This window comes from Usitatibacter rugosus (assembly GCF_013003965.1).
Classification (GTDB): Bacteria; Pseudomonadota; Gammaproteobacteria; order Burkholderiales; family Usitatibacteraceae; genus Usitatibacter; species Usitatibacter rugosus.
This window is the reverse complement of record NZ_CP053069.1, coordinates 554902-667779: the sequence shown is the minus strand read 5'-3', so window position 1 is coordinate 667779 and position 112878 is coordinate 554902. Positions and strand designations below refer to the sequence as shown.

At 66.8% G+C, this 112878-nt stretch carries 106 protein-coding genes, 4 tRNA genes, 1 other RNA gene and 1 pseudogene (2 of these 112 cut by a window edge); 51 read left to right on the top strand and 61 right to left on the bottom strand.

Annotated features, from left to right (window positions below; all coding sequences use genetic code 11):
- The 4 genes in view from DSM104443_RS03475 to mraZ are tightly spaced (at most 60 nt apart) and all read right to left on the bottom strand, a layout consistent with a single transcriptional unit that may run on beyond the window.
- Window positions 1-1111: the 5' portion of a peptidoglycan D,D-transpeptidase FtsI family protein gene (locus DSM104443_RS03475; protein ID WP_171089487.1), read on the bottom strand. 635 nt of this gene lie to the left of the window's left edge; 1111 of the gene's 1746 nt are visible here — the first part of the coding sequence; the start codon lies at window positions 1109-1111; the stop codon falls past the left edge of the window.
- Window positions 1108-1416: a cell division protein FtsL gene (gene ftsL, locus DSM104443_RS03470; RefSeq protein ID WP_171089485.1), complete on the bottom strand. Its 309-nt coding sequence runs from the start codon at window positions 1414-1416 to the stop codon at window positions 1108-1110. The genes DSM104443_RS03475 and ftsL overlap by 4 nt, the downstream gene beginning before the upstream one ends.
- Before the next feature lies 1 nt (window position 1417).
- Window positions 1418-2359 (bottom strand): 16S rRNA (cytosine(1402)-N(4))-methyltransferase RsmH, encoded by a 942-nt coding sequence (gene rsmH, locus DSM104443_RS03465; protein WP_171089483.1) that lies wholly within the window; start codon window positions 2357-2359, stop codon window positions 1418-1420.
- Window positions 2360-2419: 60 nt separating this feature from the next.
- Entirely contained in the window at window positions 2420-2866 is a 447-nt protein-coding gene (gene mraZ, locus DSM104443_RS03460; protein ID WP_171089481.1) for a division/cell wall cluster transcriptional repressor MraZ, read from the bottom strand.
- 248 nt (window positions 2867-3114) lie between these two features.
- Between mraZ and DSM104443_RS03455 the strand changes: the two genes are divergently transcribed.
- Window positions 3115-4323: a histidine phosphatase family protein gene (locus DSM104443_RS03455; protein ID WP_171089479.1), complete on the top strand. Its 1209-nt coding sequence runs from the start codon at window positions 3115-3117 to the stop codon at window positions 4321-4323.
- Window positions 4324-4357: 34 nt separating this feature from the next.
- On the opposite strand, the gene DSM104443_RS03450 is transcribed toward DSM104443_RS03455, so the two are convergent.
- From DSM104443_RS03450 to DSM104443_RS03405, 10 genes are all read right to left on the bottom strand, one after another.
- Window positions 4358-4942 carry a hypothetical protein gene (locus tag DSM104443_RS03450; protein ID WP_171089478.1) on the bottom strand — a complete coding sequence of 195 codons (585 nt, stop codon included), beginning with the start codon at window positions 4940-4942 and terminating at the stop codon, window positions 4358-4360.
- 124 nt (window positions 4943-5066) lie between these two features.
- An RNA gene (rnpB, locus tag DSM104443_RS03445) (RNase P RNA component class A) lies at window positions 5067-5388 on the bottom strand.
- Entirely contained in the window at window positions 5387-6028 is a 642-nt protein-coding gene (locus tag DSM104443_RS03440; RefSeq protein WP_171089475.1) for a 2-dehydro-3-deoxy-6-phosphogalactonate aldolase, read from the bottom strand. Before DSM104443_RS03440 ends, rnpB begins: the two co-directional genes overlap by 2 nt.
- Entirely contained in the window at window positions 6025-6912 is an 888-nt protein-coding gene (locus DSM104443_RS03435; RefSeq protein ID WP_171089473.1) for a 2-dehydro-3-deoxygalactonokinase, read from the bottom strand. Before DSM104443_RS03435 ends, DSM104443_RS03440 begins: the two co-directional genes overlap by 4 nt.
- Window positions 6909-8006: an ABC transporter ATP-binding protein gene (locus tag DSM104443_RS03430; RefSeq protein WP_171089471.1), complete on the bottom strand. Its 1098-nt coding sequence runs from the start codon at window positions 8004-8006 to the stop codon at window positions 6909-6911. The genes DSM104443_RS03435 and DSM104443_RS03430 overlap by 4 nt, the downstream gene beginning before the upstream one ends.
- A 2-nt stretch (window positions 8007-8008) precedes the next feature.
- Complete coding sequence (locus DSM104443_RS03425) at window positions 8009-8929, bottom strand: dihydrodipicolinate synthase family protein (protein ID WP_171089469.1); 921 nt, start codon at window positions 8927-8929, stop codon at window positions 8009-8011.
- A gap of 9 nt (window positions 8930-8938) precedes the next feature.
- Window positions 8939-10009 (bottom strand): mandelate racemase/muconate lactonizing enzyme family protein, encoded by a 1071-nt coding sequence (locus DSM104443_RS03420; protein WP_171089467.1) that lies wholly within the window; start codon window positions 10007-10009, stop codon window positions 8939-8941.
- A 93-nt stretch (window positions 10010-10102) separates the two neighbouring features.
- Window positions 10103-10942: a carbohydrate ABC transporter permease gene (locus DSM104443_RS03415; RefSeq protein ID WP_171089465.1), complete on the bottom strand. Its 840-nt coding sequence runs from the start codon at window positions 10940-10942 to the stop codon at window positions 10103-10105.
- Window positions 10935-11792 carry a carbohydrate ABC transporter permease gene (locus DSM104443_RS03410; protein ID WP_171089463.1) on the bottom strand — a complete coding sequence of 286 codons (858 nt, stop codon included), beginning with the start codon at window positions 11790-11792 and terminating at the stop codon, window positions 10935-10937. The genes DSM104443_RS03415 and DSM104443_RS03410 overlap by 8 nt, the downstream gene beginning before the upstream one ends.
- 16 nt (window positions 11793-11808) lie before the next feature.
- Complete coding sequence (locus tag DSM104443_RS03405; RefSeq protein WP_171089461.1) at window positions 11809-13074, bottom strand: extracellular solute-binding protein; 1266 nt, start codon at window positions 13072-13074, stop codon at window positions 11809-11811.
- A 135-nt stretch (window positions 13075-13209) separates the two neighbouring features.
- Between DSM104443_RS03405 and DSM104443_RS03400 the strand changes: the two genes are divergently transcribed.
- Entirely contained in the window at window positions 13210-14001 is a 792-nt protein-coding gene (locus DSM104443_RS03400) for an IclR family transcriptional regulator (protein WP_171089458.1), read from the top strand.
- Here DSM104443_RS03400 and DSM104443_RS03395 read toward each other — a convergent pair whose 3' ends face one another.
- The 3 genes from DSM104443_RS03395 to rsmI are packed head-to-tail and all read right to left on the bottom strand — an operon-like array spanning window position 14002 to window position 16655.
- Complete coding sequence (locus DSM104443_RS03395; RefSeq protein ID WP_171089456.1) at window positions 14002-14781, bottom strand: DUF3025 domain-containing protein; 780 nt, start codon at window positions 14779-14781, stop codon at window positions 14002-14004.
- Window positions 14782-14801: 20 nt separating this feature from the next.
- On the bottom strand, window positions 14802-15833 hold the full coding sequence (gene pyrC / locus DSM104443_RS03390; RefSeq protein ID WP_171089454.1) for a dihydroorotase: 1032 nt from the start codon (window positions 15831-15833) through the stop codon (window positions 14802-14804).
- 39 nt (window positions 15834-15872) lie between these two features.
- On the bottom strand, window positions 15873-16655 hold the full coding sequence (rsmI, locus tag DSM104443_RS03385) for a 16S rRNA (cytidine(1402)-2'-O)-methyltransferase (RefSeq protein ID WP_246232488.1): 783 nt from the start codon (window positions 16653-16655) through the stop codon (window positions 15873-15875).
- Between the two features lie 70 nt (window positions 16656-16725).
- Here rsmI and DSM104443_RS03380 point away from each other — a divergent pair, with 70 nt between their 5' ends.
- The 4 genes from DSM104443_RS03380 to DSM104443_RS03365 are packed head-to-tail and all read left to right on the top strand — an operon-like array spanning window position 16726 to window position 19590.
- Window positions 16726-18039: a penicillin-binding protein activator gene (locus DSM104443_RS03380; RefSeq protein ID WP_171089452.1), complete on the top strand. Its 1314-nt coding sequence runs from the start codon at window positions 16726-16728 to the stop codon at window positions 18037-18039.
- Window positions 18039-18413, top strand: coding sequence for a YraN family protein (locus tag DSM104443_RS03375; protein WP_171089450.1), 375 nt, complete (start codon window positions 18039-18041; stop codon window positions 18411-18413). Before DSM104443_RS03380 ends, DSM104443_RS03375 begins: the two co-directional genes overlap by 1 nt.
- A 14-nt stretch (window positions 18414-18427) precedes the next feature.
- Complete coding sequence (locus tag DSM104443_RS03370; RefSeq protein ID WP_171089448.1) at window positions 18428-19021, top strand: phosphoheptose isomerase; 594 nt, start codon at window positions 18428-18430, stop codon at window positions 19019-19021.
- Window positions 19021-19590 (top strand): BON domain-containing protein, encoded by a 570-nt coding sequence (locus tag DSM104443_RS03365; protein WP_171089445.1) that lies wholly within the window; start codon window positions 19021-19023, stop codon window positions 19588-19590. Before DSM104443_RS03370 ends, DSM104443_RS03365 begins: the two co-directional genes overlap by 1 nt.
- Before the next feature lie 65 nt (window positions 19591-19655).
- Here DSM104443_RS03365 and DSM104443_RS03360 read toward each other — a convergent pair whose 3' ends face one another.
- The 8 genes from DSM104443_RS03360 to DSM104443_RS03325 all read right to left on the bottom strand — a co-directional run bounded on the left by DSM104443_RS03360 (window position 19656) and on the right by DSM104443_RS03325 (window position 26673).
- Entirely contained in the window at window positions 19656-20081 is a 426-nt protein-coding gene (locus tag DSM104443_RS03360; RefSeq protein WP_171089443.1) for a nuclear transport factor 2 family protein, read from the bottom strand.
- On the bottom strand, window positions 20078-20854 hold the full coding sequence (locus tag DSM104443_RS03355) for an SDR family NAD(P)-dependent oxidoreductase (protein ID WP_171089441.1): 777 nt from the start codon (window positions 20852-20854) through the stop codon (window positions 20078-20080). Before DSM104443_RS03355 ends, DSM104443_RS03360 begins: the two co-directional genes overlap by 4 nt.
- A gap of 149 nt (window positions 20855-21003) precedes the next feature.
- Complete coding sequence (locus tag DSM104443_RS03350; protein WP_171089439.1) at window positions 21004-21531, bottom strand: DUF3833 domain-containing protein; 528 nt, start codon at window positions 21529-21531, stop codon at window positions 21004-21006.
- Complete coding sequence (locus tag DSM104443_RS03345) at window positions 21528-22799, bottom strand: MFS transporter (protein ID WP_212756919.1); 1272 nt, start codon at window positions 22797-22799, stop codon at window positions 21528-21530. The genes DSM104443_RS03350 and DSM104443_RS03345 overlap by 4 nt, the downstream gene beginning before the upstream one ends.
- A gap of 3 nt (window positions 22800-22802) precedes the next feature.
- Window positions 22803-23315 (bottom strand): chalcone isomerase family protein, encoded by a 513-nt coding sequence (locus tag DSM104443_RS03340; RefSeq protein ID WP_171089438.1) that lies wholly within the window; start codon window positions 23313-23315, stop codon window positions 22803-22805.
- Between the two features lie 114 nt (window positions 23316-23429).
- Window positions 23430-24638, bottom strand: coding sequence for an SAM-dependent methyltransferase (locus DSM104443_RS03335; RefSeq protein ID WP_171089436.1), 1209 nt, complete (start codon window positions 24636-24638; stop codon window positions 23430-23432).
- Window positions 24635-25393, bottom strand: a complete 759-nt coding sequence (locus tag DSM104443_RS03330) for a DUF1365 domain-containing protein (RefSeq protein ID WP_246232482.1) — start codon at window positions 25391-25393, stop codon at window positions 24635-24637. Before DSM104443_RS03330 ends, DSM104443_RS03335 begins: the two co-directional genes overlap by 4 nt.
- Window positions 25390-26673: an NAD(P)/FAD-dependent oxidoreductase gene (locus tag DSM104443_RS03325; RefSeq protein ID WP_171089431.1), complete on the bottom strand. Its 1284-nt coding sequence runs from the start codon at window positions 26671-26673 to the stop codon at window positions 25390-25392. Before DSM104443_RS03325 ends, DSM104443_RS03330 begins: the two co-directional genes overlap by 4 nt.
- 133 nt (window positions 26674-26806) lie before the next feature.
- On the opposite strand from DSM104443_RS03325, the gene DSM104443_RS03320 reads away from it, so the two are divergent.
- From DSM104443_RS03320 to DSM104443_RS03305, 4 genes are all read left to right on the top strand, one after another.
- A complete protein-coding gene (locus DSM104443_RS03320) occupies window positions 26807-27649 on the top strand; it encodes a ferritin family protein (RefSeq protein WP_171089430.1) in 843 nt (280 codons plus the stop codon).
- Window positions 27650-27907: 258 nt separating this feature from the next.
- Complete coding sequence (locus tag DSM104443_RS03315) at window positions 27908-28390, top strand: adenylyltransferase/cytidyltransferase family protein (RefSeq protein WP_171089428.1); 483 nt, start codon at window positions 27908-27910, stop codon at window positions 28388-28390.
- 10 nt (window positions 28391-28400) lie between these two features.
- The gene (locus DSM104443_RS03310) at window positions 28401-29828 is read left to right on the top strand and encodes an FAD-binding oxidoreductase (RefSeq protein ID WP_171089427.1); all 1428 of its coding nucleotides are present in this window, start codon (window positions 28401-28403) and stop codon (window positions 29826-29828) included.
- On the top strand, window positions 29828-30118 hold the full coding sequence (locus DSM104443_RS03305; RefSeq protein WP_171089424.1) for a DUF3144 domain-containing protein: 291 nt from the start codon (window positions 29828-29830) through the stop codon (window positions 30116-30118). Before DSM104443_RS03310 ends, DSM104443_RS03305 begins: the two co-directional genes overlap by 1 nt.
- Here DSM104443_RS03305 and DSM104443_RS03300 read toward each other — a convergent pair.
- Window positions 30115-30870 (bottom strand): glycine-rich domain-containing protein, encoded by a 756-nt coding sequence (locus DSM104443_RS03300; RefSeq protein ID WP_171089422.1) that lies wholly within the window; start codon window positions 30868-30870, stop codon window positions 30115-30117. The genes DSM104443_RS03305 and DSM104443_RS03300 overlap by 4 nt on opposite strands.
- Before the next feature lie 295 nt (window positions 30871-31165).
- On the opposite strand from DSM104443_RS03300, the gene amt reads away from it, so the two are divergent.
- A complete protein-coding gene (amt, locus tag DSM104443_RS03295; protein WP_171089420.1) occupies window positions 31166-33076 on the top strand; it encodes an ammonium transporter in 1911 nt (636 codons plus the stop codon).
- Window positions 33077-33636: 560 nt separating this feature from the next.
- Here the strand turns inward: amt and DSM104443_RS03290 are convergent.
- Window positions 33637-34779 carry a YbdK family carboxylate-amine ligase gene (locus DSM104443_RS03290; protein WP_171089417.1) on the bottom strand — a complete coding sequence of 381 codons (1143 nt, stop codon included), beginning with the start codon at window positions 34777-34779 and terminating at the stop codon, window positions 33637-33639.
- Window positions 34780-34791: 12 nt separating this feature from the next.
- A complete protein-coding gene (locus tag DSM104443_RS03285) occupies window positions 34792-36051 on the bottom strand; it encodes a cation:proton antiporter (RefSeq protein ID WP_171089415.1) in 1260 nt (419 codons plus the stop codon).
- A gap of 107 nt (window positions 36052-36158) precedes the next feature.
- On the opposite strand from DSM104443_RS03285, the gene DSM104443_RS03280 reads away from it, so the two are divergent.
- Genes DSM104443_RS03280 through DSM104443_RS03265 form a run of 4 tightly spaced genes read left to right on the top strand, consistent with a single transcriptional unit; the run spans window position 36159 to window position 39445 of the window.
- Complete coding sequence (locus DSM104443_RS03280; protein ID WP_171089413.1) at window positions 36159-37031, top strand: HAD family hydrolase; 873 nt, start codon at window positions 36159-36161, stop codon at window positions 37029-37031.
- 40 nt (window positions 37032-37071) lie between these two features.
- Entirely contained in the window at window positions 37072-38052 is a 981-nt protein-coding gene (locus DSM104443_RS03275; protein WP_171089411.1) for a biotin--[acetyl-CoA-carboxylase] ligase, read from the top strand.
- A complete protein-coding gene (locus tag DSM104443_RS03270) occupies window positions 38049-38789 on the top strand; it encodes a type III pantothenate kinase (RefSeq protein ID WP_171089409.1) in 741 nt (246 codons plus the stop codon). Before DSM104443_RS03275 ends, DSM104443_RS03270 begins: the two co-directional genes overlap by 4 nt.
- The gene (locus DSM104443_RS03265; protein ID WP_171089407.1) at window positions 38789-39445 is read left to right on the top strand and encodes an SPOR domain-containing protein; all 657 of its coding nucleotides are present in this window, start codon (window positions 38789-38791) and stop codon (window positions 39443-39445) included. The genes DSM104443_RS03270 and DSM104443_RS03265 overlap by 1 nt, the downstream gene beginning before the upstream one ends.
- A gap of 34 nt (window positions 39446-39479) precedes the next feature.
- Here the strand turns inward: DSM104443_RS03265 and DSM104443_RS22140 are convergent, their stop codons facing one another.
- Complete coding sequence (locus tag DSM104443_RS22140) at window positions 39480-40190, bottom strand: transposase (protein WP_171089406.1); 711 nt, start codon at window positions 40188-40190, stop codon at window positions 39480-39482.
- 79 nt (window positions 40191-40269) lie between these two features.
- On the bottom strand, window positions 40270-40914 hold the full coding sequence (locus tag DSM104443_RS03255; RefSeq protein ID WP_171089405.1) for a DUF3047 domain-containing protein: 645 nt from the start codon (window positions 40912-40914) through the stop codon (window positions 40270-40272).
- A gap of 167 nt (window positions 40915-41081) precedes the next feature.
- On the opposite strand from DSM104443_RS03255, the gene DSM104443_RS03250 reads away from it, so the two are divergent.
- The 3 genes from DSM104443_RS03250 to DSM104443_RS03240 are packed head-to-tail and all read left to right on the top strand — an operon-like array spanning window position 41082 to window position 44610.
- On the top strand, window positions 41082-42473 hold the full coding sequence (locus DSM104443_RS03250; protein ID WP_171089404.1) for a S41 family peptidase: 1392 nt from the start codon (window positions 41082-41084) through the stop codon (window positions 42471-42473).
- Complete coding sequence (locus DSM104443_RS03245; RefSeq protein ID WP_171089403.1) at window positions 42470-43792, top strand: MFS transporter; 1323 nt, start codon at window positions 42470-42472, stop codon at window positions 43790-43792. The genes DSM104443_RS03250 and DSM104443_RS03245 overlap by 4 nt, the downstream gene beginning before the upstream one ends.
- A 5-nt stretch (window positions 43793-43797) precedes the next feature.
- Window positions 43798-44610 (top strand): DODA-type extradiol aromatic ring-opening family dioxygenase, encoded by an 813-nt coding sequence (locus DSM104443_RS03240; RefSeq protein ID WP_171089401.1) that lies wholly within the window; start codon window positions 43798-43800, stop codon window positions 44608-44610.
- On the opposite strand, the gene DSM104443_RS03235 is transcribed toward DSM104443_RS03240, so the two are convergent.
- Window positions 44599-45534, bottom strand: a complete 936-nt coding sequence (locus DSM104443_RS03235) for a glycerophosphodiester phosphodiesterase (protein WP_171089399.1) — start codon at window positions 45532-45534, stop codon at window positions 44599-44601. The two genes, DSM104443_RS03240 and DSM104443_RS03235, sit on opposite strands and share 12 nt — an antisense overlap.
- Window positions 45535-45562: 28 nt before the next feature.
- Here DSM104443_RS03235 and DSM104443_RS03230 point away from each other — a divergent pair, with 28 nt between their 5' ends.
- From DSM104443_RS03230 to DSM104443_RS03205, 6 genes are read left to right on the top strand one after another with little or no spacing between them, the layout of a single operon-like run.
- Window positions 45563-46579: a S1 family peptidase gene (locus tag DSM104443_RS03230; RefSeq protein ID WP_171089397.1), complete on the top strand. Its 1017-nt coding sequence runs from the start codon at window positions 45563-45565 to the stop codon at window positions 46577-46579.
- A gap of 3 nt (window positions 46580-46582) precedes the next feature.
- Window positions 46583-47581: a trypsin-like peptidase domain-containing protein gene (locus DSM104443_RS03225; RefSeq protein WP_171089394.1), complete on the top strand. Its 999-nt coding sequence runs from the start codon at window positions 46583-46585 to the stop codon at window positions 47579-47581.
- Window positions 47578-48285 carry a hypothetical protein gene (locus DSM104443_RS03220; protein WP_171089392.1) on the top strand — a complete coding sequence of 236 codons (708 nt, stop codon included), beginning with the start codon at window positions 47578-47580 and terminating at the stop codon, window positions 48283-48285. The genes DSM104443_RS03225 and DSM104443_RS03220 overlap by 4 nt, the downstream gene beginning before the upstream one ends.
- A 2-nt stretch (window positions 48286-48287) precedes the next feature.
- The gene (locus tag DSM104443_RS03215; RefSeq protein WP_171089390.1) at window positions 48288-48962 is read left to right on the top strand and encodes a response regulator; all 675 of its coding nucleotides are present in this window, start codon (window positions 48288-48290) and stop codon (window positions 48960-48962) included.
- The gene (locus tag DSM104443_RS03210; RefSeq protein WP_171089388.1) at window positions 48955-50304 is read left to right on the top strand and encodes a sensor histidine kinase; all 1350 of its coding nucleotides are present in this window, start codon (window positions 48955-48957) and stop codon (window positions 50302-50304) included. Before DSM104443_RS03215 ends, DSM104443_RS03210 begins: the two co-directional genes overlap by 8 nt.
- 17 nt (window positions 50305-50321) lie before the next feature.
- Entirely contained in the window at window positions 50322-51122 is an 801-nt protein-coding gene (locus tag DSM104443_RS03205) for a hypothetical protein (protein ID WP_171089386.1), read from the top strand.
- Here the strand turns inward: DSM104443_RS03205 and DSM104443_RS03200 are convergent, their stop codons facing one another.
- On the bottom strand, window positions 51123-52022 hold the full coding sequence (locus tag DSM104443_RS03200; protein ID WP_171089384.1) for a sulfurtransferase: 900 nt from the start codon (window positions 52020-52022) through the stop codon (window positions 51123-51125).
- Between the two features lie 114 nt (window positions 52023-52136).
- Between DSM104443_RS03200 and DSM104443_RS03195 the strand changes: the two genes are divergently transcribed.
- From DSM104443_RS03195 to DSM104443_RS03185, 3 genes are all read left to right on the top strand, one after another.
- Window positions 52137-52895, top strand: coding sequence for an ABC transporter ATP-binding protein (locus DSM104443_RS03195; RefSeq protein WP_171089382.1), 759 nt, complete (start codon window positions 52137-52139; stop codon window positions 52893-52895).
- A 1-nt stretch (window position 52896) separates the two neighbouring features.
- A complete protein-coding gene (locus DSM104443_RS03190; RefSeq protein ID WP_171089381.1) occupies window positions 52897-54201 on the top strand; it encodes an ABC transporter permease in 1305 nt (434 codons plus the stop codon).
- Between the two features lie 154 nt (window positions 54202-54355).
- Window positions 54356-55582 carry an aspartate carbamoyltransferase gene (locus DSM104443_RS03185; protein WP_171089379.1) on the top strand — a complete coding sequence of 409 codons (1227 nt, stop codon included), beginning with the start codon at window positions 54356-54358 and terminating at the stop codon, window positions 55580-55582.
- 66 nt (window positions 55583-55648) lie between these two features.
- Here the strand turns inward: DSM104443_RS03185 and DSM104443_RS03180 are convergent, their stop codons facing one another.
- The 7 genes from DSM104443_RS03180 to DSM104443_RS03150 are packed head-to-tail and all read right to left on the bottom strand — an operon-like array spanning window position 55649 to window position 68846.
- Complete coding sequence (locus tag DSM104443_RS03180) at window positions 55649-57436, bottom strand: Ig-like domain-containing protein (RefSeq protein ID WP_171089377.1); 1788 nt, start codon at window positions 57434-57436, stop codon at window positions 55649-55651.
- Between the two features lie 31 nt (window positions 57437-57467).
- Window positions 57468-58988 carry a choice-of-anchor U domain-containing protein gene (locus DSM104443_RS03175; protein WP_171089375.1) on the bottom strand — a complete coding sequence of 507 codons (1521 nt, stop codon included), beginning with the start codon at window positions 58986-58988 and terminating at the stop codon, window positions 57468-57470.
- A 52-nt stretch (window positions 58989-59040) separates the two neighbouring features.
- Entirely contained in the window at window positions 59041-62193 is a 3153-nt protein-coding gene (locus tag DSM104443_RS03170) for an Ig-like domain-containing protein (protein ID WP_171089373.1), read from the bottom strand.
- A 23-nt stretch (window positions 62194-62216) separates the two neighbouring features.
- Window positions 62217-63956: an Ig-like domain-containing protein gene (locus DSM104443_RS03165; RefSeq protein ID WP_171089372.1), complete on the bottom strand. Its 1740-nt coding sequence runs from the start codon at window positions 63954-63956 to the stop codon at window positions 62217-62219.
- A 1-nt stretch (window position 63957) separates the two neighbouring features.
- Window positions 63958-65205 carry a hypothetical protein gene (locus tag DSM104443_RS03160; RefSeq protein WP_171089370.1) on the bottom strand — a complete coding sequence of 416 codons (1248 nt, stop codon included), beginning with the start codon at window positions 65203-65205 and terminating at the stop codon, window positions 63958-63960.
- 34 nt (window positions 65206-65239) lie between these two features.
- Window positions 65240-67321, bottom strand: coding sequence for a hypothetical protein (locus DSM104443_RS03155; protein WP_171089368.1), 2082 nt, complete (start codon window positions 67319-67321; stop codon window positions 65240-65242).
- Window positions 67322-67331: 10 nt separating this feature from the next.
- Window positions 67332-68846, bottom strand: coding sequence for a hypothetical protein (locus tag DSM104443_RS03150; RefSeq protein ID WP_171089366.1), 1515 nt, complete (start codon window positions 68844-68846; stop codon window positions 67332-67334).
- A gap of 92 nt (window positions 68847-68938) precedes the next feature.
- On the opposite strand from DSM104443_RS03150, the gene DSM104443_RS03145 reads away from it, so the two are divergent.
- The 5 genes and pseudogenes from DSM104443_RS03145 to DSM104443_RS03130 all read left to right on the top strand — a co-directional run bounded on the left by DSM104443_RS03145 (window position 68939) and on the right by DSM104443_RS03130 (window position 74598).
- Window positions 68939-70708, top strand: a complete 1770-nt coding sequence (locus DSM104443_RS03145; protein WP_171089364.1) for a glutamine--tRNA ligase/YqeY domain fusion protein — start codon at window positions 68939-68941, stop codon at window positions 70706-70708.
- A 2-nt stretch (window positions 70709-70710) separates the two neighbouring features.
- The gene (locus tag DSM104443_RS03140) at window positions 70711-73272 is read left to right on the top strand and encodes an SIR2 family protein (protein ID WP_171089361.1); all 2562 of its coding nucleotides are present in this window, start codon (window positions 70711-70713) and stop codon (window positions 73270-73272) included.
- A gap of 110 nt (window positions 73273-73382) precedes the next feature.
- Window positions 73383-73481: pseudogene (locus tag DSM104443_RS22135) on the top strand (DUF4124 domain-containing protein); the annotation flags it as partial.
- A 237-nt stretch (window positions 73482-73718) separates the two neighbouring features.
- Window positions 73719-73922 (top strand): hypothetical protein, encoded by a 204-nt coding sequence (locus DSM104443_RS21810; protein WP_246232477.1) that lies wholly within the window; start codon window positions 73719-73721, stop codon window positions 73920-73922.
- A 10-nt stretch (window positions 73923-73932) separates the two neighbouring features.
- Window positions 73933-74598, top strand: a complete 666-nt coding sequence (locus DSM104443_RS03130; RefSeq protein ID WP_171089357.1) for a CPBP family intramembrane glutamic endopeptidase — start codon at window positions 73933-73935, stop codon at window positions 74596-74598.
- 16 nt (window positions 74599-74614) lie between these two features.
- Here the strand turns inward: DSM104443_RS03130 and DSM104443_RS03125 are convergent, their stop codons facing one another.
- Window positions 74615-75376 carry a hypothetical protein gene (locus tag DSM104443_RS03125; RefSeq protein WP_171089355.1) on the bottom strand — a complete coding sequence of 254 codons (762 nt, stop codon included), beginning with the start codon at window positions 75374-75376 and terminating at the stop codon, window positions 74615-74617.
- A gap of 18 nt (window positions 75377-75394) precedes the next feature.
- Window positions 75395-76264 carry a LytTR family DNA-binding domain-containing protein gene (locus DSM104443_RS03120; RefSeq protein WP_171089353.1) on the bottom strand — a complete coding sequence of 290 codons (870 nt, stop codon included), beginning with the start codon at window positions 76262-76264 and terminating at the stop codon, window positions 75395-75397.
- Between the two features lie 130 nt (window positions 76265-76394).
- On the opposite strand from DSM104443_RS03120, the gene DSM104443_RS03115 reads away from it, so the two are divergent.
- The 3 genes from DSM104443_RS03115 (at window position 76395) to DSM104443_RS03105 (ending at window position 79128) form a co-directional block, all read left to right on the top strand.
- Window positions 76395-77600 (top strand): acyltransferase family protein, encoded by a 1206-nt coding sequence (locus DSM104443_RS03115; RefSeq protein ID WP_171089351.1) that lies wholly within the window; start codon window positions 76395-76397, stop codon window positions 77598-77600.
- Between the two features lie 76 nt (window positions 77601-77676).
- Window positions 77677-77886 carry a hypothetical protein gene (locus DSM104443_RS03110; protein WP_171089349.1) on the top strand — a complete coding sequence of 70 codons (210 nt, stop codon included), beginning with the start codon at window positions 77677-77679 and terminating at the stop codon, window positions 77884-77886.
- Between the two features lie 6 nt (window positions 77887-77892).
- Complete coding sequence (locus DSM104443_RS03105; protein ID WP_171089347.1) at window positions 77893-79128, top strand: hypothetical protein; 1236 nt, start codon at window positions 77893-77895, stop codon at window positions 79126-79128.
- Window positions 79129-79138: 10 nt separating this feature from the next.
- Here the strand turns inward: DSM104443_RS03105 and DSM104443_RS03100 are convergent, their stop codons facing one another.
- Together DSM104443_RS03100 and DSM104443_RS03095 are read right to left on the bottom strand one after the other, a co-directional pair.
- Window positions 79139-80620 carry an Ig-like domain-containing protein gene (locus DSM104443_RS03100; protein ID WP_171089345.1) on the bottom strand — a complete coding sequence of 494 codons (1482 nt, stop codon included), beginning with the start codon at window positions 80618-80620 and terminating at the stop codon, window positions 79139-79141.
- A gap of 17 nt (window positions 80621-80637) precedes the next feature.
- Complete coding sequence (locus DSM104443_RS03095; RefSeq protein WP_171089343.1) at window positions 80638-82143, bottom strand: hypothetical protein; 1506 nt, start codon at window positions 82141-82143, stop codon at window positions 80638-80640.
- A 119-nt stretch (window positions 82144-82262) separates the two neighbouring features.
- Between DSM104443_RS03095 and DSM104443_RS03090 the strand changes: the two genes are divergently transcribed.
- Window positions 82263-82805, top strand: coding sequence for a response regulator transcription factor (locus DSM104443_RS03090; RefSeq protein ID WP_171089341.1), 543 nt, complete (start codon window positions 82263-82265; stop codon window positions 82803-82805).
- A gap of 153 nt (window positions 82806-82958) precedes the next feature.
- On the opposite strand, the gene DSM104443_RS03085 is transcribed toward DSM104443_RS03090, so the two are convergent.
- The 6 genes from DSM104443_RS03085 to DSM104443_RS03060 all read right to left on the bottom strand — a co-directional run bounded on the left by DSM104443_RS03085 (window position 82959) and on the right by DSM104443_RS03060 (window position 86022).
- Complete coding sequence (locus tag DSM104443_RS03085; protein WP_171089339.1) at window positions 82959-83138, bottom strand: hypothetical protein; 180 nt, start codon at window positions 83136-83138, stop codon at window positions 82959-82961.
- 4 nt (window positions 83139-83142) lie between these two features.
- The gene (locus tag DSM104443_RS03080; protein ID WP_171089337.1) at window positions 83143-83346 is read right to left on the bottom strand and encodes a cold-shock protein; all 204 of its coding nucleotides are present in this window, start codon (window positions 83344-83346) and stop codon (window positions 83143-83145) included.
- 211 nt (window positions 83347-83557) lie between these two features.
- Window positions 83558-84271 (bottom strand): phosphatidylserine decarboxylase, encoded by a 714-nt coding sequence (locus DSM104443_RS03075; protein WP_171089335.1) that lies wholly within the window; start codon window positions 84269-84271, stop codon window positions 83558-83560.
- Window positions 84241-84957 (bottom strand): class I SAM-dependent methyltransferase, encoded by a 717-nt coding sequence (locus DSM104443_RS03070; protein WP_171089333.1) that lies wholly within the window; start codon window positions 84955-84957, stop codon window positions 84241-84243. Before DSM104443_RS03070 ends, DSM104443_RS03075 begins: the two co-directional genes overlap by 31 nt.
- Before the next feature lie 49 nt (window positions 84958-85006).
- Window positions 85007-85435, bottom strand: a complete 429-nt coding sequence (locus DSM104443_RS03065; protein WP_171089331.1) for a fasciclin domain-containing protein — start codon at window positions 85433-85435, stop codon at window positions 85007-85009.
- Between the two features lie 86 nt (window positions 85436-85521).
- Window positions 85522-86022 (bottom strand): fasciclin domain-containing protein, encoded by a 501-nt coding sequence (locus tag DSM104443_RS03060; RefSeq protein ID WP_171089329.1) that lies wholly within the window; start codon window positions 86020-86022, stop codon window positions 85522-85524.
- Between the two features lie 145 nt (window positions 86023-86167).
- On the opposite strand from DSM104443_RS03060, the gene DSM104443_RS03055 reads away from it, so the two are divergent.
- Window positions 86168-87016, top strand: coding sequence for a DUF2059 domain-containing protein (locus DSM104443_RS03055; RefSeq protein WP_171089327.1), 849 nt, complete (start codon window positions 86168-86170; stop codon window positions 87014-87016).
- Window positions 87017-87019: 3 nt separating this feature from the next.
- Here DSM104443_RS03055 and DSM104443_RS03050 read toward each other — a convergent pair whose 3' ends face one another.
- Window positions 87020-87550, bottom strand: coding sequence for a protein tyrosine phosphatase family protein (locus tag DSM104443_RS03050; RefSeq protein ID WP_171089325.1), 531 nt, complete (start codon window positions 87548-87550; stop codon window positions 87020-87022).
- Between the two features lie 57 nt (window positions 87551-87607).
- Between DSM104443_RS03050 and DSM104443_RS03045 the strand changes: the two genes are divergently transcribed.
- Together DSM104443_RS03045 and DSM104443_RS03040 are read left to right on the top strand one after the other, a co-directional pair.
- Window positions 87608-88072 (top strand): response regulator transcription factor, encoded by a 465-nt coding sequence (locus tag DSM104443_RS03045; protein ID WP_171089324.1) that lies wholly within the window; start codon window positions 87608-87610, stop codon window positions 88070-88072.
- Window positions 88069-88902 carry a hypothetical protein gene (locus DSM104443_RS03040; protein ID WP_171089322.1) on the top strand — a complete coding sequence of 278 codons (834 nt, stop codon included), beginning with the start codon at window positions 88069-88071 and terminating at the stop codon, window positions 88900-88902. The genes DSM104443_RS03045 and DSM104443_RS03040 overlap by 4 nt, the downstream gene beginning before the upstream one ends.
- Window positions 88903-88975: 73 nt before the next feature.
- On the opposite strand, the gene DSM104443_RS03035 is transcribed toward DSM104443_RS03040, so the two are convergent.
- Both DSM104443_RS03035 and DSM104443_RS03030 read right to left on the bottom strand, forming a co-directional pair.
- A complete protein-coding gene (locus tag DSM104443_RS03035; protein WP_171089320.1) occupies window positions 88976-90109 on the bottom strand; it encodes a CaiB/BaiF CoA transferase family protein in 1134 nt (377 codons plus the stop codon).
- Window positions 90106-90870: a GntR family transcriptional regulator gene (locus DSM104443_RS03030; RefSeq protein ID WP_171089318.1), complete on the bottom strand. Its 765-nt coding sequence runs from the start codon at window positions 90868-90870 to the stop codon at window positions 90106-90108. Before DSM104443_RS03030 ends, DSM104443_RS03035 begins: the two co-directional genes overlap by 4 nt.
- A 150-nt stretch (window positions 90871-91020) precedes the next feature.
- Here DSM104443_RS03030 and DSM104443_RS03025 point away from each other — a divergent pair, with 150 nt between their 5' ends.
- The 8 genes from DSM104443_RS03025 (at window position 91021) to DSM104443_RS02990 (ending at window position 98137) form a co-directional block, all read left to right on the top strand.
- On the top strand, window positions 91021-91998 hold the full coding sequence (locus DSM104443_RS03025) for a Bug family tripartite tricarboxylate transporter substrate binding protein (protein ID WP_171089316.1): 978 nt from the start codon (window positions 91021-91023) through the stop codon (window positions 91996-91998).
- Between the two features lie 2 nt (window positions 91999-92000).
- Window positions 92001-93359, top strand: coding sequence for an acyclic terpene utilization AtuA family protein (locus DSM104443_RS03020; RefSeq protein WP_171089314.1), 1359 nt, complete (start codon window positions 92001-92003; stop codon window positions 93357-93359).
- A 166-nt stretch (window positions 93360-93525) separates the two neighbouring features.
- Entirely contained in the window at window positions 93526-93813 is a 288-nt protein-coding gene (locus tag DSM104443_RS03015; RefSeq protein WP_171089313.1) for a DUF4387 domain-containing protein, read from the top strand.
- Entirely contained in the window at window positions 93810-94496 is a 687-nt protein-coding gene (locus DSM104443_RS03010; protein ID WP_171089311.1) for a nitroreductase, read from the top strand. Before DSM104443_RS03015 ends, DSM104443_RS03010 begins: the two co-directional genes overlap by 4 nt.
- A 14-nt stretch (window positions 94497-94510) precedes the next feature.
- Window positions 94511-95470 (top strand): hydroxymethylglutaryl-CoA lyase, encoded by a 960-nt coding sequence (locus DSM104443_RS03005; RefSeq protein WP_171089309.1) that lies wholly within the window; start codon window positions 94511-94513, stop codon window positions 95468-95470.
- Between the two features lie 2 nt (window positions 95471-95472).
- Window positions 95473-96357 carry an HpcH/HpaI aldolase/citrate lyase family protein gene (locus DSM104443_RS03000; protein WP_171089307.1) on the top strand — a complete coding sequence of 295 codons (885 nt, stop codon included), beginning with the start codon at window positions 95473-95475 and terminating at the stop codon, window positions 96355-96357.
- 2 nt (window positions 96358-96359) lie between these two features.
- Window positions 96360-97331, top strand: coding sequence for a Bug family tripartite tricarboxylate transporter substrate binding protein (locus DSM104443_RS02995; RefSeq protein WP_171089305.1), 972 nt, complete (start codon window positions 96360-96362; stop codon window positions 97329-97331).
- A complete protein-coding gene (locus DSM104443_RS02990) occupies window positions 97331-98137 on the top strand; it encodes a hypothetical protein (RefSeq protein ID WP_171089303.1) in 807 nt (268 codons plus the stop codon). The genes DSM104443_RS02995 and DSM104443_RS02990 overlap by 1 nt, the downstream gene beginning before the upstream one ends.
- Here DSM104443_RS02990 and DSM104443_RS02985 read toward each other — a convergent pair.
- Entirely contained in the window at window positions 98082-99014 is a 933-nt protein-coding gene (locus tag DSM104443_RS02985) for a hypothetical protein (RefSeq protein WP_171089301.1), read from the bottom strand. The genes DSM104443_RS02990 and DSM104443_RS02985 overlap by 56 nt on opposite strands.
- A gap of 122 nt (window positions 99015-99136) precedes the next feature.
- Between DSM104443_RS02985 and DSM104443_RS02980 the strand changes: the two genes are divergently transcribed.
- The 4 genes from DSM104443_RS02980 to DSM104443_RS02965 all read left to right on the top strand — a co-directional run bounded on the left by DSM104443_RS02980 (window position 99137) and on the right by DSM104443_RS02965 (window position 106596).
- The gene (locus DSM104443_RS02980; RefSeq protein WP_171089299.1) at window positions 99137-100540 is read left to right on the top strand and encodes a S41 family peptidase; all 1404 of its coding nucleotides are present in this window, start codon (window positions 99137-99139) and stop codon (window positions 100538-100540) included.
- Window positions 100541-100665: 125 nt separating this feature from the next.
- Window positions 100666-101826, top strand: coding sequence for an efflux RND transporter periplasmic adaptor subunit (locus DSM104443_RS02975; RefSeq protein WP_171089297.1), 1161 nt, complete (start codon window positions 100666-100668; stop codon window positions 101824-101826).
- Window positions 101827-101829: 3 nt separating this feature from the next.
- On the top strand, window positions 101830-105072 hold the full coding sequence (locus tag DSM104443_RS02970; RefSeq protein WP_171089295.1) for an efflux RND transporter permease subunit: 3243 nt from the start codon (window positions 101830-101832) through the stop codon (window positions 105070-105072).
- Between the two features lie 36 nt (window positions 105073-105108).
- On the top strand, window positions 105109-106596 hold the full coding sequence (locus DSM104443_RS02965; protein WP_171088669.1) for a hypothetical protein: 1488 nt from the start codon (window positions 105109-105111) through the stop codon (window positions 106594-106596).
- A 1-nt stretch (window position 106597) separates the two neighbouring features.
- Here the strand turns inward: DSM104443_RS02965 and DSM104443_RS02960 are convergent, their stop codons facing one another.
- The 8 genes from DSM104443_RS02960 to DSM104443_RS02925 all read right to left on the bottom strand — a co-directional run.
- Window positions 106598-108700, bottom strand: coding sequence for a TonB-dependent siderophore receptor (locus DSM104443_RS02960; protein WP_171089293.1), 2103 nt, complete (start codon window positions 108698-108700; stop codon window positions 106598-106600).
- Between the two features lie 84 nt (window positions 108701-108784).
- Window positions 108785-109696 carry an aspartyl protease family protein gene (locus tag DSM104443_RS02955; RefSeq protein ID WP_171089291.1) on the bottom strand — a complete coding sequence of 304 codons (912 nt, stop codon included), beginning with the start codon at window positions 109694-109696 and terminating at the stop codon, window positions 108785-108787.
- 98 nt (window positions 109697-109794) lie between these two features.
- Window positions 109795-110928, bottom strand: a complete 1134-nt coding sequence (locus tag DSM104443_RS02950; protein WP_212756914.1) for a slipin family protein — start codon at window positions 110926-110928, stop codon at window positions 109795-109797.
- Window positions 110929-111296: 368 nt separating this feature from the next.
- Window positions 111297-111370: transfer RNA gene (locus DSM104443_RS02945), tRNA-OTHER, on the bottom strand.
- 159 nt (window positions 111371-111529) lie between these two features.
- Window positions 111530-111601, bottom strand: a tRNA-His gene (locus tag DSM104443_RS02940).
- A 146-nt stretch (window positions 111602-111747) separates the two neighbouring features.
- Window positions 111748-111825: transfer RNA gene (locus tag DSM104443_RS02935), tRNA-Arg, on the bottom strand.
- A gap of 6 nt (window positions 111826-111831) precedes the next feature.
- Window positions 111832-111908: transfer RNA gene (locus tag DSM104443_RS02930), tRNA-Leu, on the bottom strand.
- A 405-nt stretch (window positions 111909-112313) separates the two neighbouring features.
- A protein-coding gene (locus DSM104443_RS02925) for a retroviral-like aspartic protease family protein (RefSeq protein WP_171089287.1) crosses the window boundary here: on the bottom strand, window positions 112314-112878 show its 3' portion. It continues 818 nt past the right edge of the window; the window shows 565 of its 1383 coding nt (coding positions 819-1383); its start codon lies off the right edge, out of view — the gene reads right to left on this strand; its stop codon occupies window positions 112314-112316.

Below are 112878 nucleotides of genomic sequence, written 5' to 3'. Positions count from 1 at the left end.
AGGTGCCCATGCGCTCCGGCGGCATCTGCAGCTGGATCTTCGCGGTGCCGATGTTCGAGGACTTCTGGATCACCTGCGCCACGGTGAGCGTGCCGTTGGCGTGCGTGTCGTTGATGGTCCATCCGGCGAGCTGCATCTGGCCCGCGCCGGTCTGCACGAGCGTGGTCGGCTTCACGACGCCCGTCTCCAGCGCCTCGGCCACGGTGAACGGCTTCATCGTCGAGCCGGGCTCGTAGACATCGGTCACCGAGCGGTTGCGCGTCTGCTTGCCGGTGACGGCGGTGCGGTTGTTCGGGTTGTAGTCGGGCTGGTTCACGAGCGCCAGCACCTCGCCCGTCTTCGCGTCGAGGATCACGATCGAGCCGCCCTTCGCGCGGTTCGCCTCGACGGCGGCCTTCAGCTCCCGGTGCGCGAGGAACTGCAGCCGCTGGTCGATGGAGAGCGTGATCGCCTCGCCGTCCTTCGGTGCGCGCTGGCTGCCGACGTCCTCGACGATGCGGCCCTTGCGGTCCTTGATGACCTTGCGCGATCCCGGAACGCCGGCGAGCCGCTTCTGCTGGGCGAGCTCGATGCCCTCCTGGCCGTTGTCGTCGATGCCGGTGAACCCCACCACGTGAGCCATCACTTCGCCTGCGGGGTAGTAGCGGCGGTATTCGCGTTGCTGGAAGACCCCGGGCACTCCCAGCTCCATCACTCTCACTGCCTGTTCGGGCGAGATCTGGCGCTTGAGGAAGACGAACTGGCGATCCTTGTTGGCAAATTTCTGGCGAAGCTCCGCGGCGTCCACGCCCAGCGTGTCGGCGAGGCGCGCGAGCTTCTTCTCGTCCACCTCGACGTCGTCGGGGCTGGCGTAGATCGACTCGACGGCGGTGGAGATCGCGAGCGGCTGGCCGTTGCGGTCGCGCACCTGGCCGCGGGAAGCCGGCATCTCCAGCACGCGGCCGTAGCGCGCTTCGCCCTTGGCCTGGAGGAAGCCGGTGTTCATGCCCTGCAAATAGAATGCGCGGCCGCCGAGCACGGCGAAGCCGAGCGCGACCAGGCCGAGGACGACGCGCGAGCGCCAGCCCTCGAGCTTGAGGCGAAGCTGCGGCGTGCGCTTCTCGAATCTCATTTCTTTTGACCGTCCCCGGAGGAGGCCCGAGCGTCCACGGAGGAGGCCACGGTGATCACGGTGGTGCTCGCCGCGTCCGGCAGCTTCATGCCGAGCGATTTCGCGGCGACCGCCTCGACGCGCTTGTGCGTGCCCCACGTCCCCTGCTCGAGCTGGAGCTGCGTGTATTCCTCGGCGAGCTTCTTCGTCGCCGCCTGCTCGCTCTCCAGCGCGATGAACGCGCGGCGCGCGTGGTGCTGCGCGGCGATCATTCCGATCGCGCAGGCGACGAGCACGGCCAGCAGGACGAAGTTGAGGCGCGCCATGTCAGTTCTTCTCGGCCACCCGCAGCACGGCGCTGCGCGAACGGGGGTTGCGCGCGACCTCGGCGTCGGAAGGCTTCACGGCCTTGCCCACGAGCGAGAGGGGCGCGGGCGGAATGTCCTTCTCGCGGATCGGGACGTTCTTCGGCAGCTTGTCGGCCGTCGACTGCTCGCGCATGAAATTCTTGACGATGCGGTCCTCGAGCGAGTGGAAGCTGATCACCGCGAGACGGCCTTCCGGCTCCAGCACCTCCACCGCCTGCGGCAGCGTTACCTCCAGCTCTTCAAGCTCCCGATTGATGTAAATCCGAAGAGCTTGAAACGTGCGGGTCGCCGGGTTCTGCCCCGGCTCGCGTGTCCGGACCGCGCGACCCACGACCTCGGCAAGCTGGCGGGTTGTTTCGATCGGGGCGAGCTCCCGTGCCGCAACAATCGCTCCTGCAACCTGTTTAGCAAACCGTTCTTCCCCATAGCGCCAGATGACCTCCCTGATTTCTTGTTCTTCGGCGCGCGCGATCCACTCGGCGGCTGTCTCGCCGCTCGTCGTGTCCATGCGCATGTCCAGCGGGCCGTCGCGCATGAAGCTGAAGCCGCGCACAGCCGTGTCGAGTTGGGGCGACGAGACGCCCAGGTCGAGCAGCACGCCCGCCACGCGGTGGATGTTCCTCGCGGCGAGCGCGGCTTTCATCGTGGAGAACCTCGCGTGGATCAGCTCAAGACGCGGATCTTCGAGCGCGCGATGCGAATGCGCCTCGGGGTCCTGATCAAGAGCGAAAAGTCTTCCGCGAAGACCGAGACGGGCGAGGATGGCCGCGCTGTGCCCGCCGCGGCCAAAGGTGCCATCGACGTAGACACCGTCTTCACGGATTCGGAGACCGGCAACAGCTTCTTCGACAAGGACCGGGACATGGGCGACCTCACTCACGGGTGGTTGGGACGGGGACATCGGGAACGGCTTCGCTTTCTTCTTCTGGAAGCGGCGGGAGCACCGATGTCTCGCGCCGCGTCACAGGGAGAAGTTCTCCATTCCCGGCGGCAACTGCGGATTGCCGCCGGATCGCAACCTCTCGAGCTGTTCGTTCCAGCCCTCGAGGTCCCAGATCTCGAAGTGCGTCCCCTGGCCGACGCACATCACGCGCTTGTCGATGCGCGCGTACGTCCGCAATTCCGGGGAGATCAACAGCCGGCCTGCTCCGTCCAGCGACAGGTCTTCGGCGAAACCGATGAGGAGGCGCTTCCACAAGCTGGCCTGCTGGTTGGTGCTGGGGAAGGCCATCACTTGCGTGCGCACCGGCTCCCAGGCCGGCGTGGGGTAGAGGAGCAGGCAGCCGTCCGGATGCGCCGTGAGCACGACGCCCACGGTGCCGCCCTGGGTAAGCGGATCGCGCAAGCGCGTCGGGACCGCCATGCGGCCTTTCGCGTCGAGGTTGATCTGCGAGGCTCCCTGAAACACCGTGCTCCCCCGTTTCGAGGCTCGAGGTACCGGCTAAGTAACCGATTTTCCATCGAATCCCAATTTTTCCCACTTATCCACACTCTACGGGCCTCATTTGGGGGAGTCAAGGGGCAGATTTGCAGTTTTTGCTTGTGCGACAATGGCTTAGCGAAGGTTCCTGCGCCGCCGCTCAGGAAAGTGATTTCCTGTTAATTCAATGAGATAGAAATCGATGTGAAAGTCGATTGTCAGGATTGGGGGTAACCATGCTGCGCCGCACCATCGCCGCGCTCGCCCTGGCGCTCTGCCAGGCCGCTCTGGCCCAACCAGCCGGGGGAAATCCGGATCCGAAGCACGCGCTCGAGGGCGAGGCGCTCGTAAAAGCGCTGCGCGCGGGCGGCTACACGCTCTACTTCCGCCATGCCGAGCGCGACCGCACCGGCGTTCCCGGCCCGCGCATGCTGTGCCTCGTCGGGAGCGGCAAGGCCCAGGCGCGATCGATCGGCGAATCGATGAAGGCACTCGGCATCCCCATTGGCGAGGCGCTCGCGAGCCCGATGTGCCGGACGATGGAGACCGCGGAGGGAATCGCCGGCCGCGCACCCACGCCCGAAGAATCCATACGCGACCCCAAGGCCGGCAATCTCGAGGGCGACTTCACGAAGATCGGGAGGCTGATGGCGGCACCGCCGGCCGCGGGCACGAACCGCATCGTGGTCGGGCACTTCAACGCCTGGGACGTGCTCTTCGGCGCGCCCGTGTTGCAGGAGGCCGAAGGCGCGGTGTTGAAGCCCGAAGGCGGCAAGCTGTTCGTGGTCGCGCGCCTGCGCGCGGAGGACTGGAAGGCGCTTGCGAATCCCGCCAACCGCCCGCCAATCGAACAACGCACATCGCTGCCCGACCCGGACCTCAAGCTTTCGGGCGGCGCGCTCGCCGATGCGCTGAAGGCCGGCGGCTTCACGATCTTCTTCCGCCACTCCATCACCGACCACTCGCAGAAGGATCGCCCGCCGTTCGTCGCGAAGGACTGCGCCACGCAGCGCAACCTCAGCGCCGAGGGACGCGAGGCGGCGCGGAAGATCGGCGAGGTGTTCAAGACCCTCAAGCTCCCCGTCACCGAGGTGCTCTCGAGTCCCTACTGCCGCACGATGCAAACCGCGCGGCTCATCACCGGCGAGGCTCGTGAGGACGACGCGGTGCGCGGCCGGGCGCCGGTCGCGGGCGGACGCGCCGACTACTCACGGCTCGAGGCGTTGCTCGCCACCCCGGTGAAGACAGGCCTGCGCGTGATCGTGAGCCACGGCAACGGGCTCATGGATACGGCGGGGTTACCCGAGCCGGAAGAAGGCGAAGCCACGGTGATTCGTGCGGTGGAGGGCGGCGGCTGGATCATCGTCGCGCGCCTCAAGATAGACGACTGGGCCGCGCTGGTCGCGGCGCCAAACCCCGCGCCGAATCCGAATGCGAAGCCGTAATGCGTCGGGGAACTAGCGGAAGTACGCGGACAAGCTAGCGGAGGTATCCGGCGTTGACGACGCCGGCGACGTGCTCGAACTGCTGCGACTTGCGGATCGACGGGCGATAGCTGCCCCACGTGCTGGCGGAGGCCTGCGGCAAGGAGGGCGTCGCGCCGTAAATCGGATTGCCGTTGTTCGAAGACGCCGAGGCGGGCTCGAAGGCTTGCGGCGCGCGCGTCGCGAGCACCCCGTCGACGACCACCGCCGAACCATCGTCGCGTTGCAGCTTGCCGCCGAGCAACGCGGCCTGGATGTCGTGGGCGCTCGCTTCGCGAATCCCGCTGCCCTGGATCTTGGCTTGCGCCTTCTGCAGCGTGCTGTGCACCTCGCTCCAGCTCATGCCGCCTTCGGGAACACCGAACGCGACCAGCGACGGATTGCCGTTCGCATCGGTGCCGCGCAGCGCGACGACCTTGCCGCTATGGAGCGATTTCGCGAGCTTCACCGCGTTCTCCGCCGATCCGGCCACGGCGGCGAACGAAGCGGCGATCTGCTCGGCTTCGCCCTCGGCACGAGCGTGCGGAGCGACCATGAAGACAGCGGCGACGAGGGGGAAGGCGAGGAGGATTCGTTTCATGACTGCAGCGTAGGACGGCGCGAGGCGAGGAACACTCGGATGCCGCCGTTTCACGCGTAGGTGCACGCCGCTTCGGCGGCCGTGCCAAGCCCTACAAACGAATCAACCGGAAAGGTGAAGGGAAAAGTGAAGCAGGCCGGTAAGCGGGATTCTGTTACGGCCCTTGCGGGCTATGACGATCATTCCTCTAAGGCCCTGCGTTGCCGCAGGGCTCAAGCCACCTACCCGCAGGCTCCGTGGGCCACATCAACGCCTGCCTATTTGGTGTTGCACCGCGTAGAGATTGCCCGTTTCACCCCAACCAACTTGCGTCAGCTGGACTCGTCTCTGTTGCTCTAATCCTCGCCTCACGGCGGACGGGAGTTACCCGCTACGCTGCCCGATGGTGTCCCGACTTTCCTCTGCGCATCCCCGAAGGGTCACGCAGCGACCGCCTGGCCTGCTTCACACCGACAGTTTACGCGGTACCGCGCGCAAAGCCTCGTTGAAGGCTCGAGCACGTTCACGCACCGCTTCGGGCGTGGATCCGGGCTTGTAGATCGCGGAGCCGATGCCGAAGCCCACCGCGCCCGCGGCGAGCCACGGGCCGAGGTTGTCGGGCCGCACGCCGCCCACCGGCAGGACGCCAGTGCCGGGAGGAAGCACGGCGCGCATCGCCTGCAAGACGCCGGGCGACGACGCTTCCGCGGGAAAGAGCTTCAGCGCATCGGCGCCCGCCGCGAGCATCGCGAACGCCTCGCTCGGCGTGAGGAAGCCGGGCATGGCGATCATTCCAGCGGCTTTCGACGCGCGCACGACCTCGGCGTCGGCGTTGGGCATCACTGCGATGCGCGCTCCGGCGCGCGCCACGGCATCGGCGGACGCGGCGTCGAGCACGGTGCCCGCGCCCACGAGCGCGCGACCTCCGAATCGCTTCGCGAGCCGCTCGATGCTGTCGAGGGGCTGCGGCGAGTTGAGCGGGACTTCGAGGATCTCGACGCCCTCGGCCAGCAGCGCCTCGGCGATCGACTCGACCTCGTCCGGCCGCACGCCGCGCAGGATCGCCACGAAGGGATTGCGGGCCAGGCGCTCGCCGAGATCATTCATGCCGCCGCCCTCGTGCCGAGCGAACGCGCGAGGCGTTGCAAGCCCATCGCGGCCACGTCGGCGTCGAGTGGACGCGCCTTGCGGCCGGAGAGGTCCAGCGCTTTCAGGTAGGCGTCGCGCAATGCCGGCTCGGCCGCGACGTACACGGCCGGCTCGGCGGGAAGCTGCGAGACCTCGTGGCCGATCAGCAGGCCCGAGAGATAGCCCGCGACCGACTCGGGCGCGAGCTCGCCCACGAGCGCACGCGTGCGCGCCCCGAAGAGCTGGTGCGGAAGAACCCCGCCGCGGCTCGCGCGGCCGACGCCCGCCTCGAAGGCAGCCTCGTCGATGTCGCGTCCGTTCGCGAGGCGTCCGAGGATGCTGTGCTCCATCAGCAGCGCGAAGCACTCGCCGGTCATGTAGGTCTCGAAGCGCTCGACGCAGTCGCCCTCGAGCAGCACGTGCTTGCTGTGCGTGCCCGGGAGGCAGAGCGTCGCTCCGCCCGGGGGCAGCAGCGCCATCGCGCCCAGCGCCTGGCTCTCTTCTCCGCGAAGCAGGTCGGGAACGCCTTCGCGATCCTGGCACCGCAGGCCGGGGACGATGAACGCGCGGCCGCGGGCCCACGTGATCTCGCGGATGCCCGCGGCGATGTCGTCGAGCGACGCGGGGCACGACACGTAGGGCACCTCGAGCCAGCCCTGGCGGCCCCCGACCATCCCGCACAGGAAGAGCGGTCCATCGCCTTCCGCGCACCATGCGCCGACCATCGACTCGAGGATCGGCGCGAACTCGTCGCGCGACACCGCCATGACGCCCGCATCGAGCGCGCGGCGCTCGCGCACGCGGCCGTCCTCCGCGAGGCGCCAGGCCCGCACGCGCGACGTGCCCCAGTCGACGGCGATCATGCGGCGTCGATCCGGCCGCTGGCGGGATCGATGGCGTAGATGCGCGAGAAGTCGACGGCGAACGCGAGCGGCTCGCCCACGGCGATGCGGCGTTCTGGCCGGGAGCGCGCGACCACGTCCGCGCCGCCCACGGGGAAATGCACCAGCGTATCCGCCCCGGTCGGCTCGACCACGTCGGGCAGCGCGGAGAGCAGCGCCGACTCCGGGCCGGCCTGCTCCATGAAATGCTCGGGACGGATGCCCAGCTCAACGGGGCCGCCGGCGAACATCGCGAAGCGCGCGCGGTGCGCGTTCGGAATCCGCCACGGTGCGGTGCCGGGAATGGCGAGCGTGAGGTCGCCCACGCTGTTGCTGCCGACCGCGGCCGGCACGAAGTTCATGCGCGGCGCCCCGATGAAGCCGGCGACGAACCGCGTCTTTGGCCGCTCGTAGACCTCCATGGGCGTACCGACCTGCACGATCTCGCCGCGGTCCATCACGACGATGCGGTCGGCGAGCGTCATCGCCTCGATCTGGTCGTGCGTCACGTAGACCACCGTCGTCTTCAGCAGCCGGTGGAGCTTCTTGATCTCCATGCGCATCTGCGTGCGCAGCGCCGCGTCCAGGTTCGACAGCGGCTCGTCGAACAGGAACACCTCGGGGCGGCGAACGATCGCCCGTCCCATCGCCACGCGCTGTCGCTGGCCACCCGAGAGCGCCTTGGGCTTCCTCTCCAGCAACTCGCCGATGCCCAGCAGCTCCGCGGTCTTGCGCACCGTCTCCCGGATGTCCCCTTTCGACGTTCCGTCCTGCTCGAGCGCGAAGCCCATGTTCCGTTCGACGGTCATGTGCGGATAGAGCGCGTAGCTCTGGAACACCATCGCGATGTTGCGCTCGCGCGGCGTGAGGTCGTTCACGACGCGGTCGCCGAAGCGTACCTCGCCGCTCGTGGATTCCTCGAGGCCCGCGATGATGCGCAGCGTGGTGCTCTTGCCGCAGCCCGAAGGGCCGACGAGCACCACGAACTCGCCATCGGCGATCTCGAGGTTCACGTCGCGTACCGCCTCGACGTTGTCGAAGCGCTTGCCGAGCCCGTGCAGCGAGACGCGTGCCATCGCTAGGCCACCAGCTTGTGCTTCGCGTTCATCATCGGCGCGAGGTCGGCCAGGATCGCGCCCAGCTCCGCCTGCGCTCCGGCATCGAGGACGCGCCCGCCGGACTGGCGGTGGTACGCGCTCTTGATCACGCCGCGGCGGCGCAGGACTTCCTTGTAGACCGCCACGCCGTAGCTCGTCTCGAAGAGCAGCAGCGGCAGGAGCTTGCGGTACGTCTCGCGCGCTTCGGGGCTGCCGGCCTCGAGCTCGGCCCAGAGCTTGGCGTGCAGGTCCGCCACTTCGCACGCGGGCATCGTGCCGCACACGCCGCGGCGGTATTCGTCGAGCAGGTGACGCCCCGCCTTGCCGCCCATCACGCCTTTCAAGTTGTCTCCGGCGAGCTCGCGCAGCTGCGTGACCATCGGTCCCGGGAAGTCCGTCTCTTCCTTCACGTACTTCACGGTCGGGAGGTCGCGCACCAGCCCTGTCATGAATGGTGCCGAGAGCGGCGTGCCGCCCGGGCCCTGGTAGTTCTGGATGCACACCGGCAGCTTCGTCGCCTCGCCGATCGCCGTGTAGAACGCGCGGATCTCGTTGTCGGAAGCGCGCTGGATGAAGGGCGGCATCGCCATCACCATGTCCGCCCCGCTCTGCTCCGCGTGCTTCGCCCACTCGACCGCGAGCGGCGCGCACGACGCCGTGATGCCCGCGACATAGGGCACGCGGCCGGCGGTCTGCTTCGCCGTGACTTCCACCACCTGGCGGCGCTCGGCGTCCGAGAGATACGGAGCCTCGCTCGCATTCGCCGGGCCGACCACGCCATGCGAGCCGCAGTCGATGCTGAAGTCGACCACGCGCTTCAGGCCCTCGAGGTCGAGGTTGCCGCGGTCGTCGAAGGGCGTGGGCAGGATCACGTACACGCCCCGGAAGAAGGGTTGGGCCATTTGCGGTTCCTATTTCTCGCCGCTGGGCTTGGCGTTGCGCTTTTCCCAGCCTTCGGCGAAGAGGTTCATGAAGAAATGCTCGGAATACGGGTGCTTCTCGAAGAGGGCCTCGTTCACCTCGATGCCGAGGCCGGGGCGGTCGGACACAGTGAAGTAGCCATCCTTCACCTCCGGCACGCCCACGAAGAGGTCGCGCGCCCAGGGAACGTGGAAGTCATCGAACGTCTCCTGGATGTACGCGTTGCGGGTCGCCGTCATGAAGTGCACGTTCACCGCCGTGCTGATCGGGCAGCGCGCGTTGTGGGGTGCGAGCGAGGCGCCGTGCGCGTCGGCAATGCCCGCCACGTCGCGCAGCCGCGAGATGCCGCCCAGCTCCACGTACTCGGGCTGCACGATGTCGAACAGGCCGCCCGCGCAGAGGTCGTCGAACTGTCGCGGCGTGCAGAAGCGCTCGCCCGCCATGATGCGGATCGGGCTCGACGCCGCGACCTGCCGCAGCGCGTCGATGTCTTCCGACCACACGGCGGCCTCGAGTCCGAGCGGGGAATACGGCTGCAGCTCGCCCGCGAGGCGAATCGCCTCGGGCACGGTGAAGCGGTCGTGCGCCTCGATGATGAGGTCGACGTCCTCGCCCACGCGGTCGCGCACGGCCTCGACGAGATCGAGGCTCAGGCTTCGCTCGCGGTTGCTCATGAAGCGGTAGTTCGCGCCGAACGGATCGAACTTGAGCGCGGTATAGCCGCGCTCGACGACGGCCGCGGCACCGTCGGCGAAGGCCTCCGGCGTCCGTCCGCCCGTGTACCAGCCGTTCGCGTAAGCACGGAGCTTCTCGTGCACGCGCCCGCCGAGCAGTTGATAGAGCGGCAGCTTCGACGACTTGCCGAGGATGTCCCAGCACGCCGTGGTAATGCCGCCCAGTGCGGACAGGAGAATCCCGTTCGCCGTGAGATAGAGCGCCTTGTGGACGCGGTCGTACAGCGCCTCGATCGCGAGCGCGTCCTGGCCGACGCAGAGGCGCTTGATCTCGCGCACCGCCGCGGTGACCGGCTGCGTGGAGAGCCGGTGGTGGCATCGCCCCACCCGACGAGGCCCGAATCCGTGGTGACCTTCACGAGCACCCAGTTCTTCCACGGGTTGCCCACGACGAACGCTTCGACATTGGTGATCTTCACATCAACCCTTCACGGCCCCGCCGGTGAGGCCCTGGATGAATTGGCGCTGCAGCAGCGCGAAGGCGAGGACGACCGGGATCGTCGAGCCGATGGTGGCGGCCATGAGCGGGCCCCATTCGATGCCCAGCTCGGTGACGAACGAGTACAGGCCCACCTGCAGGAGCCGGTTCTCGTCCTTCAACGTGAGGCTGAAGGCGAGCAGGAAGTCGTTCCAGATCGTCACGAACACCAGTACGCTCGCGGCCGCGAGGCCGGGGCGCAGCAACGGCAGCACGACGACGTAGAACGCCTTCAGGCGCGAGCAGCCGTCGACCAGCGCCGACTCCTCGAGCTCGTAGGGCACGGTCTCGATGAAGCCGCGCAGCAGCCAGATCAGCGTGGGCACGAGCCACGCGGAGTACGCGATGATCACGACGAAGAGCGTGTCGTAGACCTTGAGGTCCACGGCCAGCAGGTACAGGGGGACGATGATCGACACGCCCGGAATCATCACCGTCGACCAGATGATGAAGAGCAGCGCGTCCTTGCCGCGGAAGCGGAAGCGCGACACGGCGTAGGCCGCGTGCACCGCGAGCCCCACGCTCACCACCAGCGCGCCCGCAACCACCAGCAGGCTGTTGCCGATATAGCGCAGGAACTTGGGCGCGAAGAGGCCGCGGGTGTAATTGCTGAAGTCGAACGTCGGCGGGATCCAGCGCGGCGGCGATGCGAGCACGTCCGTCGGTCCCTTGAACGACGCCGAGAGCGCCCACAGCAACGGAAACAGCACGAAGGCGGCCGCGAGCGCCAGCACGGCGTACGTGGCGATGAGCCCCCAGCGATTGCGGCGGGCGCTAGGCACGGTCGCTCCTCAGCACGCGGATGTAGGCGATGCTGAACGCGATGTTCAGCCCGAAGATCAGCACCGCGGCGGCCGAGGCGACCTCCATGCGGTAGAATGTGAAGCCTTCCTTGAAGACGCGCAGGGCCAGCACGTCCGTCACTTCCGCGGGGCCGCCCCCGGTCATGATCAGCACCGTGGTCACCGTGTTGAACGTGTGCAGCGTCGTGAGGACGAGCGCGACCATCACGGTGTTGCGAATCAACGGCAGGGTCACGTGCAGGAAACGCCTCCAGGACGAGGCCGCGTCGATGCGCGAGGCCTCGCGCACTTCCGGCGGAATGGTCTGCAGCGCCGCGAGCGTGAACACCATCACGAGCGGATAGGAGTGCCAGGTGTTGGCGACGATGAGGCTCGCCATCGCCCACGACGTATCGGTGAGCGGTCCGGAGATCTTGATGCCGATCTGCGAGAGCGCGTGCGCCACGGGTCCCACGCGCCCGTCGTAGAGCCACATCCACAGCAGGCCCGTCACGAGCTGCGAGACGATCCAGGGAATCATCAGCACCGTGCGGAAGAAGCCGCGGTACTTGATGTCCTGGTTCAGCAGCAGGGCCAGCCCGATGCCCAGCGGCATGGTGAGCGCCAGCGTGCCGAGCACGAAGACGATCGAGCGCCCGGTGTTCGTGAGCCCGCCGCCCGTGGTGAAGAGGGCGATGTAGTTCGCGAACCCGACGAAGGCGCCGGTCTGCAGGTAGTCGGCCGCGTGGAAGCTCTGCCGCACCGCGTAGAACAGCGGGACGAACGAGACCGCGGCGACCAGCAGCAGCGACGGGTAGAAGAAGAGGTACGGCTGGAGCCGTACCCCCATGCGGCCCTTCACGGGATCAACGTCCCCCGCGTCGGTTGTACTCGGTCTCGGCCCAGGCCAGCGCTTCCTTCGGCGTCATCTTGCCGGTGAGCACCTGGCCGAACATCTTGGCCCACGTGTCGTAGAGCGCGTCGGTGTTGTCGGGGAAGTTGAACTTGAGCGGGTTCTTGCCCGCGTAGTCCACGGCCCAGCGGATCACGTCGGCCTTCGGGTCGTTGAACCACGGATCGGAGAGCGAGCTCGTGCGCACCGGAACGTAGCCCGCGGTCTTCGCGGATTCCACTTGCACGGCGGTCGAGGTCCAGTGGTCGATGAACTTCCACGCGGCCGCGGGATTCTTCGCACCCTTCGGGATCACGAGGCTCCAGCTCTGCACCAGCGCGGGCGAGGGCTTGCCCTCTTCCCAGCCGGGGTACGGCGCGAGCTTCACCTTGTCGCCGAGCTTGGAGCGCTCGCGAATGAATTCGAAGCGCTGCGAGGACTGCGGCAGGAATGCGGCCTTCTGCGCGATGAAGAGCGTCTGTGCCTGCTCGAGGCCCTGGAGTGCCACGTTCTGCGGGATCGCCTGCTTGCCGTTGGCGCTGAGATCCAGCACCCACTGCACCAGCTTCTCGGCCTGCGGCGTGTTGAACGCGGCCTTGCCGTCGTCGGTGAGCACTTTCACGCCGGAGCCGACGAGCGTGGTGAGGAACCAGCCCGCGGCAACGGACGGCGCCTCGGGGCTGAAGCCGATCGCGATGCCGGCGATGTCGGGCGTGGCGACGGCACTGGCCACCTCGCCCCACTCCTTGATCGATTGCGGCGGGCGCTTGCCCGCGGCCTTCAGCAGGTCGTCGCGGTAGCCGAGCCCCGACACGCGCATTTCCCACGGGATGCCGAACACGTTGCCCGCGCGGTCGCGCGTTTCGGGCAGCGTCACGAGGTCGCTCTTCTGCGCGGGCGTCCACGCATCCATGTAGGTCTTGAGCGGTGAAAGCGTGCCCGCCGCGATGTGCGCGGGCATCGAGGGCGAATAGAGCATCGCCACGTCCGGAACCTGGCCGGCCTTCGACGCGCGCAGCAGCGTGGGCGCCAGCTGCTGCCACGGCATCACGGTGACATTCACCTCGACGCCGGGATTCTTCGCCTTGAAGGTCTTGATGACCTGGTCCATCGCGCGCTCGCGCACGTTGGCCTCGCCGGGACCGACGAAGGTCCACAGCTCGATCTTCTGGGCGTGGGCGGTGGCGGCGACGGCGAGCGCGGCCGTGGCCAGGAGGGCCTGGATCGTGCGGAAAGACATCTCGATCTCCTCGTGAGTAGCCCGGCGCCGCCACGGGTTGACGTGCTGCCGGTGGTTCCATATCATGGAACTCGTTTTCGTTTTTCTTAGTATTGGCGCGGCGCCTGCCGCATGTCAACGGTTCGGGGTGTATCGATGCCATCGCGTATCGCAACGAAAAACACCAAGCCCACCGGCACCGGTGCGCTCGACAAGGGGTTGAACCTCCTCGCGCTCGTTTGCGATTCGCCGCAGCCGCAACGGTTCACCGACCTGCTGAAGGAAACGAAGCTGCCGAAGGCCACGCTGCACCGGCTGCTCGGCGCATTGGTCGCGCACAAGCTGCTGGCGGTCGACGATCGCGACGGGACTTACCGCGTCGGCCTGCGCGCGCTCGAGATGGCGCAGAAGTCGTGGGAGGGCCTCGACATCCGCGGCGCGGCGGCCGACGAGATCCTGTGGCTGGGAGACGAGACGGGCGAGACGGTCCACCTCGCGGTCATCGACGACATCGAAGTCGTCTACATCGACAAGGTCGAGAGCCGGCAGCGCATCCGCATGTTCTCGGCGATCGGCAAGCGCGGCCCGCTGCATTGCACCGGGGTCGGCAAGGCGATGCTCGCGTTCGTGGATGAGGCCGCGCGCGGCCCGCTGATCGACCGCCTGCCGCTGAAGCGCTTCACGCAGCACACCTTCGCCGCCAAGACGGCGCTCGTGAAGCACCTGGCCGAGATCCGCCGCGTGGGCTATGCCAAGGATCTCGAGGAGCATGAGCTGGGCATCCGCTGCGCGGCGGCTCCGATCTTCGACTACCGCGGCCGCGTCGTGGCGAGCGTGAGCGTTACGGCGCCGTCGTTTCGCCTCACGCTCGAGCACCTGGAGAAGATCGCCCCGGCGGTCGTGACCGCCGCGCGCAACATCACGCGCAAGCTCGGCGGCCGCGCCTGATCAGGGCCGCGGCCTCGACCCGCGGAACTGGTCCTTGTCGTCGTAGTACACCTCGGTCTCCGTGCCCGGGTGCCAGCCCGGGATTCCGAGCACCGGCATCGGCGCCATCGCCTTGGGCGAGGTGAAGTTCGCGCGAGTCGCGAAATGCGCGGCGAGGGCCTCGTCCGCATCGAACGATTCCGCGAGCGGGACGAAGACCGTCTTCGCGACGATGCCCAGGTGCGGATCGAGCATCTTCTCGAAAAGGTTGTGGCCGAAGGCGACGAAGCGCGTCGTCTTCGCGAGGCCCACGCGTTCGCCCCAGAAGAGCTCCTTCCACGCGAAGCCGCGGATGCGCTCGAAGACGCGTGCGTCACTCGAGGCCACGATCACGCCGCCTTCGTCGAAAAGGGTCAGCGCATCGCGCTCGGGGCTCCTGCGCTTCGCCTCCTCCTCACCGCGTTCCTCGAGGATCGCGGCGTGCTGCGCATTGATCGCGGCCTTGGACTTCGGAAAAGCGATCCACGAGAGCGCGTTGAAGAGGTCGTGCCAGTTCTCGGGCCGGGTTTCGACCTCGCCCGTGTCGGCGATGTGCAGCTCGTAGTAGCGGCGCTCGCGATCGGTGTGGCCGCGGGGCGCGATGAACTGGAGCGCCTTGCCCCGCGACGTCACGATGCCGTGCGCTAGCTCAGTGAGCTCGGCGTGCGTGGGCCAGCGGTCCGTTGGGAGGAGCGCCAGCGCGGGGGCGAGCGGCGCGAACGCGGGGTTGCGAAGCGCGGCGCGCGCTGCCGTCCACTCCATGCGAGGCGGTTCCCGGGTCGTTACGCGAGGCGCCAGCGCAGCTTCTCGCCGGCGCGCATCGGCACGATCGTCGTCGCACCGAAGGGATACTCGGCGGGCACTTCCCACTCGACGCGCTCGAGCGTCACCTTCGCGGTGTTGCGCGGCAGGCCGTAGAAGTCCGCGCCGTGGTGGCTCGCGAAGCCCTCGAGCTTGTCGAGCGCGCCGGCCGCCTCGAACGCCTCGGCGTAGAGCTCGATCGCCGTGTGCGCGCTGAAGACGCCCGCGGAGCCGCAGCAGCTCTCCTTCGCGCCCTTGGCGTGCGGCGCGGAGTCGGTGCCGAGGAAGTACTTGGGATTGCCCGACGTCGCGACCTTCACCAGCGCCCTGCGATGCGGCTCGCGCTTCAGCACCGGCAAGCAGTAGTGGTGGGGACGCAGGCCGCCGGCGAAGAGGGCGTTACGGTTGAGCAGCAGGTGCTGCGGCGTGATCGTGGCGCCGACGTTCTCCGGCGCGCGCTCGACGAACGCCGCGGCCTCGTGCGTCGTGATGTGCTCGACCACGATCTTCAGCTTGGGGAAGCGCTTCACGAGCGGGCCCAGCGTGCGCTCGACGAACACCGCCTCGCGATCGAAGACATCGACCTCGGCATCCGTCACCTCGCCGTGGACCAGCAGCGGCAGGCCGGCGCCCTGCATCGCCTCCAGCACCGCATCGCACTTGCGAAGGTCGGAGACGCCGGAGTCCGAATTCGTCGTGGCACCCGCCGGGTAGTACTTCACCGCCTTCACGAAGCCGCTCGCCTTGGCGCGCTCGATCTCGGCGGGCGGCGTGTTGTCGGTGAGGTAGAGGGTCATCAGCGGCTCGAAGCGCGCGCCCTTCGGCAGCGCAGCCAGCACGCGGCCGCGATACGCCTCCGCGAGCGCCACCGTCGTCACCGGCGGCTTCAAGTTCGGCATCACGATCGCACGCGCGAACTGCTTTGCCGTTGCCGCCACCATCGGTGCCAGCACCTCGCCGTCGCGCAGATGCACGTGCCAGTCGTCGGGGCGGGTGATCGTGATCGTTTCCATCGCCGCAATTATGGGGAAATAAATGGGGTCAGACCCCATTTATTTCTTCCCCGAGATCTCGAGGGCAAGCTCGTACATCTCCTTCTTCGGGCGGCCGCAGAGCTTGGCGGCGATCGCGGCGGCGCCCTTCACGTGCACCTCGGCGAGCAGGAGCTCGAGCACCGCGCGCGGATCGGGACCCGCGGCCGCCTCGACGGGGCGCGGCTCGATCACGAGCACGAACTCGCCGCGCACGCGATCCGGGTTGGCGCCGATCCACGCGACGGCCTCCGCGAGCGGCACGCGGGTGATGGTCTCGAAGCGCTTGGTGAGCTCGCGTGCGACGACCACGTCGCGATCGCCCAGCGACTCGTGCAGGTCGCCGAGCGTCTGCTCGATGCGATGCGGGGACTCGTAGAGCACCAGGGCCCAGGGTGACGCCGCAAGGGCCGCGAGCTTCTCGCGACGTTCCTTTCCCTTGGCGGGGAGGAACCCCGCGAAGAGCACGCCGTCGGCCTCGATGCCGCTCGCGGACAGCGCCGCGGTGAGCGCGCTGGCACCCGGAATGGGAAAGACGGGAAAGCCGGCGGCGCGAACGCGATCGACGACCAACGCGCCCGGATCGCTCACCGCGGGCGTGCCGGCATCCGAGACCAGCGCCACGCGCTTGCCTTCGCCGAGCCAGCCGACCACCTGCTCGGCCGCGCGGCGCTCGTTGTGCTCGTGCAGCGCGACCAGGCGCGTGCCGATCCCGTAGTGGGACAGCAGGCCGCGCGTGACGCGCGTGTCCTCCGCCGCGATCACATCCACGCCGTGCAGTGTCTCCAGGGCACGACGGGTCATGTCCCCGAGATTACCGATGGGAGTCGCCACCACATATAATCCCGCTGGTAACTCTTCCCGGCGTTCCTCCATGTCGCGATCCAACGCGATTCTCCTCGTTCTCTTCGCCGCCCTCGTGGGCCCGCCCGCATTCTCGGCCGACCCACCGCCGCGCACAACCACGCCGCGCTCCGAGCCCGCGCCCAAGGTCGAAGCGGCGCCGAAGCCGGTGGACGATATCGATCCCGCGACAGGTTTCGCACGCTCCACCGTCGTTCGCCCGCTGCGTGACTCTTCGGCACCGAACACGCCCGCCCCGCCCGGCTCTCCCGCGCAATTCGGCCCGCCGCCGGCCGCCACGCCCGCGCTGCCGCCGCCCTCCGCGCCGTTGATGCCGGGCATGCCGGGCACGCCGTCGTCCGCTTCGCCCAAGCCGCACATCGCGCTCATCCTTCCCATCGGATCGCCGCAGCTGGGCCGCCTCGCCGATGCCGTTCGCCAGGGTTTCGCCGCGGCCGCCGAGGCCGAGGGCAAGAACGCGCTGCCGATCGTGCTCACCAACGTCGGCGACGACGGCGCGGCGGCGATCGAGGCCTGCGCGCGTTCGCAAGCCGCCGGCGCCATCCTCGTCATCACCGGGCTCACGCGCGACGGCGCATCGGCCGTGGCGAAGAGCGAGTGCACGAGCCGCACGCCCGTGCTCACGCTGAACCAGCCCACTGAAGACACGGGCGTCCATCCGCAGCTCTACTCGATCTCGCTCTCCCTCGAGCAGGAGGCAAGGCAAGCGGCCCTGCTCGCCGTCTCCGAGGGCTGGCATTCGGCGATCCTCATCGCTTCGAAATCGGCCCTGGCCCAGCGCGTGCAAGCCGCCTTCGAGCAGGAGTGGGTGCGCGCCGCCGGTGAGGTCGCCGGCCGCGTCACGTTCAGCGGCGGTCCGGAGGATGCTCCGCTGGTGAAGGAGCGCCTCGCGCAGATGAGCCGCGGCGACATGGTCTTCCTCGCGCTCGACTCGCCCGATTCCCGCCTCGTGCGTCCGTACGTCTCGGGCATGTTGCCGGTCTATGCCACCTCGCTCAGCGTCGATCCGCGCGCCGAGGCCACTGTCAACGTGGACCTGCAGGGTGTGCGTTATGTGGACATGCCCTGGTTCGTCCAACCCGACCATCCCGCCGTCATGGTGTATCCGCAGCCGCGCACGCCCATGCCGGTGGATTTCGAGCGCCTGTACGCACTCGGCATCGATGCCTACCGCATCGCCACCGTGCTGGTGCAGGGGGATCGCTCCAAGCTCACGCTGGACGGCGTCACCGGCAAGATCACCCTCGAGGGCAACCAGTTCGCGCGCGCCCTCATCCCGGCCGAAGTCGACGGCGGGCGCGTGGTCCCGCTTCGCAACCGCTGATGCCGCGCGTGGCCACCGGCCGCCGCACGGCGCGCCAGGTGGACGGCGTCGCGGCGGAAGACCGCGCGGCGCAGCACCTCGCCGATCATGGCCTCGTCATCCTCGCCCGCAACTTCCGCACCCGCTTCGGTGAAGTGGACCTCATCGCCCGCGACGAGGGCACGCTGGTCTTCGTGGAAGTGCGCCGCCGCCTCTCGAGCGCCCGCTGGGGCGGCGCCCTCGAAAGCGTGGGCCCGCTCAAGCAACGCCGGCTCGTCGCTGCCGCGCGCATCTATCTCTCCCGCCTGCCGTCGGAACCTCCGTGCCGCTTCGATGTCGTCGCCCTCGAGGGCGAGGAATGCATCTGGGTGCGCGATGCGTTCGTGATCGCCTGATAGAATCCTCGCCCATGGATCACGTCGCAAATCTCCGCAAGCATTTCCAGGAAGGCATCGAGCTTCGTAGCCGCATGATGGAAACGCTGGCGCCGGAAGTCGCGAAGGCCGGCCTCGCGCTCGCCGCCTGCATCAAGAAGGGCGGCAAGGCGCTTGCATGCGGCAACGGCGGCTCGGCCGCGGACTCGCAGCATTTCGCCGCGGAGATGGTCGGCCGCTTCGAACGCGAGCGCCCGGGCATGCCCGCGATCGCGCTCTCGACGGATACGTCGAACCTCACGGCGATCGCCAACGACTACGGCTACGACTACGTCTTCTCGAAGAGCGTCGAGGCGCTCGGCAATCCCGGCGACGTGCTGCTCGCCATCTCCACCTCGGGCAACTCGAAGAGCGTGCTCGAGGCCGTGAAGGCCGCGCACGCGAAGAAGATGACGGTGATCGCGCTCACGGGCAAGGACGGCGGAGCGCTCGGCCGCATGCTCGCCCCGGGCGACTTCCACCTCAACGTGGCGCACCCCCGCACCATGCGCGTCCAGGAGATCCACCTCCTCGTCGTGCACTCGCTGTGCGAGGTCGTCGACAACGAACTGCATTTCGGAGGCACCTGATGCAAAAGCTCCTGCTGGCCCTCGCGCTCACCGCGTCACTCCCCCTGGTCACGGGCTGCGTTCCCGCGGCCGTCGTGGGCGCCGGCACCGTCGCGGTCATGACCGACGACCGCCGCACCACCGGCATCTACGTCGAGGACGAGAACATCGAGTGGAAGACGTACTCGCGCCTGAGCGACGTGCGCTCGCGCGGCTCCCACATCAACGCCACCAGCTACAACCGCAAGGTCCTGCTCACCGGCGAAGTCCCCACCGAGGACATCAAGAAGGAAGCCGGCGCCATCGTCGCCAAGATCGAGAGCGTGCTCGAGGTCGTGAACGAGCTGCAGGTCGCCGGCGCCTCGTCGCTCACCGCGCGCGGCAACGACGGGCTCATCACCACCAACGTGAAGACCCGCATGATCAACAACAAGAAGTTCTCGCCCAACCACGTGAAGGTCGTCACCGAGGCCAACGTGGTCTACCTGATGGGCATCGTCTCGCAGGACGAAGGCGACGCGGCCGCGGAAGTGGCGCGCACCACCTCGGGCGTGAAGAGCGTGGTCAAGGTCTTCGAGTACCGGAAGTAGAGTCGTCATTCCCGCGAAGGCGGGAATCCAGCTGGACCCCCGCCTTCGCGGGGGTGACGCGTCCTCTACGCCATCTTCTTCGCGAGCCACCGCATCAGCGCTCCGATCACCGGCAGCTTGGCGTAGAGCTCGTTCGCCGCATCCCAATAGTCACGGTGGTAGGACACGCGCCCGTCCGAGGCGAAGCGGACGTGCGACGAGCCGTGGATGGTCTGCACCACCTCGGGCTTGTACGACTTCATGCGGAACGTGAAGTCCCACACGAAGAACGCCGTGTCGCCCTGGTGCACCACCTCCAGGATCGTGAATCGCGGCTCGTGCAGCTGCACGAACATGTGGTCGAAGATCTTGCGGATCGCGGGCAACCCGCGCACCTCGTTGAACGGATCGCGAAAGTACGCGTCGTCGGTGTAGTACTCGCCGATGTGCGCCACGCGCTCGGGCGTGAGCTGCTCCCAGAAGGTCTTGAAGCCCTCGGTGTTGGCACTCATAGCCCCGTCATCTTGCGAATGGCGGGAAAGTAGAGCGAGTACGGCAGGTGGCGCATCAGCTTCAGCCAGCCCGTGAAGCGCTTCGGGAAGTGGATCTCGAAGTGCCCCTTCTCGAGCCCCTTCACGATCTCGCGCGCCGCTTCTTCGGGCTCGATCAGCGCCGGCATCTTGAACTCGTTGCCCGCCGTGAGCGGCGTGCGCACAAAGCCCGGATTCACCACGCAGACGCCGAGGCCCTTGTCGGAGAGATCCATGTACATCGTCTCGGCGAGGTTGATGATCGCGGCCTTCGTCGGGCCGTAGATGAGGCTCTTCGGCAGGCCGCGGAAGCCCGCGACGCTCGAAACGAGGCAGAGCGTTCCCGAGCGCTGCTTCATCATCAGCGGGATCACCGGCGCCAGGCCGTTCAGGTACCCCTGGATGTTGGTCTGGATCATCCGCCGCGCGACCTCGAGGTCCAGCTCGTAGGCGCGCATCGGCGCGTAGTCGCCCGCCATCAGCACGAAGAGGTCGAGGCCGCCCCAGCGCGCGACGATCTGCTGCGTGGCGGCGGCGAGCGCGGGCGCATCGTTGATGTCGAGCGGCAGCACCGCGACGTTGCCGCCGTGCTTCGCGGCCATCGCTTCCAGCGGCTCGCGCTTTCGCGCCGACACCGCGACCTTCGCACCCTTCGCGAGAAGATCCTCGGCCAGCGCGGCGCCGATGCCCGTCGAGGCGCCGACGATCCACACACGGCGATCTTTCCAGTTCCCAATCTTCGGATTCAACGCCATTGCTACCGCTCCCCTTGCTCCGGCGAAAGGCGCCCTCCGCAGATAAACACAGATAAACGCAGATGAAACCTTGCAGGGCCAAACCCAAAAAAGGGTTTATCTGCGTTTATCTGTGTTTATCTGCGGAGGACGCCGTTCGCCTTGGTCTTTTAGTCCCGCTTACGGAAGAAGAAAGAGACTTCCCCGAAACGAATCCCGAACTTCGAGAAGGAAGTCCGGTTCATCACCGTCCTCGCATCGAGCTGCCACATCCAGTCGTCCATATCGAGCTCGATCGTCCCGCCGCCGTCGCGCTTCGCGTCGAGCACGTATTGCCAGCGCAGCGCATTGCCCGCCGCCTCGCCCTTCGCCTCGCCCACCACGTCCGCGGCGGTGCCGGTATAGCGGTTGCCGTTCTTCTTGATCGTCCAGACGCGCGTCTCCTTCGTGCCGTCCGAGTTCGTGAAGCGCTCGTCGAAGGTGCCGGTGTCGCCGACCCAGGTGCACGTCATCTCGACGAACATGCGCTTGGTGATCTTGCCGGAGCGGTCCTGGATCGTGCCCCAGCCGTCGACCTTCCCGTTGAAGTACTCGCGCAGGTCGAAGGGTGGCTTCTCGGCGGCGTACTCGTTCACCGAGACCGAGCCGCAGGACGTGAGGATGAGGAACGCGAAGCAGGCGAACAGCGCACGGGTCATGGGCTTCTCCAGAGGGCGATTGCCGCCAGCGCCTTGAGGGCGCACGGCAGCAGCGCGTAGATGGCGGACAGCACGAACAGGGCCTCGGGCCCGTTGGCTGCCTTCGGAGCGTAACCGAACGCACCGAGGAGCGGGAGCGAAAGGCCGGCGGCGAGCGCGAGGTTCATCTTGGTCGCGAGATTCCACAGCCCGAAGTAGGCGCCCTCGCTTCGGCCGAGGCCATTGCGCTCATCGTCGTCGATCACGTCGGCGAGCAGCGAAGGCGGGAGTGCGAGATCCGCACCCAGTCCCAGCCCGGAGAGCACGCAGATCGCGAAGTACGCCGTGGTGTCGCCCGCGCCGAGCGAGTACGCCCACACGAACGCGAGGATCGAGACACCCATGCCCACGAGCCACGCCTTCTTCTTGCCGATGCGCCGGGCGAGCCACACCCAGCCCGGCAAGCCCGCGGCACCGGCGGCGAAGTACGCGATGAGGAAGACCGCCGTGAGCTGCGGGCGCTTCACCACGTCCTCGATGAAGAAGAGCACGAGCGTCGCGGGGATGGAAGCCGCGATGCCGTTCAGCATGAACACGAGGCCGAGGCGGCGGAAGCGCAGGTTTCGCATCGGCGTCGTGAACGCCGCGAAGATGCGTCCATCCACCGGCGGCGGCTTCACGAGCGCCGGCGGCGAAAGGAGGATCGCGATCGACGCGGCCGCGAGGCAGATCGGCACGAAGAACCACGTGAAGCGCGCGAAGCCCTCGCGGTCGCCCATCGCCTGCTTCAGCACCTCGGGCAGTGCCGCGGCGAGGAACACGCCCAACAGCGCGAAGCCCTCGCGCCACGCCGTCACGCGCGTGCGCTCGGAGACGTCGTCGGAAATCTCCGCGCCGTACGCCTGGTAGCTGATGGTGACGAGGCTGAACGCCGTGTAGACGATGACGAGGTTCGCGATCAGCCAGTAGCCGAGCTGCGACGCAGGCCACGCGGGCGGATTGAAGAGGCCCACCATGCCGAGCGCCATCAGCGGCGCGCCCGCCATCACGAACGCCCAACGCCCTCCGCGCTTGTCACGCCGCCGGTCGCTCCACCAGCCGAGCAGCGGATCCTGGATCGCATCGAGGAAGCGTGCCGCGAGCAGCAGCGCCCCCACGCTCGCGAGCGAGAGGCCCAGCGTATCGGCGTAGAAATGCGGCACGTGCACGTAGATCGGCAGCGCCGCCATGGCGAGGGGGAACCCGAGGAACCCGTAGGCGGCGAGGCGCGGGCTCGATGCGCGCGCCACGCGTCAGCGCTCGACGGCGAGCATCTTGGCGCGCAGCTTCGGCTCGCTCGTCTTCTCGTCGAGCCAGATACCGAAGAAGGCGCGCGCGAACTCCGGGTCTTCGACGGCGCCGAGGAACTTGTCCGCCGAGTAGAAGCGCGTTTCCTTGCCGGGCACGTGCACGCCGACGATGCGGTCGCCGGGGCGCAGGTCGGGGAAGACGCGGTCCATCTCGCCTTCCCAGCGCTTCAGCTTCGCTTCGTCCGTGTAGCCCAGGCCGCGCATCTCCTTGAGGCTCCGCTCGGTGAGCGCCTTGCCCTTGATGCTGATGGCGTAGCGGATCTCGAGCGCGAACGGCTCGGTGGGAACGAAGCCCGGGCCGCGGACCCAGAGGGAGGAGTCGTAGACGTGGATCGCGAGGAAACGCAGGCGGCCTTCGCCCAGTTCCTTCAATCCCGGGAACTCCTGGTTCACCTGCGCCGGCAGCGGCGGCGCTGCACTCGCTACGCTCGTGGAGAACACTACGGCGAAAAGCATCCTCCGCAGATAAACACAGATAAACGCAGATAAAGGCAACGGCAGCGTCATGGTTTTTCTCTTATCTGTTCATCGGCGTTTATCCCCGTTTATCTGCGGAGGGAGCCTTTCGCCTTAGTTCTTCGCCAGCTCCATCTGCACGACATCGATACGCCCGACGTCGAAGCCCGCCTCGCAATAGTGAAGGTAGAACCGCCAGATAGCGAGGAAAGCATCGTCGAACCCGAGCTTGCGGATCGCGCCCTCCTCGGAATCGATCGCCGTGCGCCAGCGGCGCAGCGTCTCCGCGTAGTCCGGCCCGAAGCGGAAAGGCTCCCGTGCCTCGAGCCCCGCGGCCTTCGCGAGCGCCGTGGCCCGCTCCACGGAGAAGAGCATGCCGCCGGGAAAGATGTACTCGCGGATGAAGTCGCTGGTCTTGCGGTACTGCTCGAACGCCGCCTCGTCGATGGTGATCGCCTGGATGCACGCGCGGCCGCCCGCCTTGAGCGAGCGCTGGATCGTGGCGAAGTACTCCGGCCAGTAGCGCTCGCCGACCGCTTCCACCATCTCGATCGACACGACGCGGTCGTACTGGCCGGCGAGGTCGCGATAGTCACAGAAGCGAAGGTGGACGAAAGCCTCGAGCCCCGCGGCCTGGATGCGGGCCTGCGCGTACTCGAGCTGCGCGCGCGAGATCGTGATGCCGGTCACGTGGCAGCCGCGCGTGCGGGCCGCGTATTCCGCGAAGCCGCCCCAGCCGCAGCCGATCTCCAGCACCTGGTGCGAAGCTTCCACCCCGAGCGTGGCGAGGATGCGCTCGTACTTCGCTTCCTGCGCCTCCTGCATCGTCCGCGCCTGCCCGGAGAAGACCGCGCTCGAGTACGTCATCGAGGGGTCGAGCCAGAGCTTGTAGAAGTCGTTGCCGAGGTCGTAGTGGGCGTGGATGTTCTTCTTGGCACCCGAACGCGTGTTCGCGCGCAGCGCATGCGCACAGCGGAGCATGAACGCGACGATGGGGTTGCCGTAGAACACGTCGGCCAGCGGCTTCTCGTTCCTCGCGCACAACATGAGGAAGGCCGTCATGTCGGGCGTTGCGAGGCGCCCATCGCGCCAGCATTCCGCGACGCCGATCTCGGACTTGCGAAGCAGTGTCGCGATGGCGCCCCAGTCCCGCAACACCACTTGCGCGTCCGGCCCATGCTCGCGCCCCTGGAAGGTGCGCGTCGAGCCGTCGGGCAGCTCGATGGAAAGGCGGCCGTATTGCAGGCGCTCGAGGATGCGGAACAGGCCCCGTGCCGCGATCGGCACGGATTCGTTAACGAAGGGAATCGGCTTGGCGCTCAACGGGTCGTCTCCTGGAGGGGCGGCTCGGGCTTTCTGAACCAGGGCACTCGCTTCGCCCAGAGGCGCAGCGCATGCCAGTGGATGCGTCCGATCACGAACAACGTCATGAAGGGATATGCAATAAATGTGCGGGCCAGCAGGCCCGTGGTGATCTCGCGCTCGTCGCCCGAGATCGAAGTCACCAGCAGGGGGCCGTCGCGGTCGTGGTAGTCGATGCGCGCGGTGTGGTGCTCGCCCCGCTCGGTGAAGCGGAAGCGGTAGTGGCCTTCGACCTCGCAGAACGGCGAGACGTGGAAGGCCTTGGCCGCGGTGAGCCAGTCGCCCGGCGCGATCGGCCGGCGGTCGCCATGCGCCACGAGGTAGTTGTGGTGCTCGCCGAAGGTGTTCGACACCTCGCAGATCACCGCGCGAAGCTGCCCCGCGCGATCGTGGCAGTACCAGATGCCGATCGGGTTGAACGCGTAGCCCAGCATGCGCGGGAACGCCTGCAGCACGATCTCGCCGTCGGCCTCGGCGACGTGGCCGTCCGCCAGGATCTTGCGCGCCCAGGTCTCGAGGGACGTGCCGTCGCGCGGACCGAAGTCGCGGCGCTTGAAGCTGAAGAGGTTGAAGCGGTCCACGCCGAAGAGCGGGCCGGCGAGAGCGTCGATCTGCGAAAGCGGGACGCGCAGGCAGAACACCGGATAGACGAAGCCGTGGTGCGCCGGGCGCTTGCGGAAATGGGCCACGCGCCCGAAGAGCAGCCGCGGGCTCACCACGCGGTCTCCGGGTCGAGCTTCTTCGCGACCTTGATCGCGGAGAGCAGGCCGTCCTCGTGGAAGCCGTAGCGCGTCCACGCGCCCGCGAACCAGGTGCGGCGCTCGCCCTGCAGCGACTCGACGCGCGCCTTGGCTTCGTCCGAGCCTTCGAGGAAGACGGGGTGGTGATAGTCGAACTCGTCCAGCACCAGTCGCGGATCGGGGGCGAACTTCGCGTCCTTCTGCGGGTTCATCGTCACCACCACGGGCGCCGTGAACGGGAGCGGCTGCAGCTTGTTGATGAGGTAGGACAGCGTCACCGGCTCGTCGGTGAGCTCGCGGCGCGGCGAGAAGAAATTCCAGGCCGCCCAGGCGCGCTTGCGGTTCGGAAGGACCTTCGCATCCGTGTGCAGCACCGCCTTGTTGGGCTGGTAGGGAATGGCCTCGAGCACCGAGCGCTCCTCGGGCGAGACGTGGGCAAGGATGCGCAGCGACTGGTCGGTGTGCGTGGCCATCACCACCTGGTCGTAGCGCTCCGTGCCGAGATCGGTGGAGACCGCGACACCTTGCGCGTCACGCGCCACGCGGCGCACGGCGCTGTTCAGGCGCACGTCGGGGAGCGTGGCCGCGATCTTGCGCACGTACTCGCGGGCGCCGCCGGCCACCGTGCGCCACTGCGGGCGGTTGGTCACCGCGAGCAGGCCGTGGTTGTGGCAGAAGGTGACGAAGGTCTGCAGCGGGAAGCGGTTCACCTGCGCCGAGGGCGTGGACCAGATGCACGCGGCCATCGGGTGGAGATAGAGCTGGCGCAGCTCGTGTCCATAGCCGCCCTCGTCGAGGAACTGCCCGAGCGTGCCCCGGATGGGCGTGCCCGCGGCGGCGAGGAGCGACGTCTGCTTGTTGAAGCGCATCAGGTCGCGAAGCATCCGCAGGAAGGACGGGCTCACGAGGTTCGAGGGCTGGGCGAAGACGGTGGCCAGGTTGTGGCCGGCCCATTCCAGCTCGCCCGCGCCGATGCGCACGGAGAAGGACATGTCCGACAGCGCGCTCGGCACGCGCAGGCGCTCGAAGAGGCGGATCAGGTTCGGGTAGGTGCGGTCGTTGTAGACCAGGAAGCCGGTATCCACCGGATGGGTGACCCCGCCGGCGGTCACGTCGACCGTATTGGTGTGCCCGCCCAGGTACGAGCCGGCTTCGTAAAGGGTGACGTGGTGTCGCGACGCGAGGAGCCAGGCACAAGCCAAGCCCGAAATGCCGGCGCCAACGACGGCGATCTTCTGCGATTGTGGGGGGGTCATACCGCTATTCGGGCCGTGAATCCGGCTTCTCTGGCTGAACGTAACATGAACGAAGCGTTTACGTGCGAGCCTAAGGGGTGGATGCGGGATGCGGTAACCTACCCGGGCAAGGCGAAAATCAGGGACGACAACAATGCTCTACACGGATCTTTTTACATCGTTCGAGAAGGCCCGCTGGGAGATGGCCAAGGACATCCCTTGGCACCAATTCGATGCGTCGCGCCTCTCCGACGAGCAGGCCCAGACCATCAAGATGAACGCCATCACCGAATGGTCGGCCCTGCCCGCCACGGAGATGTTCCTCCGGGACAACCAGGAGGACAGCGACTTCTCCGCCTTCATGTCGATCTGGTTCTACGAGGAGCAGAAGCACTCCCTCGTGCTGATCGAATACCTGCGCCGCTTCCGCCCGGAGCTGATGCCCACCGAGGCCGAGCTGCACGCCGTTCGCTTCCCGTTCGATCCCGCCCCCGCCCTCGAGACGCTGATGCTGCATTTCTGCGGCGAGATCCGCCTCACCCAGTGGTACCGGCGCGCCGCCGAATGGCACACCGAACCGGTGATCAAGCGCATCTACGAGACGCTCTCCGGGGACGAAGCGCGCCACGCCGGCGCCTACTTCAAGTACATGCGCCGCGCGATCGAGCGCATGGGCGACGAGGCCCGGGTGGCCTTCGCCAAGATCGGCGTGCTGATGGCCTCGGCCGCCCGCACCGGCAAGCCCCTGCACCCGACCAACCTGCACGTGAACAAGGGCATGTTCCCCGCGGACACGGTGCAGTCCAAGCTCCCCGATCCGGAGTGGCTCGAGCGCTGGCTCGACCAGCAGATCCAGTTCGGCAAGCTGCAGGAGGGCAAGGTGATCAACACGATCTTCGCCAAGCTCTCCACGCTCTACGACCGCACGATCGACAGCGCCAACGACTTGAACCGCTTCCGCAAGGAACTGATCGGCCGCCGCCCCGCGGCGGCTTGATCTTCGTCGAGATCATGCGGATCGACGCGCGACCGCCGGATTGAAAGGGGAGGAGGGGGAGGAAAAGCGGAGGAGGGAGAGGAAAGCATAAGTGGGATGGGTGCCTCAAGCATCGAACGTGACCGATCACCCTTGCCGCCATCCCTTTCCTGTTTTCCTCTCCCTCCTCCGCCTTTCCTCCCCCTCCTCCCCTTAAAAAACAGCGCGTCCATTTTCGTCCCCGCTTGCGACGGGAATCCCTCTCCGCATTGCCCTAGAATGTCGTCAATGACGGCGTTCGAATCCAAGCTCTGCTCCCCTGAAGACCTCCCCCGCCGCGCCGCGGCGCTGCCCCGCCCGCTCGTGTTCACGAACGGCGTGTTCGACATCCTCCACCGCGGTCACGTGACCTACCTCGCCGAAGCGCGGGCGCTGGGGGCCTCGCTGGTCCTCGCGCTGAATACCGATGCGTCGGTGCGCCGCCTCGGCAAGGGCGACGACCGCCCCGTGAACCCGCTCGAGGACCGCGCCGCCGTGGCCGCCGCGCTGGAGAGCGTGGCACTCGTCACGTGGTTCGACGAAGACACGCCGATCCAGCGCATCCTCGAATGCAAGCCCGACCGCCTGGTGAAGGGCGGCGACTGGGCCGTGGACAAGATCGTCGGCGGCCACGAGGTGATGGGCTGGGGCGGCACGGTCCACTCGATCGCCTTCCAGCACGACCGCTCCACGACCAAGCTCCTCGCCAAGGTCCGCTCCTGAAAGCTGCCGCATGAACGATCTCGCCCACCTTCCCAGCGGCCTTGCCGATCGCCTGCGCGCCATCGTGGGCGATGCGGGGCTGGTCACCGACGCCCATGCGCGCGAGCCCTTCGAGACCGACTGGCGCGGCCAGTACCACGGCAAGGCGGCGCTGGTGGTGAAGCCCGCGTCCACCGCGGAAGTCGCGGCGGTCGTGAAGGCGCTCTCCGATGCGCGCGTCGCCATCGTCCCGCAGGGCGGCAACACGAGCATGTGCGGCGGCGCCACGCCCGACGAGTCGGGCACCCAGGTGATCGTGAACCTCTCGCGCATGAACAAGGTGCGCGCGGTCGACGCCGCCAACAACACGATGACGGTGGAGGCCGGCTGCGTGCTGGCCGAGTTGCAGCGCGTCGCCGCCGGCGCCGATCGTCTCTTTCCCCTTTCGCTGGGCGCCGAGGGGAGCTGCGAGATCGGCGGCAATCTCTCGACCAACGCCGGCGGCACCGGCGTGCTGCGCTACGGCAACACGCGCGAGCTGGTGCTGGGCCTCGAAGTCGTACTGCCCGATGGGCGCGTGTGGAACGGCCTGCGTGGCCTGCGCAAGGACAACACCGGCTACGACTTGAAACACCTCTTCGTCGGCGCCGAGGGCACGCTGGGCATCATCACCGCCGCGGTGCTCAAGCTCTTTCCGCGACCGCGCGCGATGGCCACCGCCATGGCCGCGATCGACGGACCGGAACAAGCCGTCACGCTGCTGGGCAAGCTCCGCGAAGCGTGCGGCGACCGCATCACCGCCTTCGAGTACCTGCCGCGCATCTGCGTCGACCTCGTGCTGAAGCACATCCCCAACACGCGCGACCCGCTCTCCGAGCCCTATCCGGCCTACGTGCTGGTCGAGCTCTCGGACAACGCGGACGCCGCCACCGCCAACGCCACGCTGGAAGAGGCGCTCGGCAGCGCCGTCGAGGAAGGCCTCGTACGCGACGCCGCGCTGGCCTCCAGCGACGCGCAACGCCTCGCCCTCTGGGGCCTGCGCGAGAACATCTCGGAAGCGCAGAAGCAGGACGGCGTCTCGATCAAGCACGACGTGGCCGTGCCCGTCTCGCGCGTGCCGGAGCTCTACGCCCTGGCCGGAAAGGCGCTCGCCGAGAAGTATCCCGACATCCGCATCGTCGCCTTCGGCCACGTGGGCGACGGCAACATCCACTACAACTGCTCGAAATCGGAGCGCCAGGCCGCGGAGGAATTCTTCCGCCAGGCCGCCGACGTGAACCACATCGTCTACGACGTGGTGCAGTCCCTCGGCGGCTCCATCAGCGCCGAGCACGGCCTGGGGCAGCTGAAGCGCGACGAGATCAAGCGCTACAAGGATCCGCTGGAGCTGGAGCTCATGCGCAACATCAAGAAGACGCTCGATCCCCACGGCATCATGAATCCCGGGAAGGTGCTTTGATGACGACCGAACGCAGCAGCAACATCTCGCAGGACGACCAGGTCTTCTTCGACCTCGTCACGCGCTTCATCAACGAAGCGAACAAGATGAACGACGAGAAGCACCACCGCTCGCGCGTCTCCGCCGCGCTGCTCTTCGCCGCGGCGCGCTACAACGCGTTCACGTGGATGCACCGGGGCGACGACAACAACCCCGGCCAGACCGCGGACGAGGCGGAGAAGTTCTTCGCGGCGCACTACCGGTCGATGTTCCTCGAGAACGTGGAGTTCCTGAAGGCGCGGGCGGACTAGTCGCTTCCGCAACCGCCCCCGCCACCGCAGCCTCCCCCGCCACCGCCTCCGCCGCCGCCACAGCACCCGCCGCTGCTGGCGCCGCTGCAGCACCCGCCGCTTCCCGAAGAGCCGCTGCCGGCGGAACCGCCGCACCCCCCGCCCGCCCCGCTGCCGTCGCGGCCTTTCCGCTCGAGGCTGTCCCGCGCCGTCTCGAGCGAGGCGAGGGTCTCCTCGTCGTGCAGGTACCCATCCTCGACACGCAGCTCCCGGTCCATCGCGAAGAGCAGCGGTACCGCTCCGACGGTCGCCCACGCGGCGGCACCGGGCAGGGGCTTGCGCAACTGGTGCAGCGTGTTCGCGAGCGCATCGCGCATCGGCGTGGCCATCACGCCCTCGGGAGCGTGGTGCAGGTAGCTGCCGAAGGCCTGGCGGCAGAAGGCCTGGTAGTCGCGCGTCATCAGGATGAAGTCGTGCCACGCGTCGTCGACGGCGCGCGAGGGCATGCCGACCGAGGGCGCGATCGATCCGCGCTGTGCAGCGAGGCACGCGAGGAAGTATTGGCGGAGGCCCTCGAAGACCTTGCGGACTTCGAGCAGGCCGAGGGACGGATGTGCCTCGCTGTATTTGCGCATGAGCGCCGCGGGGAACCGGTACGCGGCGATGAACCGGGCGCGTTGGGCGCGTTGCTGGCCCTGCAGATGCCGCGAGAGCCAGAAGAGCGAGGCGAAGAGGACGATCAGTACGGCGAAGATGCTGACGATTGCGAACATGGTTTTCTCCTGAGTCTTGTTTTTGTTTTCGTTCTTGTTCTTGTTGTTGTCTTTCACGGCCACGATAGCCCGCCGCCGGGCCGGGCGGAAGGTGAAAAATGGACAGCGTGGGCGGCGTCCGGGAAGGGATGAATTCCCCCGCCCGGGGCCCGTGACACCCGTAATTCCCGGCCGGCGGGCGTTCCGGCTATCCTAGGTTCACGACGCCGGGTTCCCGGCGCGCCAGAACAACGAGCCGCACCCCGTCCTCGCAGTGGAAACGTCCCTCCCGGCGCACCTAGGAGCAGACGTTGCCGTGACTCCCGTCCATACCCCGACCGACATCCTCTGGGTGTTGCTCTCGGCCTGCCTCGTCGTTGCGATGCAGGCGGGGTTCACCTGCGTGGAATCCGGGCTGGTGCGCGCCAAGAACTCGATCAACGTCGCGTTCAAGAACCTCATCGACTTCTGCATCTCCTGCGCGCTCTTCGCGGTGCTGGGCTTCGGCATGATGTTCGGCCCGTCGTGGGGCGGCTGGATCGGCTGGGATCCCAACGCGATCATCGAGAAGCCGAGCAACTGGGTGATGGCGTTCTTCTTCTTCCAGGCGGCGTTCTGCGGCACGGCCACGACCATCGTCTCCGGTGCCGTGGCCGAGCGCATGCGCTTCTCGGCCTACTGCGCCACCGCGGTCCTCACCTCGCTGCTGATCTATCCCGTCTCGGGCCACTGGGCGTGGGGTGGAGCGCTCGACGGGCAGGTCACCGGCTGGCTCGGGAAGATGGGCTTCATCGATTTCGCCGGCTCCACCGTGGTCCATTCGGTGGGCGGCTGGGTCTCGCTCGCGGCGATCCTGCTGATGGGTCCGCGGGTCGGCCGCTTCGGCCCCGGCGGCCGCGCGATCGAGGGCTACAACATCCCCATGGCCACGCTCGGCGTCTTCCTGCTGTGGGTGAGCTGGTTCGGCTTCAACGGCGGCTCGACTCTCGCATTGGACGAGCGCGTGCCCGGCATCATCGTGAACACCATGCTCGCGGGCGCCACGGGTGGGCTGGCCGCGCTGGCGCTCGCCTGGGCGATGCTTCGCCGCCCGGTGGTCGACCGGACGATGAACGGCGTCCTCGCGGGGCTGGTCGCGATCACGGCGAATTGCCACGTGGTCACGGCGCCCTCGGCGCTCGTCATCGGCGCCGTGGGCGGTATCGTGTGCGTGCTCGGCATGTCGCTGCTGGACCGCCTGAAGATCGACGACGCGGTGGGCGCCGTGCCGGTCCACCTCTTCGCGGGCATCTGGGGCACGATGGCCGTCGCCCTCTTCGCACACGACGGCGCATGGCTCCCGGGCCTCACGCGCTGGGACCTCTTCCTCGTGCAGCTGACCGGCGTGCTCTCCATCGGCGCCTACGCCTTCGTCGCCTCGTATGCGAGCTTCGCGCTGATCAACCTCGTACTCAGGCTTCGCGTCACCGCCGCCGAGGAACGCATCGGCCTCAACATCGCCGAGCACGGCGCCGGCTCCTCGGTGCTGGACCTCATCGTGCAGATGAACCACCAGGCGCGCGAGGGCGACTTCTCGCGCCGCGTGGACGTCGAGCCCGAGACCGAGGCGGCGCGGATCGCGATGTTCTACAACGGCGTGCTGGACAAATTCCAGGTGGAGAACGACCGCCACAAGATGGCGCTGAAGAAGGTGGCCCACCTCGCCAACTACGACACGCTCACGGGGCTGGGGAACCGGCGCCTCTGCTTCGAGGCGATCAAGCGGGCGCTCGCCCGCTCCGCGCGCACCGGCAAGATGGCCGCCGTCTTCTACGTGGACCTGGACAACTTCAAGGGCATCAACGACCGCTTCGGCCACGACGCGGGCGACCAGGTGCTGCGCGAGGTCGCGAAGCGGATGTCGCGCACCGTGCGCGACACGGACATCGTCGCCCGCCTCGGCGGCGACGAATTCGCGCTGGTGCTGGAGGATCTGGAGGATGCCGAGCAAACCCGCATCGTCGCGAAGAAGCTGCTCGCCGCCCTGGCCGAGCCGATCGCGCTATCGAACGGGGAAGTGCTGGTGACCGCCTCGATCGGCATGGCCTTCGTCGAGCCGGGCGATACGGAAGACGCGAGCGCCGTGCTGCAGCGCGCGGACCACGCGATGTACACGGCGAAGATCGGCGGCAAGGGTGCCGCGCGGTCGCACGGCGAAGGGCACGACGACTTCGTTCCCTCGCTCTGAACTACACAGTCGAGGAGGGCGAGGGGGTCGGTCGGTCTTTTGTCCTTCGGCACCCGGATCTGGCGGATCGTGGACTAGGCGGGTGGATGCATCGTGTCGATGTCACTTGCTACGGCTGCAGACGTGACATTGACGACCGTTTCACTTGGCCGCACTCCGACACGAACGGTTCATTCGCCAGTCCTCTCGCCGAACGAAAAAAGCCCGACGCGACCCCCTGCCCTCCGCGGCCAGCATCGTCGAGAGCAGCGGATCGAGGCACGTCGATGGGCCTCCGATGTTCGATCCAGTGCCCTGATTCCAGCTCGGTCGTGGAGGGCAGGGGGTCGCGTAGGACTTTTTTCTCGCGAGGGAGACCTGGCGGAATGGACCGTTCGCGTCGGAGTGGGGCGAAATGAACCGGTCGTGGATGCTCCGCCTGCAACCTGCGCAAGCGACATCAACACAAATCCCTATCCCGAGTAGTCCACGATCCGCCAAGGTCTACCCGCGACGAAAAAAGGCCTACCGCCCCCCTCGCCCTCCTCTCCTGTTGCATCGGGAGCAACAGCAGAAGGCCGTCAGGCGCGGACGGCGGCCTGCGAGCTCTCGCGCCAGCGCGTGGCCTGGTGGCGCACCACGTCGGAGAGCGACTTCGATTCCGAGAACCGCTCGCGCAACCACTTCGCGCCGTTCACCTCGGAGCGCACGCGGTTGCGCATCGTGTCGAGTGCCTCCCACGTGTTCATTTCGCGGGCGAGCCCTTCGAGGCGCGTGATGGTGGCCACCACGTCATCGCGCAGCATCACGTGCGAGCGTTCGCCCGCGAGCGGGTCGGCGATCTGCGCCTGGTAGCCGAAACGCGAAGCCTGGAAGCGGTTGTAGCCATAGACGAGGTACAGCGGTGCGATTGCGTCGGTGCGGCGGTTGCGCAGGAGGTCCGCGGAGAGCGTCTGCGCATAGGCGGCCAACTGCGCGGCCTCCTCCACCGTGAGCGGCGTGTCGCAGATGCGGATCTCCACCGTGCCGTACTCGGGCTTGGGCCGGATGTCCCAGTAGAAGTCCTTCATGCTGGAGACGATGCCGAAGCCGGCCATCGAGTCGAAGTAGCGGTTGAACTCGGCCCACGTGGTGCACTCGGGCATGTGGCCCGCGAGCGGGAATGCCGACACGGCGTGCAGGCGCGAGGTCTCGAAGTGCGTGTCCTCGCCCTGGTAGTAGGGCGACGCCGCCGAGAGCGCGATGAAGTGCGGGATGTAGCGCGCGAGATGATGCGTGAGGTACACCGCGTCGTCGCCGCTCGTGACCCCGATGTGGATGTGCTGGCCGAACACCGTGAACTGCTTGGCGAGGTAGCCGTAGAGCTGCGAGACGCGCTGGAAACGCTCCGTGTCGAAGATGCGCCGCTCGCTCCACGTGTGGAACGGGTGCGCTCCGCCGCCCGCGATGGCGAGGTTCAGCTTGCCCGCCTCGGTGACGATGGCGTCGCGAGTCTGGCGCAGCTCCGCGAGCAGCTCCGGATAGTTGCGGTGCACGGCGCTGTTCACCTCGATCATGCTCTCGGTGATCTCGGGCTTCACTTCGCCCGGGTGCTCCACCTTCTCGAGGCGGTTCAGCAGGTCGCTGGCGCCGCGGGTGAGGTTGAAGTCGCGCGTGTTGAGCACCATCAGCTCCAGCTCTACGCCGAAGGTGAGGGCCTCGGACTGCCTGAAGTCGAGCGGCATGGCCAGGCCTCCTTAGGTTGGGGTGGACGCGGGCGTGGGCGGCGCGCTGGGCGGCTCGGGTGCGCTCGAGACGGGCTGCGCTTCCGGGGCGGCCTCGCCGGCGAAGCGGAAGCCCCACTGCACGGCGATCGGCCCGAGGAATTCCATCACGATCACGCCGGCGAGCACGATCGCGCCGAGCTCGGCGAACTGCGGATAGACCTGCGCCACGTCGTGCTGCAGCAGGAGTGCCAGGCCCGACATCGGAAGCAGCGTCGCGCCGAGCGCGGCGGCCTGCCGCCAGCGAAGACCGCCCAGCTGTGCGAACGCGAACACGCCAACGAACTTGCCCAAGGCCCGCGCACCGATGAAGGCGAGCGCAGCCCAGCCCGCGGTCTCGAAGGACGTGATGGGGAGGCTCGCGCCGGCGATCACGAACAGCACGATGTAGAAGAGGCGGCTGCCGCGGCCCAGGTCCACGGTGAGGAGGTCGTGGCGGCCCTCGTCGTTGCGCGAGAAGAGGCCGAAGGCGAGGAGCGCCAGGATCACGGAGAGCTTGAGCGTTTGCGCGAGACCCACCGCGGCGACCACGAGGCCCACGATCAGCGTGAAGTGAAGCTCCGGCGAACGGTCGAGCTGGCGTGCGAGCAGGCGTGCGAACGTCGAGAGGATGCCGCCGACCAGCACGGACCCGAGGAACAGATAGAGCGGGTGCAGCACCACCGTCTCCAGCTCCAGGCCCGAGTCGTAGTGCGCGGAGGCCAGCAGGATGGTGACGAGGATGGAGGCGATGAGGCTGTTCAGCGCCGTGAGGTTCAGTGCTCTCTCGGTGACCTGGCCTTCGGCGCGTTGGTCCTGCACCGCGAGCAGCACGACCGCGGGCGAGGTAGCCATGGCGATGGCCGCGGCGATGGCCGAGGGCAGCGGCGGGAAGTCGAGCGCCATCAGCGCGCCCAGCACGAGCCCGAAGGTGATGAACGCCTCGGCCGCGCCCTTGGCGGCGAGCGTCCAGTCGCGCTTCATCCACGCGAGGTCCATGCGCCGGCCGAGATCGAACAGCACGAGGCCCAATGCGATGTCCACGAAGATGCGCGTGTGGTCGAGAAGCGGGGCCATGCCGATGTAGTCGGCGATCGGGGCGATCGCGAAACCGACGATCACATAGCCGATGACGCGCGGCAGGCCGAGGCGGCGCGCGGCTTCGCCGCCCAGCATGCCGGCGACGAGCAGGATGCCGAACAGCAGCGGGTAGCCAAGCGTCGGCGGAAACGCCGGAAGGAACGTGGGATCCATAATGGCTGGGGTTGTAGCCCTCTGGTTTTCGTTCCCGTATTTTCCAAAGGAACGTGTTACAGGGATGTAGGACCGCGCCGACACCGGGCGGTTCGCTAGAATGCGCCATGGCCCCCCGCTTCTTCCAGAACGTGATCGCCCTCGTCTATGACTTCGACGGGACGCTCTCGCCCCAGCCCATGCAGGAGTACACGGTGCTGCCCAAGATCGGCGTGGACCCTCCCGCGTTCTGGGCGCAGGTGAACCGCGAGGCGCGCGAGACGCAGAGTGACCCGATGCTGGTCTACATGCGCCACATCCTCGAGGCCCTGGAGCGCGCGCAGGTGGACGTGAAGCGCAAGGACTTCGAGCGCATGGCGCGTGCCATCAAGTACTTCCCCGGCGTCGAGGGCTGGTTCACGCGCATGAACGCGTACGTGGCGAAGAAGAGCGGCGGCGGCGTGAAGCTCCAGCACTACCTCATCTCCGCCGGCCAGCGCGAGATCCTCGACGGTGCCTCGATCCGCAAGCACTTCAAGCAGATCTACGCCTCGGAGTACCACTTCAACCACCACGGCATCGCCACGTTCCCGAAGATCCTCGTCACCGACACGATGAAGACGCAGTTCCTCTTCCGCATCAACAAGGGGAAGGAGTCGATCACCGAGTCGATCAACGAGCACATGGACGAAGCCGAGCGCCCGATCCCGTTCCAGAACATGGTGTACGTTGGCGACGGCATGACCGACGTGCCCTCGATGGCGCTCACGAAGAAGAGCGGCGGCCACACGGTCGCGGTGTACGACCGGCGGTCTTCGAAGGGCAAGGCCACGTGCGTGAAGCTGATGCATGCCGGGCGCGCGGACTTCATCGCCGAGGCGGACTATCGGCGCGGCAGCAAGCTCTCGAAGCGCGTGGAGCTGCTGCTCGATGCGATCGTGGCCGACGTCGCATATCGGCGCGAAGCGCATGCGGTGCGGCGCGAGAACCAGCCCCGTTGATGACATCGCTTGCCGCACCTTTGACCTTCCTCCCCTTCCGATGAGCGCCCTCACGTTCCAGGCGCTGCGCCGCCTCGCCGACGGCCGGTTCCATTCGGGCGAGGCGATGGCGCGCGAGCTGGGCCGGTCGCGGGCGACGTTGTCCGAAGCGCTGAAGCACGCGGGCGATCTCGGCGTGGAGCTCTTCAGCGTTCCGGGGCGCGGCTACAAGCTCGCGGAGCCGATCGAGTTTCTCGATGTCGCGAGTGTCTCCACGATGATGGGGGCTTCGGCTTCGCGCGTGTCGCTCGAGATCGTGGATGAGGTGGACTCGACTTCGTCGCGGTTGCTCGCGATGGCTGCGTCTGGTGCCCCCGCCGGCACGTGCCTCGCCGCGGAATGGCAGAGCGCGGGGCGTGGGCGTCGTGGGCGCGCGTGGGTGGGCGGGCTCGGCGGGTCGTTGATGTTTTCGCTGTTGTGGCGCTTCGATCGCGGCGTCACGCACCTCGCGGGGCTGTCGCTCGCCGTGGGGCTCGCCGTCACGCGGGCGCTGCGGCAGTGCGGCGTGGAGCGCGCGCAGGTGAAATGGCCCAACGATGTCGTCGTGGATTTCCGCAAGGTCGGCGGAATTCTCATCGAGACGTCGGGCGAGATGCAGGGGCCGAGCGTCGCGGTGGTCGGCGTGGGCCTCAACTACCGCCTCGGCGACCAGCTCGAGAAGATCGACCAGCCCGCCGTCGATGTCGCGGGCTGCGCCTCGCCCGTGCCTTCGCGCAACCTCGTGCTCGCGCGGACGCTCGCGGAGCTCGCGGGCGTGCTCGAGGCCTTCGAGGCCGGCGGCTTTGCGCCGCTGCGATCCGAGTGGCGGTCGCTCCATGCGTACGAGGGCCGGCGCGTGCGCGTGATGCCGCCCAACGAGGCCGCCTACGAGGCGGATGTGGTCGATGTGGGCGAGGATGGGACGCTCGTCGTCTCCGCGGGCGGCCGCTCGGTGCGGCTCTCGTCGGCGGAGCTCGCGGCGATCCGCCCGGCGGGCCGATGAGCACCGAGATCCCCATCCTCGCGATCGATGCGGGCAACACGCGCATCAAATGGGGCCTGCACGAGGGTGGGCACTGGCGCGCTCGCGGCGTGCTGCCGACGGCCGATGCGCCGAACATCGGGTTGCAATGGATCGCGGCGCCGACGGGGACGAGCGCGGTGGCGTCCAACGTGGCGGGGCCCGCGGTGGCGGAACACTTGGCGAACGCGGCGGCCGAGCGCGGCATCGACCTGCAGATCATCGTGACGCCGGCTTCGCAGCTCGGTGTCACCAACGGCTATCGGAACCCGGGGCAGCTCGGCACGGATCGCTGGGCGGCGCTGGTGGCGGCGCATCGCGCGATGCCGGGGGACAAGCTGGTCGTGAACGTGGGGACGGCGCTCACCATCGATGCTCTCGCGGGCGATGGTCGCTTCCTCGGTGGCCTGATCGTCCCGGGGCCTGCTCTCATGCGGCGATCGCTCGACCATGGCACGGCGGCGCTGCGCCTGGTCGACGGGATGTTCGAGCCGTTTCCTTCGAGCACGCCCAACGCGATCACCACCGGGGCGATCCAGGCTTGCGTGGGTGCGATCGAGCGCGTGAGGGGCGACATGGTCGCGCAGGGCGTGCCGCCGATGGGCCTGCTGCTCTCCGGCGGCGGGGCGCTCGAGATTGCCGCGCACCTTCCCATGCCGGCGACGTTCAACGAGAATCTGGTCCTCGACGGCCTCGTGGCCATGGCCCTTCCCCGCTGATGTCGCGCCTGCTCTTCTTCGTCCTGCTCATCGCGTGTCTCGCCTTCGGGGCTCACGTCTATCTCACGCAACCGCCCGAGCAGCCGGACTTCGCCAACCGCGAGCGCAATCCCGGCGAGGTGAAGCTCGTGGCCGTGACGCCGCCGCTGGTCGCCGCGCGCAAGGCCGAGGAGACGCGCGAGACGGTGGCGCGCCTGACCGGTGCGGCCTGCGTGGAATTCGCGGGTGTTGCCGCCACCGACCTTCCCAAGGCTCGCGAGGCCTTCGCGGCGTTCAAGCTCGGCGACCGCCTGGTGGAGCGCCGCGTGGAGGACATCACGCGCCACTGGGTCTACCTGCCGCCCGCCAAGGACCGCAAGACCGCGGAGACCACCATCGCCGACCTTCGCAAGAAAGGCGTGGCCGACATCTCGATCCGGCCCGACAACGCCGTTTCGTTGGGCGTCTTCTCCACCGAGGACGCCGCGCGCCGCTTCCTCTCCACCATGGACGCCAAGGGCGTGAAGGGCGCGCAATCGGGCCCCTTCTCCAAGGAGCTGCGCGAGGTCACCTTCCTCGTCCGCGAGCCCGACACCGAGCTCGTCGCCCGCCTCGCCGTCCTCCAGCGCGACTACCCCGGCGCCCTGATGAGGGCAGTGACCTGCCCCACCCAATAAAGGGGTCAGACCACTTTATTGCTTGGTACGCGGACTAGAAAAGAGGGTCAGACCCTTTTTCCAGCTTCTTTCTTCGTCCCCGCCGTCCCGGTCGCAGCGATGCACCACAACGCGCTTCCAAACGCCTGCAGAATTCGTCGCTGCCCAAGGGGTGGCCGAGACGAGACGCGGCACGGATCTCATCGATGAGCGAGGGTGACAGGGGCGTTTCGAACAATGCCCCGTAGACTGAACGACGCGTGCTGCCATCTTCTCCAAGCGCGACGTACTCCTCGTGCTCCTGGATCAAAAGGTCGCTCCGATCTCCGGCATTGTGATGGTAGCTGGACCAATGGAACTGGTCCGGCCTCTGAACCATCCCCGCTCGCACTGGGTTCAATTCAATGTATCTGTGGCACGCGAAGAAATAGCGGTCGACGCTGACCCAGCTTGATCGATATCGGCCATCCCACAACGGTCCTGTCCTCTCATACCGACGATTCACATAGGGCACGTAACGTCGTCCGAGATGCTGGACCGTGCGCGCGAAGCTCGCCGGGCCACCCGGCGTCGCCAACAGATGCACGTGATTCGACATCAGTACGTAGGCATGCACGCGAACGTCGTGCTTCTCACAACCCTCACGCAAGTACGTCAGGAATCTGGAGCGATCGCCATCGACCGAGAATATGTCCTGCCTGTCGACGCCGCGGACAGTGACGTGACAAGGAATTCCTTCGACGAAGTGACGGAGCTGACGAGACATCCCTCCACAACGATCAGGAAGGAAAATCGTCTACAAGAATTAGGGTCTGACCCTAATTTCCGAGAAAAAGGGTCTGACCCTAATTCTTGAGGAAGCGGATGTCGCCGTAGAAGGCTTCGACCGAGACGCCGGTGTTGTCGGAGTCGGACATGATGCCGACGGACTTCACGCGCGGAGGATCTTCGCCGAAGGCGCGGCGGTAGTCCTCGAAGACGTTCACTTTCTTGTCGTGCCACTGCGAGAGGTCGAGGCGGGAGTTGCCGGCGATGACCATCTTCACGCGCGTCGAGTTGTAGTGCGTGACGATCTCGCCCTCGGGACGGTTGGGCTCCCAGATGTACATCAGCGTCGCGTAGGGAAGCGGATTGCCGGTCAACGCCTTGGCGAGGTCGTAGTTGAGCTTCTCGTCGTCGGGGAGCTGCTCGCGCGTGCCTTCGAACGTGAAGACCACGCGGGCCGGCGCGTCGGCATGGGCGGGCTGCGAGTTGTCCGCGTCCGCGATCAACCGCGGCACCTTCCAGCGCCACTCGGCGAGCGGGAACTCCCGAAGGTCCACCGAGACGGGCTGGTTCAGCCCCGAAGCGGAGCTCGATGCGACGGCATGCACCACGTTCGTGCCGCCTTCGGGTACGAGCGCGTATTTGGTGAGGGGCTTGAAGCGCAGGAGCCGGTAGATGTTCCAGCCCTCGGGCAATCCCTCGAGCACGGCGGAGGCCGAGAACAACGAGGGGAAGCGCGTTTCGCCTGAAGGAAGAAGCGATGGCGCGGACGAGCACGCCGCAACCGCGAGGAGGAAAACCAGGAACCCGTGCGCTGGGCGAATCATCTTATCGGTTATGCTGACGCCGAAGGACAAGGCGCCGCCAGTCTATCCGCATTCCCGCCTCGCCAATGAGAAATTTCGCAATTCGCGCACTCTTCGTCCTGGCCACGTGCCAGCTCGCCGCCTGCGCCGCCATCGACCCGTTCAACATGCTGGGCCGCCGCAACACGCTGGCGCCCACCACGGTCTCCACCACGCCCGTGTCCGTGCCCGCCGGTCCCGGCCTGGCCGCGGCCGACCGGGCGCGCGCCTTCGATTTCGTCTGGGGCACGATCAACGACCGCTACTACGACCCCAACCTGAACGGCGTCGACTGGAAAGCGGCCCGCGAGAAATTCCGTCCGCTCGCCCTCGGCGCCCCCGACGACGACACCTTCTGGGACACGCTGGACCGCATGACCGGCGAGCTGAAGGACGCCCACACGCGCGTCGAATCGCCCAAGCGGGCCGCGCAGATCGAGAACAACGAGAGCATCTCGCTCGGCTTCTCCTTCGTGGTGCTGGAAGGCAAGCTCGTCGTGGCCGGCGTGAACGTGGATTCCGATGCGTTCTGGGCGGGTGTGCGCTCCGGGATGCGCATCGTGAAGATCGGCGGCGAAGACGCGATGGCCGCCTTCGAGAAGCTGAAGGCCGGCACGCGCAACGACTCCACCGAGCGCTCGCGCCACCTGCGCGCCGTGCGCCGCCTCACCGCGGGCGAGATCGATTCCAAAGTCGCCTTCACATTCGAGCGCGCCGACGGCGGCACCATCGACGCGACGCTGCGCCGCCGCAGGCTCTCCACCGCCGCGAGCGCGGGCTCGCGCACGTTGCCCTCGGGCTACGGCTACGTGCGCCTCACGCAGTGGACGCTCGGTGCCACGAGCCGCATGGTCGAAGCGATGCGCGACCTGAAATCCGCACCCGGCATCATCGTCGACCTGCGCGGCAATCCCGGCGGATCGCTGCATGCGGTGAAGGCCGCGCTGGACGAGTTCTTCGGGAAGAGGACCGAGCTCGGCCGCACCCTCACGCGCACCGGCAAGCCCGTCAGCTTCCTCTTCGGGGCGGTCGAGGTGATCGAGCTGAAGAGCGCGGTCGCCGGCAACGACAACGCGTACAAGGGGCCGGTCATCGTGCTGGTGAACGAATCGAGCGGCAGCGGCAGCGAGTACTTCGCCGCGGCCATGCAGGCGACGGGGCGCGGCACCATCGTGGGACAACCCACGTGCGGCTGCCTGCTGGGCTTCCTCGGCTACGCGTCGATTCCCGGCGGCGGCGAGCTCGCGTACAGCGAGGTCGGCTTCGAGATGGCCAACGGCAAGCGGATCGAGGGCGAAGGCGTCATCCCCGACACCACCGTGCCCGTCACCCTGCACGACCTCCAGCTGAACCGCGACCGCGCACTCGAGCAGGCGCAGTCGATCCTCGCCGCCGTCGTGCCCTCCGTCGTGCCCGCCACCGTGAACGCGAAGCAGTGAGCGCCGCCCCGAGCGAGGGCCACCCGGCACTGAATCCCGGCGTCCGTCGCCGCGAAGTCTTCGGATGGGCGATGTACGACTTCGCCAACTCCGGCTACACCACCGTCGTCCTCACCGCCGTCTTCAACGCGTACTTCGTCTCCGTGGTCGCGAAGAACGAGGAGTGGGCCACGTTCGCGTGGACGGTCGCGCTCGGCATCTCGTACGCGATCGTGATGGGCCTCGGCCCGCTCGTCGGCGCCTGGGCCGATGCGCACGCCGCGAAGAAGAAGGCGCTCGCGGTGAGCACGCTCATCTGCGTCGGCGGCACCTTCGCGCTGGCCTTCGCGGGGCCGGGCATGGTCGCCTGGGCCGTCGTCTTCATCATCGTCTCGAACGTCGCCTACGCGCTCGGCGAAAACCTCACCGCCGCCTTCCTGCCCGAGCTCGCCCGCCCCGAGTCGCTCGGCAAGGTCTCGGGCTGGGGATGGAGCTGGGGCTACGTGGGCGGGCTCATCGCGCTGGCCCTCTGCCTCGCCTGGGTGCTCACCGCCGGATCGCGCGGATCGACGGCCTCCGAAGCCGTGAGCGGCACGATGATCATCACCGCCGTGGTCTTCGGCCTCGCGGCACTGCCCACCTTCCTGCTGCTGAAGGAACGCGCCGTGCCCACGCCGCCCGCCAACGTGGAATCGCACGCGATGGCGAGGCTGCTACACACCGCACGGGAAGCCGCGCAATATCGCGACCTCCTCTGGCTCTTCGCGTGCGGCACCTGCTACCAGGCCGGTGTGGCCACCGTCATCACGCTCGCGGCCATCTACGCCGAGCAGGTGATGGGCTTCAAGACGCAGGACACGATCATGCTGATCCTCGTCGTGAACGTGACGGCGGCCATCGGCGCCTTCGCTTTCGGATACGCGCAGGATCGCATCGGCAAGGTGATGGCGCTGCGCATCACGATCGTCGGCTGGGTCCTCATGACGATCGTCGCGTATGCGTCCACCACCACCGCGCTCTTCTGGGTCGCGGCCAACCTCGCGGGGCTGTGCATGGGCTCGTCGCAATCGGCGGGGCGCGCGCTGGTCGCGTACTTCTCGCCGAAGGAGCGCGCCGCGGAATTCTTCGGGCTCTGGGGCGTGGCCACGCGCCTCGCCTCCATCCTCGGGCCCGTGACGTACGGCGCAGTCTCCTGGGCCACCGGCGGCAACCATCGCCTCGCGATGCTGCTCACCGGCGTCTTCTTCATCGCCGCGCTCGGCTGCCTCGCGTTCGTGAACGAGCGGCGGGGCCGGGAGCGGGTCGCGATGTTGAACCCGGCCGCCGCCGCACCCATCTAGCTTCCATGGCCACGATCCCCAGCCTCTTCGTCTCGCACGGCGCGCCCACGATCGCGAACCAGGCGAACGACGTCACCCGCGCCTGGACGCGCCTGGGCAACGTGCTCCCCCGCCCGGAAGCCATCGTGATGGTCTCCGCGCACTGGGACACCTCCACCCCGCTCGTCTCCGGAGCGCGCCAGCCCGAGACGATCCACGACTTCACCGGCTTCCCCGAGGAGCTCTACCAGATCCGCTATCCCGCCAAGGGCTCGCCGATCCTCGCGCAGCGCGTGCAGGCGTCGCTCGCGAACGCGGGCCTGGTCGTCGAGGTCGACGCCGCGCGCGGCTTGGACCACGGCGCCTGGGTGCCGCTGAGGTGGATGTACCCGAAGGCGGACATTCCGGTGGCGCAGGTCTCGGTGCAATCGCGCCAGGGCGCGCGCCACCACTACGCGATCGGCAAGGCCCTGGCACCGATGCGCGAGGGCGGCGTGTTGGTGATCGGTTCGGGAGGCATCGTGCACAACCTGCGCGACCTCGACTGGAGCGGGTCCGGCAAGGTGATGGACTGGGCGCGCGACTTCAACGACTGGATCGCGCAGAAGGTCGGGGAAAGGGCGCTCGAGGACTTGCTGGACTACCGCCGCCTCGCACCGCAGCCTTCGCGCGCGCACCCGACGGAAGAGCACTTCGATCCGTTCTTCGTCGCGATGGGCGCCGGGGGCTTCCCGGAAGCGAGCCACGAGGACGACATCGCCGAGCCCCTCGGCGCCGAACGCATCGAGCTCGGCATCGAGATGGGCTCGCTCGGCATGGACGCCTGGCTATTTCATTGACGCGCGAATGAGGTCGGGCCGGTCGGTGATCACGCCGTCCACGCCCCAGGCCTTGAGCTTCTTCGCCACCTCGGGATCGTTCACGGTCCAGGGCATCACCACGAGGTGCAGCTCCTTCGCCTCCTTCACCTTCGCCTCGTCCAGGTCGTTGTAGTTCGGCGACCAGATCAACCCGCCCGCGGCCCGCACCATCTTCGGCACCGAGCCGTAGTCCGCGTACCGGTAGCCCGCGGTCCACTTCGAGCCGCCCTTCTCCGCTTCGATCGTGTCGAAGGTCTTCCTCTGCGCGGTGAGGTACGAGCGCGGGATGTGCGGGGCCAGCGCCTTCGCGATCTCGAGCGCCTCCCAGTCGAAGGACTGGATCGTCACCCGCTGCTGGAAGCTGTACGTGTAGAGCGTGGTGATGAGCGCGCCGACGTAGGTACGCGCGGGCGGTGTCAGCTCCGGCTTGGTGGGATCGCGCTTGATCTCGATGTTGAGCGTGACGCCTCGATGGGCGCGATCGCGCACCAGCTGCATGACGTCCACGAGCGTCGGGATCCGCGTTCCGTCGATGGCCTGCTGGTCGGGGTAGCGCTTGGCGTATTCGGTGCCGGGCTTGATGCGCCCCACGTCGTATTGCTGCAGCTCGACGAACGTGAGGTCCTTGATCGCCGGGCCGGCCTTGCCCTCGAGGTACTTGCCGTCGGGGCCGCGCGTGATGTCGGGGTTCAGCGCCTGGTCGTGGGTCACGACGACCCAGCCGTCCTTCGTGACGCCGACGTCCAGCTCGAGGGTATCCACGCCCGCGTCGAGGGCCTTTCCGAAGGCCGCGAGGGTGTTCTCCGGCGCCAGGCCGCGAGCCCCGCGATGCCCCTGGATCTCGAGCGTGGTGCAGCCGGCCAGACCGACGGTCGCCGCGACCAGCCAGACGGTTGTTTTCATGCGGGGTCCCTCTCTATATGATCCATGAATGTCGGCCAAACCGCCTGCCAAGAAGCGCTCGCTCTACGACATCCTCGGCGTCCAGCGCGATGCCATGGCGATCGACATCGGCGTTGCGTACAAGAAACGTCTCGCGGAGATGGAGCGCAGGCCCGGTACGGACCCGCAGGAAATCGCGCTGGTCCGCGAGGCCTATCATATTCTCTGCCAGCCGAAGGAGCGCGAGGCCTACGACGCGTCGATGATCACGCGCGAGGAGCGCGAGGAGGCGAAAGCCCACGGCGCCCCCGACCTCGTGCTGGAAGCGGACGACGAAGACACCGTCGCCGCGAAAGGACGCAAGCGCGGCATCCTCATCGCCGCCGTCGTCGCCTTCGTGATCGTCGCCGCCATCGTCTTCTGGCGCATGGGCTCGGGCGATCGCTCCACGCCGCCCGCGCCGATCGCCGCGGACAAGGTCGCCGCGCCCCCGCCGCCTCCGCCGCCCAAGACGCGCGATGCGACCGAGATCCTCGGCATCGCCGCCCCCGTCATCGCCGGCATCCTCGCGTACGACATCTCCGGCAAGCCGCAGCCCGTGGGCAACGGCGTGCTCGTCGCACCGGATGCCATCGTCACCACGTGCCACGCCCTGCCGCCCAGCGCCACGATCGTCGCGCGCATCGGCGTCGAATCGGTGCCGGCCACCGTCGCGATCTTCGACGAAGACCTCGACCTCTGTCGCCTCACCATCACGCCCGTCTCGGCGAGGCCCCTCGTCCCCCACACCGACGAGCCCAAGGCCGGCGACAAGGTCTTCGTGGTCGGCTACCACGAGGGCACGCACCTCTCCGTCGTCGAGGGCACGGTGAAGGCGCTGCGCGCCACGAACACCGCACGCATGATCGATCTCTCCGTTCCCGTTCCGGCCGGCGCGAGCGGCGGCGGGCTCTTCGACGCGTACGGCCGCCTGATCGGTGTGCTCACCGACAAGGGCAACGCCGCGACCGCCGCCGGCTCGCTCGCGCAGATGCGTACGCGCGGCCAGCCTCCGCCGAAGCAGTAGCCCATGACGCGCACCCACTACGACGTGCTCGGTGTCGAGCGCGATGCTTCCTCGGTGGAGATCGCCGCCGCCTTCCGCGAGCGCGTCGACGAATTCAAGAACCGCACGTACGCGGGCACGGATAGCCTGGACGACGTGCGCGAGGCCTACCGCGTGCTCTCGAACAACACCGTGCGCGCGGGCTACGACGAAACGCTGCCGGCCCGCCGCAGGTCGGTGAAGAAGGAAAGCGGTGTCCCGGGCTGGGTGAAGTGGGCGCTGCCCGTCGTCATCGTGGCGGCCGGCCTCGCGTGGATGAAGTGGAGCAAGCCCCGCGAGCCTGTCATGACGGTGAAGTCCGTGTCGCGCGTGGCGAGCGACTACGATCCCACCCGCCCCGCGCCCGTCACCATCGCGCCGCCCGTGCCGGGCAACGCCTTCGAATCCACCGCCTCCACGACCAACCTGCCGGCCGTCATGGGCACCGCGGAGAGCGTCTTCGCGAGCGCCTCGCAAAGCGTCGCGCGCGTGCTGGTGCGCGACGCGGGTGGGCAACCCGTGAGCCAGGGCAGCGGCGTCGTGATCGGCCCCGGCGTGGTCATCACCAACTGCCACGTCACGCGCAACGGCAGCGAGATCAGCGTGAAAGTGGGCAACGAGGAATACCGTGCGTCGGTCTCGGCGGAAGACAACGAGCACGACCTCTGCAAGCTCTCGGTCTCGGGCCTCAGCGCGCCTGCCGTCCAGCTCGGCAGTGTTGCGAACCTGAAGCCGGGGCAACGCGTGTTCGCGATCGGCGCTCCGCAAGGCCTCGAGCTCACGATCAGCGAAGGCATCGTCTCCGCGCTGCGCGACTTCCCCGACGGCAAGGTGATCCAGACCTCCGCGCCCATCTCGCCCGGCTCTTCCGGCGGCGGGCTCTTCGATACGCAGGGCCGCCTCGTCGGCATCGTCACGTTCCAGCACAAGTTCGGGCAGAACCTCAACTTCGCGGTGCCGGCCGACTGGATCAACAAGGTGTGAGCACCGCTCGCGCATTGCGGTGGCTGCTCGTCGGCCTCGCAATGCCGGGTGTGGTGCATGCGGGCCGCCCGCTCACCACCGACGACGCGACCATCCTCGAACCGAAGGCGTGCCAGCTCGAAGCGTGGGTCGACCGCAGCCGCGTGGCCACCGATTTCTGGGCCGCGCCTGCGTGCAATTTCGGCGGCAACTTCGAATGGCAGCTCGGCGCCTCGCGGACGCACATGGACGGCCAGGGCGCGCTCTCGCAGGCCTATGTGCAGGGCAAGACCGTGTTCGTCTCCGTGGACGACAACCCCTGGGGCGTCGGCCTCACGGTGGGCGTGCAGCGTTTTCCCCTTCGTGAAACTGAATCCGGTTGGAACAACTTGTATGCAATTGTTCCAGTGAGTTTCCAGCTCGGCGCGCCGGACCGCTTGCTGCATCTCAACGCAGGCTGGTTTCGCAACAGCGCGGAAAAACGCGATCTCACCCTCTGGGGAATCGCGTTCGAGGCGCCGCTCGCCGGCATTCCCCTCACCGTGGTCGGCGAAGTCTTCGGGGAGAACGCGAGCCGTCCCTTCTACCGGGTGGGCGGAAAGTGGACGCAAATCGCGAAGAATCTTGACGTGGACCTGACATACGTAGCGCGTTCCGGGGGAACGAAGTCCGAGAAATTCGTGTCTGTCGGCCTATACTACAAACTCGAAAACGCGAGCCCCTGACCATGCATGTACTCATCGTAGAAGACGATCCCATCCTCGCCGGCGGCATCACCGAGAAGCTTCGCCGCGAAGGCTATGTCGCCGATTCCGTGACGTCCGCGGAGCAAGCCGATACGGCCCTGCGCGTCTCGCAGATCGACCTCGTGATCCTCGACATCGGCCTGCCCGGCGTCGACGGCTTCTCGTGGCTGCGCAAGATGCGCGCGAACGGCGGCCAGCAATCGGTGCTCGTGCTCACCGCGCGCAACGATGTGTCGGACCGCGTGCAGGGCCTCACGCTCGGGGCCGACGACTACCTGCCGAAGCCGTACGCCACGGAAGAGCTGCTCGCGCGCGTGTACGCGCTCGCTCGCCGCGGCCGTGCGCTCAAGTCGCGCATCATCGAGCACGGCCCGCTCACCATCGATCTCGACCGCAAGCGCGCCATGCTCTCGGGCAAGCCGCTCGACCTCCCGCAGCGCGAGCACGCGATCCTCGAGTACCTGTTCTCGAACGTCGAGGCCATCGTGGGCAAGGACAAGATCGCCGGCGCCGTCGCCTCGTGGAACGAGGAGATCTCGGCCAACGCGATCGAGGTGCACATGTCGCGCCTGCGCTCGAAGCTCGAGGACTCGGGCATCAAGATCCGCACGATCCGCGGCCTGGGCTACCTGGTCGAAGCCTGGAAGGATGCGTAGCCTTCGAAGGACGCTTCTCGCCTGGCTGTTGCCTCCGATGGTGGTGGTGCTCGCGCTGGCCGCGGCGGGCTCCTACCAGTTGCTCCATGAACACCAGACCGCATCCTTCGACGAAGACCTCGCCGACGTCGCCACGGCGACGGTGATCCACGTGGGGCTGCAGGACGGCACGCCCGCCCTGCTCGCCCCGACGCAAAGCGAAACCATCCTCCGCTCCGACGCCGAGACGCGCATGTACTTCGCGCTCTTCGGCAGCGACGGCCGCCTGATCGCCGGGGACCCGGCGCTGCGCGTGCCGCCGGCCCACGTGAATCCCGGCCCGCACTTCTGGTACGCGAACGTCGCCGGCAAGACGGTGCGCGCCACGTCGCGCCAGGTGTCGGTGGGGGGCGGGCCGGTCACGCTCGCCGTCGCCGAGACGATGAGCAAGCGCGAGCGTGCGCAGCTCGAAGCTCTGCTCTCGGTCATCGCACCGACCATGCTTCTGTGCGTGCTCGCGGCCGTCATGGTGCTCTACGGGGTGAAGCGAGGCCTGGCACCGCTCGAGCATTTGCGCGAGGAGATCCAGGCGCGCTCCTACCAGGACCTCTCGCCGATCAGCGATGCCGACGTGGCCGAGGAGCTGAAGCCGGTGCTGCGCGAGCTGAACAACATGCTGGGACGGCTGGGCGAGGCGCAACGCACGCAGGTGCGCTTCGTCGCGAACGCGGCGCACCAGCTTCGCACGCCGATCGCAGGGCTGCTCGCGCAGCTCGATCTCGTGCGCGCGGGAACCGAGGTTGAACGCGCCGCGCATCTGGGCCAGGCACGTTCGAGTGCGGAACGCCTCGCACGCCTCGCGCAGCAGCTGCTCTCGCTCGCCTCCGCCGATCCCGCGTCGAATCCCGAGGTGGAGCAGCGCGCCTGCGACCTCTCCGACATCGTGCGAGACCGCGCGGATTCCTGGCTGCGGGCTACGACGCAGCGGGGTGTCGAGGTGGAGTTCGATCTCGACGTCGCCCCGATCCGCGGCAATCCGATGCTGCTGGGCGAGCTCGCGACCAACCTCGTCGACAACGCGTCGCGCTACGGTGCGCGTAACGTCCGCATCGCCACGCGCCACTGGGGGCGCTCGTCCCTGCTGGAAGTGACCGACGACGGGCCGGGCATTCCCGAAGCCGAGCGCGGGCGCATCTTCGAGCGCTTCTATCGCCTCGACAACGAATCGACCGAAGGCAGCGGCCTCGGGCTCGCGATCGTGCGCGAGATCGCGCAGCGCCACGGCGCCTCGGTGGAGCTCTCCGAGCGGCCCGGCGAATCGGGCACGCGCGTCGGCGTGATGTTCCCCGCTCTCGCGCCCTGATTGGTTATCCTTGGGCGGTGAGCGCCGCCCTTCGCACCCTCCTCGTCCTCTCCCTCCTCGTCCCCGCCGGGTGTTCGCGCGGCCCGAGCAACTGGCGCCAGTGGATCGACCAGGCGACGCTCGAGTTCAAGGCCGACCGCCCCGCCAAGGCCTACGAGGCCTGCGACAACGCCTGGAAGGAAGCGGTCAAGGAGAAGGACGCCAAGCAGGCGGTCGCCGCCTACGAATGCCTCTACGAGGCGGCCGTGCGCCTGGGCCAGATCGAGAGGACCTTCCCCGTCTTCCGCAAGATCCTCGCCGAGTACGACGGCACGATGAACGACACGGGCGCGGGGATCCGGCACCGCAACAACTTCGGCGTGGCGCTCGTGCGGGCGGGCGAGAAGCAGGAGGGCGTGGCGCAGCTGGAGGCCGCGCTGGATGCGTATGAGGGGTCGGTCTACCACACGTCCAACAACTTCCGGCAACGCACGCTGCTGATCGAGAACCTCGCGAGGGGCGCGCGCGTCTTCGCCGACGAAGCCCCGGCCATCAAGGTCTCGAGCGTGATGCTGGAAGAGATCGTGGTCTACGTCGAGGGCCAGCGTTATCGCAACGACGTCTCCACCACGCTCGGCGCCGGCGATGCGCTCGCGGCGATTGCGGACCTGGTGCGCCTGCGCGGGGATCCCAAGGCCGCCGACGAGCTCATGGTCCAGGCGCGGGAGCAGCAATCGCTCGAGACCAACTACCTCTCCGGGCAGCCGCGGACCATTCCGTGCGACCACATCATCATCCGCTCGCTGGTGCTTCGCGGCTGCTACGCGGTGCTGAAGTAGCTACTTCTCGACGCGCGCGTCGGGGAGGTTGCCGTACTCGTACCAGGACGCGTGGTAGACGCGCACGTTCCTGAATCCGAGGCGCGCGAGCACGTCGTAGGTGACGGCGGCGCGAATGCCCGTGTGGCAGTAGACGATCGTTTCCTTCGCGGGGTCGAGGCTCTCGTAGATCTTCGCGAGGTCCGCGTCGGGCTTGAGGGCCATACCGGCGGTGTCGGAAGTCTCGCCCTTCATCAGCTTCTCGGGCGTTGCAGGATCGGCGTACGCCTCGTTGTACGGGATCAGCACCGCTCCGGGCAGGTGGCCGCCCTGCAGCGTCTCCGATTCCTCGCCGCTCCATTCCGAGGGACGGCGCACATCGACGAACTGCACCGTGGGCTTGCCGATCCGCGCGACGACCTCCTCGGTGGTCGCGATCACCTTCGGGTTGGGCGTGAGCTTCAGGCGCACCGGAGCGCGCGCGGTGGCGCGGTTGGTCGTGTGGCGGCGCGCGGCGACCCAGCCTTCGTAGCCGTCGTTCAGCACGCGCACGTCCTTCGCGCCGAAGTATTCGAGGGCGTAGAGGGCGAAGTGCGCGTAGGAGCTGCCCCGGGAGCCGTAGACGATGATGGTCTTGCGCGGATCGATGCCGGCGTTGCCCAGGCGCTTCTCGATGTCCTTCAGCGGCAGGAACTGCTGGGTCTTGTCGTCGAGGAGGGCGCGCGCGACGTGGTCGATGTTGACCGCGCCGGGGATGTGGCCGCGGTCGTACTCCTCGGCCCGCCGCACGTCCCACACGATGGCGCCCGCATAGGCGGCCTTGAGGACGAAATAAGTGTCGACGATCGACTCGCGCCCGGCGGCGAGTCCGGCTCCCGGCGCCGCCAGCGCCAGGGCCAGCAGGAGGGCCCGGAAACTCATCGCGCTAGGTTACCAGCGGCGCCGCCCCACCGCCGTTCGTCGCACTTCCCAATAATTGGGGTCAGACTCCATTTAAGGTCGCCGCACTGACCTAAATGGAGTCTGACCCCATTCATGCTGGAAGCCAAAGACCTCTGGAAGTCGTACGGGACGAAGCCCGCGGTATCGGGGGTTTCGCTGACCGTGAACGCCGGCGAGATCGTCGGGCTGCTGGGGCCGAACGGCGCCGGCAAATCGACCACGGTCGCGATGCTCTGCGGCCTCACCCCGCCCGACAAGGGGACGGTAACGGTGGGCGGCGTACCGGTCGGGGACGATGCCAGCCCCACCAAGCGCCGCATCGGTCTCGTGCCGCAGGACATCTCGCTTTACGAAGACCTGTCCGCCATCGCCAACCTCGAGCTCTTTGGCGCCCTCTACGGCGTGAAGGGTGAGACGCTCAGGCAGCGCGCCGCCGACGCCCTCGCGCTCGTGGGCCTGTCCGATCGCGCCAGGGCCAAGCCCGCGACCTTCAGCGGCGGGATGAAGCGGCGGCTCAACATCGCCTGCGCGCTGGTGCACGATCCCGACGTACTGCTCCTCGACGAGCCGACCGCCGGCGTCGATCCCCAGAGCCGCAACGCGATCTTCGACAACCTCGAGGCGCTGCGCGCGCGCGGCAAGGCGCTGCTCTACACGACGCACTACATGGAAGAGGCCGAGCGCCTCTGCGACCGCATCGTGATCGTGGACCACGGCAAGGTCGTGGCTTCGGATCGAAAGGAGGCGCTGCTCGACCTCCTGCCGGCCGGGAAGCGCACGAAGACCGTGGTGCGCGAGGCTTCCCTCGAAGACGTTTTCCTCCACCTCACCGGCCGCGAGCTTCGGGACTGACATGGACGCCTTCATCGCCCTCATCCGCAAGGACCTCGTCCTCTATTTCTCCAACAAGCGCGCGCTGCTGATCACGCTCGCGGCACCCATCCTCATCGCTGCGTTCTTCGGCAGCGTGATGGGCGGCCCGCCGAAGAAGCCGACGCGCGTGCCGGTTGCTCTCGTCGATCTCGATGGCAGTGCCGTGTCGAAGGCGATCGTCGCCTCGATGCGCGCCGACGAATCGTTCGACCTGCAGGAAGTCTCCGAGCCCGACGCGATCGCCCGCGTGCGCGAAGGCAAGGTGCGCGCCGCGGCGGTGATCCCCGCCGGCTTCGGCGATGCGGCGCCCAAGGCGATGTTCTCCACGCGAACGAAGAAGCCGGAGATCGTCGTGCACTACGACCCGTCGCAGGCGATCGCGCTGCAGCTCGTGAAGGGGCTGCTCGCGGAGCACGTGATGAAAAGCGTTTCCCGCGCCGCATTCAGTTTCGAAACCGGGTCCAAGACGCTCACCGACATTCGCGGACAGGTGAAGTCCGCACCGGACATGAATGAAGCCGAGCGCCGCGACCTGCTCGGCCTCTTCGACAGCATCGAGCGCATGCAATCGCACCAGAAGCCCGCCACGGGTGCGGCGGCGTCCTCGAAGGCCGGTGGCGATGCGCCCGGGTTCTCGATGCCCTTCGAGACCAAGCAAATGGAAGTGACCGGCAAGGTGAACGCGAAGTACAACGGCTTCGCGCATTCCTTCGCGGGGATGGGCGTGCAGTTCGTGCTCTTCATGGGCATCGAGATCGGCGTGGGGATCCTCCTGATGCGCCGCATGGGATTGTGGAAGCGCCTGCGCGCGGCCCCGGTCTCGCGGACGCTGTTGCTCGGCAGCCGCATCGCATCGGGGACGCTGATCGCGGCACTGCTGATGGCCGGGATCTATGCCGCGGCGATCGCGTTCTTCGGTGTCCACATCGAGGGCAGCGTGGCGGGGTTCGTGATGATCACGATCGCTTTCGCCGTCCTCACCTCCTCGTTCGGACTCCTGATCGCCGCCCTCGGCAAGACTCCCGAGGCCACGCGCGGCCTCGCAGTGCTGGCGACGCTGCTGCTGGTGATGCTCGGCGGTGCCTGGGTGCCCGCCTTCGTCTTCCCCGAATGGCTGCAGACCGTGACCCTCTTCACGCCCACCCGCTGGGCCGTGGACGGCCTCGAGGCGATGACCTGGCGTGGCCTCGGCATCGAAGCCGCCTGGGCGCCCGTGGGAGCGATGCTCGCCTTTGCCGCCGTCTTCGCCGCCATCGCCATCAAGCGCTTCGACTGGGAAGAATAAGGAACGAATAAAGGGGTCAGACCACTTCATTGCAAACGGCGAGCAATGAAGTGGTCTGACCCCCTTATTCGTTTTGTATACGCTTTGTGTAGCTTGATGCGCGGTCTATGGTCTAGGATAATAGTACGCATTGCGTATACACCCGTCAGCGACCATGCCCGCCCAGCAAGCCCTCCTCCGCGACGCCATGCAGCGCCTCTCCATGACCCGCAATGCCTTCGCCGAGAAGCTGGGCGTCTCGCGCCGCGCGCTGGACACGTGGCTGCTGCCGGAGACCTCGAGCGAGCGGCGGACCATGCCGGACGTCGTGGCGCGCCTCATCGGGACGATGGGGCTCGCGGCCAACGATGCGTCGGCCCCCACGGAGCTTCGCGATCGCCTCGCCCGGTCGGGCAGGCCGCACCTGCTGTCGGTGGACGTCTTCGATCGCGATCTCGCCGAGGAGGTGTTGCGCGTGGCCGAGCGGATGGAGCCGATCGCGCGCCGGCAGAAGGTGACGCGGGTGCTGGAAGGCGCCGTGCTGGGCAACCTGTTCTTCGAGCCTTCCACGCGCACTCGGGTGAGCTTCGGCGCCGCATTCTGCCGCCTGGGCGGAGCAGTCTGCGACACGACGGGCTTCACGTTCTCGTCGATGGCCAAGGGCGAGTCGATCCACGACACCAGCCGCGTGATGAGCGGCTACGTGGACGCGCTGGTGGTGCGCCATCCGGAGCAGGGATCGGTCGCGCAGTTCGCGGCCGCGGCGACCGTGCCCGTGATCAACGGCGGTGACGGCCCCGGCGAGCATCCGACGCAGGCGCTGCTCGACCTCTATACGATCCATCGCGAGCTCGCGCGCGCCGGCCGCAAGCTGGACGGCGCGCACGTGGCGATGGTGGGCGACCTGAAGCACGGCCGCACGGTCCACTCGCTGATCAAGCTGCTCTCGCTCTACAAGGGGATCCGGTTCTCGCTCGTGTCGCCGGCCTCGCTGGAGATGCCGCCGGCCCTCGTGGCCCTCGCGCGCGAACGCGGGCACAAGGTCGCCGAGTACGACAGCGTGCCCAAGGGCGTGCGCCAGCCGGACATCCTCTATGCGACACGCATCCAGAAGGAACGCATGGGTGGTGAAGGCCTCGAGGCCTATCCCGCGAGCTTCCGCATCGATCGCGCGGCGGTGAAAGCGCATTGCGCGAAGCACACGGTGCTCATGCATCCCCTGCCCCGCGACTCCACGGCCGGCGCCAACGACCTCGCCGACGATCTCGACCGCGATCCGCGCCTCGCCATCTTCCGCCAGACCGACAGCGGCATCCCCGTTCGCATGGCCATCTTCGCCATCCTGCTCGGCGTCGAGAACCTCGTCACCAAAGACCTCCGCGACGCAGTGTGGAGAACGTGAATAAAGGGGTCAGACCACTTCATTGCTCGCCCTTGCAATGAAGTGGTCTGACCCCTTTATTCACATTTAGAACTGCTGGCGGGCGAGGGGCAATGTGCCGGAGCGGCCGTCGATGGTCCACTCGAAGACGGCGGTGTCCGTCGTGGTGAAGCGCACGCGGAAGGTGCCGACGTCGGCAACGCGGAACGACGACGTGTTGTACGCCATCGCGAGCCAGCGGGAGCTGGACGTGCGATAGATCCGCCCCTCGAACGTATCGGTTGCCGTCCACGAGCCGGCCGGCATCACGAACCACGTGGGCTCGCCCTTCTCGTTGTACGTGAACCACGCGGCGAAGAGCGTGCCGAACTGCTGGATGATCGCGATGCCCCAGCCGTTCTGCTGGCTGCCGCCCCACCACATGTCGCCCACCACCGGCCGCGTGTTGGCCAGGGACGGGCCGAAGATCGTGCGCGTGATCTGCTTCCGCCCCGCCATGCCGTTGATCACGTAGTCGAGCGTCGCGTGCGTGGCATCCGTGAACGTAAGCGTGAGCGTCCCGACCGAAGGTCCGATGTCCAAACGAGACGCATCGTAGGCCGTGTAAGGCGCACCGCGAGGCGAATAGAGCGCCCCCGTGAACACCGTGCGCGCCGCATTCCACTGCCCCGCGGACATCACATACCAGGTGGGCATGCCGTTGCCGTCGTACGCGAAGATCACCGCGAAGAGCTTCTCCTGGTGCTGGACGATGCTGACACCCCAGCCGTTCTCGCCCAGGCCGCCCCACCAGAGATCCTGCAGCTCGAAGTACCACGGCGGCGCGACCGCGAAGCCGCCGAACGCCGTGACCGCCCCGTCCGTGACGAGATCGCCGTCGTTCACGCCATCGGTCAGCGTGAAGGTCGCCGTGTTGCCCGCAACCACGACCGGCACGGCGTGCCAGTGCGGCAGCGGCTTGTCCTTCGTGGCGCTCAGCATCCAGAACATCGAGCCGCTGGGGACGGGACGCGGCGTCGTCAGCGTGAACGTGGTGGGCACCGGCCCGTAGCAGTTCTCGGTGCGGATGCTGAGCAGCCCTTCGGTGTAGACGAGCCCCTTGGCCGGAGCGAGCTCGGGGCGGAACTCGGTCACGGCGGGATCGAGGATCGCGGAGCCGCCGCCGAAGCCGCATCCGGGTGAAGACACCGACGACACGGTGAGCGTGCGCGTGCCGCCATCGGCGGACTGCGCGGTGATCGTCCTGGAGAGCGTCGCGTACTCGGGCCCGCGTTGCATCTTCACTTGCCGGGTGATGCCGCGGAACGCGAACTCCACGTTGTATTCGCCGGTGACGCGCATCGGCGGTTGCAGCACGAAGCTCGCGCGCCCGCCCTGCCCCGTGCTCGCCGCGCCCGGCAGGAAGCTCACCGGCGCCGGCGCCGTGCCCGGCAGCAGCCGCGAGGTGATCTCCACTTCCGGCAGGGGCTCGGCGCCGAGCTGCACGGAGACCTGGAAGGTCATGCTCCCCTGCGGATCGAAGTTGACGCCCGACACGACGGCGATCGACACCTGGTCCAGCCGGTACGTGACGACGTCGAACTGCACCGTCGTTTCGCCGACCGTCGCGGTGAGCCAGCAGGTGACGTCCGCGCTCGGCGCAGCGGTGAAGCGGATGCTGGAGACGCCGCTCGCATCCGTGGTGCCCACCGCGGTGGAGGCGGAGTTGGGGAACGTCCCGCACACATCGTTGGCCCACGAGACCGGGGCCCCGGCGACGGGCGAGCCATCCGCATTCGAGAAGCGCGCCGTGAAGGAACGCGATTCGCCGCCCATCACGCTCACGTTCACGGGCGTGACCGCGACGCCGCCGGCCCCCGCGAGGGCGGGGATCAACAGGGCTACTGCGAGCAGCCCCGCGCGAAGGTCAGAAAGGCAGGCGCGTGAGCGCATAGTTGCCGGGGTGGTTTTCCACGTTGAACGAGAACGTGGCGCTGGCACCGACCACCTTCAGCTTGAAGGATCCCACCGGGTTCACCATGAACCGCGACGGATCGTACGGCACGCCGACCCACGGCGAGCTTGACGTGAGGTAGACGGGGCCTTCGTATTCGTCGAACGCCGTCCACGAGCCCGCGGGCATGACGAACCACGTGGCGCGGCCGTTGCTCTCGAACGAGAACCACACCATGAAGAGCTGCGCGTACTGCTGGATGACGGCGATGCCCCAGCCGTTCTGCCGCGTGCCGCCCCACCACATGTCGGTCAGGCCATTCAGCGTCGGCGTGGCGACGTTGCCGAATGCCTGGCGCGTGATGTTCTTGGTGCCCGAGCGCCCGTTGATCGTGTACGCGACCGTGGCGCTGGAGCCGCTGCCAAACGTCACCGTGACGGTACCCACCGGGTTGCCCACCACGAACGCCGTGGCGTCGTACTCCCAATACGCCGAGCTGCGCGGCGTGTAGACCGAGCCGGTATACGTGGTGCGCGCCGCGTTCCACGAACCGCCCGGCATCACGAACCACGTGGGCCGGCCTTGGTCGTCATACGCGTAGATCACGATGAAGAGCGTGGCGCCGTGCTGGACGATGCTCATGCCCCAGCCGTTCTCGGCCGCGCCGGCCCACCAGATGTCCTGCACCAGCGGGTACGCGCTCGCCGCGGGCACGAGGATGCCGGCCGTGGGCACGAGGATCTCGTCGTTGTCGAGGCGGTCGTCGTCGCCGTCGTTCACGTCGTTCACGCTGAAGGTCACCTGGCCGCCGCCGAAGGCCTCGCTCGAGGCGCGCTTCCAATGCGCGTCATCCTTGCCGATGGTGCGGCCGAAGATCCACATCTCGCTGCCGGCGGGAACGTCGCCGCCGAGGTTGAGCGTGACCTTCACGTTGGGCTTCTCGCAATGGACCAGCCTGAACGCGACGTAGCCCTTCTCGGGCGCGCGCCCCAGCGGAATCTGTTCGCTCGGGCCCGGAGCGCTCGAAGGCTGGAGGCGCTGGTAGGACTTCACCACGCAGGTCGCCGACTCGGTATCGATCTGGATGCTGGAGACGCCGTAGACCGCGTCCTGCACCGAGATGAACCGGCGCGCGCGGTTCACGACGCGCAGGTTCGCCGACTCCGCGCCCGAGGTGCCGGTCACCGTGTAGGCCCCGGCCCAGTCGTTGGCGCGGGCCTGGATCGTCGCGTATCCGCTGGCATCCGTGATGGCCGAGGACTGCAGCAGCGTGGCGCTGGCGTTGGTGGCGGTGGAGACCGAGAAGTTGACGGTAGCTCCCACCGTCGCCGCGCCGCCTGCGCCCGTCACCTGCATGCGGACCGTGAACTCCGCGTCCGTGAGCGGGCTCTCGCTGGGAAGGGCGGAAACCAGCTTCGGGTCCGCCACGGCGAGGGTCGCCACCAGGGCGAGGGAGAGGGCCGCGAAAGCCCGTTGCGCGAGGGTCGTCATCATAGCGACCCATTCTAAAGGTTTCGGCAAGCTGGCGGGGGGTCCCGCCGGGGCGTCAGAAGGGCGTGCGCGAGATGGAAACCGAGGTGCCGCGGCCGTCCACGGTGCTCTCGAACGTCGTCCCCGCCCCGTCGAACCGCAGGCGATAGGAGCCCACGTCGAAGATGCGGAAAGCCGCCGGATCGTAGGCCGCGCCGAGCCACGGCGAGCCGGTGGTGCGATAGATGCGGCCCTCGTAGTTGCCGGCGACCCACGTCCCGCCGGGCATCACGTACCAGACGGGCATTCCCGCCGCGTCGTAGGTGAACCACACGGGGAAGAGCGTGCTGTATTGCTGCAGCACCGAGAGGCCCCAGCCGTTCTGCGCGGTGCCGCCCCACCACATGTCGCCGACCCCTTCCTGCGGGGAGGGTGCGGGCGAACCGAAGACCTGGCGGACGATAGCCTTGCTGCCCGCGACACCGTTCACGGTGTAGGACATGCGCGCGTTCGCGGGATCGGTGAAGTCGAGCGTCAGAATTCCCACGGGAGCGCCGACCGCGAAGCGCGCGGCGTCGTAGGCGTAGAACGGCGAGCCGCGCGGCGAGTACAGCGAGCCCGAGTAGATCGTGCGCGCCGCGTTCCATGTGCCGCTCGACATCACCCACCACGTCGGAGCGCCCGCCGCGTCGTAGCCGTAGATCACCGCGAAGAGATTCTCCGAGTGCTGCACGACGCTCATTCCCCAGCCGTTCTCCGACGGGCCCGACCACCACATGTCCTGCACCTGCGGGTAGAGGTCGACGTTGATGGCGCCCGGCGCCAGCACCGCGACCAGCGGAATCGAGATGTCGCCGTCGCTCGCGGGCGTCGCGTCTCCATTGCCGCCGTCCATGATGTCGAACGACATCGAGTGGCCCTGGATGCGTCCGCCGGGTGCGCGGTACCAGTGCGGCGCCGCGCGATCGGCCGTGGGGCCGTAGAGCCAAACCTCGCCGTTCGCGGGGATCAATGTCGGTGTCGTGACCACGGCTCGACCCTGGGCCGTGCAGTGGCGCACCTGGAATCGCGCGTAGCCGAGCGGCGCGCCAAAGCCCTGGGGAATGGCCGCGTCGGCACCGCCCGTATCGCGACTCGCGATGCGATCGAACGACTTGATCGTGCACGTCGGCCCGCCGCCCTCGAGCTGCAGGGTGCCGGGGCCGATGGAAAAATAGTTGAAGAGCGTCGTGCGCGGGACGATCTTCAGCGACGCCGTATAGCTCGTGCCGTTGTACTCCGCTCGAACGAGGAGATCGCCCGGCCAATCGTTGGCGCGCACCTGCACCGCGGCTGTGCCCGATTCATCCGTGACCGCCGTCGCCTGCACGAACGTCACGGCTGCCGGCGAGCCCGGAACGGCTTCCGAGACGAAGCTCACGGTCGCCCCGCCGAGGCGATTGTTGTTCGCGTCGAGGACGGTCGCGTAGAACGTGAAGTCGGTCTCCGGGAACGGATAGTCGCCGACACCGGCCGAGTGGATGTGGGCCACCGGAGCGGGCGGTGCTTGGATCGCGATCGGGAACTCCGCGCGAACGCCGGCGCCGCAACACACCGCGAACGCGCTGAACGGCGTGACCGTGTGCACGCGAAGCGGCGTCGAGGTGAGCGTGCCGTCGGAGCCCGTCATCGTCGGCGGCGCCACGTCGAACGATCCGCTCTGCGAGCCGCTCGTTTCCCAGCGCACTTCGGCGCGCGGCACGGGCTGGTTGTTCACGTCGAGCACGCGGACGACGAAGGGCTGGGCGCTGGAATTCGGGGCGACCGTCTGCGAGGCTCCGGAGACGACCTCCATTCGCACCGGCGGCAGGCCGGCGGTCTCGAGCGCGAAGTACATTCGACCACCCGCCAGCTGCGGGACATCCACCGCGATGACGGAATCGCCCTGGACCATGGTCGCGAACAGCGGCGGAGTCGTGGCCACGCCCTGGCTGTCGGTGTACACGCTCACGACGTTGCTGATGGACGGCGACACGAACAGCGCGCCCGCGACGAGATCGCCGATGCTGGTAAAGATGACTTGCTTGTTGGTCGCCGGCTGGCCGAGGCCGTCGAGCAACCGCACCGAAGGCCGCTGCGGGAAGAACGTCCCGGGGCGCGTGCTTTGCCGATCCAGCGACGTGAGCGGCTGCACCAAAGCCACGGCCTCCGGCGGCCGCACGTTCGTCACGCGCACCAGCGCGCTCGCGCCCTCGTACCTCGCGACGAAGGTGAAATCGCCCGCCGCGTTGTTGGTCACGAGCCCCATGCGGGCGACGCCCTGCGAATCGGTCACCGCGCTGGCGCCATCGAGCGTGCCGTACGGATCCGAAAAGGGCGATCCGGTAGGCGGCTCGAACGTCACGACGCGCCCCGCGAGCACGTTACCGACGATGTCGCGCAACGTCACCTGGGCGGTGAGGCGCGCACCGACGTTCACCGTGTACGGGCCACCCGCCGTGAGCACGGGCGTGGATGCCAGCACATTGGTGAGGTTGAACTGGGTGCTGAGGGCGAAGAGCGATTGGCAGCCGCCCGTGACAAACCAGTCTCCGGCGTTTCCGTTTGCCACGACCGCAGGGCTCGTCGCCCAGCCGTCGTTGTCGGTGAGGACCTCGACGGACTGCGCGCCGGGGAAGCCCGCGAAGGACCCTCCCACCCCGAAGGTCGGCGTGTGGAGGCTGAACGTGCAACGAGCGCGCGCCATCGGCTGGGAGGAGGTATCGAACACCCGAAGCCGCAGGCGCTCCGCGAATGCCGTGTTCACCACGGTGGATTGCCCGCCGCCCAGCGGCTGCAGCCCGTTGGGCCGCCCGCCCGCGACGTTCAGGACGATCGGCGTGGAAAGGCTGATCGAGCTGTCGTTCGCGGTGATGGTGATGAAGCCTGTCTGGCTCGAGGCGGTGAGGCGCGGCGAGATGGCAACGCCCTGCGAATTCGTCATGGCCGTCACGAAGCCCGACCCGCCGTCCGCGAATACGAAGGCGCCGCCGTCGCCCGGGAAGCTCCAGGAAAATCCGATCAGGCGGTTGGCGATGGGCTGGCCGGCGTCATCCTTGAGCGTGATGCCCACGGGATTCGGGAAGACCGTGTACGGAGCCGTCGTCTGCCCCGACGCGCCCGGTAGGGGCGTCATCGTGGCGGCCTGGGCCAGCGCGGCGCAGGCCCAAAGCATGAGGAAACACAGCGCGCCCTGGATTCTTGTTTTCATTTCGGCACCGATGATACCGAAGCCTAGAACCCCAGCGGCGAAATCGGCATCGTCCCGTTCTTACCGTCGGCCGTGTACTCGAACGTCACCGGGCTCCTGAAATTGATGCGGAACGAACCGACGTCCATCGTCTTCAGCGCCGCGGCGTTGTAGCCCCCGAGCCACGAGGAGCTCGTCGTGCGGAAGAGGCGGCCCGTGTACTCGTAGCCGCCGTCGCCCCAGGTGCCGCCGGGCATGATGTACCAGACCGGAACGCCCGCCGCGTCGTAGGTGAACCACACCGGGAAGAGTGTTTGCTCCTGCTGGATCACGGTGAGGCCCCAGCCATCCTGCGAGGCTCCGCCCCACCACATCTCCGTGGTTCCCCGCACGCCCTCGTAGCCCTCCACGCCGAACCGCTGGCGCGTGATGGGGCGAGTGCCGGAGATGCCGTTGATCGTGTAGGCGAGCGTCGCGTTGCGCTCTCCCGCGAAGGTGATCACGACGTTGCCCACGGACGAGCCCGGGCGAAAGCGCGTGGCGTCGTAGGCGTAGTACGCCGAGCCGCGCGGAGAGTAGGCGGCACCGGTGTACACCGTGCGCTTCTCGTTCCACGTGCCGTCGGGAATCACCCACCACGTGGGCGCGCCGGCGTTGTCGTAGCCGTAGATCACCGCGAAGAGCTTCTCGAAGTGCTGCACGATGCTGAGACCCCAGCCGTTCTCCACCGGGCCGCCCCACCACATGTCCTGGAACCTCGGGAATGCGGGTGAGCCGAAGCTCACGTGCACGATGGCGGACGCGTCGCCCACGATCGCGCGGATGCCCAGCCATCCGGGCTCGATGTCGGCGATGACGTCCGTGCGCGCGACACCCCGGTCGTCCGTGACCGCGCTGCGCGAAACGAGGAAGCCCGACGTGGCGAGGTACGAATACTCGAACTGCACCGCGCGCCCGGCGATCGGCGCTCCCGCGGCATCGCGCACCGTCACCTCGACCGTCTTGCGCGCCTTGGTGGCGATCGCGTACGGACCGCCCGGCGTGATGCGCACCGCGCCCAGGGACGTGTTCGTGAGCGAGAAGGCCTGGCCCGACGTCGTGGTGCCGCAATTGATGGTGAGCTGCCACTCGCCGGGCGTGCCGTTTGCGATGAGATCGGGGCTGGTCACGAAGCCGTTGTCGTCCGCGTAGGCCGTCATGCCGTTGGCGGCCGGCGCCGATGCGAACGTGCCGGACGCGCCGACGGGTGACTTGGAGATGCCGCACCGCGCACGCGGCACCGGATTGCCGCCAAGCCCGTCCATGGCCCGCGCCACGGGCGCGATCGGAAACGCGGCATTCACGGGCGTGGTCTGCACGAACCCCGACACCCCGTCGGTCATGACCGCGCCGGTTCCCTCGATGCGAAGCGTCATTTCGGCGGAAGTGCCGAGCGCTTCGGCCTTGACGACGATCGTCCCCGTCTCCGAGGACGCCGTGAACGGGGGGCCGGCAAGGATCGCGACGCCCTGCGCGTTCGTCATGGGCATGAAGCCGTTGGCCCCCACCTCGGGTGGCACGACGAGCGTGGGGCCCGTGGTCCTCGTGGTGAACCGCACGCGGACGCCGACGGCGGGCTGGCCCGTGTCGTCGAAGACCGTGACGCCGATCGGGTTGGGGAAGGCCGAGACGGGACGCGTGACCTGGCCGTCGGCTCCGGGCAGTGGCACGAGGGATGCGGAGAACGACGGAACGGCAGCCGCGCACAGGGCAACCGCAGCGAGGACTCGCGCGATCGCCGCCATGTCAGAACGCCTGGCGCACGAGCGGCATCGAGCCGATGTGCCCATCCACGGAGTACTCGAGCACGGCTCCATCGCCGACGAAGCGCAGCTTGAAAGAGCCGACATTGGTAGTCCGGAACAAGGCAGGATCGTAGACGCCGAGCCACGGCGAGCCGTTGGTGCGGTAGATACGTCCTTCGTAGGTGCTGGGCGAGGTCCACACGCCATCGAGCATCACAAGCCACTGCGGGGCGCCATTCGCGCCGTACGTGAACCACACCGAGAAGAGGACGCTCTGCTGTTGCAGCAGGGCAATGCCCCACCCGTTCTGCGCGGCACCTCCCCACCACATGTCGCTCAGGCCCGCTTGCGGCGTGTAGCCGTCCCTTCCGAACGCCTGCGGCAGGATCGCCTTGCGGCCCGAAACGCCATCGATCGTGTAGTCGAACGTCGCGGAACTCGAACCCTGGAACGCGAGCGTGATGGTGCCCCGGGGGGCGCCCACACTCCAATGCGAAGGGTCATACGCGAAGAAGGGCGTGCCGTGAGGCGTGTAGATCGTGCCGGTGAAAATCGTTCGCTGCGGATTCCACGTTCCTCCGGGCACGACGTACCACGTAGGAGCGCCTGCGCTGTCGTAGGCATAGATGACGGCAAAGAGCTGGTCCGCGTGCTGCACGATGCTCATGCCCCAACCGTTCTCCTGCGGACCGCTCCACCAGAGGCCCTGGACCTGCGGCGCGACGGGGACCCCGGGAGGCGCGGGCGCCTGCGTCGACGGCAGCGGAACGGCGCTGTTGAAGCGAATCGAACCCGTCAATGCTGGAGCAAATCCTTCGCAGTGCTGCACGAAGTCGACCGCGAACCTCTGCACCACGTCACCCGGAGCAACGACGACCTCGTGCACGACAAAGCGGCCCGTCGTCGTATTGCAGCCACGCCCTTCGCCGCCGACATCCAGGCCTCCGTTGCCAGGAGTCTGGAAGCGCTCCGCATTCTCGTAGACGCCCGGAACGAGATCGGAATAGTTGGGGGCGGAGAACGCAGCAGTCCAATAGCCGGATGGGCTGTCGAGGTTGAAGATCACCTTCTTGAAGGTGATCTCCATGAACATGTTCCCATCGGCCGGCGTGAACCGGCGGGTTTGGCCAGCCCCGACGTAGTCCTGGGGGTCGCTGCGAAAAGAGAAGACGGTTTCCGCCGCCGCGTGCTGGGCGAAAAGGGCCAGGAACAGGCCGGCGGTCGCGAGAGATCGAAGCAGGGTTCCCATGGCGCGGAATTCTACAGGGCGCATCGCCGGCCTTTCAGAACGGGGTACGACCTATGGCCAGCGTGCCCTGCCGGCCGTCGATGGTGTATTCGAGCGTCGCGGGCGCGTCGAAGCGCACGCTGAACGAGCCGACGTCGATGGACCGGAAGGATGCCGGATCGTAGCGGCTGGAGTCCCACGGCGTGCCGATCGTGCGATAGATCCGGCCCGAGAAGGCGTTGCCCGTCCACGTTCCCGCGGGCATCACGTACCAGCGCGCCGCGCCGGCGGCATCGTAGGTGAACCAGACGAGGAACACGGACTCGTACTGCTGGATCACCGCCACGCCCCAGCCGTTCTGCGTGACGCCGCCCCACCACATGTCGCTGTTGTCGGCATGCACGCGAGAGACGGCCGGCCCGAATTGCTGGCGCACGATCGCCTTCTCGCCCGTGATGTCGTGGATGGTGTAGCGAAGCGTCGCGTGCTGCGCGTCCGCGAACGCGATCGTGATCCGGCCGACCTTCTCACCGACCGCGAAGCGCGCGGCGTCGTACGCGAAGAACGGCGCGCCGCTCGGCGTGTAGACATCCCCCGTGTACTCGGTGTGGTTCGCGTTCCACGCCCCCGACGACATCACGAACCATGTCGGCCTCTGCGTGATGTCGTAGGCGTAGATGACGCCGAAGAGCTTCTCGCCATGCTGGACGATGCTCATGCCCCAGCCGTTTTCGCCCGGGCCGACCCACCACATGTCCTGCACCGAGGGCGCCTCGCCGGAAGGCGCCGCGACGAGCGCGATGTCATTGCCGGTTCCGCCGTGGTACGTGAGGCGCATCGGTGTGCCGTTGATCGTGTACGACGTGCCCTCGGGTGCGTTCGAGAACGCTCCGGTGAAGGGCTGGCCACTCTCGTTCGCCACCAGCGTGATGCCGCGCGCCGCGTCCACCGAGACGCCGGGCGTGACCGAGAGCTGGCAGCCGGCGATCGAGGAGGGCTGCAGCACGCGCAGGCTCACCATGCCGGCTTCGAGGAAGTTGAGCTTGCCCGCGCACGAGAGGCTGCGCACCGTTTCGCGAATCGGGCTGGAATGGTTGACGCCGCCCGCGCCGAGTTGCAGCGTGCCCGCCGCGCTCACCGTCACGGGAACCGCGTTGGGAATGCGCTCGTCCTGCAGGAAGCACAACGTGCCCTGCGCGATGTCGATGCCGCCGGTGAAGGAATTCTCGCTACTCGCATATGTGGCGCAGCCGTTGCCCGTGACCTTGAGCCGCATCACGCCGGCGCCGTTGATGGGACCGGCAAAGGTGAGCGCGCCCCCGACGAAGGTCTGGGTGCCTTCGACCCGCAAGACGCCGCGGAAGATCGGGACGACCGTCGATACGTTGCCAAGCTCCGGCTCCGGGGGGCCGGTCAGGTAGAGGTTCGCATCGATGTAGTTCGGGTCCTCGCCGGGCTGGAACGGCCCGTACTCGAGGCGGCCGGCCCAGAGGGTAGCGCCCTGGGTCCCGAACTTGCTGGTGACCTTGACGACGCCGCCCTCGATCCGCGTGCTGATGTTGTAGGGCGCCCGGATGCGAAGCTCGATGTTGCCCGCGACCGTGATCCCGCCACCCTGTGGGAATTCCGGGAAGCTGATCGCCTCGGTGAACACGATGCGGCCCGTGGTCGCCTCGAAACGGTCCAGGGAGGAAACCGTGATGACGCCGGGCAGCAGGACGGGTGCATCGCCAGGCGGCGCGCCCGGTGGGCGATTCACCGTGACGCGCGCGCTGTTCGCCGCGATCGCGATGGCGCCCGTGGTGAACGTGCCGCCCTCCGCCTCGACCACGATCGGCAGCGCACCGCTGAGCCGAAGCGGCGGAACGTCGCTCGTGATCGCGTGGCCGGCGGGATCGTTGAAGACGATGCCGCTGAAGGGCGTGAGCGGATAGTCGTTGAGCGACGCCTTCGCGTTGGAGGTCGCGGGGAAGATGAGGCGGTCGTTCGGCTGGGGCGCCACGTTGCCTTCCCAGTTGAACCGATCGCTCCAGCGCTTGGGCGAGGCCGGGGAGGAGCCCGTCCAGATGCGGTCCGCCGCGAAGGCGGTGGACGCGAAGGCGCACAGGAGGGCGAGGCATGCTCGAGGGAAGTTCATCGTGCCTCGTTCAGAAAGCGATCTTGCCGAGAGCCATCGAGCCGGCATGCCCGTCCGCGCTGTACTCGAAGGTGGCGTGGTCGGCATCCGTGAAGCGGAAACGGAACGTGCCGATGTCGAAGGAGAGGAGCTGGAACCCGTCGTACTGCGGCCCGAACCACGGCGAGCTGCGCGTGCGATACAGGCGGCCTTCGTAGGTGCTCGCATCCGTCCAGGAGCCCGCGGGCATCACGAACCACGTCGGCTTGCCGTCCGCGCCATAGGTGAACCACACGGCGAAGATGCCGCCCGGCTGCTGCATGAGGGCGATGCCCCACCCGGCCTGCGACTCACCGCCCCACCACATGCCGCCCACGCCCTGCAGCGGCGCCTTGCTGGGCGAGCTGAAGTCCTGGCGCGTGAGGTTCTTCGCGAGCAACTGCAGGGTGTTGCTGCCGGGCTGGTAGAGCTTCAGGCGCGCGGAGCCCTCGGAATCGAAATCGATGTCGATGGCCGAGCTGGTGCCCATGGTGAAGCGCGAGGTGTCGTACGCGTAGTACGGCGAGCCCAGCGGGGAGAACGCCTGCGCGCGGTAGCCCTCGTATTGGCGGCCCGAACCCCACGTGCCCGAGATCACGCGCCACGTCGGCAGGCCGGTGGAGTCATACGCGTAGATCACCGGGAAGAGTCGGTCCTCGCGCTGCGCGATGCTGATGCCCCAGCCGTTCTCGATGCCGGGGCCGGACCACCACATGTCCTCCAGCGCACGCTTCGTGCGGCCGTCCGGCGTCGTGCTGGTGACGGCGAACAGCACGGTCTTGTTGACGCCCTCTTCCGGGCTCGGTATCCAGGCCATCGCGTTGCCGGAGCCGATGCCGTTGGCCAGGGTCATCGCCGGGGAGCGAGCAATGCCACTTCCATCGGTGCGCACGGTCAGGCCGAAGCCTCCCTGGAACTGGCCGCCGATGGGCGTCGGATGCGACGGCCCCGAGAACTGCACCGGGAAATCGACGGCCGGCGTGCCGTTGGCGTTGCGCACGCGCACGACGAAGGGCTGCAGTGTCGTGCCGAGGGGCGCGCTCTGCCCGCTACCGGAAACAAGCTCCAGCGACTTCGGCGGATCGCGGAAGTCCACGTAGAAGTACACCACCGGTTCGCCGAGCCAGACGCCCGCGGCGTCCGTGATGAGGACGTGCAGCGAATACTCCTTCAGCGAAGGCTTGCCCGCACGGCCCGCTCGCACGGTCGAGAAACCCAGCAGTGAGGTCGCGGGGGCCTCGCACATGGGGCCCGTGGTCGGATAGAAGGTGCAGTTCGACCCGAAATCGCTGCGCGAGGCAAAGACGTCCTCGGAGCTCCAATACGCCCGCACCCGCGCGCCCTCCATGGGCAGGCCGTCTTCGTGCGTGACCTTGAAGCTGATGGAGAAGAAGTCGCTTCCCGCGAAGGCGTGCTGCACCGGGAAACTCGGTGTCATGTAGATGCCCGCGGCGGAGCACAGGCCCGTGGCCAGCATCGCGAGGGCGGCCAGGGCGGCGGCGGACAAGGTGCGCAATGGGTTCATTCTTATGCTTATGGAGGCCTGACGCGGCGCCTCAGATCGGACAAAATGGACCTTTCGCCTTCCATATACCCGAAATGTCCGGTAAGCCCAACCCCAAGACCGCCCCCGCGACCGAAGCGGCCTCCCATTCCAACTTCATCAAGCAGCGGATCGACGCCGATCTTGCCAAGGGGACGTACGCCCAACGACGCTGGGCGGGCGAGCCGGGCTTGGCCGCGGACCAGGCGAAAGGCGACATCGACCCCGCCAAGATCCGCACGCGCTTCCCCCCGGAGCCGAACGGGTATCTCCACATCGGCCACGCGAAGTCGATCTGCCTCAATTTCGGGCTGGCGGAGGAGTACGGCGGCATCTGCCACATGCGCTTCGACGACACGAACCCGGAGAAGGAGGAGCAGGAGTTCGTGGACGGCATCCTCGAGTCCGTGCACTGGCTCGGCTTCCACTGGGGCAAGGACGACAAGAACCTCTACTTCGCGAGCGACTACTTCCAGTGGATGTACGACTTCGCCGTGAAGCTGATCGAGAACGACCTCGCGTACGTGGACTCGCAGTCGGCCGAGTTGATGGCCTTCAACCGCGGCTCGTTCCAGGAGCCGGGGCGGGACTCGCCTTTCCGCGGCCGGTCGATCGCCGAGAATCTGAAGTTGTTCGAGGAGATGCGAGACGGCAAGCATGCGGACGGTGCGCACATCCTGCGCGCCAAGATCGACATGGCCTCGCCCAACATCAACATGCGCGACCCGGCTTTGTATCGGGTCAAGAACGCCGAGCACCACCGCACCGGCAAGAAGTGGCACATCTACCCGATGTACTCGTACGCGCACCCGATCGAGGACGCGCTCGAGAACATCACGCACTCGCTGTGCACGCTGGAGTTCGAGGATCAGCGGATCTTCTACGACTGGGTGATCGAGAAGATCGCTTCGTTTGGTTTGCTACAGCGGCCCCTGCCGCAGCAGATTGAATTCGCTCGGCTGAACCTCGGCTACACCGTGATGAGCAAGCGGTATCTCAAACAGCTCGTCGACGAGGGGCATGTCGAGGGTTGGGATGATCCGCGGATGCCTACGATTGTCGGCATGCGTCGTCGTGGGTATCCGCCTGCCGCCATTCGGCTCTTCATGGAGCGGGCGGGGGTTTCGAAGGCGCACCAGTGGATTGATCCTTCGGTGCTGGAAGATTGCGTGCGGGAAGTGCTGAATGAGACGGCGCCTCGGCGGTTCGCTGTGCTCGATCCTTTGAAGCTCGTGATTACCAACTACCCCGCTGGCCAGTCGGAAGAGTCGACGGCGCCGAATCATCCGCAGAAGCCGGAGCTCGGCACGCGCACGCTTCCGTTCTCCGGCGAGCTGTGGATCGAGCGCGAAGATTTCCAGGAAGTCGCGCCACCGAAATACTTCCGGCTTTTTCCCGGCAACACCGTGCGACTCAAGTACGGCTATGTCGTGAAGTGCACGGGCTTCAAGAAGGACGACGCGGGCAACGTCGTCGAAGTGCAGTGCGAGTACATGCCCGATTCGAAGTCGGGCACACCAGGTGCCGACGCGTACAAAGTGAAGGGCGTCATTCACTGGGTGTGTGCGAAGTCGGCGCTGAAGAGCAAGGTCGTGATGTATGACCGGCTCTTCAAGGTGGAGAACCCGGGAAAGGATTCGAAGAGCTATTTGGATGACCTGAACAGGGACTCGGCAAAGACGATTGAGGCGTACCTCGAGCCGAGCCTTGGAGCAGCCACTGGGAAGGAAGGCTTCCAGTTTGAGCGGCATGGCTACTTTAGACACGACCAGTACAAGTTTATTCGAACGTGTACGCTGCGCGACTCGTGGGGTGTACGAAGCTGACAATGAAAAGGGGCGACGCCTTGGATCCGAGTGTGGCGCTTGGCAAGTTCTTTATCGAAAGTGAAAAGCCTGGCCTTTTCATTGGGGCCGGCGTATCGGCTAAAGCCGGTCTGCCCGCATGGCCCACTCTACTCAGACAGCTTGCGGAGAAAGTTCGTCCCGTAGAAGCGCTGTCCGCCAATCTGATGGTTGAACGCATCGCGGAAGGGGCTCTCCTCGAGGCCGCGATGTACTACTTTCAGTGCAACAAACTGAGGGACGGGGAGAAATATCAATTCCTCAGGGATGCATTTCGAACGTACGACTCGTCAACATTGGTCGGACTCGCGCGATTGCCCGCGAAATTCATTGTCACAACAAACTACGACAGAGCGCTGTTCGACGCGATCGCAAAGGCCCAAGCCACATCCCCTCTAGACTATGTGTACGGTGATCCAGACTTTCCCGGCGTAATATTTGAGGAACAGTTTCACGTCGCGCGCTTGCATGGTTGCGCCGAACGACCTCGCACCATTCAGCTAACCTCGGCCCACTACGAGGCGATCCGCAACGACAATTCCTACATTGATGTCCTAACCCACCTGTTCTCAAGGACAAATCTCCTCTTTCTAGGGTTCTCGTTCCTCGATCCCGCAATCCAACTGGTCCTCGAGACAGTCAACAAGAGATTAGGGCCGCGCACCGATGGGAGGCACGTGGCGCTTCTCCCGAGCAATGCGAGCGGTGATTTTTTGGCGCGCCTTGAGCGACTAAACGTTGCTAAAGTTTTCTACGAATCAACCCCAGACCATGCCGCCCTTTGGGCCGCCATCAATTCATTTTCGGCAGCGACCCAGGCTGCTGCCAAACCGAAAGGCTCGCCTGCGCCACTCGGTCAAGCAAGAAGATACCTCGCGGCCTGCTATGCCCGAGTGCAGATGAAACACTCACTTCGTCCGCTCGCAAAGACAGTTGTCGAAGGGATTGTTAGTCAACTATTGCAGAACGCCCAAGAAGGAATGACGAAGGATGTCCTTGCTCAACTCGTAAGAGGGATTCTGAGGTTGGACAATTCTTCCGCAAGCGATCTCTGCGACTCTGCACTCGACGCACTCCAGGCCGATAACCTGTGCACGGTCACGCAGAAGCCATCAAAGACCTGGACTTGGACTGGCCCACGAAGCGCAGATCAGGCGATCGACTCATCAATAGCGAAGGTAGCTATGGCGGTCTGCAATCGCTACGTCGTGCATGAGGGCGGACAAGCAACCAGCGACGTTCGCAAGTGCGTTGATGAAGTCGTATGGCACTTGGTTCTAAAGCGCGGGTGGGATCTTGGCGCTGCCTACGCGTCCGGCCGGCCACCTGAGGACATTGATGTCGAGGCGGTCGTAGCGAGAGCGGGGCCGTTTCTAAGCTGGAAAGTAATAGAAGCATTGGCAAGGACGTTTACCAACTTGTTCAGACAACCCACCGCAGAAGAGGAAAGGGAACTGACGGCTCTAGGGCGTGTGAGCTTCGCCCTCGAGTTGATTCTAAACACGCCTCGAGATGCGCTATTTCACAAGGAAGCGCTGCCAGAGAGGATTTATCTCGACGCTAACGTGTTGATGCCCGCACTGACCCTCGGGCACCCGTTCCACGACATCTACCGTAGCGTAATTCAGCGCTTGATGGACGCGGCGGCCGAAGCCAAGTCCACTGTGGAGATCGTTGCCACTTCGGGGATCTTGAACGAGGTAATAAGTCATAGAACGCTTGCCGAAGCGGAGGTGAAGTCCTACGGGCAAGATGCTCTACGATCTATAGCTACTGAGATTGGATTGTTCGGCTCGCACAATGTCAATGTGTTTGTTGGCGCATACAGCGCCCTCCTGCGACGAGACCCTTCGCTGAAGTTTGGCGATTTTCTTGCCAAACACGCCCCATACACAACAGAGACTGAGCTGGCCTCGTGGTTGAAGCAGAAGCGCATTGCAATAGTTGAAGATGCTAAAGCCGACCAAGCACTGCGGGCCAAGATTTCTTATGAACTGCAGAAGGCGTTCGCCGACGAGCTTGAACGAGGGAAACGCAACCTCCTTCTAATTGATCATGACGCCGCTCAACTCGCACTGTTGGAGCGCGACAAACAGGAAGGAAGGCGCTCTCTCTTGGTATCCGCAGACAAGCGACTGCGCTTTGCGATCGGTGCAAGTCAGTACCCTGCCCTTGCTGAAACGGTAGTAAGTCACATCGGACTGACTCAGATGGTAGATCTGCTAGTAGGGCTTCCTGAAGACCAGCACGACTTGGGGCGTCTGATTTGGTCTAGCAAGGTCTCAACTGACACCCAGCAACTGCATCTCTATCTATTGAATAGAGCGTCCGCCGAGTATGACGAGGCGATCCTGATGAACATGGGAGACGTAGTGGAGCAGATTGCCGCCGAGGCTGCGGAGAGCGCGAGGCACAAGAATATATCGTTCGATTTTCATGATTTCAAAGGACGCGAAGCACTCCTTCAATTTATGCAAGGCTATGAGGATCAGTTTTTTGCCGCTTTGCGAGAGAAAATTGAAAAGCGACTGGGCGAGGCAAGCTAGACAGGGCTTACCGAGCAGGCACGGCCTCCATCGGCGCCGGCATTGCATCGTCAAGAAAGCGATCCGTCATAGAGTATGATTGCCGCCTCTCGAATTGCGGGGGGATTTTTTTGCGATACCTCGTTGCAGCTCTCCTTGCCCTGCTCGCCATTGACGCTAGGGCGCAGGTCTACAAGTGCAAGGATGAAAAGGGCACCGTCACCTTTCAAGAACGCCCCTGCGACGGCAACCTTCACGCGAACAAGGTGAATTCCGTGCCCGCGGCCTCAGGCTTCGAAATGCCGAAGGTCGAATCGAAGGACTCCTCGTCCGATTCGCGCGCATCCGGGGCCGCCACGCAATCTCCTGCCTCATCATCAAGCGCAGCGCCTTCCACACCAGCGCATACGTCAGGGCCTGCGAGGTCGACCAAGCAAGGCGAAGAACGAAAGTTCATTTCCATTGGCATGGAGCGAGCGACCGTCCTGCAAAAGATCGGTCCGCCCGACAGCCAGACGATCTACAAGGTCACGCACATCCCGAGCCAGACCACGTACAAGGAGCCGTACATCGACGTGTACGAGCCCGGGCCGGGCGACGAGCAGACGCGCACGAAGATCACGTACGCCGGCCAGACCGTCACCAGCATCTCACGCGAAGCCGCTCGCTAGAGCTCGACACGTGACCCACAATCTCGGCCCTGCCAGCCGGGACTTCAACAAGGGTGAGTTCCTTCTCGTCATCCTCCTGGCGTTCGGTCTCGCGCTCGGCACGAGCTTGCTTTCCTTCGCCGCGGATCCCTCTGCGCCACCGACGGACGGCCTGGGCAACTTCGGAAACGTCCACCTCTGGGCCCTACTCGGGTATGAGGTCGCGTTCGCGCCGCTCATTGCCTATGTCCTCCATCACGGCGGATGGCGCTGGCCCGAGTTCCACTTCAACTATTCGAATCGGGGTACGGTCGAAGGCCTGGGGCTGGCGGCCGTCACGTTGCTGTTCGACACCGCGGTTTCCCTGCTATTCACGGGCGAGGTGAAGCCGGGGGAGCGCAACGCGGACTGGATTCCGATCATCCTCGTCTCGCTCCTCAACCCGCTCTACGAGGAATTGCTCGTCTGCGCCTTCGTGATCGAGGCGATGCGCAAGCGCTTCGGGATCATGACGGCGGTGAACGTGAGCATCGCCATTCGCCTCCTGTATCACCTCTACCAGGGGCCGCTCGCCTTCATCGTGTTCGCGGTGATGGGCACCGCCTTCACCATCTTCTACGTGCGAACCGGGCGGCTGTGGCCGTTGGTCTTCGCGCACGTCTTGCTGGACCTGCTGCCGCTGAGCGGTTTCCCCTGAGGAGCTCGCGCCTTCGCTAAGGCTTTGCTGCTGCCACGCCCTTCATCAGCTCCGGCATCGCCTTCCCGAGCTGCTCCACGACCATCCTGCGTATCGCGAGGTACTTCTCCCCGTCATCGAGCAGCGCCCACGGATCGCCCTTCTCCGCCTCGCGAGGTCGTTCCGCCATCGTAAGGTGCTGCGTGGTGACGATCCTCTGCCTCGCGACCACCTTGCTTGCCGCGGGGTCGATCAAGCCCACGTCGAAGTAGGCGAACACGCCCAGGAAGCCGGTGTCGCGCTCGCCGGTGTCTTCCAGGATGGTGCGGGTCGTGCGGTCGACATAGAAGCCGAGCCCTGAGCCGCGCCCACGCCCGATGCCCGCGTAGATGCCCTTGAAGAGGTGGTCCGCGCGTCGCGGCCAGAGCGCAACGATGTACTGCTTCTTCGCGGGATCGATGAGCGTCGCGAGCGTCTTCACCAGTGCCGCGGCGATCTCGCCTTCGCCGGCCTGGTCGAGCGTATCGACGCCAGGCAGGCCCTCGCGGAAAGAGAGCTGCTTGAACGTGGCCTTGTCGTCCGCCGCCGAGACGCCTTCGGCCACGGAGGTGGCGATCGCGTCGTCCCAGGGCAGCTTCGGGAACTTGAGCACCTCGGCGCTGGCACCGAGGTTCGAGCCCGTCGTCATGCGCGCGAAGCTCACGACGAGCCGGTCGCCGATGAGCGGCGCGATGAGGTACTCCGCGGCGGCGGCGGGGAATGCCGCGAGGAGCGCGAGGATGGAAAGAATGCGCTTCATGCCCGCTACTCTACCGGCCTACGCTGCGATCCGCCTCAACCCGTCCCGATACCGCCGGCTGCAAGGCACCGTCGCCCCATCCTTCATCGTGATCGTCGCGTCGCCACCATCCGTGGGCTCGATCTCCACCACTTGATCTAGATTCACGATGTAGCTTCGGTGTACGCGGACGAACTTCGTCGCGTCCACGCGCTCTTCGATCGCAGCCATGGTCGACCGCAGTGGATAGTCCCGCCCACGCACGCGCAGGTTTACGTAGTTGCCCATCGCCTGCACGTACTCGATCTCCGCCGCGGGAAGCAGGAACTCCTTGCCGAGCTTCTTCACGAGGAAGCGCTCCGGTCTTTCGATCGATCCTTCCGAAGGTCCCGAGTCCGGAGCATCGAGCAGCGTCGCCTCGCCCTGCAGGCGCAGCATGAAGAGCCGGTACGCTCCGACGATCAGCAGGATGAAGATGTAGCTGCGGAAGTCCTTCAGGTACTCGTAGAAGAGCTCCAGCGGCCAGTTGCCGTAGTCGTAGCTTGTGCCCTGCCACGCGTAGAACGCCTTGCGCGCCGACACCATGGCGACGACGTGGATCACGGAATAGGCCACGCTCCCCAGCACGTGCCACGGCAGGTTCTTGCGGAACGAGCCGAAGTGCAGCGGGAACCGTGCCTCATAGGCGATGAGAGCCGGGATGAGCGCCAGGCCCACCATGTGGCTGCTCCACTCCCAGACCGCGGGCCCCCAGGGCGGGACGTTCAGTCCGACGCGCTTCACGTCCAGCTCGGCGATCTTCGTGTTCACCATCGCCCCGATGGCGTAGAAGATCACCCAGAAGGCGACCTCGAAGTACCGGCGGCGCGGCAGGTAGCGCTGGAGGAAATCCCGGGGGTCGCGGTCCATGGCCGGATTCTACGGTCGCACTGGCCCGGATGAGCCGCCACTCGTCCCCGCCGGCCGCCGCTCGTCACCGATTCCCGATTCTTCGGCACATTTTCGCCCCGCCCGCGTGCGGCACGGCTACGGTGGCGCCATGAAACGACGCCACGACATCGACGCCCTGCGCGCCTTCGCCTTCGCGCTGCTGATCCTCTACCACTGGGCCATGGTCTACATCCAGGACTGGGGCTACCACGTGAAGAGCAGCTACACGACCCAGGCCATCGAGATCCCGATGCTGTTCGTGAACCGCTGGCGGATGGACCTGATCTTCCTCATCAGCGGCGTGGCCACGGCCTTCATGATGCGAAGCCGTGCCCCTGGGGCGTTCGTACGCGAGCGGGCCGGGCGCCTCATGATCCCGCTGCTCTTCGGCATGGCGGTCGTCGTGCCGATCCAGCCGTATGCCCAGGGCGTGATGAACGGGCTGGTGGAGCCGGGGTTCCTGCAGTTCCTCGGTCACTACTACACGGGATATCCGTGGCCGAAGGGCGCGTTCGATGGGTGGCGGGAGGGGGTGACGTGGAATCACCTTTGGTATCTCGCGTACTTGTTCGTGTACACGATGATCCTGGCGATGCTGGGTCCCCGCCTACGCGGGGACGACGTAGTGAATGGAGCGGGGACGAAGAGTCCGTTGGTCAGGTTGCGAGGCGTCCGGCTGGTGCTCTATCCGGTCGTTCCCCTCCTCCTCTACACGCTCACCCTGCAATACCGATTCCCGGAGACCCACAACCTCGTGAAGGATTGGTACGTGCACGCCGTGTCGTTCACGATGTTCCTCTACGGCTATTGGCTGGGGCGCGACGAGGCGATCTGGACGGAGCTCGCGCGCATCCGCAAGGCGACACTCGGCGCGGCGTTGATCGTCTTCATCACATACATCCTGCTGGCACGCACGCTGAATCCTGACAATCCCGACTTCTTCGGCGTGATGGCGGCGCGCACGATGCGAAACCTCTATATCTGGCTCGCCATCTGCACGATCCTCGGCTGGGGGCACGCGCTGCTGAACAAGCCGTTCAAGTGGCTGCCGTTCGCGACGGAGGCGGTCTATCCCTGGTACATCCTCCACCAGAGCCTCATCGTGCTGCTCGCGTACTGGCTCATTCCGCTGAAGGTCGGGCCGGTGATCGAGCCGGCGCTCATCCTCGTCGGTACCGTTGCGGGATGCTGGGCGCTGCACGTCGTCGTCATACGGCGCAGCGCCTTCCTTCGCACCGTCTTCGGGATTCCGCGCCGCCGTCGCGGTTCCTCGAGTGTGCAGATTACCGGCGCTCCCCCCGAATATTCGGCTTGAGGCGTGCATCCACTTCTCGAATCATGGCTCCCACACCGACGAGTGAACGCGCCGACCGTCCGTGAGGGAGAACGCCATGACATGCCTTCGCATCGTCGTCTTCACCGTACTTCTCGTCGGCCCCGTGCCTGCCATCCAGGTGGCCCAGGCCCAGGTTCCCGCTCACACGCCGGGCACCATCTGCTTCACCCCGAGGTTCTGGTGCTGGGCCAACCCGCCCGGCCCGCCCGGGAGGGTGTGCTACTGCCCCTCGCAGTATGGGTGGGTGCAGGGCACCTTGAACTGATCCGCCATGAGCACCAAATCAATCCTCGACGTCGGTCAACTGATCGACGACCTGCGACGCGCGGCGGACTACGCTTCGTGCGCGGGATTGAACGGCGATCACGCGATCACCGCCACGCTACGCGCCGCCGACGAAGCGCTCGAGAAAGAGTCGGTGCCCGACGTGGTCGCCATCTCGAAGGCGCTGAGCGACCTCACGCGCATCATCGCGCCGATCACCCTCACCGACCTTCGCGGAGGCCGCAACCCATGCCTCGCGGCGAACCGCAGGCTTGCGAGCTTCATGCAAGGCGGGCTCGCGCTCCTGGCGATCGTCGCGCTGGTGTTCATCGGCTGCGTGATGAACTACCTCCACACCGAGCAGGCCGCCGTGCAATCGCTCACGGAGCTGCAGGAGCTGCGGCCACAGCTCCGCCTGACCGCGCTTCGCAAGATCGCCGAGTTCGACGGTCCCGTCTCGAAGCCGCCGAAGGCGATCTTCGACAAATTCCACCAGGAGATCACCGAGCTGCGGCTGATCAACGGCAAGCTCTTCAACACCTTCAACGACGCGAGGAAGGCCACGGCGTTGCCGCTCGTGCCGGGCTTTTCGTGGCTGCTGCCCTCCGCCATGGCCGCCGAAGACGGGCGCAAGGGTGACAAGGGAAAGGCGGAGGGCAAGGCGTTATCGGACTTGCCCTACGACGGAACGAAGCCCCCCGGCCCTCTCGCGCCCGCGGAGATCTGCGCCGTGGACCCCGAGGGCGGCGTCCAGCTTCCGGAGAATGCGGGAGGCTTCCCCGCCTGGATGAAGCACATCATCGCGGATGTCAGTGGCGACAATTGCTTCTATCTCAATGTCCTGTTCCCGACCGGCAACGGGATGCTCCTGTCCGATACCGGCACGGAGTACGCCCGGATTCCCGCCCTCAAGGAAAGCATGTCGATGCGGGTCACGTGGATCCTGCCCTTCGCCTACGGCCTCCTCGGCGCCGCCATCTTCCTGATGCGCAACATCACCAACGTGCGCGTGCCGGCCATGAACCCCCTCGAGGCGGCCGTTCGCATCGCCTCGGGCGGTGTGGCGGGCATTGTGATCGGCTGGTTCTACTCGGCCACGCCGGGAGCCGTGATGGCTACCACGCTCTCGCTGCCGCTCGCGCTCGCTTTCGTCGCGGGCTACGGTATCGAGAGCTTGTTCACGCTGCTCGATCGACTGAACCGGATGATCGCGGAGCCGCTGCAGAAGCCTGCAACGGCTTGAACGGACGGGGCTAGAACTCGATCCGCACGAGCGGCATCGAGCCGGAATGCCCCTCCGCCGTCCACTCGAACGTCGCGTTGTTCACGTTGGCGAAGCGATACCGGAACGTGCCCACCGACGTGATCTGGAACCTCGACGAGTCGTAAGCCACGCCGAACCAAGGCGAGCTGTGGGTCTTGTAGAGCGTCCCTGAGTACGTCGTGTCGTTTTCCCACGCACCGGTTGGCATCACGAACCACGTCGGGTCACCGTTCGCGTCGTACGTGAACCACACCGCGAAGACGCCGCCGGGCTGCTCCATGAGCGAGATGCCCCAGCCGGCCTGCGACGGGCCGCCCCACCACATGCCGCCGATGCCGGGCAGGCGAGGCGGAACGTCCGCTCCGAAGTCCATCGGGGAGATCGCCTTGTGCTGCGTGCCGGGAACGTTCGGATTGGGCGAGAAGTCGAGGCTCGCGGCGATCTCCGAATGGAAGCGCAGCGTTGTGGCGGGACCGCGATCGCCTACGACGAAGCGCGAGGCGTCGTACGCGTAGTACGGCGAGCCCTTCGGCTTGTACTGGTAGGCGATGTAGTTCTCGTAGCGGGAATTGGATCCCCAGCCGCCGCCCTCGATCACGCGCCACGTCGGGTTGCCGCTCTCGTCATACACATAGAGCACCGGGAACAGGCGGTCGCTGCGCTGCGCGATGCTCAGGCCCCAGCCGTTCTCCGCGAAGCCGGACCACCACATGTTCTCGAGGTCGAGGTCGCTGCGGCCGTCGGCCGTGGTCGAGGTGTAGGGGATGTCGAGCGTGAGGAAGATGCTTGCGTTCGTGTCGAAGAACTGCACGCGTGCCATGCCCGGCCCGATGCCCATCGAGATCCGCGCGGAGGCACTCGCCAGTCCGTTCGCGTTGGTGGTGGTGGTGACGTTGGTCGACCCGTTGAAGTCCAGCGACGCGCCGCTGAGATAGCGGAAAGTGACCGACTGCCCCACGACGGGTGCGCCGGACGAGCTGAGCACCTGGACCACGAACGGCTGCGGCAACGGCGAGCCGACCGCCGCCCTCTGGTTCGCGCCGGAGACCACCGTGACGGCCATCGGCGGCACCACGGGATCGACGAAGAGCTCGGCGAAAACCTCGTAGGGCCCGTCCCCCTGGGCGAAGTAGACCGTCCCGGGTTGCGTTGACGCGGACGTGGTCCTCAGGGGATGGGTGGAGGCAATGCCTTGGGCATCGGTACGGGTCGTGCAGAACGTGCCGAGCTCGGTGAAGCATCCCTCTTCGGACGTGGTCGCGAGGGGACTGTTCACCGTGACCAAGTAGCGGACCACCGCGTTCGCCACGGGACTGCCCGTGGCGTCGGTCACCCGGACCTGGAGCGGGGCGAACGTCTCGCCCAGCTTGGCGCGCTGCGGCGTCGGGGAGAGAAGCGTGACCGCCGCGAAGGCCTGGCTGGCGATGAAGCACGCCAGGAACGCGACGACATTCCGAAGCCACAGGGCCATGCTTCCTCCCTACCGCGTTAGAACTCGATCCTCACGAGCGGCATCGACCCCGAGTGCCCTTCCGCCGTCCACTCGAACGTCGCGTTGTTCACGTTGGCGAAGCGGTACCGGAACGTGCCCACCGACGTGATCTGGAACTTGGACGAATCATAAGGCACGGCGAACCACGGCGAGCTGTGGGTCTTGAAGAGCGTCCCGGAGTAGGTCGTGTCGTTCTCCCACGTGCCGGTGGGCATCACGAACCACGTCGGATCGCCGTTCGCGTCATACGTGAACCACACCGCGAAGACACCGCCTGGCTGTTCCATGAGCGAGATGCCCCAGCCGGCCTGCGACGGGCCACCCCACCACATACCGCCGATGCCGGGCATGCGATTCGGAACGTCCGCGCCGAAATCCATCGGCGTGATGTTCTTGTTCGTCGGCCTCGGCGGGAAGTTCTGGTCCATCAGGAACGACAGGTTCGCCGCGATCGGCGAGTGGAACTGGATCGTGGTGGCGGGACCGCGATCGCCGATGACGAAGCGCGACGTGTCGTACGCGTAATACGGCGAGCCCTTCGGCTTGAACTGCGCTGCGATGTAGAACTCGTAGCGCGCACCGCCGCCCCAGCCGCCCTCCTCGATCACGCGCCACGTCGGGTTGCCGTTGTCGTCATAGACGTAGAGCACAGGGAAGAGCCGGTCGCTGCGCTGCGCGATGCTCAAGCCCCAGCCGTTCTCCGCGAAGCCGGACCACCACATGTTCTCGAGGTCGAGGTCGCTGCGGCCGTCGAAGGTCGTCGAGGTGTAAGGAATGTCGACGGTGAGCACGATGTTTGCGTTGGTATCGGTCACCTGGGCGCGAACGATGCCGGGGCCGATCCCCCTCACGACTCGCGCGAAGGCGCTCGCCAGGCCGTTCGCATCGGTGGTCACGGTGGTGTTCAGCTCGCCGTTGAAGTCGAGCGTGGCGCTATTGACCACTCCCGACACCGTGCCGGTGAAGGTCACGCGTGCGCCCGCAACGGGACTCCCCGACGCGCTCAGGACGCGAACCACGAAGGGCTGCGGGAATGCCGTGCCAACCGCGGTGCTCTGGTTCGCGCCGGACGCCACCGTGATGGTCATCGGAGGGATCGCGGGATCGACGAAAAGCTCGGCAGTGGCCTGGTAGTTACCGCCCTCGAGGCCGAACCGGATCGTGTTCGGCTGCGTCCGCGCCTGCGCGGCCGTCAGCGGATGGGTGGAGGCGATGCCCTGGGCATCGGTGCGCGTGGTGCACAGCTTGCCGGCGTCGATGATGCATCCCGCATTGGACGTCGTATCGACTCCACCGAATGGCGGCGTCGGTACCGAATAGCGAACCGCCGCATCCACCATGGGATTGCCCGCGTCGTCGGTCACCCGCACCTGGAGCGGGGCGAACGTCTCGCCTAGCTTGGCGCGCTGTGGGGTGGGGGACAGGAGCGTGATGCCGGCGAAGGCCTGGCTGGCGGCGAAGCACGCGAGGAATGCGACGATATTGCAAAGCCGGATGGCCATAGCCCGATCTCCGTGGGATCCGCTGGACCCCTGAAAGACAGGCTGCCTACAGCTTGGGTTCCGGGCTGTTACAAGCTGCCCGATGTAACTACTTCTCCTTCGAAGGTTAGTATTCGCTTATGGACCGCGACTTCACCCTCGCCGATGCCCTCGCGCCCATCCCCACCGTGGAAGAGGTGGAACGCGCGCACGAGGAAGCGTTGGTAGGAACCCCGCAGCTCGAGAGCCAGGGCTATATGGTGAGCTTCACCAAGCAGTCGCCCATCCGCATCGAACGCAAGAACGGGACGCAATACGTCGTGCAGGTGATCGAGGACGATCCCGACTTGGGCCAGCTGCTGATCGACGTCTTCATGACCCACGGCTTCGAGGTGCGCTGGGCCACGACGAAGGCCGAGATCAACCAGGCGCTGCGCCGCGGCACCGAGATCGACGTGCTCCTGCTCGACCGCGAGCTGCCCGACGCCAACGGCCTCACGATCCTGCAGGCCATCCGCGGCCACCCGCAGCTCAACACGCTGCCGGTGATCATGGTGACGGGCCTGGCCGGTCCCAACGAAGTGGCCGAAGGCCTCGTCGCGGGTGCCGACGGCTACGTGAGCAAGCCGTTCAAGCTGAGTGCCCTCCTCAAGTCGGTGCAGCTCGTACTGGGCATTGCCTAGGCCCAGGCATCCGGTTCAATCGACATGGCGCCCCCAAGCGCAATGGATGAGCCGAGTAGACGCCCGATCCGGATAAGCGGGTGCTAATCCTGCGTTACGGAAACGCGAACGAAAAAAAGGAGGCCGAAGCCTCCTTTTTTCTTTGCACGAACGTCATTCCGAAGCGGGTTTCGGAGCATCGGCAGCCGGCTCGGCCGCGGGATCATCACCTTCGGGCGTTGCGCCCTCGGATGGCTGCTTCTCCGCGTCCTTGGCCCTCTGCTTGGCTTCCTTCTTCTGCTTCTTCGCTAGCTCGCGCTGGCGTTTCTGGAATGCGTAGTTCGGTTTCGGCATCGCCTTACAGCGGGCGGATGTTGCCGGCGGCCGGACCCTTCGGTCCCTGGCGCACTTCGAACTCGACCTTCTGCGCTTCCTTCAGCGACTTGAAGCCCGTGCCCTGGATCTCGCTGTGGTGAGCGAAGAGGTCGGGTCCGCCGCCTTCCGGGGTGATGAAGCCAAAACCTTTAGCGTCGTTGAACCACTTGACGGTACCTGAAGCCATGTCGTGTTTCCTTTACTCAAAATGTACTGCGATGGTGCGCGCAAGCCGAGCGCGGCGACGGTCACGATGATCAGGAGGGAATTGACTGCCACTACGGAGCCACCGGTAGGCGGCTGGGAGGGACAAGACGGAAACTTCGTCTCTTGAGATCCTGCAGGCGAATAGTACCACTAGCTGAACCGGCGTGCCGGGAGAGGTTTCGGCTGTAGTCCTAGCGGATCAGGAGCGTCTCGCCGGAGGTCACCCGGTCCCCCGGCTTCACCTGCACCGCGAGGCCCTCCCGCCAGGGGACCACGAGGTCCACCTGGGAGCCCACGCGGATCATCCCGAAGGTCTCGCCCCGGCCCACGGACTGGCCCGGCGCGAAATAGCTGTCGATCCCGCTCACCGTGAGGGCGCCGATCTGCACCACGTAGATCGGCGTGGCCTCCCCGCGGTACTCGCCTTCGAGGCGCGTCACGGTCCGCTCGTTCTGCACGATGTGCATGCTCCCCGTGTAGCGCGGCTCCATCCCGAGGATGCTGCGCCAGTGCATCGCCGTCATGCTCACGTTGCCCTCCGCACTCGCCGGGTACTTGCGGATGGAGCTCACGGTGGCCGCGAGCGGTGCGCGGTTGTAGTGGACGTCGAACGGGCTCATGAAGATGCCGATCACGATCTTCCGCTGCGCCATGTCCTCGCGCGTGATGTCCTTCAGCGTCGCGGCGACCCCCTGCTTGATGCTCACCACCTCGGCTCCGGGCTCGACCACTTTCACGTACACGACCGTTCCGTCCGCGGGCGAGAGGATGCCGGCCTCGGCCGGGGGCGTGCGCGGCGGGTCGCGGAAGAACCAGAAGTAACGCCAGAACGTGTACGCGCCCGCGAGCGCCAGCAGGACCAGCGCGGTGGCGATCAATCCCCGGGTTGCCAGCTCGCGTCGCATAGCACCCTCACGAGGGCCACGCCCGAAGCGAAGGGAAAGTCCACGATCTCGAAGGCCTTGCGGTCGGTGCCGACGCGCTTCAGCCACCGCTTCACGCCCGCGTGGCGCACGAGCTCGCGCACGTAGATGTTGGTGTCGTGCAGCAGCATGTACGTGTCGCGGTGGGAGTTGCGCACCGTCTCCACGAAGTCGTGCTGCACGTCCTCGTACGAGTGGTTGCCGTCGATGAAGGCGATGTCGATCGCGGGCAGGTTGCGCCCGCGGTAGAGCGAGAAGAACTCCGCGCTCGTCATCTTGTAGTGCCGGACCCACTCTTCCACGCCGAAGCGCGCGTAGTGCTCGCGCACGCGGTCAGGCTCGTTCCACTGGTCCGTGCCGCCCACGGTGCGCAGCAGGCCGTCCTTGAGGAAGGAGTACGAGGGGTCGACGAAGCTCAGCTGCCCCACCCCGTTGTCCTTGAGGCCGAGCGCCAGGCACACGACGCTGAAGCCGAAGCCAGACCCGATCACCACGATGTGCTTCGGGCGCAGCGCCCTTACAAGACCGTAGTAGACGAAGCCGAAGCCGAGGTTGAGGTTGGACGCGTCCTCGTTGTGGCCGAGGGGCCTGGCGTGCCGCAGGATCGATCCGAGCAGCCCCGGCTCGAGGCTGAAGCGGGCCGGTTCCGCCTTGGGGAAGGGAAGCATGCCCGCATTTCAACGCCGCAATGTGTCGGGGCCGTGACGGCCCCGAGGTTCAACCTGCCGGCATCATCACCGTGTCGATGCCGTGGAGGATGCCGTTGGAGGACTCGATCTCCTTCTTCGAGCCCTTGGCGCCGTTCACGGTGTAGCCGATGTCGAGGTCCGAGCCGCTCACCTGGAGGGCCAGCGTCTCGCCCTGGAGGCTCGGGAGGTCGTGGGTCTTGATGTCCACCGCGTGCATGACACCGCGCGTGGCGTGGAAATTGATGATGCTCGCGAGGCGCGCCTTGTCCTTCAGCAGCAGGTTCACGGCGCCCGGAGGCAGCTTCTCGAAGGCGGCATCGGTCGGGGCGAAGACCGTGAACGGGCCTTCGGCCTTGAACGCGGCCTGGAGGCCGGCGGCGCGAAGCGCGTTGGAGAAGATGGAGAAATCGGGGGAGTTCGCGGCGTTCGCGACGATGTCCTGATCCTGGGTATTCATGGTGAGCTCCTGACTGGCTGCTGGAAAAAAAGCGCCCGGTCGATGCCGGGCTCTCTGAATGTGTTGCTGATCACTTTTACCGAAACCTATACGAGCACCCTCTTTTGCGGGGTGCGCCTGCGACCTGACCACGCGGATTCCTCCAGCGCGGCTGCAACAACCGGTGGGCGATAGCCCGGCATGATGACGGCGTCGATCGCGTGGATCACGCCGTTCCTGCAATGGATCTGCGTGCGCTCGACGTTGGCGTGGTCGACGGTGAAGCCGTCGTCCGTGGCGCCGATGCGAAGCGCGGTGCCTTCGACGGTCTTCGCGAGGCCGTGGCGAAGATCGGAGGCCAGGAGCGTGTTACGCAGCAGGTGGTATTCGAGCACCGCGCGCATGCGGTTGAAGTCGCGGGCCAGGCCGTCTCGCAGCTCGGGCTCGAGCGCGGTGAAGGCGCTGTCCACGGGGGCGAAGAGGGTGAAGGGTCCGGCGCTGCGCAGGAGCACTTCGAGGCCGGCACCACGGAGCGCGCCGACGAGGGTGAAGAAGCGGGGCTGCAGTTGCAGCGTGTCGACGATATTCAGGAGAGGAGTGTTTCGCATACGTCGATCACTATGGACCTCCATGCCTCTTATGCCTAGGGACTTATTTAATTGTTTACCTTGACTTCCCCTCTGTTCCGGGGGGATTTTCCCCACGTTTTTCGCGATTCCTCTCGCTAAAATGATGCCTCCAAAAGGAGAGGCAATGGCAGCATTTCGATGGGCGGCGGCAGCCGCGGCTTGCGTGGCACTTTCAGCGTCGGGAGCCCGCACGGACGAGCTCATGCAGAAGTCCGGGCTCAACGCCCAGATCGGGCAATTCGAGAAGCTCGTGCTTCGCGGCGTGGAGGAAGGCATCGCGGATTCGGTGCAGAACCGCCGCGGCAAGGACCTCACCCCGGAGGAGCGCACGCAGCTTCGCTCCATCGTTTCGACGTCGTTCAACCCGCAGCGGCTGCGGGGCGAGGTGCGCGCCTCGCTCGGCAAGATCCTCTCGCCCGCGGATGAATCAGCGGTGCTTACGTGGCTGGACACCGACCTCGGCCGGCGCATCGCCGCCATCGACGTGAAGTACGCGGAGATCACGGTCACGATGCCCGAGCGCCAGCTCGTGGGCCAGGTGGCCGACGCGAGGAAGGGCCTCACGGAGACGCGGGTTGCTCTCCTGCGACGCCTGGGCAGCGCGTTGGCACTCGGCGAGGCGTCGACGCGGACCGTGACCAACATCCTCACCAGCATCATGTACGGCGTGATGAGCTCGCTGGACCTCTCCGTCGCCGACGTGGATCTCATCAAGCGAGGCCTCGAGGCGCGGCGCGACAACATCGCCCACGCCATGCGGCAGGGCGCCGTCGCCCGCTACGCGCACCAGTACCAGTCGCTGGACGACGAGGACCTGGAGCGCTTCGTGAACTTCGTCGAGTCGCCCGCCGGCCTCAAGTTCTACGACGCCACGGCCGCGGCGCTGGAGCAGGCCATCTCGCAGGCCTCGCGGGAGTTCGGCAAGCAGTTCGGCGAGATCGCGAAGCAGCGGAAGGAACGCAAGCCCGCGTAGGGTTCAGTACGGCTCGAACGCGATGCCGTTCTTCCGGAGCTGCGCCTCCATCAGCTTCTTCCACGGCCCGTGGGGCGACCAGACCTGCGCCACGGCCTTGTACGCCGCATCCGGCGGCTCCTTCAGCTTGATCGCCCGGTAGAGGAAGACCATCGACGACGCGCGCATGTTGACCTGGCAGTGCACCAGGACCTTGCGCGGCGCGAGGCTCGACACGACGGCGGCGAAGGTCTCGAAATCCGCCTCCGTGGGGTCGCTGAAGCGGATCGGGATGTTCACGTACGTGATCCCCTGCCTCGCGAGGATCAGCGGCTCGTCCTTCACGGCGTCGGAGACGGTGGGCGGCGCGAGGTAGATCACCGCTTCGAAGCCCTGCGCCTTGAGGTCGCCCAGCGCGTCGGCGCCCGGCTGGCCGGAGGTGAAGAGCCGGGGCGTGATCTCGACCAGGTTGGGCAGCTTCTGCGCCTGCGCCGGGGCGGGAAACACGAAGGAAAACACGGCGGCGGCGGCCAGGGCGCGTGCGGTCGGTCTCATCGCGCCGATCATACAAGTGCAATTCGGTTGAAGCCGATCCGCGCGCTAAAATGGCGGGTGACCGAAACTGCCCAACTCGAGAAGTCCGGGTTCCTCGTCAACCTGGCGCGGCGTGCGTCGGCGCGTATCCCGCCCCGGAACAAGACGAAATACGTCGTGCTGGCGATCGAAGACGACGCGGCGCTGCGCGCGTTGCTCGGCGACATCTTCGGCCGCGCGGGCTACGAGGTGCGTTTCGCGTCGAACCTCGCGGAGATCAACGCGGCGCTGAAACGCGGCGAGGAGCTGGACATCATCCTGCTCGACGTGACGCTGCCCGACGCCAACGGCCTGGATCTCCTGGTGCGGTTGCGCAAGCATCCGCGCTTCGAGAAGCTTCCCGTGATCATGATGACCGCCAAGTCCTCCGCCAAGGACGTGAGCGCGGGACTCGCCGCCGGAGCGGACGGCTACGTGAGCAAACCCTTCCAGATGAGCGGGCTCGTGAAGGCCGTGGCGATGGTCCTGGGCAACGACACATGATCCGGATCTTCCTCGCGCTCCTCGCGCTCACCCTGCTGCCTTCGGGCGGCGCGTTCGCACAGGACACCCGCCGCACCGACGAGCTGATGAAGAAGTCGGGGCTGTGGAAGCAGCTCGAGCACTACGACACGCTGATCCTCTCCGGCCTCGAGACCGAGCTCGGAAAATCCGGCGTGCTCGTCGACCGCAACGGCCTCAAGAAGGCCGCAACCTCGTTTTCCGCCGACAACCTGCGCCGCGACGTGCGCCTCGTCCTCGACAAGGAGATGACGGGCGCCGACGAAGCCGAAGTGTTGATCTGGCTCTCGAGCGATATCGGCAAGCGCCTCACGGGCATCGAGGAGAAGTTCGGAGACAACGCCGACTCCGCCGCCACGCAACGCCAGCAGCAGGCGATCGCGGAGTTCGTGAAGAAGGTGCCCGAGTCGCGGCTCGCGCTGGTGAAGCGCATGACCTCCGCGCTCGACGCGGGCAACGCGACCGCCAAGGCCATGGGCAACATGACGATCGCGATCGCCTACGGAGCCGCGATGGCCACCGGCGGCGAAGCGGAGATCGCCGCGAAGCTGCGCCGCGAATTCGACGCGGAGCGCCCGCAGATGGCGCTCATGATGGAACGCCTCATGATTGCCACGTACGCGTACATGTACCGCGGCGTGTCCGACGCGGACCTCGGCCGCTACGTGGATTTCATCGAATCCCCCGCGGGCCTTCGCTACCACGACGCGTCGAGCGCCGCCCTCGAGCAGGCCCTCACCCTCGCCTCGCTGAAGTTCGGCCAGGAGCTGGGCGAGCTGGCCAAGAAGGCCCCCAACACCAAACGTACGTGAAGGACGAATAAAGGGGTCAGACCACTTTATTGCTCGTCGTTCGCAATAAAGTGGTCTGACCCCTTTATTCGTCTTACAGAATCGCGGCGTTGTCGGCGCCCGGTGCCGAACAGACTTCCTGCGACAAACGCTTCCCGTTGATCTTGATGGGATTGGCGAGCACGCGAAGATCGGCGCGCGCGGGATGCGGCACGGTCTTGATCATGTCGGTCGCGCGGAGGAAGGGGCTGTCGAGCGCGGTGCTCAATTCGTAGACCGGCGCGATCGGCAGCACGCCGCCCAGCACCTTCAGCCAATGCGTGGTCGGATGCTTCTGGAACTCGGCATCGAGGGCTTTCGTGAGCGCGTCACGGTTCTCGAGGCGCGACTTCTGGTTGGCGAAGCGCGCGTCGGCGGTGATCGCCGGCTGATTCAACACACCCAGCAGCGCGTTCCAGAACTTGTCCGTGAGGCACATCACGAAGATCCAGCCGTCGGCGGAGGGGAACGTCTGCACCGGCGCCACGGAGAAGTGCGCGCTGCGCGTCTGGCGCTCCGGCGTGTAGCCCTCGTTGAGATACCAGATCGCGGCATAGCCGAGCTGATGCAGCGCGGCATCGAAGAGGCACGTGTCGACGTCGCAGCCCTTGCCCGTCGCGCGCGCCTGGATCAGCGCGGAGAGCAGGCCCACCATCGCGGTGAGGCCCGTGGTGTGGTCGATCATCGAAGGCGCGCCGATGCGCGTGGGCGGGCCGTCGGGCTCACCCGTCAGGTGCATCAGCCCCGCTTCGGCCTGCATCAAATAGTCGTAGCCCGGCCACGAGGCGCGCTCGTTGTCGCGCCCGTACGCGGACAAGTGCACGCAGACGATCGCGGGCTTGAGCTTCGAGAGCGCCGCGTAGTCCAGGCCCATCTTCGCGGGCAGGTCGCCGCGCAGGTTGTTCAGCACCACCTCGGCGCTCATCACGAGCTTCTCGAGCGACGCCTTGCCCTCGGGCGTGCGAAGGTCGAGCGTGACGCTCTTCTTGTTCATGTTCCAGGTCTGGAAATATTCGCTGTCGGTGTCGCCCAGCAAGTACGGGCCGGTCTTGCGCGCGGGGTCGCCGCCGATGGCCGCGTTCTCCACCTTGATCACTTCCGCACCCAGATCGGCGAGGAACATCGAGCCATAGGGCGCCGCTCCGAACTGCTCCACCGAGACGATGCGCACGCCGTTGAGGGGTTTCATGGGGCTTCCTTCTCGTCCAGGCTCTGGATTCGGAACTTCGTGTTGTGGCTGAACCGGTCGCTGGGATAGAGGCCGACGCTCGCCATCACCATGCGATCCTGGTTGTCGAAATACTGGCGCGAGATGTTCAGCGCGGGCGTGCTGGTGCGCGCCTTCAGCACGCGCGCCTCCGAGGGCTCGAGGTTCGAGGCGACGATCTGCTGGCGCACCTCCACGATGCGAACGCCGTGGTGCTTCTCGACCAGGCTGAAGACCGGCTGGCCCGCCTTGTCGATGTGGTCGAGGACGTTGCCGTGCTCGGCGCGCACGTAGATGTACATGGAGGCCACCGGAGCCGTTTCCTTCGGCAGGAAGCGCAGCACGAAGGCCTCGTGCAGCTCCTGGCCGGCCTTCACCGCCAGGCGCTCGGCGAGATCGTCATCCGCGACGAGCACGCGGCGCTTCAGCACCTGCATGCGCGTGGCTTCGACGAACTGGATGAGCTCCTTCAGCGTGCCGATGCCCTGCATGAAACGCGTGGAGGAGCCCTTGGCGCGCACCACCGTGCCGATGCCGGCGCGGGCGGTGAGCAGCCCCCGGTCCTTGAGATCGCGCAGCGCCTCGCGAACCGTGTGGCGGCTCACGTCGAAGCGCTGCTGCAGCTCGGCCTCGGTGGGGATCTTCTGCCCGACCTTGTAGCGGCCCGATTCGATCTCGCCGGTGAGCTGGCGCGCGAGGGCGGCGTACATCGTGGTGGGGCGGACGTCGTTGACAATCTTCATGCCCCGGCATATTGTACGGACAAACGGACAAAGTCAATCTGAAATTGGCGAAATCAGGGTCAGACCACCATTTTCGCGGCCGGTCGAGTGGCCAGAAACGAAAATGGTGGTCTGACCCTGATTTCGCCAATTCCGCCCCCGGAGATCGCAATGCCCCGCTTCGTGAAATCGGTCGCGCGCCTCGTCGCCGGCGCAGCACTCGCCATCCCCTTCATCGCCGCAGCCGACTTTCCCGAGCGCCCCGTCAAGATCGTCGTCGCCTTCGCGCCCGGAACGGGCAGCGATGTGATGGCGCGGTTGGTCGCCAACGACATGGGCCCGCTCATCGGCGGCACCGTGATCGTGGACAACCGTCCGGGCGGAGGCGGCATCGTCGGCACGGAATCGGTCGCGCGCTCGCCCGCGGATGGCTACACCATCACGCTCGGCACCACGAGCACGCTCGTGACCAACCCCGCGCTGAACCCGCTGGCGAAGTACACGGCCGAGAAGGACTTCACGCCCATCGCAGGCCTCTCCAAGGCCTGGTACATCCTCGTGGTCGCCAACACGCCCGAAGCACCGAAGGACTTCAAGGAGCTCGTCGCGCGCCTGAAGGCCGGCCCCACCAACTTCGGCTCGTCCGGCCAGGGGACCATCACGCACCTGGCCTCCGAGATGTTCCTCTACCGGATGGGCGTCAAGAATTCGCAGCACATTCCCTACAAGGGCAGCAGCCAGTCGATGACCGATGTCGCCGGGGGCCAGGTGCTCTTCGTTTCCGACACGGTGGCCGCGGCGCTGCCGCTCATTCGCGGCGGCAAGCTTCGTCCCATCTTCGTCACGTCACCCGAGCGCCTCGCCACGCTGCCCGATGTGCCGACCACCAAGGAGCTCGGCTACGAGGACCTTCGCGCGCATGCGTGGCTGGTGCTGATGGCGCCCGCGGGCACGCCCACGCCCGTCGTCGCCAAGCTCTCCGACGCGGCGATGAAAGCCATGCGCACGGACTCGATGAAGGAGAAGCTGAAAGCCCAGGAGCTGGAGTCGATGGTGATGGACTCGAAGCAGCTCGGCGATTTCATCAAGGCCGAAGCGCCGTACTGGAACAACTTCATCAAGCAGTCCGGTATCAAGGTGGAGCAGTAGCCATGCAGGAGATGCGCATCGTTTCGGTGAATGGCTGCCTGGGCTACGGCTTCGAAGCCAGCAGCCTCGCGGCCGGCTGCGAGCTCGATCCCGCGATGGTCGGCGCCGACGCCGGCTCCACGGACCCGGGCCCGTTCTACCTCGGCTCCGGCCAATCGCTCGTGAAGCCGCCGCAGATCCGCCGCGACCTGGGCCTGGCACTCAAGAACGCGCGCGCCGCGAAGGTGCCGCTGGTGATCGGCTCCGCGGGCATGGGCGGCGGGGAGCCCAACCTCCAGCTCTTCAAGAAGATCCTGCTGGAGATCGCGCGCGACGAAGGCCTGCACTTCAAGCTCGCGACCATCCACTCGGAGATCCCCAAGGAACGCGTGCGCGATGCCGTGCGCGCGAAGAAGATCGTCCCGATGGCGGATGTCCCCGAGCTCACGGAAGAAGCCGTGATGGACAGCGTGCGCATCGTCGGCCAGATGGGAACGGATCCTTTCGCCCACGCGCTCGACAAGGGCGCGGACGTGGTGCTCACCGGCCGTTCGTGCGACACCGCGATCTACGCGGCGCTCCCCATCGCCCGCGGCTTCGATCCGGGCCTGGCGCTTCACATGGCGAAGATCATGGAATGCGGAGCGCAGTGCGCGATCCCGCTCGCCCCGAACGACAGCTTGCTGGGGACGATCCGCAAGGACCATTTCCTCGTCCGCCCGCTGCACAAGCAGCGCATCTGCACGCCGGACTCGGTGGCCGCCCACACGATGTACGAGCAGGGCAACCCGCACATCCTCTACGAGCCCGAGGGCGACGTGGACATGACGGGCGCGGATTTCGAGCAGGTCGACGAGCAGACCGTGCGCGTCTCCGGCTCGCGTTTCATTCCCACGCCGCGGCTTCGCATCAAGCTGGAAGGCGCGCGTCTCGCGGGCTTCCGCTCGTTCACCATCGCCGGCATCCGCGACCGTACCGTGATCGCGAACCTCCCGATTATCGAGGAGACGGTGCGCGCCGCCGTGAAGCGCAACCTCGGCGGCGTTCCCGACAGCGACTACAAGCTCGGCTTTCGCTACTACGGCCGCGACGCCGTGCTCGGCCTGCTGGAACCGGAGCGCAACAACATCCCGCATGAGGTGGGCGCGATGGTGGAAGCGATCGGAAAGACGCAGGAGATCGCGGACCACGTGCTCTCTCTCGCGCGATCGTCCCTGCTGCATTGCCCGTTCCCGGGGCGCAAGACGACGGCGGGCAACCTCGCGTTCCCGGCTTCTCCTTCCGATACTTCCGCCGGTGCGGTTTACGAGTTCAGCGTCTATCACCTCATGGACGTGGACGATCAGCTCGCGCTGTTCCCGCTGGAACTTGAATCTATTTAAACCTAAAGGCTCCCTCCGCAGATAAACACAGATACACGCAGATAAAACCATGCAGAGCCAAGCCCAATACAGGGTTTATCCGCGTTTATCTGTGTTTATCTGCGGAGGACGCCTTTCGCCTTAGGGGGCTAATCAAGTGTCAACGCTAGGTGAATTGGCCGACGTGATGAGAAGCAAGAACGCCGGCCCCTTCCAGATCACGATCGACCTCATGTTCAACGACCGCGCCGTCTACGACCGCGTGATCGGCTCGGGCGCCCTCTCCGCGAAGGCCATCGCGCCGCTCTACGGCGTGGCCGAAGACCTCGTGCGCATCATGCCGTTCGAGCGCGTGCGGGCCATCAAGATCACGGTGCCGAGGACGACGGGCGAGCACGGCAGCGGATCCGCCTTCGATCGCGACGTGTACGGCGCCCAGCAGCACGGGCCGCTGGTGGACCTGCGCATTCCGTGACGACGGCGATCAGCGCCCACGAAGCGATCCGCACGCGCCGCTCGATCCGCGCGTTCCTGCCGACGCCCGTGCCGCGCGCCACCGTCGAGGAGATCCTCACGCTCGCCTCCCGCAGCGCCTCGGGCAGCAACATCCAGCCGTGGAAGGTGCGCGTGATCGCGGGCGAAAAGCGCCTCGCGGTCTCGAAGGCCATCCATGCCGCCCTCGACCGCGACGGCGACGAAGCGCACAAGCGCGAGTGGAATTACTACCCGGTGAACTGGCGCGAGCCCTTCCTCGGGCGGCGCCGCAAGATCGGCTGGGACCTCTACGGCCTGATGGGCATCAGGAAGGGCGACTTCGAGGCGACCGAGAAGCAACGCCGCCGCAACTACGACTTCTTCGACGCGCCCGTGGGTCTCATCTTCACGCTCGACGAGGACCTCGAGATCGGAAGCTGGCTCGACCTCGGCATCTACCTGGGCGCCGTGATGATCGCCGCGCGCGGCCTGGGCCTCGACACGTGCCCGCAAGCCGCGCTCGCCAACGTGCACGCGGTACTGCGCGCGCAAATGAACATCCCGCAGGACGAGATCATCGTCTGCGGCATGGCCCTCGGCCACGAGGACCCGAGCGCCCCCGAGAACAAGCTCGTCACCGAGCGCGCCCCGGCGAGCGAGTTCGCCACCTTCGACGGTTTCTGAAACAGGAAGACACCATGCACCTCCCCGAAAAAATGCTGCTGGTCGACGTCGCCCCGCGAGACGGCCTGCAGAGCCTGCCGAAGTGGATCGACACGGACACCAAGGTCTGGTTTTCGAATCGTTTGAGCGAGCTCGGCGTTCCCGTCGTGGAGGTGGCCTCCTTCGCGCATCCGAAGGTGGTGCCGAACATGAAGGATGCGGAGGACGTCTTCGCGAAGATCACGCGCAAGCCCGGGACGGTCTACCGCGGCCAGGCGCCGAACGTGCGCGGGGCGCACCGCGCCATCGAAGCCAAGGTGGGCGAGATGCTCGGGCTCATCACCGTCAGCGAGACGTACACACAGCACAACCAGAACATGACCAACGAGGAGTGCGTCGCGCAGAACATCCAGATGTTCCGCCTCGCCGAGCAGAACAACATCCCGTTCGTGGCCGCCATCGGCATGGCCTTCTGGTGCCCGTACGAAGGGCTCATCCCCGAGGAGGACGTCGAGAAGATCGTCGGCGAGTTCTTCAACGCCGGCATCAAGCGCCAGTACCTCGCGGGCTCCCTCGGCATGGAAGACCCCGCGCACGTGAACCGACTCTACAAGCGCCTCTACGCGAAGTTTCCCGGCATCGAGCTGGGCTTCCACATCCACAACATGTCCGGCATGGCCACGGCCAACATCCTCGCCGCCATGGACGCGGGCGTGCATTGGATGGAAGGGGCCATCTGCGGCATCGGCGGCGGCATGGCGATCCCCAGCTCCGCGGGCTCATGCGGGAATTTTCCCCTGGAAGATCTCGTGACGATGCTGGAGGAGAGCGGCGTGAAGACCGGCATGAACCCGATCAAGGTCCAGGAAGCCGCGCACGAAATCGCCGCCAAGCTGGGCATCCCGGTGCAAAGCCATCGCGGCGCCGGCAACACGCGCGAGATCATCATGAAGAAGGGCCGCGAGAATCCGAACGATCCCCAGGTGAAGGGCTAGCCGTGCGGTCGCTGCTCGCCGTCCCCGCGACCAACCCGCGCTTCCTCGAGAAGGGCGCGCAGTCCGACGCCGACGCGGTCTTCATCGACCTCGAGGATGCCGTCATCCCGTCGCTCAAGGTCGAGGGGCGTGCGAAGGCGATCGCGGCGATCAACACGCTGGATTGGGGCAAGCGCATCCTCTGCGTGCGCGTGAACGACCTCGGCACGCAATGGGCGGCTTCGGACCTCCGGGAGCTGGCCGCCTGCGCGCGCCTGGACCGCGTCATCCTGCCGAAGTGCGAGACGCCCGACGACGTCGCCACCGCGAGCGAGCTGTTGCACGAGGGCGAGATGGCGTCGAAGCGCACGCAGCCGGTCGCGATCGCCGCGCTGGTGGAAACCGCGAAGGGGGTGGCGAATGCCGAGGCCATCGCCGCTTGCCGCGGCCGATTGGGCGCGATGATCTTCGGATCGGGCGACTACCAACTCGATGTCGGCGTGCTCCCCTCGCCCGTCAACCTCGCAGGCAGTGAGCCGCGGTTCGACTTCGCACTGGCGCGCATCGCCAACGCCGCGCGGGCGTACGGACTGGCGCCGATCGACGGCCCGTACTTCGACATCGCGAATCCGGATGGCATGCGCGCGGCTTCGCGCCACGCGGCATCCTTCGGGTTCGAGGGCAAGATGGCGATCCATCCCACGCAGGTGGCGATCGCCAACGAAGTTTTCTCGCCGTCCGCGGAGCAGCTGGCGTGGGCGCGCGAAGTGCTGGAAGCCATGGCCGCCGCGGGTGAAGCCGGGCAGGGTGCGGTCAAAACGAAGGACGGGCGGATGATCGACCTGGTCCACATCAAGATTGCGCGCAAGGTGATCGAGCGCGCCGAACGAAACGCAACGAGGAGATGAACATGATTCGACGCATCGCATCCGCGGCGTTCGCGCTGCTGCTGGCCACCGTCGGCGCCACCGCGTGGGCCCAGAAATTCCCCGACAAGCCCGTGAAGCTCATCGTCCCCTACCCCGCGGGGCAGGCGACGGACATCGCCGCTCGCATCGTCGGCGAGGCGCTCGGCCGCGAGTGGGGCCAGCCCGTCGTGATCGACAACATCGGCGGGGGTGCCGCCATCCCCGGCATGGTGACCGCGCGCGAAGCCAAGGGCGACGGCTACACACTGCTCATGGGCACCAGCGCCGCGATGGTCGTGAACCCCGCGATCATCGACAAGCTTCCCTACGACCCCTTCAACGATTTCGTGCTGATCGGCCCGATCTTCCGGAACCCGCTCATCATCGTCGCCAACGACCAGGCGCCGTACAAATCGCTGAAGGAGCTGGTCGATGCCGCCAAGGCGAATCCCGGCAAGCTGAACTGGGGCTACCCCGGCGCGGGCACCACGCAGCATTTGACCGGCGAGCTCTTCAAGCAGACCGCGGGCGTGGACATCCAGGGCGTGATGTACAAGGGCAGCGCGCAGGTCGTGCAGGACATGCTGGGCAACCAGATCCAGCTCTCCGTCGATGGCGTGCCGGCGAACCTGCCGCACATCAAGAGCGGAAAGTTGCGCGCACTCGCGTCGACCGGCTCATCGCGCGCTCCGCAGTTGCCGGACGTGCAGACGATCGCCGAGCTGGGCTACCCGGGCTTCGCCGGTGAAGGCTGGGGCGGCATGGTCGCGACGAAATCGACGCCGCCGGATGTCGTGGCGAAGATCTCCGCGGACCTTCGCAAGGTCCTCTCCAATCCGGACATCCAGGCGAAGATCGTCGCCGCCGGCCTCGTCGTGGACAACATGCCGCGCGACCAGTGGCTGGTGTTCACGAAGGGCACGCTCGCTCAGTGGGGCGACGTCGCACGCCGCAACAACATCAAGGTCCAGTAGTGGCGTTGCTGCCGGAGCTCGCGGAAAGCGCGGCCTCGGGCGAGAAGGCGCGCATCTACGCGGAGATGCGGCGGCTGGGCGCGGTACCGATGGTGGCGCTGATCTTCCGCCACCTGGCCACGCTGCCCGGCGGCCTCGAGTGGACGTGGGGCGCGATCGGCCCGGCGTGGAAGTCGGGTCGGCTGCAGGAGACGGCGTGGAAGATCGCCGGGGAAACGCCGCTCGATCCGATTGCTGCGTTTCCCCGCGAGGCGCTCACGGCACTGGGCGTGGACGATGCGGCGATCGAGGAGATTCGCATCGTCGCCCGCGCCTACAACCTCGCGAATCCGGTGAACTTGCTCACCGTGACGTGCCTCTCACGCGTGCTGGGTGGTGCCAAGGCTTCCGTTGCTCTCGATGCCTGCGCGTGGTCACCACCCGTGGCTCCGGGTCCCCTCGTGGCGATGACGGCTCCCGCCGATCTATCCCCCGAGGTGAGCGCCCTCCTGGAGTTGGTCGCGGCGCCCGGCAGTGCCAACGGACCGCGCGTCGTGCAAAGCCTTTACCGCCACTTCGGCCATCGGCCGCAGTTTCTCGCGCTGCTCGTGACGTGCCTGCTGCCGCGCTTCCGCGACGGCTCCATCGATCGCGGCGTCGCCACGATTCGCGCGGCCATGTCCCGCGCCGCGGATGCCATCGTTCCAACAATGGACGCGCCGCCCGCGCCCGATCCCGGCATCGGCGCCGCCTTCGAGCGCTTCGGCTTCGTCATTCCCCAGATGATCGTCGTCGGTCGCCTCCTCGAGGAAGCGATCCGCAATTAGGGTCTGACCCCATTATTTTTTCCGCGACGCCCCGGTCCGACAGGTAGCCCGAGGCGCCGTGGTGGTTCTCGGTGTCGTTGTCGACGTCGGCCTTGTTGGCGATAACCTCGGGCTCGACGTTGAAGTTGCGCTTGTCGAGCGGATAGACGGCCACGGTGTCGCGCTCGTCGAAGGCGTTGAACCATTGCCGCACGCAGGAAGGAAATTCCCGCGCGCCGAGCGAATTGCGGATCGCGGTGATCGCGAGCGGCGAGCCCAGCGTCACGAAGAGCGGGACCCTCCAGCGCCGTTCGCCGCCTTCCATCTTGAGCAGGTTGTAGGCGATCACCGAGCCCAGCGAGTGGGCGACGACGACCGCATCCTCGTCCGACGGCATCGAGCGCCTCACGACGTCATCGACGGATTTCGCGAAGCCGGGGTTGTGGAGATACTGGTACACGTCGTGGGCCGCGAGCGCGATCGTCGCACCGTTGCCTCCGGGCACATGGCGGTCGATGGCCTTGATCACGGCCTGGGACCACTCCCAGTGCAGCGGACCGCGCTGCATCATGTGCACGCCGCCGATCGCCGCGAGCTCCGCCTTCGTGATCGCGGCTTCCTTGCGCGCTTCCTCCAGCACGGCGCCCACGAAGACGCGCTCGGGCTGCGTGGCATGCGCGCCCCCGACCACCTCCGCCGCGGGGTCCTTCACCTCGGTCTGCGCGTCGAGCACGTCGCCGTAGAAGGCGAAGCGGACGTCGGCCTCGTCGATCGGGCGATCGATGCCCGCATCCTGCAGGCCGCTCCCCAGCGCCTGCAGCCATTCCCGTCGCAACGCGGCCGAATCCTTCCCCCTCGGCGCGCGACCCGGAACCAAGACCAGTTTGCGGTGAACCATGTTCTGATGGTCTGCTGCCGGTCCCGTCGCCTTCGACGTAATTTTCTGCAAATAGGGAACTGAATAAGGGGCCGCCGGCAACTAAGGAATCCAGAGCAACACATCACCGCATCCAATCATCCATGAAGAAACGCGTCGCGATCGTGGCAGTCCTGTTGCTGGGCGGTATCGGGTTGTTGCTGGGCGCGCTGTATTTCTCCTTCATGGGGCGCTTCTATCCCGAGGTGGAACATCCCGGCTTCCCGGCCCCGGAGAACAGCGCCGTCGCGATGCGCCAGGACCTCGAGTTCCTCGCCCTCCTGCCCAAATACGACCGCAGTTTCACCCCCGAGGCCGCGGCGAAGTTCGAGGCGGAGCGCCAGGTTCTCCTGACGAAATCCGCGACGCTCACCCCCGCGCAGCTCGAGATGGAAGTCGCACGCCTCGTCGCGATCGCCGGCAATGGACACACGACGGTGGGCCGCCGCCTGCGAAGGATCCAGCGCGCGCCGATTCGCGTGCAGTGGTTCGAGGAAGGACTTTTCGTCATCCGCGCGGCGCAACCGCAGGCGGATCTCGTCGGCCGCAAGGTGCTGCGCATCAACGGCAAGACGCCCGAGGAGCTGCTCGCCGCGTTCACGCCGTACGTGAGCGGCACCGCGGACCACGCGAAGGCGACGATCCCCGCCTTCCTCGTATCTCCCACGGTCTTCGCAGGCGTTTGGCCGCGGATGCCCAACGACAAGCTCGAGCTCACGTTCGAATCGGCGAAGGGCGCCCCGGAAACGATCGTGCTGGCCTCCACGCCGCCGGATCCCGAGAAGGCCTATCCCTTCCCCGAACGGGACTACGCCCCGCAGCAGCAGACCACCGAGGATGCGCCGTGGGCCACGGTGCTCCCCGATCGCCAGGACCTGCCGCTCGTCCTGCGCGATCCCGACCACAGCCTCTTCCACATCGCGCTGCCCGGCGACGGCCTCTACATCCACCTCAACGCAACGTCGGACGACGATCGCGGCGATCTCGGCGACCAGCTCGCGAAGCTGATGGCCACGATCGCGCCCGGCACGCTCAAGTTCGCGGTCCTCGACCTGCGCTTCAACGGCGGCGGCGACTACACGAAGACCCTCACCTTCACGAAGGAGCTTCCGAAGAAGGTCGCGGGCGACGGGAAGGTCTACATCCTCACCGACCACGGCACGTTCTCCGCCGCGCTCGTCACGGCCGCGCGGGCCAAGTACTTCGCGGGCGACCGAGCCGTGATCCTCGGCGAAAGGCTCGGCGACCGCCTCCAGTTCTGGGCCGAGGCCGGCTCCCCGATCGTGCTGCCCAACTCGAAGATCCGGGTCTTCTTCGCGACCGGATACCACGACTGGGAGAACGGCTGCGGCTGGTCCGACCTCTCCCGCTGCTTTTGGCTGAACTACCCCTTCGAAGTCCCCGCGGGCGACCTTTCCCCGAAGCGGCCCGTGGCCTGGAAATTCGACGATTACCGGCGTGGGATCGACACCGTGATGGAGCCGGGATTCCCGCCTTCGCGGGAATGACGCGTTTTCACCCTCGATACCTTACAATTCACCCCCCGAAACCTGCAGTTCGTCGCTTGTGTCTGGCGGGGTGAAACCGGGGGAGCTACCCTCCGCGCCATACCAAGAATTCCAGGAAAGCCTCCATGTCCCCTCGCATCGCCCTCGCCCTCGTGGCGGCCCTCACCGTGGCCGCCTGCACGAAGGGCCCCGCCGCGCCCCAGAAGGGTGCCGAAGCGCCTGCCCTGCTGCTCTCCGCCGAGGACACGGTAACCGTCCGTAACACCGCGCTCGCCTCCGGCCCGTCGATCACCGGGTCGATCCAGCCCGAGCGCCGTGCCGACCTCCGCGCCGAAGTGCAGGCGATCGTGCTGCAGGTGATGCGCGAGAACGGGGACGTGGTGAAGCGTGGCGATCCCCTCGTGCGCCTGGATGACACCTCCATCCGCGACCTCCTGGCCTCCGCCGAGAGCGCCGCGCGCGCCGCCGACCTCGCCTACGACCAGGCGCAGCGCCAGCTGGAGCGCATGAAGACGCTGCGTACCTCGGGCATGACCTCCGCGCAGGCGATGGAGGATTCCGAGATCCGCCGCAACACCACGCAGAGCGAAGTCGAGGCCGCCAAGGCCCGCGTGGTGCAGGCCCGCCAGCAGCTCGAGCGCACGGTGGTTCGCGCTCCGTTCGACGGCGTGGTCTCCGACCGCAAGGTCTCCGCCGGTGACACGGCACAAATGGGCAAGGAGCTGCTGAAGGTCATCGACCCCACCAGCATGCGTTTCGAGGGCATGGTCTCCGCCGACCAGATCGGCGACGTGAAGGCCGGCCAGGCCGCGAGCTTCCGCGTGAACGGCTACGGCAACGAGGAGTTCAGCGGCAAGGTGCGCCGCGTGAACCCGGCCGCCAACGCGACGACGCGCCAGGTGGAAGTACTCGTGGACTTCACCGGCCAGAAGCAGCCGCGCCTCGCGGGCCTCTATGCCGAAGGCCGCGTCGAAGCGGCCAGCACGACCGGCCTCACCATTCCCGCCACCTCGATCGTGCGCGACGGCGACAAGGCGTCCGCCTGGCGCGTGAAGGATTCCAAGCTGCAGAAGGCGCAGATCGCCCTCGGTGACCGCGATCCGCGCACCGGCGACTACGCGGTGAAGACCGGGCTCACCGAAGGCGACAAGGTGATCCGCTACCCGACGGCCCTCCTGAAGGACGGCCAGCTCGTGCAGGGCCCCGGCTCGCCCACGACCGAGAACACCGCCACCAACACGCCGCCTTCGGCCGCCGCCGCGACCTCCACCGCCAAGGGGAGCTAGGCCATGTTCCTTTCCGACTTCGCCATCAAGCGGCCGGTCTCGACGGTCGTCATCATCATCGCGCTGATGTGCCTGGGGCTGCTCGCCCTGAAGAAGCTGCGCGTGAACCAGATCCCGGACGTCGACCAGCCCGTGATGGTGGTCACGATCCCGTACCCGGGCGCCTCGCCCGAGACGGTGGAACGCGAGGTCGTCAACCGCATCGAGAAATCGCTGCAGAGCATCTCGCAGGTCTACCAGATCCGTTCCACGGCCTCCGAGAGCCAGGCGCAGATCGTGATCATCTTCAACTTCAAGAAGAACATGGTCGAGGCCTCGGACGAGATCCGCAACTCGATCAACTCCGTGCGCTACAAGCTGCCGATCGAGATGCGCGAGCCGATTCTCACGCGCATCGACCCCTCCGCGCAGCCGATCATGCAGCTCGCGCTCTCCGCGCAGAAGCAGACGCACGCCGAGATCTCGCGCCTTGCCGAGGACGTGCTCGCCGATCAAATGCGCGGCATCGACGGTGTCGCGGTCGTGTACGTGAACGGGTCGCTGCGCCGCGAGCTCTCCGTGCTGCTGCGCGCCGAGCGCCTGCGCGAATACAACACCTCCGTCACTGACGTGGTGAATGCTCTCCGCATGCAGAACACGACGGCGCCGGTTGGCCGCGTGAAGGGCAACCTGGACGAGCAGTCCATCCGCCTCGTGGGCCGCATCGAGACGCCGAAGGAATTCGAGGACATCGTCGTCAAGCGCAACGGCTCGCAGATCGTGCGCCTGGGCCAGGTGGCCGTGGTGCAGGATGGCTTCGCCGAGCTCACGGGCATGAGCCTGCGCAACGCCCACCCCAACGTGGGCCTGTCCGTCACGCGCTCGCGCGACGCCTCCACCGTCACCGTCGCGAACAAGGTTCGCAAGATGGTCGAGGAGATCAACAGGACGCTGCCCGCGGGCACCAAGCTCGAGGTCACGCAGGACGGCGGCAAGGACGCGGAGAGCAGCCTTCGCAACGTGATCGACGCGCTGATCTTCGGCGCCGGCCTCACCATCTTCGTGGTCTACGCGTTCCTCAACTCGTGGCGCTCCACGCTGATCACGGCGACCTCGCTCCCCACGTCGGTGATCGCGGCGTTCATCGCCGTGTGGATCTGCGGCTTCACGCTCAACTTCATGACGCTGCTGGGCCTCTCGCTGGCGATCGGGGTACTGATCGACGATGCGATCGTCGTTCGAGAAAACATCGTGAGGCACATGGAACGAGGTGCGGATAGACGCACCGCGGCCCAGGTGGGCACGGCCGAGATCGGCCTCGCCGTCACCGCGACCACGTTCGCCATCATCGCCGTGTTCATCCCCGTGGCCTTCATGGGCGGCGGCGCGGGCGAGTGGTTCCGCCCCTTCGCGCTCACCGTCGCGGCCTCGGTGCTGGTCTCGCTCTTCATCTCCTTCACGCTGGACCCGATGCTCTCGGCCTACTGGGGCGACCCGGTCGGCTACCAGCACCAGGAGAAGACGGGCATCAGCAAGCAGCTCGCCCGCTTCAACACGTGGTTCGACCACCAGGCCGACCGCTACGGCAACGTGATCGCGTGGGCCCTGCACCACCGCAAGTGGATGGCGGTCATCGCGATCACCAGCCTCGTGGTCGCCCTCGGCATCCAGATCAAGTGGGGCGATTCCACGTTCCTGCCGCAGTCCGACTACGGCACGATCGCGATCGACATCCGCACGCCGTCATCCGCGAGCCTCGAATACAACAAGCTGAAGGTCGAGAAAGGCGCGGAGATCGCGCGCCAGATCCCCGAGGTGAAGGCCACCAACAGCAACGTGAACGCCACCGGCGGGCGCGTCTACGTGGACCTCGGCAAGACCTGGGAGCGCAACCGCAAGGCCTGGGACATCGCGAAGGACCTTCGCAAGCGGCTCGAGTCGCTGGTCGGCGCGGAGTACGTCGTGCTCGACGACCTCAACAACGGCGTGCGCAAGCCCGTGCAGATCCAGTTCTCCGGCCCCGACTCGCGCCGCCTCATGGCGATCACCAACGAGTTCATGGAGAAGATGAAGAAGATCCCGGGCGCGGTTGACGTCGGCCTCTCGGAGCAGGATCCGAAGGACGAACTGAAGATCGAGCTCGACCGGGGCCTCGCGAACCAGCTCGGCATCGCCGTGGGCGATGCGGCGCAGGCGCTTCGCGTCGCGTTCGCCGGTGTCGAAGTCGGCGACTGGGTCGATCCCACGGGCGAGACGCGGGATGTCGCCGTGCGCCTGCATCCGGACGACCGCATCGACGCCAGCAACATCGAGCACCTTCCGGTCGCGGTCACGGGCACCAACATGATGGTGCCGCTGGACCAGATCTCCACGATCTCCATGGGCAAGGGCCCGGCGCAGATCCAGCACCTGGACGGCAAGCGCACGGTCACGGTCTCGGCCAACGTGTCGGGCCGCGCCTCGGGCGAGGTCACGGCCGATGCGATGAAGATCGCGAAATCCATCGACTACCCGACCGGCTACGGCCTCACGCTGGGCGGAGCCTCGCGGGACCAGGCCGAGGTGTTCAGCGAGATGTTCACGGCGCTGATCATGGGCATCGCGCTCATGTACCTGGTGCTGGTGATGCAGTTCGGCTCGTTCACGGCGCCGCTGCCGGTGATGCTCTCGCTGCCGCTGTCGCTGATCGGCGTGGTGCTGGCGTTGAAGATCACGGGCGGCTCGCTCAACCTCATGAGCTTCATCGGCATCATCATGCTGATGGGCCTGGTGGCGAAGAACGCGATCCTGCTGCTCGACTGCGCGCGCAAGGAAGAGGCGCAGGGCGTGGACCGCGAGGATGCGCTCATGCACGCCGGCCGCGTCCGCCTGCGCCCGATCGTCATGACCACGTTCGCGCTGATCGCCGGCATGATGCCGGTCGCGATCGGCGTGGGCGAAGGCGGCGAGTTCTACCGCCCGATGGCCGTGGCGATCATCGGCGGCACGATCACCTCCACGCTGCTCACGCTCCTCGTCGTGCCGACGTTCTACGACTCGATCGAGATCTCCAAGGACCGCTTCTTCGCGAAGTTCCACTGGAGGGCCGAGCGCCGGTTCACCGCCATCGCGATGGCGCTCACCCTGGGCGAGGCGTTCCTCACGCTCACCGGCATTCGCTTCCTGTATCGCAAGAGCGTGGAACTGTACAACCGCGCCCGCGGCCGCTTGCCGCGTCCGCCGGCGGTCGTCATCGCGTCCAAGGTGAAGGCGCAGTCGGGAGACTGACCGTAAAATGCCGGGAGAGCACCCGACCCGGCACCCTTGGCCTTCACCGACTCATTCCGTTCCCCCTTCGGCCCGCGCTCGCGGGGCCCGTGGCGCTCCATCGAGCCGGCGCCGCTCGGGGAATTCATCATCCTCTCGATGCTGCTGCACACGATGGCGATCCTCCTGTTCGGGGCGCCGAGTGGCGGCAGCCCGCAGGGCCGCGCGATCTGGGGCTCGCTCGATGTCGTGATTCGCGAGGCGTTCACGCCGGCCCCGCCCGCACTGAAGCCCGATCGTTCGCTTCGCGACACGTACCTCACGCCCGGTGCGAGGCCCGCGCCCGCACCGCGTCCCGCACCTCCGAAGCCCGCCGCCGCGCCGGAGCCCGCCATCTCCCCGGTCGCACCGCCCGTGAGCGCTCCGCAGGAGGAGGTTCGTCCCGCTCCGGAGATTGCCGCACCCCCTCCGCCGCCGGCACCCGCGCCCGCACCTCCACCGGAGACGCCGCCCGCGCCGCAACGCACCGAGCCCGCGAAGGTGGAGACGCCGGTCGTGATTCCGCCGTTGATGGATCGCGTTGTCGTGCCGGAACGACGACCAGAGCTGCTTCAGCCTCCGCCGCCGCCGGCGCCGATCACGCTGCCCGTTTCGCCAACACCACCGCCTGAAGCTCCGCCGGTGCCAGTACCCGTCGTGCCGGCGCCGCCCGAGCCTCCGCCCCCCGCGCCCGTGATTCCGGCACCGCCCATTCCCATTCCGTCTGCGCCCGCGGCGCTCGAGCGCGCGACGCCGCCGCGCATCGACCGCGCGCCGGTTGAAGCGCCTGCGGTTGCCGCACCGCTCGTCGCACCGAAGGCGCCGCCGCCCATGCCCGCACCCGCGCCGCCCGTCGACATCAGGCCCGTGGAGATTCCGCCGGTGTCGATGCCTGCCGTGCCCGCGCCGGTGATCGAGCGATTCGTCACGCCGCCGGTGGAAGCGAAGCCGGTCGAAGTGCCCGCGGTCCCGGTGCCCGTGCAGGTGCCGCCGTCGGATCGCACGCGCGGCGACAGCACGCAGCGGTCACGCGATCTCGCCGCACCGCCGGAGATTCGCGACACACCGGCACCGACGGCTGCACCGAGCCGCGCACCGACGTCGCCCACGCCCACGACAACCGAGCGCCCGGATGCACGAACGCCGGAACGCAGCGGCCCGACGGGCATTCCTCCACCCGCGCCTCCGATGCCGTTCAATCCGCGCGATCGTCCCGGCATCGCGCCGCCGGAGCCGACCTCCGACTACGATCCGTTCAGCTCCAAGCCCGGCCTCGATCGAGATTCCGCGTTGCGGCGCGCGCGTGAGATGGCACGCGAAGGCAGCGGCAACCGCGCGATCATGCCCTTCCCGATGCCGCCGCCGCCCGAGCGCAAGACGAAGGAGCAGATCGCGATCGAGAACGCGCGCAAGCCCGACTGCCGCACGGCGTGGGCGGGCCTGGGCCTTGCCGCCGTCGTCCCCCTGATCGCCAACGAGTTCGGCGAGGGCAACTGCCGCTGGTGAATCAGAAGCGGTAGAAGACGCTGCCCACGATCGTGCGCCGCGCTCCGTAGAAGCAATCGCCGCGGTCGAGGCAGGTGCTCGCGTAGATCTTGTCGGCGAGGTTCTGCCCGTTGATCGCGAAGCGCCAAGGACCCGTGTCCCACGCGATCATCGCGTCCACCAGCGTGTTCGACGGCGTCACCGGCGCGCTCTTGTCCTTGAAGCTCGAAAGGTAGCGCACGCCGAGGCCGGCCGAGAGCCCCTTCATGCCGCCGGTGAAGCGATACGTGCCCCATGCGGAGAACTGGTTCTTCGGCAGCGTGTCGAGCTGCTCGTCGTTGTCGATCCAGTTGTAGTTCACGACGACGTCGAGGGCGGAGAGGATGCGCCCGGCCAGCTCGAGCTCGACGCCCTTGGTCTTCGTCTCGCCGACCTGCGTGACGACACCCGGCGTCAGCTCGAGGACGCGGTTCTCTTCCTTGAGGTTGTACGCGGCGGCCGTGAAGCTGTACGGCGCGTTGGCGGGCTGGAACTTCACGCCGACCTCGTATTGCTCGCCGCGCAACGGCTTGAAGCGATCAAGCGTCGTGGTGTTGATGCCGGCCATCGGCGTGAACGACTCGCTGTAGCTCACGTAGGGCGACCAGCCCGAGTCGGTGAGGTACATGAGGCCCGCACGGTAGGTGGTCGCGTCGTCCTTGTCGTCGTCCAGGCCCTCGACGGAGCTCGTCACCTCGTCGTGGCGAACGCCGGCCACGACGATCCAGTGCTTGTCGATCTTCACCTGGTCCTGCAGGTAGACGCCGATGGAACGCATCTTCGTCTTCGGCAGGTCGGCGAGCGGCCCGACGTCGAAGCCCGTGTAGATGGGGTTGTAGATGTCGATCGGCGGGACCGTGCCGCCGTAGACGGGCGGGTAGTTCGAGGCACTCTTCGACTCCTCGCGGAAGCGCAGCGCATCGACGCCGGCCAGCAGTGTGTGCTGGAAGATGCCGTGGCGGATCTTGCCCTCGAGGTTCTGGTCCGCGGCGACCAGGCTGTTCTTGCGGATCGTGCCCTCGCCGAAGCGGTCGATCACGCGCTGCGCGGGATCGAGGAACACGTTGCCGGGCGAGGTGAACGAGTCCGAGTACAGCGTGAAGTACTCGTTTTCGTTCCGCGAGTAGCGCGCCGTCTGGTGGAACGTCCAGTCGCGATTGAGCTTGTAGTCGAGCGTCCAGCCCGCCTCGGAGCGCTCGGTGTCGTAGCGGTCGAAGCCCGGCTCGCCGATGAAGCGGCTGGTCGGCACCTGGCCGTTGGGGTTCGGCCCGCGCACCGCCTGCCACGGGAAGAACTGCAGCGTGGAGCCGGTCTCGTCCTTCTGCCAGTTCGCGAGGAAGGTGATCGTGAAGTCGCTGTTCGGCTTCCACGTGAGCGCCGGGGCGATCATCTTGCGGTCGTCCGGCACGTAGTCGACCTGCGTGTCGGATTCGCGCAGCAGGCCCGTGATGCGGTAGAGCCACTTGCCGTCGCTCGTGAGCGGGCCGGTGAGATCGGCCATGACCTGCTTGCGGTCCCACGTGCCGTACTGCACGCCGATCTCGCGGAAATTCTCGGCGAGTGGGCGCTTCGACACCATGTTGATGATGCCGGCCGTCGTGCCCTGGCCGTAGAGCATCGCCGAAGGCCCGCGAAGCACCTCGATGCGCTCGAGGGCGTAAGGATCGACGCGAGCCGTGCTGGTGTAGTAGCCGAAGAGACGTCGAAGCCCGTCGCGATATTCGTCGGGGTAGCCACCACGCACGAGGACGCCGTCGGAGCGGGAGTCCACGCCGAACGCGTCGGGGCGCACGCCCGCGGCGTAGTTGAGCGCGTCCTGCAGGTTGGTCGCGCCCATCTCCTCGATGCGCTCGCGCGTGACCACCGTCACGGACTGCGGCGTCTCGGCAAGCGGCGTGTCGGTCTTGGTCGCGGTGGAGGAGCGCTTCGCGTTATAGCCGCCGACGGGACCGGTCGCGGTCTCCTCGACGGCGGCGGTGACCTTCACTTCGGGGAGCGTTTGCTCCTTCGGCGGGGATTGCTGCGCGAAGGCGGAGTGCGCGAACAGCGCGGAGAGAACGACAAGGGGAAAAGGCGAGCGGCGCATGGCGGACCTCGAGCGTGATGGTTGTGGAATCGAACGGCTTGCGGACGATTCCTGGCCAATCAGCTGGGGTCCGAACTACAGCAATTATCCTACCACTATGCGTTTGCCGGGATAGTCGATGGTGAGGCGCTCGCCCTGGAAGAGCTTCACGCCGAGCGTGCCGCCGCGCTTGTCGCTCACCGCATTCAGGTACTCGGTATAGCGCGGCGCCTCGACGCGGAAGCTCTTCGTGCCGAGCGTCACGTCGAGCGGAGCCCCGATCATCTCGCTGCGCGCGCCGTTCACGAAGCACGAGTTGCCCGGCTTGCCGTCCTTCGGCATGACGATGGCGGGGTGGCTACCGGCTACGAGCGAGATCGAGCCGTTCATGCCGATGTCGATGTTCATGTCCTCGGAGACGGTGTCACCCGAAGGCAGGCGCACTTTCACCATCGTGAACGGGTGGCCGTCGCGGAACGCGATGGGAACGATGGAGGCGCCCGGCGAAGGCTGCCACTTGGCGGGGTCGTGCAGGCGAACGCGCTTGGCGACGGGATCGATCTCCACGACGAACTTTCGGAAGAGATCCGCGCCGATCACGCCGGCGAAGCCGATCTCGTCGAAGCGCTCACTGCACGGCATCGACTTCTCGGGAATGACCACGACCGTGAGTCCCAAGAGCGTGACGCCGTTGAACGCGATGCGCGTATCGCCGCGAAGGACGCCCGTGGGTGTCGCGGGATTGTTGGGGTTGCCGAGCGGGACGGCGAGGCGAGTATCGAGGCCCAGCTTCGTGGTCCGCTTGCCGTCGAGGAGCACGCTCACCGGGGCGCCCGTGTCGAGGATGAAGTCCACGTCCTCGCGGTCGTCCACGCGGCCGGTCAGGATCACGAGGCCGCCGCGGGCCTCCCGGTAGGTGAGGTCGAGGGGCAACGGACCTGCGAGGCCGACCTTCGGCTCGGGAAAATGGCATGCGGCAAGAAGCAGCGCGGCCAGCGCGAACACGGCGTGACGCATGAAGCCTCCCGTCCTCGGTGTCCAGCTAGGACGCGGCGCCCGGGCCGTTCGGATTCAAGAAAAAGCCCAGCCGACCGGACGTCTCCAGCGGGCTGGGGTCATGCACGGATCTTCACGAGATCCTTCAGCACGCCGTCGAGGCCTCCGAACACCGAGATCTTGTCGATCTTCTCGGTGACCTTCTCCAGCGTTTCCAGCTCCTTCAGGCGCAGGGCGATCGGGCTGTCCTCCATCACCTTGGCGGTGTTCAGCAGCGAACGCGTCGCCGCCGTTTCCTCGCGGCGGCGGATCACGTTGGCTTGCGCCACCTTCTCCGCCTCCACCACCTTCGCCAGGATCAGCTTCATGTCACCCGGCAGGATGATGTCCTTCACGCCGACCGAGTCCACCTCGAGGCCGAAGCCTTCGACGCGGCGCTTGATGTGGCGCTCGACCACCTCGTCGATCACGCCCTTGTTCTCGAGCAGCTCGTCCAGGGTGCGCGTGCCCACCGCCGCGCGCAGGCCGAACTGGAGCTCCTTGTACAGGTAGTCCATCGGCTTGGCCTGCTTCGCGTAGGCGACCCGCACGTCCGTCACGCGATACCCCGCGTTCAGGTTCACCCGCAGCGACACCTTGTCCTTCGTGAGGATCTCCTGGCCCGCCACCTCCAGCGACTGGAGGCGAAGGTCCACGAGCTCCGCGCGCAGGTCGCGGTGGTACTTCCAGTAGGCATGCAGGCCGGCATCGAGCAGCTTCTCGACCTTGCCGTCCACGTACAGCACGCCGACGTGGTACTGCGGCACCTGCACCGCGAAGACGCCTTCGGTGCCTGCGACGCGCGAGCCACGCACCGAACCGGCCGCGAGCTGGCGCGCGAGCGCCGGCGCGATGGCGAAATCGCGCGTGATGTCGAAGGTCTCGAAACGGATCTCCACGAAGCCCTTCCAGTACAGGCGACGCGTCTCCGGTGCGAGCACTTCCGCCAGCACGCCGTTCTCGTAGCGCAGGCCTACTTCCATCGGGCCGAGCTCCAGGGCGACGAACTCGCGTTCGACCGCTTCCGGTTCCGCCTTGCGCAGGTACTCCGCGAGGCGGTGCTCGAACAGCGGCTTGTCGACCGAATACTTCTCGGCCTCATAGCCGCCGAAGAACGGAACCTTGTGCTCCCCAGGACCGAGCACGCGAACGAAGTCTCCTTTGCGGAACAGGAGCGCTCGCTCGTCCTTCTTCACATGGTATTTCCCAAACACGATCAACCTCCTTTCCTCTGTTGGACAAATGGATGCTTCTACTGCGACTGCTCCTTGTTGCTGCGACTGCTCCTTGAACCACGAATAGGGTGGAACCGCCCCACGCCGATCCGGCGGGCTCCGGGCGCCGCGATGGGGGAAGCGGCCGCGCCTCGCGAGCGACGCGTCGTCCGGCTGTTGCCGCTCCATCCATCGCGCACGCATCGGTGCGCAAGCCGGTCCGCGCTGCGAAGCGATGCACTGCTTCGCGGGGACGGTTCCGGGTACTGCTGTCATCGCACAAGCGCTTCCGCGCGAGGTTTGCAGCGGGAGTCGAACCCGCGACAGTCGGTTATCAGCCGATCGCTCTTCCAGACTGAGCTATGCAATGGTGGCGACAATGGGATTCGAACCCACGACCTCCGGCTTTCGCCGGCGCTCTCCCAAGCTGAGCTAGGTCGCCCTGTATCCGTCCTTCCCGTACCGCGGTACGCGCCCCTCCGACTTCGGGCGAGCGCGCCAGGGAGGACTCACGAGCCTCGCCCTCTGCGATGCGTTCCAGACGAATCTGGTGTGCCTCTTTCGAGGCGCATGCGGATGTGGTCCCTGCTGTACGTGAGTGGGGTGATCGCCGGAATCGAACCGGACCTTTCGCGTTCACAGCGCGATGTGCTGTCGCTACACCAAGATCACCGTGGACTTCCGAGATGCAGCTTCATGGACTTAATGGACTTAAGTGCATGAAGTTGCATGTCCGACAACGTGGTGCCTCCCCTCCGTTTCGAGCGGAGCTCTCCGCGATTTCGGCGCGGCGCTGTCACCAGACCAGCTAGGAAGGCATGGCACCCTCGGAGAGAATCGAACTCCCGTCCTCCTGGTTCGTAGCCAGGCGCTCTCGATCCGCTGAGCTACAAGGGTGTTGATTGGTACCCCGCCCGGGATTCGAACCCGGAAGGACTGGTTCCTGAGACCAGCGCGTATGCCGATTCCGCCAGCGGGGCATTGATGAAATGAAATTCATGGGCGATACCTGCCCGTTGCGCCCGCCGCCAAATACGGCGGGCGCCAATAGACCACATCCGAATTGTTAAAGAGCGATTCCCGCTTTCGCGGGAATGACAAACAACGCAAGAAAAGCAAAAAGCCCGGAGTCTTTCGATCTCCGGGCTTCGTGTCACAGCACGATGGATGAGCGGGTTTTAGGCCGTCATCCTCCCGGAGTAGTCGCGATACGTCGCACCGTCGCGTAGGCAGGACGCAAAGGTCCCGACCCGCGGCTCGGAAGCGCGTGGTTGCGTCTGGTTGATGTGAAGGCTGTGTTTCATGTCCGGTTAATAGTCGTGCTGTGTTGAATGAGGGAGCGAACTTTAGTCGCGCGCCACGAACGTGTCAACTACATTTTTGCGTCACTCGTTCTTCGCTTCACCTTTGCGGCACGCATCGCGTCCGCGCAGCGCGGACTGCAGGTTGGGATCGATCTTCAGCGCCTCCTCGTACTCCACGATCGCGCGCTCGCAATTGCCTTTGGATCGATACATCGCCCCGCGGTTCGCGTACATCGGCGCCATGCGAATCCCTTGCGCAATCGCCGCTTCGGAATCGGCGAGCGAGCCATCGATGTCCTTCGCCTGCGCCCGCATCGACGCGCGCATTGCGAGTGCCACACCGTTGGTCGGCTCCAGCTTGATCACCGCGTCGAGGTCGGCCATCGCGCCCGGCGAATCGCCCGTGCGACGGCGAAGGTCCGCGCGCTGCATCAGCGTCTTCGTGTCATTCGGGTTGGCCGCGAGCGCCTGCTGGTAGGACGCCAGCAGCTCCGGCGTGCCCTTGTCGGCCTCGCGCTTGTCGCAATCGACGCCGGGCGTCGCTGTGAACGCTTGCCCGCCGGTATACGAGAAGTACACCTTGTCCTGGCTTCGCGCGATGTACACGCGGTGCGATTTCAGGAAATCGGTGCCAAGGAACATGTCG

Coding starts and splice junctions, on each gene's coding strand:
- ftsL (WP_171089485.1), bottom strand. CDS start 1,416: ATGGCGCGCCTCAACTTCGTCCTGCTGGCCGTGCTCGTCGCCTGCGCG.
- rsmH (WP_171089483.1), bottom strand. CDS start 2,359: ATGTCCCCGTCCCAACCACCCGTGAGTGAGGTCGCCCATGTCCCGGTC.
- DSM104443_RS03455 (WP_171089479.1), top strand. CDS start 3,115: ATGCTGCGCCGCACCATCGCCGCGCTCGCCCTGGCGCTCTGCCAGGCC.
- DSM104443_RS03450 (WP_171089478.1), bottom strand. CDS start 4,942: ATGAAACGAATCCTCCTCGCCTTCCCCCTCGTCGCCGCTGTCTTCATG.
- DSM104443_RS03440 (WP_171089475.1), bottom strand. CDS start 6,028: ATGAATGATCTCGGCGAGCGCCTGGCCCGCAATCCCTTCGTGGCGATC.
- DSM104443_RS03435 (WP_171089473.1), bottom strand. CDS start 6,912: ATGATCGCCGTCGACTGGGGCACGTCGCGCGTGCGGGCCTGGCGCCTC.
- DSM104443_RS03430 (WP_171089471.1), bottom strand. CDS start 8,006: ATGGCACGCGTCTCGCTGCACGGGCTCGGCAAGCGCTTCGACAACGTC.
- DSM104443_RS03425 (WP_171089469.1), bottom strand. CDS start 8,929: ATGGCCCAACCCTTCTTCCGGGGCGTGTACGTGATCCTGCCCACGCCC.
- DSM104443_RS03410 (WP_171089463.1), bottom strand. CDS start 11,792: ATGGGGGTACGGCTCCAGCCGTACCTCTTCTTCTACCCGTCGCTGCTG.
- DSM104443_RS03405 (WP_171089461.1), bottom strand. CDS start 13,074: ATGTCTTTCCGCACGATCCAGGCCCTCCTGGCCACGGCCGCGCTCGCC.
- DSM104443_RS03400 (WP_171089458.1), top strand. CDS start 13,210: ATGCCATCGCGTATCGCAACGAAAAACACCAAGCCCACCGGCACCGGT.
- DSM104443_RS03395 (WP_171089456.1), bottom strand. CDS start 14,781: ATGGAGTGGACGGCAGCGCGCGCCGCGCTTCGCAACCCCGCGTTCGCG.
- pyrC (WP_171089454.1), bottom strand. CDS start 15,833: ATGGAAACGATCACGATCACCCGCCCCGACGACTGGCACGTGCATCTG.
- rsmI (WP_246232488.1), bottom strand. CDS start 16,655: ATGACCCGTCGTGCCCTGGAGACACTGCACGGCGTGGATGTGATCGCG.
- DSM104443_RS03380 (WP_171089452.1), top strand. CDS start 16,726: ATGTCGCGATCCAACGCGATTCTCCTCGTTCTCTTCGCCGCCCTCGTG.
- DSM104443_RS03375 (WP_171089450.1), top strand. CDS start 18,039: ATGCCGCGCGTGGCCACCGGCCGCCGCACGGCGCGCCAGGTGGACGGC.
- DSM104443_RS03370 (WP_171089448.1), top strand. CDS start 18,428: ATGGATCACGTCGCAAATCTCCGCAAGCATTTCCAGGAAGGCATCGAG.
- DSM104443_RS03365 (WP_171089445.1), top strand. CDS start 19,021: ATGCAAAAGCTCCTGCTGGCCCTCGCGCTCACCGCGTCACTCCCCCTG.
- DSM104443_RS03360 (WP_171089443.1), bottom strand. CDS start 20,081: ATGAGTGCCAACACCGAGGGCTTCAAGACCTTCTGGGAGCAGCTCACG.
- DSM104443_RS03355 (WP_171089441.1), bottom strand. CDS start 20,854: ATGGCGTTGAATCCGAAGATTGGGAACTGGAAAGATCGCCGTGTGTGG.
- DSM104443_RS03350 (WP_171089439.1), bottom strand. CDS start 21,531: ATGACCCGTGCGCTGTTCGCCTGCTTCGCGTTCCTCATCCTCACGTCC.
- DSM104443_RS03340 (WP_171089438.1), bottom strand. CDS start 23,315: ATGCTTTTCGCCGTAGTGTTCTCCACGAGCGTAGCGAGTGCAGCGCCG.
- DSM104443_RS03325 (WP_171089431.1), bottom strand. CDS start 26,673: ATGACCCCCCCACAATCGCAGAAGATCGCCGTCGTTGGCGCCGGCATT.
- DSM104443_RS03320 (WP_171089430.1), top strand. CDS start 26,807: ATGCTCTACACGGATCTTTTTACATCGTTCGAGAAGGCCCGCTGGGAG.
- DSM104443_RS03315 (WP_171089428.1), top strand. CDS start 27,908: ATGTCGTCAATGACGGCGTTCGAATCCAAGCTCTGCTCCCCTGAAGAC.
- DSM104443_RS03310 (WP_171089427.1), top strand. CDS start 28,401: ATGAACGATCTCGCCCACCTTCCCAGCGGCCTTGCCGATCGCCTGCGC.
- DSM104443_RS03305 (WP_171089424.1), top strand. CDS start 29,828: ATGACGACCGAACGCAGCAGCAACATCTCGCAGGACGACCAGGTCTTC.
- DSM104443_RS03300 (WP_171089422.1), bottom strand. CDS start 30,870: ATGTTCGCAATCGTCAGCATCTTCGCCGTACTGATCGTCCTCTTCGCC.
- DSM104443_RS03290 (WP_171089417.1), bottom strand. CDS start 34,779: ATGCCGCTCGACTTCAGGCAGTCCGAGGCCCTCACCTTCGGCGTAGAG.
- DSM104443_RS03285 (WP_171089415.1), bottom strand. CDS start 36,051: ATGGATCCCACGTTCCTTCCGGCGTTTCCGCCGACGCTTGGCTACCCG.
- DSM104443_RS03280 (WP_171089413.1), top strand. CDS start 36,159: ATGGCCCCCCGCTTCTTCCAGAACGTGATCGCCCTCGTCTATGACTTC.
- DSM104443_RS03275 (WP_171089411.1), top strand. CDS start 37,072: ATGAGCGCCCTCACGTTCCAGGCGCTGCGCCGCCTCGCCGACGGCCGG.
- DSM104443_RS03270 (WP_171089409.1), top strand. CDS start 38,049: ATGAGCACCGAGATCCCCATCCTCGCGATCGATGCGGGCAACACGCGC.
- DSM104443_RS03265 (WP_171089407.1), top strand. CDS start 38,789: ATGTCGCGCCTGCTCTTCTTCGTCCTGCTCATCGCGTGTCTCGCCTTC.
- DSM104443_RS22140 (WP_171089406.1), bottom strand. CDS start 40,190: ATGTCTCGTCAGCTCCGTCACTTCGTCGAAGGAATTCCTTGTCACGTC.
- DSM104443_RS03250 (WP_171089404.1), top strand. CDS start 41,082: ATGAGAAATTTCGCAATTCGCGCACTCTTCGTCCTGGCCACGTGCCAG.
- DSM104443_RS03240 (WP_171089401.1), top strand. CDS start 43,798: ATGGCCACGATCCCCAGCCTCTTCGTCTCGCACGGCGCGCCCACGATC.
- DSM104443_RS03235 (WP_171089399.1), bottom strand. CDS start 45,534: ATGAAAACAACCGTCTGGCTGGTCGCGGCGACCGTCGGTCTGGCCGGC.
- DSM104443_RS03230 (WP_171089397.1), top strand. CDS start 45,563: ATGTCGGCCAAACCGCCTGCCAAGAAGCGCTCGCTCTACGACATCCTC.
- DSM104443_RS03225 (WP_171089394.1), top strand. CDS start 46,583: ATGACGCGCACCCACTACGACGTGCTCGGTGTCGAGCGCGATGCTTCC.
- DSM104443_RS03215 (WP_171089390.1), top strand. CDS start 48,288: ATGCATGTACTCATCGTAGAAGACGATCCCATCCTCGCCGGCGGCATC.
- DSM104443_RS03210 (WP_171089388.1), top strand. CDS start 48,955: ATGCGTAGCCTTCGAAGGACGCTTCTCGCCTGGCTGTTGCCTCCGATG.
- DSM104443_RS03200 (WP_171089384.1), bottom strand. CDS start 52,022: ATGAGTTTCCGGGCCCTCCTGCTGGCCCTGGCGCTGGCGGCGCCGGGA.
- DSM104443_RS03195 (WP_171089382.1), top strand. CDS start 52,137: ATGCTGGAAGCCAAAGACCTCTGGAAGTCGTACGGGACGAAGCCCGCG.
- DSM104443_RS03190 (WP_171089381.1), top strand. CDS start 52,897: ATGGACGCCTTCATCGCCCTCATCCGCAAGGACCTCGTCCTCTATTTC.
- DSM104443_RS03185 (WP_171089379.1), top strand. CDS start 54,356: ATGCCCGCCCAGCAAGCCCTCCTCCGCGACGCCATGCAGCGCCTCTCC.
- DSM104443_RS03175 (WP_171089375.1), bottom strand. CDS start 58,988: ATGATGACGACCCTCGCGCAACGGGCTTTCGCGGCCCTCTCCCTCGCC.
- DSM104443_RS03170 (WP_171089373.1), bottom strand. CDS start 62,193: ATGAAAACAAGAATCCAGGGCGCGCTGTGTTTCCTCATGCTTTGGGCC.
- DSM104443_RS03165 (WP_171089372.1), bottom strand. CDS start 63,956: ATGGCGGCGATCGCGCGAGTCCTCGCTGCGGTTGCCCTGTGCGCGGCT.
- DSM104443_RS03160 (WP_171089370.1), bottom strand. CDS start 65,205: ATGGGAACCCTGCTTCGATCTCTCGCGACCGCCGGCCTGTTCCTGGCC.
- DSM104443_RS03155 (WP_171089368.1), bottom strand. CDS start 67,321: ATGAACTTCCCTCGAGCATGCCTCGCCCTCCTGTGCGCCTTCGCGTCC.
- DSM104443_RS03145 (WP_171089364.1), top strand. CDS start 68,939: ATGTCCGGTAAGCCCAACCCCAAGACCGCCCCCGCGACCGAAGCGGCC.
- DSM104443_RS03140 (WP_171089361.1), top strand. CDS start 70,711: ATGAAAAGGGGCGACGCCTTGGATCCGAGTGTGGCGCTTGGCAAGTTC.
- DSM104443_RS21810 (WP_246232477.1), top strand. CDS start 73,719: ATGGAGCGAGCGACCGTCCTGCAAAAGATCGGTCCGCCCGACAGCCAG.
- DSM104443_RS03125 (WP_171089355.1), bottom strand. CDS start 75,376: ATGAAGCGCATTCTTTCCATCCTCGCGCTCCTCGCGGCATTCCCCGCC.
- DSM104443_RS03120 (WP_171089353.1), bottom strand. CDS start 76,264: ATGGACCGCGACCCCCGGGATTTCCTCCAGCGCTACCTGCCGCGCCGC.
- DSM104443_RS03115 (WP_171089351.1), top strand. CDS start 76,395: ATGAAACGACGCCACGACATCGACGCCCTGCGCGCCTTCGCCTTCGCG.
- DSM104443_RS03110 (WP_171089349.1), top strand. CDS start 77,677: ATGACATGCCTTCGCATCGTCGTCTTCACCGTACTTCTCGTCGGCCCC.
- DSM104443_RS03105 (WP_171089347.1), top strand. CDS start 77,893: ATGAGCACCAAATCAATCCTCGACGTCGGTCAACTGATCGACGACCTG.
- DSM104443_RS03100 (WP_171089345.1), bottom strand. CDS start 80,620: ATGGCCCTGTGGCTTCGGAATGTCGTCGCGTTCCTGGCGTGCTTCATC.
- DSM104443_RS03095 (WP_171089343.1), bottom strand. CDS start 82,143: ATGGCCATCCGGCTTTGCAATATCGTCGCATTCCTCGCGTGCTTCGCC.
- DSM104443_RS03090 (WP_171089341.1), top strand. CDS start 82,263: ATGGACCGCGACTTCACCCTCGCCGATGCCCTCGCGCCCATCCCCACC.
- DSM104443_RS03085 (WP_171089339.1), bottom strand. CDS start 83,138: ATGCCGAAACCGAACTACGCATTCCAGAAACGCCAGCGCGAGCTAGCG.
- DSM104443_RS03080 (WP_171089337.1), bottom strand. CDS start 83,346: ATGGCTTCAGGTACCGTCAAGTGGTTCAACGACGCTAAAGGTTTTGGC.
- DSM104443_RS03075 (WP_171089335.1), bottom strand. CDS start 84,271: ATGCGACGCGAGCTGGCAACCCGGGGATTGATCGCCACCGCGCTGGTC.
- DSM104443_RS03070 (WP_171089333.1), bottom strand. CDS start 84,957: ATGCTTCCCTTCCCCAAGGCGGAACCGGCCCGCTTCAGCCTCGAGCCG.
- DSM104443_RS03065 (WP_171089331.1), bottom strand. CDS start 85,435: ATGAATACCCAGGATCAGGACATCGTCGCGAACGCCGCGAACTCCCCC.
- DSM104443_RS03060 (WP_171089329.1), bottom strand. CDS start 86,022: ATGCGAAACACTCCTCTCCTGAATATCGTCGACACGCTGCAACTGCAG.
- DSM104443_RS03055 (WP_171089327.1), top strand. CDS start 86,168: ATGGCAGCATTTCGATGGGCGGCGGCAGCCGCGGCTTGCGTGGCACTT.
- DSM104443_RS03050 (WP_171089325.1), bottom strand. CDS start 87,550: ATGAGACCGACCGCACGCGCCCTGGCCGCCGCCGCCGTGTTTTCCTTC.
- DSM104443_RS03040 (WP_171089322.1), top strand. CDS start 88,069: ATGATCCGGATCTTCCTCGCGCTCCTCGCGCTCACCCTGCTGCCTTCG.
- DSM104443_RS03035 (WP_171089320.1), bottom strand. CDS start 90,109: ATGAAACCCCTCAACGGCGTGCGCATCGTCTCGGTGGAGCAGTTCGGA.
- DSM104443_RS03030 (WP_171089318.1), bottom strand. CDS start 90,870: ATGAAGATTGTCAACGACGTCCGCCCCACCACGATGTACGCCGCCCTC.
- DSM104443_RS03025 (WP_171089316.1), top strand. CDS start 91,021: ATGCCCCGCTTCGTGAAATCGGTCGCGCGCCTCGTCGCCGGCGCAGCA.
- DSM104443_RS03020 (WP_171089314.1), top strand. CDS start 92,001: ATGCAGGAGATGCGCATCGTTTCGGTGAATGGCTGCCTGGGCTACGGC.
- DSM104443_RS03015 (WP_171089313.1), top strand. CDS start 93,526: ATGAGAAGCAAGAACGCCGGCCCCTTCCAGATCACGATCGACCTCATG.
- DSM104443_RS03005 (WP_171089309.1), top strand. CDS start 94,511: ATGCACCTCCCCGAAAAAATGCTGCTGGTCGACGTCGCCCCGCGAGAC.
- DSM104443_RS02995 (WP_171089305.1), top strand. CDS start 96,360: ATGATTCGACGCATCGCATCCGCGGCGTTCGCGCTGCTGCTGGCCACC.
- DSM104443_RS02985 (WP_171089301.1), bottom strand. CDS start 99,014: ATGGTTCACCGCAAACTGGTCTTGGTTCCGGGTCGCGCGCCGAGGGGG.
- DSM104443_RS02980 (WP_171089299.1), top strand. CDS start 99,137: ATGAAGAAACGCGTCGCGATCGTGGCAGTCCTGTTGCTGGGCGGTATC.
- DSM104443_RS02975 (WP_171089297.1), top strand. CDS start 100,666: ATGTCCCCTCGCATCGCCCTCGCCCTCGTGGCGGCCCTCACCGTGGCC.
- DSM104443_RS02970 (WP_171089295.1), top strand. CDS start 101,830: ATGTTCCTTTCCGACTTCGCCATCAAGCGGCCGGTCTCGACGGTCGTC.
- DSM104443_RS02960 (WP_171089293.1), bottom strand. CDS start 108,700: ATGCGCCGCTCGCCTTTTCCCCTTGTCGTTCTCTCCGCGCTGTTCGCG.
- DSM104443_RS02955 (WP_171089291.1), bottom strand. CDS start 109,696: ATGCGTCACGCCGTGTTCGCGCTGGCCGCGCTGCTTCTTGCCGCATGC.